Origin of the sequence: Streptomyces sp. NPDC097617 (genome assembly GCF_044761485.1) — a bacterium.
In the GTDB taxonomy this organism is placed as follows: domain Bacteria; phylum Actinomycetota; class Actinomycetes; order Streptomycetales; family Streptomycetaceae; genus Streptomyces.
On record NZ_JBIWCL010000017.1, the window covers coordinates 1 to 115,343 of the forward strand.

Sequence of the window (115,343 nt, forward strand, 5' to 3'; positions counted from 1 at the left end):
CCGACGATGGTCAGGCCCGGGTGGCGCGCTTGGAGCTCCGCCTTCGCATTGTGCACGATCCGCTTCGCCCAGTAGTTCTGATCCATCTCGCCGGGAAGGTGGGTCGGTTCCGGCGCCAGGAGGGGCCACGCGTGCAGGAGGCGCAGCGTGAATTTGCGGCGGTCGGCTTCGTCAGCGGCCCAACGGGCGGCTGCGAGGCTCTCGGGTGAGCCGTCGAGGCCCACAGTGACGACTGACTCCATGCCGACTGCTCCGTCTGGTAGGTGACTGGAATGACGGTGAGGGCGTACGGCGGGCCGGAGCGCTGTCGTCCCCGCGCTCTCGCCGGTAACCGTGGAGTGACCGTGAGCGGATACCCGACGGAGTATCTGTGGCCCGCGCCCAGCACACGGTCAGACCTCATTCGAGAAATACCGCACATTTCCCCGCGGCGCACGCGGACCCCGACACGGCAGGAGCCTGTCCGACAACGGGGTGCCGCTCCACTGTCTGTACGCGGCGGCGCCGAGCCACTCGGCGTATACCTTGATCGCCGCTGCCTCGGAGCGGGCCAGGAAGGTGGTTCGGTGGATACCGGCATGGGGAGAGCGCCTGACCGAGGCCGCAGTCCCGGTGCGGCCAACGGTCGGCCCCACCTCGACACTTTCCGTCCGCGGAGGGCCTGGAGCCCTCGTGATCGGCCGTCAGCGAAAGCCGTGCAGAAGGGGTGAGGCACAATGACCGGACTCAAGACGGGCCGGGGCGTCCTGCGCCGCAAGCCCATCGACCGCATCGAGGTCACCGAGGGCCGCAACTGGAACGGGCCCTGGGGTTGTGGCAGCTCACCGCGCTCGGCCTGGGCGGGATCATCGGCGCGGGCATCTTCGCTCTCGCGGGCGCCGTCGCCCACGGCACGGCCGGCCCCGCCGTAGTGGCGTCGTTCCTCATCGCGGGCACGGCGAGCGCCGCCGCTGCACTCTCGTACGCGGAGTTCGCGAGCCTGATCCCCAAGGCCGGATCGGCCTACACCTACGCGTACCCGGTGCTCGGCGAACTCGCGGCCTGGTTCATCGGCTGGGCTCTGCTCCTCGAGTACACGGCGATCGTGGCCGTCGTCCAGGTGGGCGTCGTCACGTGGAGGCGGAAGGCGACTGGTCGAGGGTGAACAGGCCGCCGTCCGGGTCACTCACCGTCACCCTCAGCTCCCCCTCGCCCCACGGCGCCGCGTCGGGAACGATGCTGCCGCCGTTCTCCACTACTGCCGCCTGCGCCGCCGTCAGGTCCGGGACCTTGAAGTGGACCAGCCAGCGGGGCCGCATCTGCGGCCTGGCGGCCGCCGCCTCGACCGGCCCGCTGTTCAGGCGCGCCACAGGCCGGCCCTCGCGCCGCAGGACGACCTGGTCCTCCTCGTAGGAGACGTCGCAGCACCCGTTGCCCTCCTCCGCCGCCCACTCCAGGACCTCACCGTAGAAGACGGCCGCGTCGAAGGCATTCTTGGTGTGCAACTCCAGCCACGTCGGCGCCTCGCCGCCCCCGACACTCCACTCGGACAGGACACGCCCCTCCCAGATGCCGAAACCCGCCCCCTCGGGATCGGTCGCTAGAGCTGCCCGGCCGCGCGGCGGATAGGAGACCGGGCCCACCCCGACCGTGCCCCCACGTTCCCGGATCCTGGCCACGGTGACATCGGCGTCGACCACCGAGAAGTACACCGTCCACGCCACGGGCACTGCCAGCGCACCAGCCATCGCCCCGATCCCCGCCACCGGCACACCGTCCTGCTCCGCGACCGAGAAGGCACGCCCGAAACCACCCGTCCGGAATGTCCAACCCAGTACCGCCCCGTAGAAACGCTCCGCGGCCTGACGGTCACGTGCCATCAGACTCAGCCAGCACGGGGAACCCATCACATCCGCTGCTACGAGCACCATGATGCCGCCTCGCTTCGTCATCCGGACCGCCGCCCCCGAACGGGCACGGGATCACTCGCCGCCGTAGCCCGGCGCCTCACACGAGGCGCAGAACAGAGAGCGCGTCGGCGCCGTCGACCAGGTGGTCTGATGAGCTTGGTCCAGGTGGGGGACGACGGATCATCAGCGAAGAAGGCCGTGCGGATTGGTTCTGGATCGCGCGGACCGGCACCCTCACTCTCGTGCCCGGCAGGAAACCTGCCTGCCGTGATCGAGCGGCCGGGGCGGCTTCCGTCATCGTCCGCACGGCCACGGCGACTCAGCAGCGGCTCTGCAAGCGTACTCTCGAACTAGTGGGAGGGTCGGCGAGCAACAGGCGGAGGGAGCACCCCGTGCGCGCACACGTCGGAGACTGGATCGTGGTGGAGTCCGTGCATTTGGGCGGGCAGCGCCGCCGGGGTCAGATCTTGCGTCTTGAGCATCCGGACGGCACACCGCCATATGTCGTGCGTTGGACGGAGGATGACCGGGAGACCGTCTTCTTCCCCGGACCTGAAGCCCATATCGAATCCGCGGACGAGCACACGGCACGTAGGTCGGCTTCTCCCTACGGATAACGGAGTCCGGACCCGAAGCCTGCTCCTGCGGGTACCCCCGTCAGCAGGGCGCAAGTACCCCCACATCAATGGGTGCAGCGCGTTCCGGCGCTACCCCCTGGTCAGCCCCTGCCCGAGGCCGAACCCGACGTCCTGGAAGTCTCCTCGGATCCGCGGGATCGTCGAGCGCGGTGAGCAAGGACGCGGAGGAGCGAGGGCACTTGGCGGCCTGGACCTTGGGAACGGTCACTGTCAACGCCCTCTCCGCCAGGTTCGCCTTGATCTGTGCGGAATGGACCTCGACGGGCAGCCGCATCCAGCACTCGAAACGGCCGGTGCGGCGCCTACCCCGACGCAGGACACCGACCGCGCGCCTTCGGTCGGCAGGGCCCTTCAGCCCCGGGGAAGGTCCGTTCGGCCCCCTGCGCGTCTCGGGTGGCCGAGGAAGACTGGGTGGTGGCGAGCAGGAAGGAGTGGGCGGATCGGAGCCGAGCTCCCGGGCCCGAGAGACGTCGATGCGAGGCGGAACCGCCACACGACGGACCGTCGCCGGCCGCCCTGCACATGAGCGGAGAGACACCGTGGCACACAGCGTGCGCGCCTTTCCATGGCGTGTCTGTCGATGGCGTAATCCATGGGTCCGAGGCCGCCCATGAGTGAGCACACATCGGACACCGAGCGGCCCGAGGACCGGTTGAGCGTCCTTCAGGCACACGTCCAGACCCCGGCACAGGCCGTGCGAGTCCCCCGCCGAGGGGCTTGAGAAGAATCCGGAGGAACAGGCACTCGACGCGCCCCGGCGAGCGGCGCGAAGCCCGAACCACGGGACCACATATGGAGCGAGCGCCATGAACGAGCGTGAGAACCACTCAGCGGGCACCGAGGCCCGCCGAGGCGTGCCGGGGCGCGCCTCGATGCCTGACGAGCCGCTGCGGCAGGACACCCTCATGCGGTACCTCGGCGCGATCGCGGCCGTGTCCGCCGCGAAGGCGGCCCGGCCCGCCCGGGCGCCCCGCACAGCCCTGCTCGTACGCGACCTGATGGCCGTGCCCCATCCGTCGGTCACCGCCGACACCGCCCTCCCCGACATCGCCCGATCCCTCTCCGAGCACGGCATCGGGTCACTGCCCGTCGTCGACACCGACGACCGGGTTCTGGGCGTGGTCTCGGAAGCCGATCTCCTCGCCGTGGTCGCCGCGCAGGCGCACCGTCTCAGCACCGTGCGCCGGCCACGGGAGGCCGGGCCGGCGGTCGAGCCCGGCAAGGAGACGGCCGAGTCCCTCATGACCAGCCCTGCCATTACCGTCTTGGCGGACACGACGGTCCCCGAGGCGGCATGGCTGGTGGCTCTCACCCGCCTCAAGCGCCTTCCGGTCACCGAGCCGGACGGGCGGCTCGTGGGTACCGTCCAGCGGCACACCCTGCTGGACGCCCTGCTCCAGGACGACGCGGCCATCCGTGAGGGCGTGGAGGGCCGCGTCCGGGAGATGTTCCCCGAGGCCGCCGACACGGTGGAGGTCACCGTCCATGAGGGAGTGGTCCGCCTCCGGGGCCCCCTGGCGGGTGACGACGCCGCACGGCTGCTCGCCGAGGTGAAAGGGCTCGACGTGGTGACCGCCGTGATCGACGAACTGACCGTACGGGACGAATGAAAGGGCGGTGGCCCCGATGGAACTTCCCCTGACGGTCGGCGTCGACGGCTCCGACTCCGGCTTCGAGGCACTGGACTGGGCCGTGGACGAGGCCGCGTTGCACAAGCGCTCTCTGCGGGTCGTGTACGCCTCCCGGTGGGAGCGGTACGAGACCCCGGCGCCCGACCAGGACGGACTGGCCGACCAGGTGCCTGGCCATGACGTCGTGGGAGTCGCCGCCAGGCGCGCCGCGCGGCGGAACCCGGACCTCAAGGTGGATACCGAGGTGCTCGCCGACGACCCGGTGCACGCGCTGCTTCAGGAGAGCCGCACCTCATGGGCCCTGGTCACCGGTTCAAGGGGGCGTGGCGAGATCGCAAGCCTCCTGCTGGGCTCGGTCAGCCTGTCCGTCGCCGCCCGCGCCCTGTGCCCGGTCGTTATCGTCCGCGGCGACGAGCCCGGCCTCCACGGCACGCACGACCGCATCCTGCTCGGCGTCGCCGACACCCCCGGAGGCCCGGAGGCCGTACGGTTCGCCCTGCGCGAGGCCACCACGCGCGACTGCGAGCTCCACGCGGTCCGTGCCTGGCGGTGCCCCGCACCCGAGGCAGTCGACCACCCTGCCCTCCCCGACGGCACGTGCATCTACCACCGGGCACGTGCCGACACCCTGCTTGACGAGGCCCTCACCGGACCGCTGCGGGACCACCCGCCGGTCCGGCTGAACAGGGCTCTGGTGGAGGGGTCCGCGCACAAGATCCTCGTCGAACGCACCGCGGCGGCCGACCTCGTGGTCGTCGGCGCACAGCGCCACGAACGCCGCCTGGGTCTGCAACTCGGCCACGTCGCCCACGCCCTGCTGCACCACGCGCTCTGCCCCGTCGCGGTCGTACCGAAGGTCGAGGGGAGCATCCGAGCATGACGTCCGCCAGCCGCACGGCGCCTCGTCAGGACAGCGTTGCTCCACGGCGACCTGCTCGGGCGAGGTCCAGGCCGTCGGCGGGGTCCTGGCCCAGCCCGGCGTGGTCCGTGATCGCGGTGGCGGAACGGCTCGCACGGGCGGTGAAGGCGCGGTGAACGTCCACTGCCGACTCTCGGAGCCCGAAACCGCATGACGGAAGGCCCGGCGCAGAGGAGGAAGCATGTCCAGGGTGACGACCACGGACCTCTACGAGGTCACCATGGCCCTGTCGTACCTCCGCGAGGGGATGCAGGAGCCGGCCACGTTCAGTCTCTTCGTACGGGATCTGCCCGAGAGCCGCGGGTTCCTGGTGGCGGCCGGGCTGGAGCCCGCGCTCGATTTCCTCTCCGGCTTCACGGTCGGCCCGGCCGATGTGCGGGACTTCGCGGAGGCACTGCACCGGCGGCCGGACGAGCTCCGGCAGCTCCTCGGACTGCGCTTCGACGGGGAGGTGCGGGCGGTACCGGAAGGACGACTCGTCCTGGCCGGGGAGCCGCTGCTGGAGGTGACCGCGTCGTTGCCGCAGGCGCAGCTGGTGGAGACGTACCTGCTCACCCTGGTCTGCCACCAGACAGCGGTCGCGTCGAAGGCGGCCCGGTGCGTCCTGGCCGCCGCCGAACACCCCGTGATCGACTTCTCGCTGCGCCGCAGCCACGGCCCCGAGGCAGGCAGGGCGTCGGCCCGGCTCAGCGCGATGGTGGGGTTCGCCGGAACGAGCAACGTGGCCGCCGCCGTGCAGTACGGCCTTCCCGCCTCCGGCACGATGGCGCACTCGTACGTCGAATCCTTCCCCACCGAGCACGACGCGTTCCGGGCCTTCGCCAGGGCCCACCCCGGCCCTGTCACCCTGCTCGTCGACACCTACGACACCGAGCGCGGCGTCGAGGCCGCCGCGCGGGTCTTCCACGAACTGGGAGACCCGGCCGGCTGCGCGGTCAGGCTCGACAGCGGGGATCTCGACGCCCTGGCCCGGCGCGCCCGCGCCCTGCTCGACGCCGAGGGGCTGCCGGGCGTGCGGATCATCGCGAGCGGCGGCCTGGACGAGTACGCGGTCGACGTTCTCGTGCGGGCCGGGGCGCCGATCGACGTCTACGCGGTCGGTACGAAGATGGGCGTGTCCGCCGACGCCCCGTACCTCGACGCGGCGTACAAGCTCGTCGCGTACGACGGCCGCCCGGTGATGAAGCTCTCCTCCGCCAAGGTGACCGCACCCGCCCCCAAGCAGGTCTTCCGCCGGCCTGGCCTCCGGGACACCGTCGGCCTGCGCGACGAGGACATCCCCGAGGGGGCGGAGCCGCTGCTGCGGACCGTGATGCGGGGTGGGCGCAGGATCGGTCCGCACTCCTCCCTGGCGTCGGCGCGCGCCCGGTTCGAGACGGATCTCGCCCAGGCGCCGGAGGGGGCACGCCGGATCGACAGCCCCCGGGCGCCGGTGGCCGCCGTGTCGCCCCGCCTGGCCGCCCTGACAGACGAGGTGAGGCGGCACATCACCGCCTCGATCGGGACTGACCTGCCGTGCGGAACCACAGGGTCGCCGAGCTGATCACCGACCGCGGTCCTCCGCATCCACACCCCTTCGGCGTGCGCGGCCCCGCTTGAACGGGTGGGGAACGGGATCGGGCTCACCTCGGCCCTCAGCGATCGGTTCTGGCGCGGCCCCCGCTGGTCGACGCGGTCCGGGACGTTCTGTGTACGGCGCCGCTGGACCGGAAGTTCGCCACCATGAACGGCGAGTCGTCGACTCGCGCTCTGCCGGGTCCTGTGGTATAGGCCCCAACGGCATCACCGGCCAGTGGAAGGCGTGCACCACCCGCAATCCCGCCCCGCGCCGTCGGGCCTCCCGGGCTGCCGTCTCCACGGCGGCCAGACTCGATGGCGGGCCATCCCCTCCCACAATCACCAGACCGCTCACAGCGCTCCCTCACTCGGCCCCTCATGTCAAGCTTCTCCCCGGCGATGCGCCGCGGCCACAGGGGTGGCAGGCGGCCGGTGAGGCGCCTCACCGGCATGAGGTTCTGTGCCGATGAGGACCCCGCCTACGGCAGGAGACACCAGGCGGTTCAGGAGGGCTTGCCGTAGCCGCCTCCGCCCGGTGTCTCGATGACCAGCAGGTCGCCGGGCTGCACGGCGACGGAGTCGCATGCGGCCATTGGCGTGGTGGTGCCGTCGGCCCTCTCCACGTGGTTGGTGCCCAGTGCGCCGGGGTCACCGCCGGCCATGCCGTACGGCGGGATCCGGCGGTGACCGGACAGGGTGCTGACCGTCATGGGTTCACGGAAGCGGATCTTGCGTACGGTGCCGTCGCCGCCCCGCCAGCGTCCCCCGCCGCCACTGCCGGTACGAACGGAGAATTCCTGCACGAGGACGGGGAGGCGCAGTTCAAGGATTTCGGGATCGGTGAGGCGGGAGTTGGTCATGTGGGTCTGCACGGCCGACGCGCCGTCGAACCCCGGCCCGGCGCCGGAGCCCGAGGCCACGGTTTCGTAGTACTGGTGCCGGTCGTTGCCGAAGGTCACGTTGTTCATGGTGCCGCTCCCCTCGGCCTGCGAGCCCAGGGCGGCGTAGAGGGCCCCGGTGATCGCCTGGGACGTCTCGACGTTCCCGGCCACTACGGCAGCGGGATGGACCGGCGCGAGCATGGAACCGGGCGGGACGATCATCCGCAGGGGCCTGAGGCAGCCGTCGTTGAGCGGGATGTCCTCGGCGAGCAGGGTGCGGAAGACGTACAGCACAGCCGCGTTCACCACGGATGTGGGCGCATTGAAGTTGGTGCTCAACTGGGCCGATGTGCCGGTGAAGTCGATCGTCGCCGACCGTTCCTGCCGGTCCACCGTCACCCGTACGGAGATGACCGCCCCGGAGTCCATCTCGTAGCGGTATTCGCCGTCGGCGAGGGTCACGACCGCTCTCCGGACAGCCTCCTCCGCGTTGTCCTGGACGTGCCTCATGTACGCCCGCACCACGTCCAGCCCGAAGTGGTCGATCATCTTGCCGACTTCCTCGACGCCCTTGCGATTGGCGGCGATCTGGGCCCGCAGGTCGGCGAGGTTGGTCGCCGGGGCGCGCGACGGGTATCTCGCCCGGGCCAGGAGCGCGAGGGTCTCGGCCTCCCGCAGCCTGCCGCCTTCGACGAGCAGCCAGTTGTCGAAGAGGACGCCCTCCTCGTCGATCTCCCGGCTGTCGGCCGGCATGGACCCCGGCGTCAGACCGCCGATCTCGGCATGGTGGCCCCTTGAGGCGACGAAGAACAGGATCTCCGCACCGGGCACTTCGCCCCGCTCGTCGAAGACCGGGGTCACCACGGTGATGTCGGGCAGGTGTGTGCCTCCGTGGTACGGGTCGTTGACCGCGTAGGCCTCGCCGGGCCGCATCGTTCCGGACCGGCGACGGACGACCTCCCTGACGGCGGTGCCCATGGAGCCCAGGTGCACCGGAATGTGGGGTGCGTTGGCGACCAGGTTGCCGTCGGGGTCGAACAGCGCGCAGGAGAAGTCAAGCCGTTCCTTGATGTTGACGGACTGCGCCGTCGAAGCCAGCCGTGCTCCCATTTGCTCGGCGATCGACACGAAGAGGCTGTTGAAGATCTCCAGCATGACGGGGTCGGCCGCGGTCTCCACGTCGGCCCCGGCCGGCACGGTGACGCGTTCGACGAGCAGATGCCCGGTGCCGTTCACGGTCGCCCGCCAGCCGGAGTCCACGACCGTGGTCGCGTTGGTTTCGGTGATCACGGCGGGGCCGGTCACGGCGGCGCCCGGGCGCAGGAGTTCACGCTGCCGCAGGGACACCTCGCGCCACGCGCCGTCCGTGAAGAGGGGCACGGTGTCCGGGGGAACGTCGTCGTCGGCCGGGCCGGTCTCGGCGAGGCGGCTCAGGTCGGGCTGCGGGGTGAGACCCGTTGCTTCGACCGAGAGGGTTTCGACGATGACGGGGCGGTCCATGAGGAACGAGTACATCGCCCGGTGGCTCGCCTCGAATGCCTCGGTCATGGCCGGGGCGTCGGCCAGTGCCACCGTGACCGCCGTGTCGGTGCCGTCGTACCGCAGCCGTGCGGTCTGCGTGACCAGGATGCGTTCGGCAGGGACGTCCTCCGCGTGCAGCACGGCGCGTGCCGCGGTCTCCAGTTCGTCGGCGACGACGTGGATCCGCTGCATGCTCGCCCCTTCCAGGGGCAGTTCGACCGACCGCTCGCGCACGGTGACGGTGTCGGCGAGACCGATGCCCAACGCGGAGAGCACCCCGGCCATGGGGGGTACGAGGACGGTGCGGATCCCCAGGGCATCGGCGACGGCGCACGCATGCTGGCCGCCGGCCCCGCCGAAGGAGGTCAGTGCGTACCGCGTGACGTCGTGCCCCCGCTGCACGGAGATCCGCTTGACGGCGGCCGCCATGTTCGCCACCGCTACCTGCAGAAAGCCTTCGGCCACCTGCTCGGGCGATCGCCGGTCGCCGGTACGCGAGCGGATCTGCCCGGCGAGTTCGGCGAACCCCTGCCGTACGACGTGGTGGTCGATGGGCTGATGTCCGTCCGGTCCGAAAACGCTGGGGAACTGAGCCGGCTGGATGCGGCCGAGCATCACATTCGCGTCGGTCACCGTCAGCGGACCCTGCGCGCGGTAGCACGCAGGGCCGGGGTCCGCCCCGGCGGAGTCGGGGCCGACGCGGTAGCGGCTGCCGTCGAAGTGGAGGATGGACCCGCCTCCCGCCGCGACGGTGTGGATGTCGAGCATGGGCGCCTGGAGACGGACTCCCGCCACCTGGGAGGTTGACACCCGCTCATAGGTTCCCGCGAAGTGGGACACGTCGGTGGAGGTACCGCCCATGTCGAAGCCGATGACCTTGTCGAATCCGGCCAGCTGCGACAGGCGTGCCATTCCGACGATGCCGCCGGCCGGGCCGGACAGGATGGCGTCCTTGCCCCGGAAGTGCCCCGCCTCGGCCAGACCGCCGCTGGACTGCATGAACATCAGCCGCACGCCTCCCATCCGGTCCGCGACCTGCCGGACGTAGCGGCGCAGGACGGGGGAAAGATAGGCGTCGACGACCGCGGTGTCTCCCCGGGGCACCAGCTTCACCAGGGGGCTCACTTCGCTGGACAGCGAGATCTGGGGAAACCCGATGCGCTCGGCCAGTTCGCCGATCGCCCGCTCGTGCCCCGGATGCAGCGCGCTGTGCAGGCACACCACCGCGACGGCGCGGATGCCGTCGTCGTACGCGCGTCTCAGCTCGAGGGCGAGACCGTCCAGATCGGGCGGGCTCAGCACCGTACCGTCACCGGTGATGCGTTCGGTGACCTCGATGACCCTCTCGTGAAGGGCTTCAGGGAGGAGGATCTGCCGGTCGAAGAGACGGGGGCGGTTCTGGTAACCGATGCGCAGAGCGTCGCGGAAGCCACGCGTGATGATCAGGGCGGTGCGCTCGCCGGTGCGTTCCAGCAGGGCGTTGGTGGCCACAGTGGTACCCATCCGCACGGCGTCGATCGCGGCACGGGGCATCTCTCCGCCCTGCTTCAGCCCCAGCAGCATGCGGATCCCCGCAACGGCCGCGTCGCGATAGCGGGCCGGGTTCTCGGACAGGAGCTTGTGGGACAGGAGGCGACCGTCCGGGGTCCGGGCGACGATGTCGGTGAAGGTGCCACCCCGGTCGATCCAGAACTGCCAGCCGTGACCGGTGCCGGAAGACATCGCGCGCTGTCCCTTCGTGCCTGAGCCGAGCCGCAGGCATCCCAGCATGACCCTATGCGCTCATCCGGTGACGGTGCGACTCGCGGTGCATGAGATTCATACTGGGAGTGGAAGGCCTTCGGGCGGAGGTGGGCCAGTGGTGGTTCCTCTGACGGTGGGCATCTGCCGGGAGACAGCGCCGGGCGAGAAGCGGGTCGCCCTCGTACCCGATCTCGTCGGCGCGGCACGGACGCTGGGAATCGATGTGCTGTTGGAGTCCGGCGCCGGCACACCGGCCCGGATGCCTGACCGCCTCTACCGGGAGGCAGGTGCCGACGTCACCACGCGCGAGGAACTCTTTGCCCGGTGCGACATCCTCGTGGGCGTACGGCCGCCCATCCTCCTGGCCGGCTGCCGGTTCCGGCGGGGGCAGGTACTGATCGCGCTCCTGGACCCGCTGAGCATCCCCTTCCAGGTCCGGCGGTGGGCTGATGAGGGGCTCACCACGATCGGCCTGGATCTCGCGCCGACCGCGCTGGTGGCGGCCGACCCGATGGATGCTGCCGCCTCCCAGGACCGGCTCGCCGGCTGCGAAGCGGCGCTCCTCGCGGCCGACCACTTCGGGCGCCCCCTGTCGGGTGCGTCCGGTCCTGGCTCCCCGGGGGTGGCGCGGGCCTGCGTCATCGGCACCGGTGCCGCGGCACGGCAGGCGGCCGAAACCCTCCGCCGGCTCGGGGCCCAGGTGCGCGTCGTCGACGACGCAGCGGGCAGACAGGTGCCACCGTTCCTGCTCGGGGACGTCGACATCGTCGTTGCCGCCGTCCCGCCCCGCTCCGGGGGAAGATCGCCAGTCCTGGTGACCGCCCGAGCCATGGCCGGCATGCGTCCCGGTTCCGTCGTCGTCGATACGGCCGCTGGACCGGACGGCGGATATGTCGAGGGTGCGCGACCCGAGAGCACGTCGACCACGGGCCCCGGAGTCACCGTCATCGGTGCGGGCCGACTCCCCGCACGCTCCCCCCGAGCAGCCTCCACGACGTACGCACGGAACGTCACCGCGGTGCTTGAGCGCATCGTGCGGGACGGCAAACTGCAGGTCGACCCGGCCGACCCGGTCCTGGCCGTCATGGTCGTCACCCACGGCGGCCTCGTCCTCCACAGAGCCGTGTGGCAACTGATCCTCGACCAAACCGCCCTGGCAGGCCTGCCCTGAAACCCCCTGGCGCGCTCGTCACCGCCCAGACGTGGTCTCCCTGAGCAGGGCCGCGTGGCGGGCCACGGCGACGGCCCGGTACGCGCACTCCTCGTAGCAGCGGCCGATCACCGCCGCGTCGACGGCATCCGTCACTGCGATCGCCTGCTCCCTCTCCAGCAGCAGGCGGCCCAGCGCTTGCTGGCGACGGCTGATGTCCGCCAGTTCCCTGCCGACGACCGTATGGGGCGCGGAGAGTGCGACGACGTCGCTCGTCCGGCCGATCAACGTGAGACAGACCTCGCCGATCTCTCGAACGGGGAGCCGCAACTCCTCCGGGAGCGGCCGCATCGACCGCCGCTCCCAGGCAATATCACCCACCTGCCGGGTCAACAGGTCGATACGGCCCACGTCCTGACCGACATACAGGCCCGTGAGGACGGAGCGCAGATCTGCAACCTCATTGGTCGCGGCGAGGTCGTCCGCACCGCTGCCCAGTTCGGTCAAGGCTCTCCCGAGCGCGGTCATCTCCCGCTCCGCGCCAGGCCCGCTCCCCACGAGAACGGCGGTGGCCAAGCGCAACGCGTCGTGAGCCAGCCGAAGCACGTGCGCCACACCCCCGACGGTCCGGTCCGTCTCCACCCGGCCTCTTTCACCCACGTCGAGCTCCTGCTTCCACAGCCGAACGCCCGCCCCTGCGTCCTCTCTACGGCAGCAGGAGGCGCCACGGCGGTCTTCGCAACCGCAGAAGCATGGCAGAGGACCCATGCCCGTGAGGAGCGGCACGCCGCGTACCGAAGCAGCCATGCGCCGGCCACCGGGCAGGAAGGGAACGTGTCCACGAGCGCGACCTCTTCCTCCGGATCGGCAATCAGCCCTCCCGCATCGCCGGAACGCTCGCGGCCACCGAACGCACCGCCATCCACAGCGCCCACATCGAGCCCGCCTCGTCGCCCGCCCACCGTGCCGTCCCGGACACTGCTCACCTCGCCGGCATGGACCGCAACATCGTGGAACCGGTCGTGACGTACCTGGACGACCGGATCTTCGAGGTATCAGCACCTGAGGGAGAAGCCGCTCCGATTCACGCAAACGTGGCCGAGCCCGAACAGTGGCGGCCGCGCGGCCGGGCACGCACAGGAGTCAGCCGCAGACCGGCAGCAGTGCTGTGCGCAAGCTCAACCAGTGGTACCAGGACCGTTGCCAGATTTTTGCCACAGTCCTGGCCCTGCCCTCACCGCGCCATCGATACAGCGATACAGCGATACAGCGATACAGCGATACAGCGTGCTCTCCTGCGGCGGCCGGTGCCGTGGCCGCACGGATCGAAGCGCTCACCTGCGGACGAGGCCACCTGCGTCCGCCAGCTGGCCACCGGCAGCCGCCGGGCGCTGTCCGCGATCCGCTGGTCCGCGGCCGCCGGCACCAAGCAACCAGCAACCCCGCCGAGAAGCCCGCTGACCTGCCGCCTCCCGGACTCCCACCGTCCGCACCCCGGACGCACGAGCCGGCCCCGCCGCGCGGACCCCGGCCCGGCTACCAGCCAGGCGTTGACGGGCAGGACGGTGAGGACGTCGAGGGTCATCACCGGCTGGAGCAGCATCCGCGGCAGCGGTCTTCGGTAGTCCCGGGTGAAAGATGCCCCTGGTGGATCCGCGTACCGAGGAGCAGGCCGAACCGTGGGCCGGCATGCAGGTGACATCAGGCTGTTTCAGTATGGAAGTCGGGTCGGACGTGTCGCTGTCCACGGAGGTGAGTTCGATGACGCTTCCCGCGCGGCGCCGGACCGGTGGGCCGGTGGAGCTGGACGAGCTCTTCGGCCTCACTCACCAGTGCCTGGGTGTGCCATGGGCGCGGCACACGCCGCTCCGGCCGATTCGACTCGGGAGTGAAAACCGAGGCCGTCAGTGCGGCCCTTGCCGACGGCGTGCTCACGATCACCGTCCCCTTGACCCAAGCGGCCACGGTACGGGGTGGAGAACGGCCTCCGTGAGCCTGCGCGAGTGGATGACCGGCATTGCCCAGCTCCACGCGCTCAACGCCCACGGTGGTCAGGAGCCGAAGCCGTCCCATGCAGGGGCCGGAATGGGTATCGGCCACGCGTGGGGACAGGCCTCCATCTCCTCAGGCTGCCACGAGCGGGACCGCGCCCAGCAGGCGGTGCGCCGGACAGGGGTCAGCGCGACCACCAGGGCACAGCGATGAGCACGGCCGGGACGCCGTCGATCCTCACCTTGACGATGAATCCTGCGGTCGATCTCTGCTGGGAGATCGAACGTCTGGAGGGCATCGGCAAGAACCGCGCCCGGGTCAGGTCGGTGGCCGCCGGGGGTGGAGGAATCAACGTCGCCCGCCATGTCGTGCGGCTCGGAGGACGGGCCACCGCCGTCCACACCGCCGGAGGCGAGGTCGGCCTGCGCCTGAACCGGCTGCTGGACGAAGAGGGCGTCGACCACGTCGCCGTCGACATCGCCGACGACACCCGCGAAGCACTCGTGCTGTTCGAGGCCGAATCGCGCCGCGGCTACCACATCGTGCCACCCGGCCCGCACCTGCACGACCACGAGGGGCGGAGATCCCTGGATGCGCTGGAACGGGCCGTTGGCGGTTGCCCGTACGTCGTGGCCAGCGGCAGCCTGCCCGGCGGCCTGCCCGACGACTACTACGCGGCCGTCTCCCGCCGCATCAAGGAAGCCGGATCCCGACTGGTCCTGGACACCTCCGGTCCCGCGCTGCGCGGAGCACTCGCGGAGGGCGTGTTCCTGCTCAGGTGCAACCGCACAGAGGCCGAGAGCCTGACCGGCCGACCGGTCCGCGGCTTCGACGACGCCCGGGCCCTCAACGAGCGCCTGCTCACCACAGGGGCCGCCGAGATCGCCGTCACCACCCTCGGAGAGTTGGGCGCACTGTGCTCGACCGGCCACGGCCACACCGAGCTCTACGCGCCGCCGCTGCCCGGCGAGCCCCTGAGCGACGCCGGGGCGGGAGACAGCATGGTCGCGGCCCTCATCACACAGCTGGCCGCCGGAGAGGATCCCGTCAGCGCCTCCGCGCTGGGGGTGGCCGCAGCCGCCGCAGCGATGCTCACCCCCGGCACCGAACCCTTCGACCTGGACGTGGCCCGATCCCTCCGCTCCCAGGTGCGGATCAGGTTCCAGACCGATGCACGACGCCGAGGCCTCTGACCCTGCCCAGCCCCGTGCCGTTTGGTCAGCCCTCTCAGCCGAATTGCGTACCCCGTGCTCACAGGCCCAGCCTGCCCTCATAGCCGAGTCGGGGCGGGGCGCTGCCGGTGGTGCTGAAGCGATGCCGGCGCCGAACTCGTGATGCGAGCGGGCCTGCGGTTGGGAAGACTGGAAGCATGGCGACCATGGCAGTGCTTGAGGGCGGCCCGGACGATCTGCCCGAGCGGATCGTTCCGATCTCCGACCCCGGACAAGACCTGAAGATTCCACACCGCGGCGGGTACGAACATTTCAAGATCACGTCGCGGCACCAGGACAGCTCGGAGGGGCAGCTGGCGGTCTACGAGTGGTGGGAACGGACAGAGATCGCCGAATAGAACGGACAGTCAAGGACGCTCGGCCGGCACCTCCACGCGAGCGCGAACCCGGCCGTGCTCACGCTCCTCGACCATTCGGCTCCCCGGCCCAGATCCGCTCGACCAGGGCAAGTGCCATACCCAAGCACTCCTCTGCCTCGCATGGCGGCGAGCCGACGTTCTCCTCACGATGCTCCACTGCGGCACCTCCTGCGCCCCGCAAACCGCCCTCAGCCTGACCGAACCCCGTAGGAGATCCACGCCTCGCCCACGGACTTCTCCCAGTGGCGCAGGGGAATCACAATCAGCCCAAGGCCGCGCCCCAGGCCTTGGCCCGGTCCAGTTCCCCTTCACGGAGAGATCCCTCGGCATCCTCGGTGATGAAGCCTTCCGGTTCCGCGACGAGCCGGTAGCCGTGAACCCGCAGCCAACGAGCCGTAGCGAATCCCGCGCCGCCGGCGAATCGGAAGTCCCCCACGTGTCGAACGCGGCAGCGGACACGTCATCTCGTGTCTGGAGCAGCTCGTGGAACCAGTCACGAAGCCCAGGCCCCTTCCGCGTCTTCCTCCGCTTCGTGCCGGGGCCTCTCCGGTTCGGCCACGGCCTGCTTCTTCTCGGACTGCAGTCCGATCTTCCGCGACAGGCCCGATGTCATGCCACGCATGTGGGTCGGGCCACCCACCCCGCCATCCGCGGGCGCCGTCCTCGTTGGAAGCGGGGCTGCCAAGTCCGTGTGACAGCCGAGACGGTCATTGCGGAACGGCGCCCTTGAGGTCGAGTAGTGCTCTCAGCCCCCGCACGATGGTTTCCTGATCGGGCATCACCAAGTCCGGCGGCGCCCCGCCCTCCTCCGGCATGGCGATGCCCAGCGTGCGCACCGCGTCCAGAAGGCTGGACAACGCGGAGGTGAATGCTGCCTCGTTGCCCGTGCAGGCGGCCGATCGCAGGTCGGAATCCAGCTCGTTGAGCCACCCTCGATGTCCACGTCCCGGCAGCAAGCCGGCGGTGATCGAGAGCTTCGGTACCCGTGAGCTGGTCGGCTGGTCCTGGCTGTTCCGCCCCTACACCTCGCAATTCGGCACCGAGGCGATGACCCCGGTACGCACCGACGAGTTCGACGCCACGGCCGTGCGGATGATGACGGACGCCGACCCGGCCTTCGGGTCCGCGATCGGCCACGGGGTGGGCCAGGTGCTCGCACACCGGCTTCTCGCCGCCCGGATCCGTCTGCTCGACCGCTAGGAATTCCGGCAGGACGACCCGCGGCTGCCCGAGCAGCTCGACGAGGCGTCGAAGGCCGGCGGCGTACTCGCCGAAGAGCTCATGTCCGGCCCTGCGGTCACCGTCCACTTCCCCGATGCCCACGGTGACCGCCACCGCCGGCCCGAAGCCCTTCGATCTCTCGTGCTTGACGGTGACCCGCTCGTCGGCGGCCACGTCCGCAACGGGTCACCATCCCGTCCTCGGCGGGGGGCGACGGCGGCGGCGAGGGTGCCTTCGCCGCTCGGCAGCACGATCCCATGGCGTGCTTCGGCGCCTCCCCCAGCACGAGGGACCCTCGCAGCTCGCCGCCCGCTCGCACCAGGCAGAAGACGCACATCTCGGCGCCGGTGATCTCCCGGGCTTGCTCCAGCGCGCCTTCGAGCACCTGGAGCTCGGACGCCCCTGAGAGCACGGGAGTCCATACGCCGGTTCCGCAACCAACGTCGAGCACCCGCCCCTCGGGCAGCGCGGTGAGCAGTTTCCCGATGTCGGCGGTTTCCCGGTCCAGGCCGGCGTTCACCGCGGGATCGCCCCGATAGCTGGTCTCGTCGTAGACCGGGCACCCATCGCCGTCACCTTCCTCGCGTGCTGACATCCACCCTGTTATACGAGCCGCCCCTCGCCGCACCGGCTCCCCGAGCCCGCTGCCGCAGCGCGTTCACCCGTACGACGCCCCGCAGGGCTCGGCTCGGTGCCGAGCCGGTCGTCGTGGCGGAGAGCGAGCTGAGGCCGTACGAGCACGTGGCGCCCTGCTGCCGTACACCGACGCGGCCACTCCGCCCTGACGCCGACGGGCTCCGCCGGCCGGATCCCCGGCCGGCGCGCTCAGCGCTGATAGGTCCCGACGAGGGTGCCGGAGGCCAGCTCTCTGTCCTTCAGGGCGCGGTGCACGTCCTCGGCGCCCGGGCGATCGTGCAGCGGCAGCGGCTCGGACACGGCGGACAGGCGGAAGAAGTAGCGGTGCGGCCCGTGCCCCACCGGCGGCATCGGTCCGCCCCAGCCCACGCGCCCGAACCCGTTGGGCCACGGCAGTCCGCCCTCGGGCTTCTGCCCCTCCACCACCCCGGTGGTCCCCGGATCGATGCCGGTCACCAGCCAGTGCAGGAAGGTCGGCCCCGGTGCGTCCGGATCCTCGCACAGGAGCACCAGCTCCGTGGCCTTGCGGGGCACCCCCGACCAGCTCAGGGGCGGGGAGATGTTGTCTCCCTCCCCGCTGTACCGAAGGGGGATCACCGCATTGTCGTCGAACGCGGTACTGCTGAGTTCAATTCCGCTCATACGCGCCGCCCTACCCGAAACGGCGGCACCGCCACCGGTCCGCAACGCAAGCGCCCCGTTCGGCCGAACCCAATCAGCCGCCCTCCGGCAGACGGGGGTGAGGATGGCCGTGTGCCGACAAGGATCCTGCTCGAAGGCCGCCCCGGCGCGGGCAAGACGACCGCCCTGCGTCGGCTTGCCGCGCTGCTGCCCACCCGCGCGGCCACCGGCTTCACCACGGAGGAGATCCGGCAGTCCGGCGCCCGCGTCGGTTTCGCCCTGGAGACCCTGGCGGGCCGGCGGCAGGTGCTCGCCCATGTCGACCTGCCCGGTCCACCGCGGGTGGGCAAGTACGGAGTCGACCTGGGCGTCATGGAACGGCTGGCGCTGCCGTCGCTGCGGTCGGCGACAAGCGGGGAGGCGACAGGCCGACCCGTTCACCGACTCCCTCAAGCGACGCACCGACATCGAGGTCGTCCACCTGACGCCAGCCAACCGGGACGCCCTGCCCGGGGAGCTCGCGTCCCGACTGAGGCAGCCCGGGGCGCACGGATGGCCTCCCTCTCGCTTGTGAGTTCTTTCAGGACGCAGGGACGTGACTCGTCATGGGGACCGGTGGTTGCGGGAGCGTGTTGCGGCCCGCCGCGACCGGCCGGGCCCGGTTGTAGCCCCATCGATGGCGTGAAGGGGCCGGGCGGCTGAGGCAACCCGGCCTGTTCGCGGCTCAGCCGCGTGGGATCGCGAAGCACGTGAGCACTGCGGTGGCCGGATCGAGGGCGGGCCAGGGCGTGGGGCAACTGAGGACGGCGACGGCCGAGGTCGGGAACTTGGTCTCGATGCGGTCCAGGTCCGGGTCGGGGGCTTCGCCGACCAGGAGCAGGATCAGCTCCTGCAGGCCCGGGTTGTGACCGATGAGGAGCAGACGGGCGACCTCGGCCGGTGTGTCCCGTACGGCGTCGAGGAGGTCCTCGGCGTCGGCCCCGTACAGCCGCGGCGCGAAGCGTACAGGCGGCTGACCGGGGAGTTCCGCGGCGGCCAGCTCCCAGGTCTGGCGGGTGCGCCGGGCCGGGGAGCACAGGACGAGGTCCGGGAGCAGGGCGGCCTGAGCAAGCAGCCGCCCGGCTGCGGGGGCATCCCGCAGTCCGCGCGGGCCGAGGGGACGTTCACGGTCGGGCACGCCCTGCGGCCAGGCACTCTTGGCGTGGCGAAGGATCACCAGGTCCGGCATGGGCCGAGCCTAATGGACAGCCGGCGGGCCGGAGGGCAGCGCGTGCTGCCCCGGCGAAGTACGTGCGCCGGGAGCCGGGGATGACCGTGCTCGTGGCCGGATCGGGGGCTACAACGGGTGCTGATCGCCCACATCCTCGGCCCGGTCGCGCGGGTGATCACCGTACGCCGCAACCACGCCCGCGAGCCGCAAGGGCATCACCCCGGGTCACCGGCTGGCCTCGGTGCCGCAGCGATTGAACGGCAGCCGTGCGAGGACCGGCGGCCGTCATTCGCTTCCGCCGAAGTCGGCTACTCCGGTCGAGCTCCCTCGCTCGCTTCATAGGCCTATTTGTTGGCTACCCCGCAGCCAACGGGGGAACTCCGATTTTCTCCGACGAGTGGAGCGAGGGCGAGCAGCCCGCGACGGAGGGCGGGGCCTGGGCCTTCCGGGTCAGCCTCTACTCCTCCGTCGACCCGTCACTGCGACGGCCCGTGCTGCAGCTCAAGCACCTGTCGTCCGAGCTCCGGGAACGCCGACTTCCGTCCGGGCGCCGGCAGGAGCAAGCCCCGGGGACTCGTGTTGCGGTTTCCGAGCAGCGATGCCGGGCCACCGGATCGGTGGGCGGCTCCTGGCTGCGCAGGGCGGCACGGAGATCGACTGATGCTGACCGTTTGCTGACCAAGCTCCGGATATCAGGCCTCTGACGCGTAAATAGCAGCAGGTCAGGGTGGGTTTGGGCATGGCTGGGTGCCCGGTGGCCGTTGGTGGCTGTCGGGTGTCCGGTCCAGGGAGGGTCAGGCCGCGGTTTCCATCGGGTTGAGGGTGACGGTGTAGCCGAGCTGGTTGAGCTGGGTGATTGCGCGGCGGGTGGCCCGTTCGGGGTCGCGCTGGGTGAAGTAGGAGCCGCCGAGCTCGGCGTAGGGCTTGTGGTCGGTGAGCATGTGCCAGATCGCGGTGATGATCGAGTGCTCGACGGCGACCAGGGCCCTGAGCGGGCCGCGGCGGGCGGTCAGCCGCCGGTAACGGGCGGCGAGGTAGGTGTCCTTGGTTCTTACCGCGCCGAACGCTGCGAGGCCGAGTGCGCCTTTGAGGTAGGGGTTGCCGGGCCGGACCTTGGTGTTCTTGGTGCGGCCGGCGGACTCGTGGTGGCCTGGGCAGACCCCGGCCCAGGACGCGAGGTGCTTGGCGGAGGCGAAGCGGGTCATGTCCCCGCCGGTCTCCGCGATGATCACTTCGGCGGTTGCCTGGTTGATGCCGGGGATGGTGTCGAGCAGGTCGAGGGCGTCACGAAAGGGCGCCATCGCCTCTTCGACCCGCCTGCCGAGCTGGTCGATCATCCCGGTGAGCTGGTCGTAGTGGTCCAGATGCAGCCGGACCAGGAAGGCGTGGTGCTCACGGAAGCGTCCGGTCATCGCCTCGGTGAGTTCGGGAATCTTGCTCCGGAGCTTGCGTTTGGCCATCTCCGCGAGGGTCTGCGGGTCGCGTTCCCCGTTGACGAGGGCTTCGAGCATGGCCCGACCGGAGACGCCCATGATGTCGGAGGCGACCGCGGACAGCTTGATCCCGGTGTCCTCCAGGAGTTTCTCCAGGCGCTGGACGACCCGGGAGCGTTCCCGGGTGGCAGTGGTGCGGGCCCGGGTCAGGTCCCACAGTTCCCGGACGGGCTGCGGCGGGACGAAGGAGGGACGGACCAGCCCGTGAGCGCCGAGCTGGGCCAGCCAGGCCGCGTCCGAGACGTCCGTCTTGCGGCCGGGCAGGTTCTTGACCTGCCGGGCGTCCAGCTTCACCGGCCAGCTGCGACTGACCAGCAGCGAGGTCCTTTCACCCCCGCTCGATTCCAAGCGCCTCGTGGCGCACGAAGGGTTTCCAGTAGTCCGAGGTCGCCTCGATCACCACCAGGGTGACCTCGGCGGCGAGCAGGTGCTCGCGCAGGGCCAGGACCGCGTTCGTCGTCGAGCCCCAGGTGGTGGTCTCGGTGGTGAACGATCCCCGCCGTTTCGTACTCGGGGTCCGGACGCACACCTTGGCGTCCTTCTTGCCGATGTCCAGGCCGGCGCACCGTTCGTGCAGTACGTCCACGCTCCTGCTCCCTCCCGGTCGGTATGCCGTTCCGGGAGGGCCAGGGTGAATCAGGAATTCTGACGCACGTGCTCACAGCAACACTCCACGGTTCCCGTGGAAGGCCCCCAGCACCACGCTGACCTGCGAGCTCACAGGCATCACAGAGGCATCGGTTTCGGCCGGAACGAACCCCACCACCATCCCGGACCCGCACCATGCCCCGTCAGAGCGGACAGAAGCACCCCCGGCGCGCGCCGCGGCATTTACCACGCCCCCGGCGCGCACCGAAGGTGCGCTGGATCGCTGACCTGCGGGAAACGTCCAGATGTCAGATGTTGGACTTGAACATGGTACGAAACATGAAGAAGCTCCCCATTCGTCTGCTCCCTGCCTGCTCTTTCCAGGTCAAGGGCGGTCTCCGCAGGTTACAACCATTGGCATGTCCAGTCAGCTCCCGCCGGCCGATCGGGCGGGCGCCGCTCCCCCCGCTGCCGACGACCGGCTGAGGTTGGAAACTGGAGTATGAGCAACCTCCTTGGACTGCTCCGGCACCGGCTGCTCGGATCGACCACGGGCTCTTCCCTTCCCCCTCGCGGTCCCGGCCCGGAACCCCACCAGGAGCAGCAGGAGCACGCCCGGCCCGCCGGGGGAAAGACGCGGCGGCCGCAGCGTCTTTCCTCCCTCCTGAGCGTGCGCAGTGTGGCCGGCGAGGTGTTCCTCCTCCAGCTGGCCGTCGTGGTCCTTCTCGTCGCCGCCGCGGTCGTGGCGCTCGTCGTGCAGGCCCGCAGCTCCGCCATGCTGGACGCCCGGCACCGTACGCTCGCCGCCGCCGGAACGTTCGCGGAGTCCCCGGGCATCGTCGCCGCCCTGCGCAGCGAGCACCCCAGCGCGGTGCTCCAGCCGAGCGCCGAGGCGGCCCGGAAGATCGCCGGGGTCGACGGCATCAACGTGTACGGACTCGACGGGATCACCCTCGCCCACAGCGATCAGCGGCAGATCGGCAAGCGTGTCGTCGGCCCCTTCGCGCAGGCGGCGGCCGGCAAGTCCTTCACCGAGACGTTCGCCGGGTCCCTGGGGCAGTCCGTGGTCTCGGTGGTTCCCGTCAAGGACGCCGAGGGCAAGGTCATCGCCGTCGTGTCCTCCCCCGTCACGGTCCAGAACGTCCAGGGCATGGTGAACGGGCAGCTGCCGGTCGTCCTCGGCACCGCCGCCGCGGTGCTGGCCCTGTCCGCGGGCGGGACGGCCCTGGTGAGCCGTCGGCTGCTGCGCCGGACCCACGGCCTGGGACCGGCCGAGATGACGAGCATGTACGAGCACCACGACGCGGTGCTGCACGCGGTGCGCGAGGGCGTACTGATCGTCGGCGGCGGCGGCCGGCTGCTGCTGGCCAATGACGAGGCGCGGCGGCTGCTCGACCTGCCGGCGGACGCGGAGGGGCGTCCCGTCACGGACCTGGGCCTGGAGGAGGCGATCGCCGATCCGATCGCGTCGGGACGTTCCGCGACGGACGAGCTGCACATGGCGGCCGAGCGGCTGCTGGCGGTGAACATCCGGCCCACCGCCCCGTACGGGAAGGCCGGGACCGTCGTGACGCTGCGGGACACCACCGAGCTGATGGCGCTCTCTGGCCGGGCCGAGATGGCCCGTGAGCGGCTGAAGCTGCTGTACGACGCGGGGGTGCAGGTCGGAACGACTTTGAACGTGGAGCGCACCGCGGAGGAACTGGCGGAGGTGGCCGCCCCGCGGTTCGCCGACGTGGTCACGGTCGACCTGCTGGAGCCGGTGCTGCGCGGCGAGGAGCCGTCCGAGGCGCATGCCGAGATGCGCCGCACCGCCGTCGTGGGTCTGGAGGGCGACCACCCGCTCTCACCCGCCGGCGAGCTGATCCGGTTCGCTCCCGGCGGCCCCATGGCCGCCGGGCTGGCCGGCGGCCACGCGGTCCTGGAGGCCGACCTGCACGCCACCCACCGCTGGCGGGCCCAGCACCAGGCCAACGCCCGGCAGATCCTGGACCGCGGCATCCACTCCCTGATCGTGGTGCCGCTGCGGGCCCGGGGCGTGGTGCTGGGGATGGCCGGCTACTGGCGGGGACCGGACTCGCCGCCGTTCGACGAGGAGGACGTGTCCTTCGCCGAGGAGCTGACCGCCCGGGCGGCCGTTTCCGTCGACAATGCCCGGCGCTACACCCGCGAGCACACCATGGCCGTCACCCTGCAGCGCAGCCTGCTGCCCCGGGGCGTGCCGGAGCAGTCCGCCGTCGAGGTCGCGCACCGCTATCTGGCCGCCCAGGCCGGGGTGGGCGGAGACTGGTTCGACGTCATACCCCTGCCCGGCACCCGGGTGGCCCTGGTGGTGGGCGATGTCGTCGGCCACGGTCTGCACGCCGCCGCGACCATGGGGCGCCTGCGCACCGCCGTGTACAACTTCTCCACCCTCGACCTGCCCCCGGACGAGCTCCTGAGCCACCTGGACGAACTGGTCGCCCACATCGACACCGACGAGCAGGAGTGGCAGGGCATCACCGGAGCCACCTGCCTGTGCGCCATCTACGACCCCGTCTCGGGACAGGTGACCGCCGCCACCGCCGGGCATCCGGGACCCGCTCTGGTCCACCCCGACGGGACCGTGTCGTTCCCCGAGGTGCCGGTCTCCCCGCCGCTGGGGCTGGGCGCGGGCATGCCCATGGAGAGCGTGACGCTCACCCTGCCCGAGGGCTCCCGGCTGGCGCTCTTCACCGACGGGCTGATCGAGGGCCGCGACCGTGATCCGGACGTCAGCCTGGCAGCGCTGCGCACCGCCCTGTCCGGGCCCTCACGCACCCCGGAGGAGACCTGCATCGCGGTGATCGACGCGATGCTGCCCGCCAGGCCCAGCGACGACGTCGCGCTGCTGGTGGCCCGCACCCGCCTGCTGGATCCGGCGCGGATCGCCGAGTGGGACGTGGCCCCCGACCCCGCGGCGGTGTCCCCGGTGCGCAACGCCTGCGCCCGCCGACTGGTGGAGTGGGGCCTGGAGGACATCTCGTTCACCACGGAACTCATCCTCAGCGAGCTGATCACCAATGCCGTCCGCTACGGCACCGAGCCCATCCGGGTGCGCCTGCTGTACGACCGCTGCCTGGTCTGCGAGGTCTCCGACGGGTCCAGCACCTCCCCGCACCTGCGCCGGGCCGCGGACACCGACGAGGGCGGGCGCGGCCTGTTCCTCGTCGCGCAGTTCGCCGAGCGCTGGGGCACCCGCTACACCGCCCGCGGAAAGATCATCTGGAGCGAGCAGACCCTGCACGAGGGGGCCGCGCCACCCGCTATCGATCTCGGGGAAGCGCTCCTGTCCGCGTGGGACGACGAGGGGTTCTGAGCACGCGCCCGCCGCGGCGGGCGCGGGGAGGAAGGCGGCGGACACCACCGCCCGGGACTGCGCCGGCCGGGCCACCGACCGTACGCTGGCTTCGACAGGTACGCGATCACCCGTTATGGAGCCTTTGTGCCCGCACCCCGTCTCCGGACAGCCTTCGTCGCCGCCTTCCTGGCCCTCGCGGCGGCGCCCCTCGGCGCCTGCGGAGACAAGCCCGCCGCCGCGCCCAGGGCGCCGGCGGTGGCCACCTCCGCGGCGGACGCCGGCGGCATGGCGGCACTGGTCGCGGCGGCGAAGAAGGAGGGCGCGCTCCACACGATCGCGCTCCCGCGCGACTGGGCCAATTACGGCGCCCTGATCGACGGCTTCGAGAAGAAGTACGGGATCAAGGTCACGGTGGAGAACCCGGACGGTACCAGCCAGGACGAGATCAACGCCCTGAAGGAGCACAGGGGCGACGGCCGCGCCCCCGACGTGATCGACGTGGGGGGCTCGTTCGCACAGTCGGCGGCCCGGCAGGGCCTGCTGACTCCGTACGAGGTCGCCCAGTTCGACCGGATCCCCGAGGAGCAGAAGGACAAGGACTCCCGCTGGTACAACAACTACGGCGGCTACATCTCGATCGGCTGCGACGCCAAGCGGGTGAAGACCTGCCCCTCGACCTTCTCCGATCTGCGCAAGCCCGAGTACAAGGGCCAGGTCGCGCTCAACGGCGACCCCACCAAGTCCGGCTCCGCCTTCGCCGGCGTGTACGCGGCGGCCCTGGCGAACGGCGGGTCCTTCGACAACATCCAGCCCGGCATCGACTTCTTCGCCGAGCTGAGCAGGAGCGGCAACTTCATCCCGGTCGAATCCTCACCGGAGACGATCGCGCAGGGCCGGACCCCCATCAGCATCGACTGGGACTTCCTCAACCTCGGTTACGCCGACCAGTTCCGCGAGAAGGGCGTGGACGTCGACTGGCGGACAGCCATCCCCTTCGACGGCAGCTTCGCCGAGTACTACGCGAACGGGGTGAGCAAGGAGGCCCCGCACCCCGCCGCGGCCCGGCTGTGGCAGGAGTACCTCTTCAGCCCCGAGGGCCAGAACCTCCGGCTCGGCGCCTACGCACGCCCCGTCCTCATGGAAGCCATGGCGCAGGACGGCACCCTCGACGTGGCCGCCGCGGAAAACCTGCCGACGGTCGAGGGCACCCCGACGTTCCCGACGAAGGCGCAGCGCGAGAAGGCGAGGGAAACCGTCAACCGCAACTGGCCCGAGGCCGTCCGGGGCCGATGACGGACCGGTAGCGCGCGGCCGCCCGGAGGAAGGCGTCATTCTCCTCCGGCAGGCCGACGGTGACGCGGACCCCGTCCCCGGGGAAGGCCCGTACGAGTACGCCTGGCGGGCGCAGAAGCCGGCGCGGCACCCGCGCCCGCGCCCGTCTGCCGCTGCCGGGTCGACGGCGTGCGCCGCGGACGGCGGCAGCTGGATCCACCTGTCACGGGATCGCGGTACCGGGGATTTCTCCGAGTGGATCGGGTGTCGTCAAGAGGCGTATTAGTGGGACTTTCGGGACCGTCCGGCCGTCACGGACAGTGGCCTCACGTCGTCGTTGATCGACCGATCCGACTGAGGAGACTGACCACCGCATGGCCACTCACGACCGCGGGCCGCTGCCCCTGACCCCGCCGCAGAACGGCGTCTGGTTCGCGCAGCAGCTCGACCCCACCCGCCTCGACTACACCATCGGCGAGTACCTGGAGATCCGCGGGGCGGTGGATCCGGAGCTGCTCGCCGAGGCGGTGCGCACGATGGTGGCCGGAACCGAGACGCTGTGCGTCCGCTTCGCCGTCGTGGACGGGGTGGTGTGCCAGATACCTGCCGGTCCGCCGCCGCTACGGATGGAGACGATCGACGTCAGCGGCCATCCCGACCCGGAGGCCGAGTCCGAGCGGCTGATGCGCGCCGAGCTGGCCCGGCCGACGGACCTGGCGACCGGGGACGTGTGCCGCTTCCTCCTGGTTCGGACCGGTCCGGCGGTGTACCGCTGGATGCAGGCCTACCACCACCTCGTCGCGGACGGGGTCACCGGCCCGCTCCTCGCGCGGCGGACCGCGCAGGTGTACTCGGCGCTGGTCGCCGGCGAGCCCGTCCCCGCGCCCGGGAGCACGCCGTGGGCGCGGATCGTGGCCGAGGAGGAGGAGTACGCCCGCTCCCAACGGTACGCGGCCGACCGGGAGTTCTGGCGGGCCCGGCTGGACGGCGCCCCCGAGCCCGTGTCCTTCACCGGCAGTGCTCCGGCGCCCGCCTCCGGTACGACGGTGCGGGTGAGCGGCGAGCTGGACCCCGACGACGCCCGCACCCTGCGCGAGGGCGCGCGCCGGCACGGCACGCGCTGGTCGGCGCTGGTGATGGCCGCGGCCGCCGCCCACCTGCACCGGGCAGGCGGCGCCGAGGACGTGGTCCTCGGCCTGCCGGTCACCGGACGCACCACCCAGGACGCCCGCCGCACGCCCGGCATGTTCTCCAAGGTCCTGCCACTGCGGCTGTCCGTCACCGGGGACACCACGGTCGGCGAGCTGGTACGGAGCACCTCCGCCGGCATCAAGGACGCCCTGCGCCACCAGCGGTACCGGATCGAGGAGTACACCGGGACCGGGCCCCGGCCGTGGGACGCCGCGGTCAACCTCATGTCCTTCGACTACGAGCTGTCCTTCGCCGGCGCTCCCTCGGCCGCCCACAACCTCTCGGTCGGCCCGGTGGAGCACGTCTCCCTCAACGTCTACGACCGCGGCGGCGACAGCCAGCTGACCGTGCAGGCCGAGGGGGACGCCGCCGATATCGGCACGGACGAACTCGAGGCGCTGCGGGTACGGTTCACCCGCTTCCTGGTCGCGCTCGCGCAGGCCCGCGACGAGGCCCCGGTCGGCTCGCTGCCCTTCCTGACCGCCGAGGACGAGGAGCGCCTGGCCGCCTTCGCCGAGGGCGGCAGCGACGACGCTGCCCGCGACGGGCTGCTGCACACGCTCTTCGAGGAGGCCGCGGCGCGCGCACCCGAGTCGGTCGCCGTCGTCTGCGCCGGTCAGGAGGTCAGCTACGGCGAACTCGACACCTGGGCGCAGGACATCGCGGACCGGCTGCGGCCGACCGTGGAGCTGGGCACCCCGGTCGGCGTGTGCGTGGAGCGCTCGCCCGCGATGGTCGCGGCCCTCCTCGGTGTCCTGAAGGCGGGCGGCTGCTACGTACCGCTCGACCCCGGCCTGCCGCCCGAGCGGATCGCGTACATCGTGCGCGACGCGGGGCTGCGCACGGTCGTCGCCGGGCCCGGCGCCCACGAGCGGCTGCCGCACGACCTGCCGTCCGTGGTCCTCACCGGAGCGGTGAGCGACCCGGTCCGCCGCGGCCGCGAGAGCGCGGCGGTGCCGCCGGCGTCCGCCGCGTACCTGCTGTACACCTCGGGCAGTACGGGCGAGCCGAAGGGCGTCGTCGTCCCGCACGCGGCGGCCGTCGACTTCGTACGCGGCCACCTCGCACTGTGCGGGGCGGGCGACGACACCGCTTTCGGCGGGTCCGGACGCACCGAGCGCTTCCTCGGGTTCGCCTCGCTGTCCTTCGACGTGTCGGTCCTGGACGTCTTCGGCTCCCTGCTGAGCGGCTCAACCCTGGTCCTCGCCACCGACGCCGAGCGAGTCGACGTCGACCGGCTCCAGGCGCTGCTCGCCGACCACGCGGTGACGGTCGCCGACCTGCCGCCTGCGCTGCTGCCGCTGCTCGACCCGGCCGCCCTGCCCGCACTGCGGTTCCTGTCCACGGGGGGCGAGGCCCCGTCGGGCGACGCCGTCGACCGCTGGGCGAGCGACGGACGCGAGGTCTGGAACGCCTACGGGCCCACCGAGGCCGCCGTGTCCGTCACCATGCACCGGGTGGCCCCGCCCTCGTACGGCCGGACCCCGCCCATCGGGCGCCCCATGGCCCACCACCGCGCGTACGTGGTGGACCGGGGGCTACGGCTGCTGCCGCCGGGGGCGACCGGCGAGCTGTGCGTGGCCGGCGCCGGTCTCGCCCAGGGGTACGCGGGGCGCGCGGCCATGACGGCCGACCGGTTCGTGCCCGATCCCTTCTCCGGTGCTTCCGGTGCCGCTGGTGCTCCCGGTGCGCGGATGTACCGGACGGGCGACCTCGTGCGCTGGTCGGCGCGGGGCGAGCTGGAGTTCCTCGGGCGGGTCGACCGGCAGGTCAAGATCAACGGCCACCGCATCGAACTGGGCGAGATCGAGGCGGTGCTCGGCCGGCAGCCCTCGGTGGGGCAGGCCGCGGTGATCGTGCACGCGCCGGCCGGCGGCGCCCGGCGGCTGGTCGCCTTCGTGGCGCCGCCGCAGGACGGCCCGGCGCCCGATACGGCTCTGCTGGCCGCGGAGTTGGGCCGGGTGCTGCCGGGCTACATGGTGCCCCGCACCTTCGTCGCGGTGGACCGGCTGCCGCTCACGCCGGGCGGCAAGGTGGACCGTGCGCGGCTGGACGTACCGCGGGCCGCGGCCCGTCCGGAGCGCCCCGAGCGCCCGTACGGCGCCGTCGAACTGGCCCTCGCGGCGCTGTTCTCCGACGCCCTCGGCACCACCGCCGATCCGGACGACAACTTCTTCGAGCTCGGCGGTGACAGCATCACCGCCCTCACCCTGACCAGCCGGGCACGGGCGCACGGCTTCTCCTTCACGCTGCGCGACGTGTTCGCGCACAAGACGCCGGGCGCTCTCGCCGCGGCCGTCGGCGAGCCGGACGCCGGTACGGCCGTGGCCGCCGGTCCGGCCGTCGACGTGTGCGGTCCGCTGCCCGCGACGCCGGTCATGCGGTGGCTGCTGGACGGGCCGGGCCCCGTCGCACGCTTCAGCCAGTCCATGGTGCTGGCCCTGCCCGAGGGCGCCGACGACGCGACGCTCGTACGGGTCCTGCAGTCGGTCGTGGACCGGCACGGGGCGCTGCGCCTCGGCGTGGCCGAAGGCCCCGGGGGCCCGCTGTGCAGCGTCGGCGAACCCGGTTCGGTCGACGTGTCCGAGCTGTACCGCACGGTCGCCGTGACGGGGGCGGACGAGTCCGCCCGCGCCGCGGTCGTGGCGGAGGCGGCCCGGGTGGCGGCCCGCCGGCTGGACCCCGCGGCCTCGGTGATGCTGCGGGCGGTCCGCTTCGACGCCGGTGGCGCCTCGCCGGACCGGCTGCTGCTGTGCGTGCACCACTTGGCCGTGGACGGGGTGTCCTGGCGGATCCTGACGGCCGACCTGGCCGCGGCCTGGGAGGCCGCCGTCGCCGGGCGTCCGCTTCCGGCCGCCGACGGGGAGGTGTCGTTCCGCGCCTGGGCCCACCACCTCGCCCTCCAGGCGCACGCTCCGGAGGTGCTCGCCGAACTCCCCTTCTGGCGCTCGATGCTGGAGGGCGCCGCGGCCGGCCCGGATCCGCGCGTGCCGTGGCACCGGGTCCCCGACCCGGTACGGGACACCGCCGGCGCCACCCGCGCGCTGACGCTCGACCTGCCCGCCGAGGTCGCCGGCCCGCTGCTGGCCCGGGTGCCCAGCGCGCTGCGCACCGGCCCGGCCGAGGTGCTGCTCGCCGGCCTGGTCCTCGCCGCGCACCGCCTCCGCTCCCCCGGTACCGCCGCCGGGCCGCTGCTGGTCGATCTGGAGGGCCACGGCCGCATGGACCGCACCGGCCGCCACGACCTGGCGCGCACCGTGGGCTGGTTCACCACGCAGTACCCGGTCCGGTTCGACCTGGACGGCCTCGACCTGGACGCGGCGGCCCGCGGCGGCGACGCGCTCGCCGAGCTGGTCGCGCGGATCCACACGGCGATCGCCTCCGTACCGGACCACGGCACGGGCTTCGGTCTGCTGAGCCGCCTGAATCCGCAGACCGCCGCGGAACTGTCCGAACTCCCGCGGCCCCGGATCCTGTTCAACTACCTGGGCCGGTTCTCCGGCGGGGACGAGGCTCCCTGGAGCCCCGCGCCCGAGGCCGGCGGGCTGCGCGCCGACGTGGATCCGGCCATGCCCGTCGAGCACGTCCTGCAGATCGACGCCATGGCCGTGGACAGCGCCGAGGGCCCCTCCTTCACCGCGGTCCTCACCCATCCGCAGGCCCTGCTGGGCGACGCCGAGGCGGACGCCCTGGTGTCCGCCTGGGGCGAGGCCCTGCGCCTGCTGGCCAGCTGGACGGGCGCCGCCCGACCGCGCCGCCTCACCCCCCGCGACCTGCCGCTGGCGAGGCTGACGCAGCAGGAGACGGACGCCCTGTCCGCCCGCCACACCGGGCTCGCCGACGTGCTGCCGCTCTCGCCGCTCCAGGAAGGCCTCTTCTTCCACTCCGCCTTCGACACGGGCGCGATGGACGCCTACACCGGCCAGCTCGTCCTCACTCTGGAAGGCCCGCTGGACGAGGACACCCTGCGGACGGCCTGCGACCGGCTGCTGCGCCGCCACCCCGCGCTGCGCTCCGCCTTCACCGACCAGGGTCTGGACCGCCCGGTGCAGGTCGTCCTCGAATCCGTCGAGGCCCCGTGGGAGACGGTGGACCTCGCCGGGCTCTGCTCCGCGGACGGGCTGCGGGAGTGGGAGCGGCTCCTCGCCGCCGACCGGGCCCGCCGCTTCGACCTGGAGCGGCCCCCGCTGGTGCGCTTCACCCTGGTCCGGTTCGGCGCCGCCGAGCACCGGCTGGTCATGACGAACCACCACATCCTGTGGGACGGCTGGTCCTCGGCCGTGCTGGTGCGCGAACTGCTCGCCGGATACGCGCAATGCACCGCGCGCGCCGGTGAGCCCGGGCCCGGGGAGAGCGGTCCGGTCGCGGAAGGGGTCCCGTACCGCTCGCACCTGGACTGGCTGGCCCGCCAGGACGACGGCGCCGCCGAGGCCGCCTGGAGCGGTGCGCTGGCCGGGCTGGAGGAGCCGACCCTGCTGGGTGCGGCCGACCCCCATCGGATCGACGCACTGCCCGAGCGGGCCTCGGTGGAACTGTCGGCGGAGCTGACGGCGCGGCTCACCGCGCGGGCCCGTACCGCGGGCGTGACCCTCAACAGCGTGGTCCAGGGCCTCTGGGCGGTCCTGCTGGGGCGGGTGACCGGGCGGGACGACGTGGTGTTCGGCGGCACCGTCTCCGGGCGCACCGCGGACGTCGCGGGCATCGAGGAGATGGTCGGGCTGCTGATCAACACGCTGCCCGTGCGGTTCCGGATCCGCGAGGACGAGCCGCTGCTGGCCGCGCTCGCCCGGTTCCAGGACGAGCAGGCGGACCTGATGGACCACCAGCACGCCGGGCTCGCCGGCATCCAGCGGGCAGCGGGGCTGGGCACCCTCTTCGACACCACGGTCGTCGTCGAGAACTATCCGCTCGACCTGGAGTCGATGCGGGACCTGGCCTGCGGCCCGCGGCTGACCGGGGTGGAGGGCTCGGACGCCACCCACTACACCGTCAACCTCATCGTCCTGCCCGGGGAGCGGCTGCGGCTGCACCTCGACCACCGTACGGACGTCCTCGACGCGCGGACGGCACGCAGCCTGGGCGAGGCCCTGGAGCGGCTGCTGACCGCCGTCGCCGACGCCCCCGCCACCCCGGTCGGGGAGGTGGACCTGCTCTCCGAGGAGCAGCACGGGCTGATCCGGGCGTGGAACGGAACGGCCGTGCCCGTCCCCGCCACCACGCTGGTGGAGCTGTTCGCCCAGCAGGTGGCCCGGACGCCCGGAGCCCCGGCGACCGCCTTCCGGGACGAACGCCTGTCGTACGCCGAACTCGACGCCCGAGCCGAGCGGCTGGCCCGGGAGCTGTGCGCCCGGGGAGCCGGTCCGGAGCGGATCGTCGCGGTCGCGCTGCACCGCTCCACCGAGATGGTGGTCTCGCTGCTGGCCGTGCTGAAGTCGGGGGCGGCCTACCTGCCGGTGGACCCGTCGCTGCCGGCGGAGCGGATCGCCTACCTGCTGTCCGACGCCGAGCCCGTCCTGCTGCTCGCCGGAGACGAGGTGGCTGCCGCGCTGCCGGCCGCCGCGGACCTGCCCCTGCTGGATCCGGCATCCGTCCACGGCGACGGCGCCGGTGCCGGTGCCGGTGCGCAGTTGCGGGCCCCGCTGCCCTCGCACCCCGCGTACGTGATCTACACCTCCGGGTCGACAGGGCGGCCCAAGGCCGTCGTCGTGGAGCACTCGGCCATCGTCAACCGGCTGCTGTGGATGCAGGACCGGTACCGGCTGGGCGCGGACGACCGGGTGCTCCAGAAGACCCCGTTCGGCTTCGACGTGTCGGTGTGGGAGTTCTTCTGGCCGCTGCTGACCGGCGCGGCGCTGGTCGTCGCCGAGCCCGGTGGGCACAAGGACCCCGCCTACCTCACCCGGGTGATCCAGGAGGAGTCGATCACCACCGTCCACTTCGTCCCGTCCATGCTGGCGGCGTTCGTGGAGGACCCCGAGGCGGGCGGCTGCCGTTCGCTGCGGCGGGTCGTGTGCAGTGGCGAGGCGCTGCCGGAGGAACTGAAGAACCGTTTCCTCGACGTGCTCGACGTGCCCCTGCACAACCTCTACGGGCCCACCGAGGCGGCCGTGGACGTCACGCACTGGGACTGCCTCCGCGAGGACACCGGACCCGTGCCGATCGGCCGCCCGATCTGGAACACCTCCCTGTACGTGCTCGACCCGCGGGGGCGGTCCGTCCCGGTGGGCGTGGCGGGCGAGCTGTTCCTCGCGGGCGCGGGCCTGGCCCGCGGGTACCTGCGGCGCCCGGCGCTGACCGCCGAGCGCTTCCCGCTGGACCCGTTCGGCCCACCGGGCTCGCGCATGTACCGCACCGGCGACCTGGCCCGCCACCGGGCCGACGGTTGCGTGGAGTACCTGGGCCGCACCGACGACCAGGTGAAGATCCACGGCTTCCGGATCGAACTCGGCGAGATCGAGACGGCGCTGGGCCGCCTCCCCGGTGTGGGACGGGCCGCGGTCGTCGTCCGCGAGGACGTTCCGGGCGAGCGCAGGCTCGTCGGCTACGTCGTCCCGGAGCCCGGGGCGGACCCGGATCCCGACCCGGAGCCGATGCGCGCCGAACTGGCGCGCTCCCTCCCGGAGTACATGGTGCCGGTGCTGGTCGTCGTGGACGGGCTGCCCGTCACGGCGAACGGCAAACTCGACCGCAGGGCGCTCCCGGCGCCCGCCGCGGCAGCCGCGGCCACCGGTTACGAACCGCCCGCCGGGGAGACCGAGGAACTGGTCGCCATGGTGTGGGCCTCCGTACTGGACGCGCCGCGGATCGGCCGCCACGACGACTTCTTCGCCCTCGGCGGGCACTCGCTGAGCGCCACCCGGGTGGCGGCCCGGCTGCGCCAGTCCCTCGGCCTGGACCTGCCCCTGCACACCCTCTTCGAACAGCGGACCGTCGCCGCTCTCGCCACCGCCGTCGAAACGGTGCTGCTGGCCGAACTGGAGGCCGAACCGGCCCCGTTCGGAGCCGGTACCGAGACCGCCACCGACGGCGTTCCTTCACTCGTACTTCAGGGAGAGACCTCGTGACCACCCAGGAGAGCCTGCCCGCCGGCGTGGACAGCCGACTGGCCGCCGCCCGCGAACTGCTGCGCCGCCGCGTGCGCGCCGCACTGGCCGACTCGGCCGCCGGTCCGGCGGCCGAGTCGGCCCCCGCCCCGACCGCCGACGGCCCCGACGCCGCACCCGTCGCCTCCTTCGCCCAGGAGCGGATGTGGCTGGTGGACCGGATGATGGACGGCACCCCCGGCTACGCGATCCCCGAGGTCGTCCGGCTGCGCGGCCCCGTCCGGCCCGACCTGCTGCGCGGCAGTCTGACGGCCGTCGTCGCACGTCACGCACCGCTGCGCACCGTCTTCGAGGAGCGCGACGGCGCCCCGCACCCGGTGGTCCTGCCCGCTCCGGCGGCCGTCCCGCTGCCGGTGCTGGACCTCGGCGACGCCCCCCTCCCGGATCTGGAGGAGCGGGCCCACGCCCTGGCCCGGGAGGAGGTGCGCAGGCCCTTCGACCTCGCGGCGGGCCCGCTGCTGCGCGCCCTGCTGATCCGGCTCGGCGCCGAGGACCATCTGCTGGTGCTGGTGGTCCACCACATCGCCACCGACGGCTGGTCCATGGGGCTGCTGTGGCAGGAGCTCTCCGAGGGCTACGCGGCCCTGCTCGCGGACCGTCCCCTCGCACGGGCGGCGCTCCCCCTGGGCTACCAGGCGTACGCCCGCACCCAGCGCGACCGCTTCGCCTCGGGTGCGATGGACGGGCAGCTGCGCTGGTGGGAGAAGTCCCTCGCGGGGCTGGAACCCCTCGAACTGCCCACCGACCGGCCCCGGCCCACCCGCCGCAGCGGCGACGGCGCGAGCCTGGACTTCACCCTCGACGCCCGCCTCACCGAACGGCTGCGCCGGATCGCCGAGGGCGGTGGAGCCACCCTGTTCATGACCCTGCTCGCCGGCTTCCAGGCCGCGCTGGCCCGCTGGGCCGGCCGCACCGACATCGCCGTCGGCACTCCGGTGGCCGGGCGCGACCGGGTGGAACTGGAGCCCCTCGTCGGGTTCTTCGTCAACACCGTGGTGCTGCGGGCCGACCTGTCGGGCGAGGTGGGGTTCCGCGAGCTGCTCGGCCGGGTCCGCCGGGCGACGGTGGACGCGTACGACCACCAGGAGGTGCCCTTCGACCGGCTGGTGGAGCACCTCAGTCCCGAGCGCGTCGGCGACCGCAACCCCCTCGTCCAGGTGATGTTCGCGTCGGCGCCGGACGAGACGGCCGGACTGCGGCTGCCCGGCCTGGACGCGCGTACCGTACGGACCGACTTCGGCGGATCGCTCTTCGACCTGAGCGTCTTCGTCTCCGAGGGCGCCGACACCTGCTCCGGCTCGCTCGTCTTCGACACGGACCTGTTCGACCGGGCCACCGCCGAACTCGTCCTCGGCCACTACCTGGAGCTGCTGGTCTCCGCCGCCGAGGAGCCCGACCGCCCCCTGGCCGAGCTGCTGCCCTCCGCCCCGACCGCGGCCCGGCTCGCGGCCGGGGGCCATGGCGCGGCCCGCCGCGACCTCGCCGCGGCCACCCTCGTGGAGCTGTTCGCGGAGCAGGCCCGGCGCACCCCGGGCGCCGAGGCCGTGGTCTGCGGCGCCGAGCGCCTGACCTTCGCCGAACTCGACGCCCGGTCCGACCTGTTGGCGGCCCGGCTGGCCGCCGCCGGGGTGGTGCGCGAATCGCCGGTGGCCCTGCTGATGGAGCGCTCCGTCCACCTCCCGGTGGCGATCCTCGCCGTCCTGAAGGCCGGCGGGCTCTACGTCCCGCTCGGCGAGGGGTTCCCGGTCGCCCGGCTGCACTGGATGCTGGAGCGGACCGGCGCCCGCCTGCTGCTGGCCGATCCGGCGACGGCCGGCCACGAGGCGGTCCGCACCTCGCCCGTGCCGGTGCTCGACGCGAGCGCCCCGGTGGACGGGGCTCCGGCCGGCCCGGTCCCGTATCCGCCCTCCTCGCCGGACCAGTTGGCGTACGTGATGTACACCTCCGGTTCCACGGGCGAGCCGAAGGGCATCGGTGTCACGCACGCCAATGTCGCGGCGCTCGCCCGGGACACCGCCTTCGGCGCCGCGCACCGCCGGGTGCTGGCGCACTCCCCGCTGTCGTTCGACGCCTCGACGTACGAACTGTGGGTGCCGCTGCTGTCCGGTGGACAGGTGGTCATGGCGCCGCCCGGGCGCGTGGACACCGCGGCCCTGACCCGGCTGGTGGAGGAGCACGGGATCACCTCGCTGTTCCTGACGGCCGCCCTGTTCAACCTGGTGGTCGAGGAGTGCGTGGAGCTCCTGACGCGCGTGCGGGAGGTGTGGACGGGCGGCGAGGCCGCCTCCCCGCACTCCTTCGCCCGGGCGCTGGAGCGGGCTCCGCAGACCGTCCTGGTCAATGTCTACGGGCCCACCGAGACGACGACCTTCGCCACGCGGCACCGGCTGGACCCCCGTGCCGGGGCCGTCGCGGACGGCCGGATCCCCATCGGCACCGCCCTGGACGACACCCGCCTGTACGTCCTGGACGAGCGCGGCCGCCCGGTCCCCCAGGGCGCCGTCGGCGAGCTGTGCATCGGCGGAACCGGCGTGGCCCGCGGCTACCTGGGCCGGCCCGGCCTGACCGCACGGCAGTTCACCCCCGACCCGTACGGCGCGCCGGGCGCCCGGATGTACCGGACGGGCGACCTGGCCCGGCGGCGCCCCGACGGCGCCGTCGACTACCTCGGCCGGATCGACCAGCAGGTCAAGATCCGCGGCCACCGGATCGAGCCGGGCGAGATCGAGGCCGAACTCGCCCGCTGCCCGCGGATCGGGCACGCGGCGGTGGTGGTCCGCGAGGACACCCCCGGCGAGCAGCGGCTCGTGGCCTACGTGGTGCCCTCGGAGGGGCAGGTCGCCGATCCGGCCGAGCTGCAACGGACCCTCGCCGCGCGGCTGCCCGCCTACATGCTGCCCTCGGCGATCGTCCCGCTCGACGCCCTGCCGGTGACCCCGAACGGCAAGCTGGACCGGCGCGCGCTGCCCGCGCCCCCGGACGACGGGGTGCACCGGGCCGCGTTCGCGGCGCCCGCGACGCCGACCGAGGAACTCGCAGCGGCCGTGTGGGGCGAGGTGCTGGGCACCGAGCGGATCGGCCGCCACGACGACTTCTTCGCGCTCGGCGGCCACTCCCTGCGGGCGACCCGCGCCGTGTCGCGGCTCGGCGCCCGCCTGGGCACCGGAGTGCCGCTGCGGCTGCTCTTCGAGCACCCGACGCTGGAGCGGTTCGCCTCGGCGCTGGACGCCCTGCGCGCCGACGGGACCGGCACGGCCGCGACCGCCGTCACCGTGATCGGCGCCCGCCCGGCCGGTGAGCCCGCGCCGCTGTCCTTCGCGCAGCAGCGCCTGTGGTTCCTGGACCAGCTCCAGCCCGGCCGGCCCGACTACAACATCCCCGTCGCCGCCCGGCTGCGGGGCCCGCTCGACGCCGACGCGCTGGCGGCCGCGCTGAGCGCGGTGGTGGCCCGGCACGAGGTGCTGCGCTCGCGGATCGCCGAGGGCCCCAGGGGCCCCGTACAGACCGTGGAGGCGCCGGAGGTATTCGCCCCCGTCCGCACCGACCTGGGGGACCTGCCTCTCGAGGCGGCCCGCTCCCGGGCGCTGGGCCTGGCGCACGCGGACGCCGCCGCCCCCTTCGACCTGGGCTCCGCTCCCCTGCTGCGGGCCCGCGTGGTGCGGGTCGCGGACGAGGAGCACCTGCTCGTCATGGCCTTGCACCACACCGTCGGCGACGGCTGGTCGATGCCGGTGCTGTGGCAGGAGCTGTCCGCCGCCTACGCGGCGCTGCGCCGGGGCGAGCGTCCCGCACTGCCGGAACTGGGCCTTCAGTACGGGGACTTCGCGTACTGGCAGCAGCACCGGCTGGCGAACGGCGACGCCGACGCGGGGATCGCCCACTGGCGGGAGGCCCTGGGCGGGCTGCCGGCCCTGGAGCTGCCCACCGACCGGCCGCGGCCGCAGGTGCGCTCCGGCGCGGGCGGCTCCCTCGTCCTGGAGGTACCGGCCGAGCTCGCCGAGCGGCTCGGCACTCTGGCCCGGGAGCGCGGCGCCACCCTGTTCATGGTGCTGCTGGCCGGCTTCCAGGCGCTGCTGGCCCGTTACACGGGCCAGGCCGACATCGCGGTGGGCTCGCCCATCGCGGGCCGCGACCGCACCGAACTGGAGCCGCTCATCGGCTTCTTCGTCAACACCCTCGTCCTGCGCACCGACCTGTCCGGCGACCCGGCCTTCGGCGAACTGCTGGGCCGGGTGCGCAGGACCGCGCTGGCCGCGTACGAGCACCAGGACGTGCCCTTCGACCGGCTGGTCGAGGAGCTGCGGCCGGAGCGCGACCTCAGCCGCAACCCGCTCTTCGACGTGCTCTTCCAGCTGCATCCCGAGCAGCCGGCCGACCTGCCGCTGGAGGGGGTGGAGGTCGAGAGCCTCGACACCTCCAACGGGACGGCCAAGTTCGACCTCAGCCTCGCGATGACGGAGCACCCGGGCGGTCTGACCGGCACGGTGCAGTACGCCACGGACCTCTTCGACCGGGCCACCATCGAGCGGTTCGGCGCCCACTACCTGCGCCTGCTGGCCGGCGCCGCCGAATCCCCCGACGCGCCGCTGTCCCGGCTGGACGTGCTGTCCCCGCAGGAGCACGCCGCCCTGCTCGGGGAGGAGTCCGGGCCGCGGGCGGACCGGCCGGCGAGCCGGACCCTGCACTCCCTGGTGGCGGAGCAGGCCCGGCTGCGGCCGGACGCCCCCGCCGTCACCTGCGAGGGCCGCACCACCAGCTACGCGGAGCTCGACGCCGCCGCCAACCGGCTGGCCCACCGGCTGCGGGAGTTCGGGATCGGCCCGGAGACCAGAGTGGCGGTGCTGGCCGGCCGCGACCTGCGCATGCCGGTCTGCGTCCTCGCGGTGCTGAAGGCCGGCGGCGCCTATGTTCCGGTCGACGCGGGACACCCTGCCGACCGGGTCCGCACCGTCCTCGCCGACAGCGGCGCCCGTCTCGTCCTGACAGCGGGCCTGCCCGGCGGGCTGCCCGCGGACCTGGCCGGCGCCGTACCGGTCCTGGACCTGGACGCCGAGCAGCACGTGGTGGACGCGCTGCCCGCCACGGAGCCGCCCGCCGCGGCCTCCCCCGCGCACCTCGCCTACCTGCTGTACACCTCCGGGTCCACCGGCCGCCCCAAGGGCGTGGCGGTCACGCACGCGGCCGTCACCGGCTATCTGGAGGCGCTGACCTCCACCTTCGGACTCGGTCCCGAGGACGCGGTGCTCGCCCGGACGGCACTGACCTTCGACCCGTCGGTACGCGACCTGTTCGCCCCGCTGACCACCGGCGGCCGCATCGTCCTGGCCTCGCAGGACGAGGCCGGGGATCCGGACGCCCTGGCCCGGCTGCTGCACGCGGAGGGTGCGACGGCGCTGCTGTCGATCGTCCCGTCGATGCTGGAGCCGCTGATCGCCGCCGTCGGCGGGCCGGCGGCGGCGCTGCGGCTGGTGATGACCACCGGTGAGGCGCTGACGCCCGGTCTGGCCCGCGCCGCGCACACCCTCGGCCTGCCCGGCAGGTTGCGGCTGGTCAACCAGTACGGCCCCACGGAGTGCACCAACACCACCACATACCACGAGGTGACGGACGCCGACATCGAGGCGGGACGCATCCCCATCGGGCGGCCGCTGCCGGGCGCCCGGGTGCTCGTGCTCGGCGAACACCTCGAACCGCTGCCCCGGGGCGCGATCGGTGAACTCTTCATCGCCGGACGCGGGGTGGCCCGCGGCTACCTCGGCGATCCGGCCCGCACCGCCGAGGCCTATCCGCCGGACCCGTACGGGCCGCCCGGCGCGCGCATGTACCGCACCGGCGACCTGGCGCGACTGCGCTCCGACGGGGTGCTGGAGTTCCACGGCCGCCGGGACAACCAGGTCAAGGTCCGGGGCCACCGCATCGAACTCGGCGAGGTGGAGGCCGCGTTGCTGCGCCACCCGGACGTCGCCCGGGCCGTGGCCGCCGCGCACGGCGAGGGCGCCGACCGGCTGCTCGCCGCGTATGTGGTCTGGCGCGACGGCAGCGGTGATCCGGCCGCCGTACTGGACTTCGTCCGCGCGGCCCTGCCCGCCGCGATGGTGCCCTCCGCGCTGGTCGTGCTGGACGCGCTGCCGCTGACCCCGAACGGGAAGACCGACCGCAGGGCCCTGCCCGCGCCGGAGCCCGGCACGGGGGCGGGGGCCCGGACGCACGTCGCACCGCGCACCCCGCTGGAGCGGATGGTCGTCGAGGTGTGGGAGGAGGTGCTCGGTGAAGGCCCGATCGGGGTCCGCGACCACTTCTTCGAGCGCGGCGGGCACTCCCTGCGCGCCACCCGGGTCATCTCCCGGCTGCGCGCCCTGCTGGGCCTGGACATCCCGATGCAACTGCTCTTCCGGCACCCGGTGGCCGAGGACCTGGCCCGGGCGCTGGCCTCGCCGGTCGCGGCGGACACCCCGGAACCGGCGATCCCCGCACTGCCGGCGGGCCCGGGCCCGCTGTCCTTCGGGCAGCAGCGGCTGTGGCTGCTGGACCGGCTCCAGCCGGGCCGGCCCGACTACAACATGCCCGGCGCCGTGCGGCTGACCGGGGAGCTCGACTCCGCGGCCGCCCTGGGCGCGCTGGAGGACGTCGTCGCCCGGCACGAGGTGCTGCGCTCGCGGATCGAGGAGACCGGGGAAGGCAGTGGCGAGGGAACGTTCGCGGCCCGCGTCGTGCCCGGTCCGGCCTCCCTGTTCACGCCCGCCTTCACCGACCTGTCGGAGCTGGGTGCGGCAGCGGCCGGGGAGCGGGCGCGGGAACTGGCGGCGGACGACGCCGCGCTGCCCTTCGACCTGGCGGCAGCGGGCCCGCTGCGGGCCCGGTTGGTGCGGATCGCCCCGCGGGAGCACCTGCTGGTGATCGTCGCCCACCACATCGCCTTCGACGGCTGGTCGGTGGGGGTGTTCTGGCGGGAGTTCTTCGCCTCCTACCACGCCCGCACCCTCGCGGAGGCCGAACCGCTGCCCGAACTCGCCGTCTCCTACCGTGATTTCGCTTCCTGGCAGCGCGACCGCCTGGCCGGCGACGCCCTCGCGGGCACCCTGGACCACTGGCGTGAGCGGCTCGACGGGCTCGCCCCGCTGGACCTGCCCACCGACCGGCCCCGGCCGGCCACCCCGTCCGGGCGCGGCGAGCAGTTCTCCTTCGTCCTGCCCGAGCCGCTGCTGCGGGGGCTGCGCGACCTGGGCCGCCGGCACGACGCGACCTTGTTCATGGTGCTGCTGGCGGGCTTCCAGGCCCTGCTGGCGCGCTGGTCCGGCGGCGAGGACGTGGCGGTGGGCTCCCCCATCGCCGGCCGCGACCGCACCGAACTGGAGCCGCTCATCGGCTTCTTCGTCAACAGCCTGGTGCTGCGCACCGACCTGTCCGGGAATCCCGGCTTCGGCGAACTGCTGGAGCGGGCCCGTGAGACGGCGCTCGGTGCGTACGCCCACCAGGAGGTGCCCTTCGAGCGCCTGGTGGAGGAGGTGCGGCCGGAGCGCGACCTGAGCCGCAACCCGCTGTTCCAGGTGATGCTCGTGCTCGACGAGGAGGCCTCGAAGCCGCCCGCGCTGCCCGGGCTGGACGTCGAACCGCTCTCGCTGGCCAGCGGCGCCTCGAAGTTCGATCTGTCGCTGTACTTCGTCGAGGAGGAGGGCGCGCTGCGCGGCGAGGCCGTGTTCGCCACCGACCTCTTCGACCGGGAAAGCGTCGAGCGCATGACCTCGGCGCTGGCCGAGCTGCTCTCGGCCGCGGTGGCCGACCCCTCGACCCCGCTGGCGGCCCTGCCCCTGATGGGCGCCGTGGAGGAGGACCGGATCCTGCGCGCCGGCGGCGGCGTCGCCGAGCCGGCCGCCGACCGGCCGCTGCCCGTGCTCGTCGGCGAACAGGCCTCCCGTACGCCGCGGGCCGTCGCCGTGGACGACGGCGAACGGAGCCTGACGTACGCCGGTCTGTGGGAGGTCTCGGGCCGGCTGGCCCGGGAGCTGGCCCGGCTGGGCGTGGGAGCGGAGACGGCGGTGGCCGTCTGCGCGGAGCGTTCCGCGCTGCTGCCGGCCGCGCTGCTGGGCGTGCTGCGCTCCGGCGGCACGTACGTGCCCGTCGACCCCGGATATCCGGCCGACCGGATCGGCTACATGCTCGCGGACAGCGGCGCCCGGGTGCTGGTGGTGTCGGGGCTGTCCGGCGCCGCGCAGGTGCCGGACGGGGTCGCCGTGGTGGACCTCGACGCCCTGGCCCAGGACGGGAGCGCGCCGGCCGGCTTCACGTCCGTGCCTGCCGAACCGCAGCAGTCGGCCTACACCCTGTACACCTCGGGCTCCACGGGACGCCCGAAGGGGGTCACCGTCCCGCACCGGGCGCTGGCCAACTTCGCCCGGGACATGGTGCGCAGGCTGGAGCTGACGGCCGGTGACACGGTCGCGGCCGTGACCACGGCCTCCTTCGACATCGCCGTGCTGGAGCTGCTGGTCCCGCTGGTGTGCGGGGCGACCGTGCGGGTCGTCGACCGGGAGACCGCCCGGGACGGCGCCCTGCTCGCGAAGGAGCTGGACGCGGCGCCGGTCACGGTCGTCCAGGCCACCCCGGCCACCTGGCACCAGCTGATGGAGTCCGGCTGGCAGGCGCCCCGGGTACGGGCGCTGTGCGGCGGCGAGGCGCTGCCGCCGGCCCTGGCCGAGCGGATGCGGACGGCGCTGGGCACGGTCTGGAACGTGTACGGGCCGACGGAGACCACCGTCTGGTCCACGGCCCACCGGCTGTCCGCTCCGGTCGGCGACGGCCCGGTGCCGATCGGTGCGGCGCTCGCCAACACCCGGCTGCACGTCCTGGACGGGGCCCTGCGACCGGCGCCGGTGGGGGTGTTCGGCGAGCTCTACATCGGCGGCGACGGGGTGGCCCGCGGCTACCACGGGCGTCCCGGGCTGACCGCGGACCGCTTCGTGCCCGATCCGTACGGGGCGGGCGAGCGGCTGTACCGCACCGGTGACCTCGTACGCACTCTCGCGGACGGCTCCCTGGAGTACCGCGGCCGGGCCGACGGCCAGGTGAAGGTGCGCGGCCACCGGATGGAGCTCGGCGAGATCGAGTCCGCGCTCGCCCGCCACCCGCGGGTGCTGGCGGCGGCGGTGGCCGTCCACGGCACGGGGGTGGACGCCGTACTGGCCGGCTACGTGACCTGGCGGGACGAGGAGGGCGATCCGCGGGAGCTCGGCGACTTCCTGCGCCAGGACCTCCCCGAGTACATGGTGCCGGCGGTCCTGACCGCGCTGGAGCGGCTCCCGCTCACCCCGAACGGCAAGCTCGACCGCAAGGCGCTGCCCGCTCCTTCGGCGGACGCGGTACGCGGCGACGGCGCCGGGCGCATCGCCCCGCGCGACACCACCGAGCTGCGGATGGCGCGGCTGTGGGAGCAGACCCTGGGCACCGCCCCGATCGGGGTCCGCGACGACTTCTTCGCGCTCGGCGGGCACTCGCTCAAGGCGTTCGCCCTGATGGCGGCCGTGCGCCGGGAGTTCGGGGTGGAACTGCCGCTGAACATGGTGTTCCGCCGGCGCACGATCGAGCTGCTGTGCGAAGCGCTGCCCGACGCGGGGGCGGCCGCCGCCAGGCTGCTGGTGCCGCTCACCGACGGGGACCCGGCCCGTCCGCCGCTGGTCCTCGTCCATCCGCGGGGCGGCGACGTCGTCTGCTACCGGGACCTGGTGCGGGACCTTTCCACCCGCCCCGGGGGCGACCGGCGCGTCCTCGGCCTGGAGTCGGTGGGCTACAACACCGGCGAGACCCCGCTGGAGCGGGTGGGCGAGATGGCCGAGCGCTATCTGGCCGCGCTCCGCGAGGAGCAGCCGCACGGCCCGTACCTGCTGGCCGGCTGGTCGTTCGGCGGGACGGTGGCCTACGAGATGGCCGCCCGGCTGGAGGCCGCCGGCGAGGAGGTGGCCTTCCTCGGCCTGATCGACGCGGCCGCGCCGGGCGCCGCGCCCGGCGGCCGGGCCGGCATCGCCGGCGGGCCGGGCGATCCGGACCTGCTGCGGTACGGCATCGCGGCGGGACTCGACGCCGGGTCGGCGCGCGAACTGGACGAGGAGGAACTGCTCGACGTCCTGGTGCGCCGGGGCCGGGAGGACGGCTCCCTCCCCCGCACCTCGCCCACGCGGGCCCTGCGCAGGCTGCTGCGGGTCGCCGAGGCGAACGGGGCGGCCTCCGCCGCCTACCTCACCGACGCCGTACTCGGGGTCGGCCTGCACCTGTTCACCGTCGACGAGCAGCATCCCGAGCTCGCCACCCCGCTGGTGGACCCGGCGGCCTGGCGGCCGCGCACGGCGGGCGCCGTCGTACGGGCCGCGGTCCCGGGCAACCACCACGACCTGGTGGACCCCCCGCACTGCGCCGCCCTGGCGGAGCTGCTGGCCGCCGCCCTGCCCTCCTGACCCGCTCCACCCCCGCACCCCCTTCCGCATCCCGCATCCCGAACCGCCGAGGAGAACACCGTGAACGACTCGTCCCCGCAGCAGTACCTGGTCGTGGCCAACGACGAGGAGCAGTACTCCCTCTGGGAGGCCGGCCGGCCCGTCCCGCTCGGCTGGCACGACCAGGGCGTGAGCGGCACCAAGGAGGCGTGCCTGGAGCACATCGAGCGGGTGTGGACGGACATGCGCCCGCTCAGCCTCCGTCTGAACATGGCCGGCTGACCCGACGATCCCCGGGCACCACGCCGCCCGGCAGTCCCGAGCAGGGCTGCCGGGCGGCGCGGCGGTGCCGGAAGGAACCCCGTATGACCAGCTCGTACCCGGGCGGCTCCGCGTCGGCGCGCCGCCTCACCCCGCTGGCCGCCCTGGTGGCGGCCTCCGGGATCTCCTCGCTCGGCATGGCGGCGACCCTGGTCGCCGTGCCCTGGTTCGTCCTGCACAGCACCGGCAGCGGCACCCGGACGGGGCTCGTCGCCACCGCCGAGGTGCTGGGGCTGCTGTGTTCCGCCGTGCTCGCCGGACCGGTGGTCGACCGGCTGCCCGTACGCGCGACGAGCATCGGGGCGGACCTGCTGACGGCCGCGGCGATCAGCCTGATCCCGCTGCTGCACGCCTGGGGCGCCCTGCCCCTGCCCGTCCTGATCGCCCTGGTCTTCCTGGTGGGAGCGGCCCGAGGACCGTCCGACACCTCCAAGCAGCTGCTGCTGCCCGCCGCGATGGAACGCGCGGGGGTCACGGCGGAGCGGGCCACCGGGTGCGTCGAGGGGGCCCGGCGGATCGGCATGATGGCGGGGGCGCCGCTGGCCGGTCTGCTCATCGCGACCGTCGGCGCCGTCCGCACCCTGTACGCCGACATGGCGGCGATGGCGCTGTGCGCCCTGCTGCTGGCCGCCCTGGTCCCGGCCGCGCCGCCGCGCGCCCGGCCGGCCGGCGGCGGGACGCCGCGCGCCTCCTACGCCCGGGAACTGCGCTTCGGTCTCGCGCAGTTGCGCAAGGACCGGCTCCTCGGCGCGATGGTGGGGGTCCTGATGCTGACCAACGCCCTGGACGGGGCGCTGAACGGGGTGCTCTACCCGGCCTACGGCACCCAGGTGCTGCGCAGCAGCGCCCTGTTCGGGGCGATGATCACCGCCATGGGGGCGGGCGCCCTGCTGGGGGCCGCCCTGTACGGCTGGGCGGGCCACCGGATGCCGCGGCGCGCGGTGTTCGTGGGGGCCTTCGTCCTGGTCGGGTCGGTGCGGTGCGCGGCACTGGCCGCCGAGCCCCGGGTGCCGATGCTGCTGGCGGTGCTGGCCCTGTCCGGCGTCGGGTCGGGGGTCGTGGGGCCGCTGATGATGTCGGTGGCCTACGAGCGGGTGCCCGAGGAGGTGCGGGGGCGGGTGTTCGGCCTGCTGGTGGCCGCCGCGCTGGCGGCCACCCCGCTGGGGATGCTCGGTGCGGGGCTGGTCCTCGATGCCTCGGGGCTGGTGGCGGCGCTGCTGGGCACGGGGGCGCTGTACCTCGCGGTGACGTTGGCGCCGCTGGTCTTCCCCGTGTGGCGGGAGCTCGATTCCCGCGGCCCGGTGGAGGCCGCGGAGGCGCCGGCCGACCGGGAGTCGGCCTCGCCGGTCGCCGCAGGAGCGGGGGTTGTGACCGATTGAGTGTGGTTCGCCATGTTTCGTGACCCCTCACCATAGCGCCAGGCAGCTTGATGAGCAGTCCGATCGACCGCCGGAGCACCCGGGGCACGGCAAGGTTGGTCCTGCACCGACCGGCGCGGACGACCCACGAAGTGGTCCGCGCACACCAGACCGCTCGTACCCCTGGGGAACCCATGCTCAAGCGATACGTCTTCGCCCTGTCCGTGACCGCATCCGCGGCCCTGCTGCTGCCCGCCGCCGGCGCCGCCCAGGCCGCGGACGACACCTTGGCCGCGACCACCGCGACGACCACCACCGGGGGCGGGAGCGGCACCACCGCGCAGACGCCGCGCGAGATCGTGCTGCCCAACGGCCGGGTCCTGACCGTCACCACCGCGCTGGGCGGCGGGCGGGGCAAGGACACCGCCGACAGCTCCTGGGGCGGCTGATCCCACCGGCCCGCAAAGGCCGTCGAAAGGGGGGAGGGAGGATCGCACCGCGATCCTCCCTCCCCCCTTTCCCCATGCCCGGCGCGGCCGGTCGCCCGCCGTCAGCCGCCCTGCGGGCAGAGGGAGACGACGGCGTACTGGGCCGCCTGCGCGTCGACGTACCGGCGCGACCACCCGGCCGGCACGTACAGCAGCTCACCCGGCAGCAGCCGGCACTGGAAGGACTGCGGCCGGCCGCTCTCACCGGGCCCGGTCAGCTGCCAGGTCACGGCGCCGGCGACCTGGTGGATCAGCAGGTGCTCCCGGCCCTCGGGCTGCGCGGTCCAGACGGCGTCCACACCGCCGCCGGGGGCGGACCCGGGCGTCTCCAACCGGTCCAGCCGGACGGACAGGCCCGTCAGGGCGCCCAGTTCGGCGGTGAACCGGTCGGCCTGGGCCGGGCGCACACCGTCCCCCTCGGGCACCGCGCCCGCGTCATCGGCGTCGCCGAACGCCGGGTTGTCGTACTCGGGCCACAGCACACCCGGCGCCCGGTCCAGATGGACCGAGAGGAACAGGACGATCTCCCGCAGGTGCGCGCTCCCCCGCTCGCGACCTTCGTCCGGCATGTCCATTACGTGCCCCTCTTGTTCGGCTCCACAGCTCGCATCCCTGCAGCATGCGACACGCGCTCCCACCTGCGACAGACACGAGAACGCGTGACACCGGGTCAGGACGGCCGCGGGCCGCCGTCCACCGCGCCGCGGACCTCGGCCACGGCCCCGCCCGCGGCCTCGACCTCCCGGTCCAGCAGGCCGCGCGCGGCGGCGGCCACCCCCGCCTGGAAGCGGCTGCCCGCGCCGAGCTCCTGCATGATGTCGGCGATGTGCCGCCGGGCCGTGCGCAGCGACATGCCCAGACGCCGGGCGATGGCCTCGTCCTTCAGCCCCGCCGCGAGCAGCCGGATGATCGTTTCATGGATCTCCCGGGCCACCTCCTCGAGCCCCTGGCCGGCCGCGGCGGAGAAGGGCGAGGCCAGGTCCCAGGTCTGGTCGAAGATGTTGCACAGGTACGCGACGGTGGACGGTTCGCGGATCACCACGGCGCCCCAACTGCCGTCGGCGACCGGCACGAAGGCCAGCTCCCGGTCGAAGGCGATGAGCCGGCCGAAGAGCTCGTGCGCCGTGCGGTACTGCGCCCCCAGGACGGAGGTGGCGGCGACATAGGCCTGGCTCGGGCCGTTGAAGCGGGCCGTGTGGTGGTAGAGGGTCCGGATCGAGATGCCCCGCTGGAGCATGGTCTCGTCCCGGCGCAGCGCCTCCTGCATCGCCTCGGGCACCCTGCTGCCGCCGCCGGGCTGCGAGCTGAGCATCTCGGTGGTGCAGTTGAGCGAGGCCCGGTTGAGCGCGCCGCGCACGTCCTCCAGGCTCTCCAGGACCTCCAGCGACTCCCCCGTGGAACGGCGGCCCAGGTAGTGCGGCAGGAAACGTCCGAGGTCCTCGCGGATCCCGCTGATCTCCCGCTGCTGCTCACGGATCTGCGCCTCCAGGGGCGCGACGAGTTGCTCGGCCGCGGTGTCCGGTGCCACGGCGAAAGCCACCGACGGATCCACCGGGCTCACATGCAGCAGACGTGACGCGCGTAGACGCGACACGCTGCGCCCGACCTCGTCCGGGTCGCGCCCCATGCCCGCGGCCACCACGTCCACGTCCACCGTGCGGTGCTCGAGCACCCAGCCGTAGACATCGATGTCAATTTCGGCGTCATTCGAATCCGGCACCACGTCAGATCTGTACATTGCCCCACTTTGCCCTTTTCGCCCCGGGTCGCTTTGCTGCCAGGCACCTTGGTGAGGTGCCTGCCCCCTGGCGCCAGGATATGCAGCGCGAAAGTCTGTACCGGACGAACAACAGCGGGTGTCCGGCCACTTCAGGACCCGGACGACCGAAACGGTGCGATCACGCCCAGCGTGATCGCACCGTCGCCGGGGGTGCCGCCCCCACCGCTCCCCTTCACCATCGATCCGGAACCCGGAGCCCCACATGCTGGACAGCACACTCACCGCCCCCGCACCGGAACTGCCCGCCCTGACCCCCCGCGAGCAGGAGGTCCTCGCCTACCTCGCGCAGGGTCACACGTACCGGATGATCGCCTGCCGGATGGGACTGAGCCCGCACACGGTCGACACCTATCTGCGGCGGCTGCGCAGCAAGACCGGTGCGGTGAACCGGACCCAGCTCACCCACATCGCCTTCCGGCTGGGCTACTGAGCCAATGGCCCGGCCGCTTCCTCGGACACCGGGGCGTCGTCCTCGAACTCGCGCATCCGGCGCAGCGGGGAGCAGAGCAGGACCAGCGGGGCCACCGACAGGGCGGCGGCGCACAGCCACAGCGCGTCCCGCACGCCCAGCAGTTCACCGAGGAGCCCCGCCAGCAGGCCGCTCAGCGGCAGGACGCCCCACACCAGGAAGCGCATGGTGGCGGTCATCCGGCCGAGCAGGTGCGGCGGGCAGACGGTCTGCCGGTAGGTGACCTGACAGATGTTGTACAGGGTGACGCCGGCCGACTGGACGAACGAGCCGAGCACGAACAGGCCGATCCGCCAGTCCTTCTCGGCCAGCGGGAGAAGCAGCCCGAAGGGCATGGTCACGAGCAGGGACAGCCACGTGAGCCGGGCCGCGCCGACGGCCCGGGTCACCCGGTCCGCGGCGGTGGCCGCGAGCACCGAGCCGATCGTGGCCGTCGTCAGCACCCAGCCGACGGCCGCGGGCGGCAGTCCCACGGTCCGGGTCAGGAACAGCACCTCGAGGGCCATCACCGCGCTGAGGAAGAGGTTCACGGCAGCGGTGTTCAGGGCGATGAGCCGCAGGATCCGGTGGCCGACGACGAAGCCCAGCCCTTCGCGGATGTCACGCAGCAAGTGCCGGCGGGGGGCCGGCTCCGGCTTCTCCTCGCGGGCGCCGATCCGCCCCAGCAGCACCACGGAGACCAGCGAGGTGACGGCCTGGCCGGCCAGCGTCCCGGCGGCGCCCAGCAGCTGCACCAGGAAGCCGGCGATGCCGGGGCCGGCGAACTCCGCGCCCGAGCGCACCGTCTCCAGCTTCGAGTTGCCCGAGATCAGGGTGTCCTTGCCGATGAGCGTCGGCAGATAGCTCTGATCGGCCACGTCGCCGAACAGCCGGGCGCAGCCCAGCAGCAGGGCGACCGCGTACAGCAGCGGCATCGAGTGCAGGTCGAGCAGGTAGGCCACCGGCAGCGCCGTCAGCAGGACGGCGCGCGCCAGGTCGGCGGCCATCATCACGCGGCGTCTGCGCATCCGGTCCACCCACGCTCCGGCGGGCAGTCCCAGCACCAGGAACGCCGCGTGTTCCGCGGCGGCGAGCAGGCCCGCCTGCATCGCAGACGCGTCCAGGGTGAGCACCGCCATCAGCGGCAGGGCGACGTACGTGATGCTGCTGCCCAGCTCGTTGCAGATGTGCGAGGACATGAAGAGACGGAAGTCCCGGCGCTGCCGGCGCTCCACGGCCTGGACGGAATCGGTGGGTTCGTCGGTGGTGACGGACACGGCTGCGTTCCTTGTCTGGGTGCGGACGGGGTCCGCGGACGGCTGGTTCATCGGGGGGCGGGGGCGGGAAGCGCCCGGGGGTCGAGCTTGCCGCCCGGGGTGCGCGGCAGCCGCTCCATCAAGGTCACCACGGCCGGTACGAGATACCCGGGCACCTTGGCCAGAAGGTGACCGCGCAGGGCGTCGGGGGTCAGGGTGCTGCCGGGGGCGACGGCGGCCCAGGCGGCGAGCTGGGGTCCGTCGGCCGCCGCGACGGCGCGGGCGACCACGTCGACGACGTCCGGGTGGGCGGCCACGGCCGCCTCCACCTCCTTGAGCTCGACGCGGTGGCCGCGGATCTTGACCTGGTCGTCGGCGCGCCCGAGGAAGACGAGCGGGCCTCCGGGAGTGCGCGTGACCCGGTCGCCCGTGCGGTACATGCGCTCGCCCGGGGCGTCGGCGAACGGGTCGGCGACGAACCGCTCGCAGGTCAGCGCCGGCCGACCGTGGTAGCCGCGGGCCAGGCAGGAGCCCGCCAGGTACAGCTCGCCCGCGGCGCCGGGCGGCGCCTCGCGCAGCTCCTCGTCCAGGACGTAGGCGCGTACGCCCTTCAGCGGTTCGCCGAGCGGGATCAGCTCGTCGCCCGCGAAGGCGGCCAGTTCCGCCGGTCCGGGCTCGTAGGAGGCGGCGGTGATGGTGGACTCGGTGAGGCCGTAGCAGCTGACCACCGGAGGGTGGCCGGCGGCGGCCCAGTTCAACAGGTCCGCGGTCCGGCCCGCGTCGCTGCCGATCACCACCCGGCGCAGGGCGTCCGGCAGGGGCCGGGGCGCGCGCTCCAGGTCCTTGGCCCACTGCGCCCAGTACGGGGTGGGCAGGTTGACCACGCTGATCCGCTGCTCGGCGAGGAACGGCTCCAGTTCGGCGGGCGAGAGGACGTTGTCGGCGACGAAGACGGCCGTGCCGCCCGTGCACCAGGTGGGCAGTGCCTCCTCGAGGGAGACGTCGAAGGCGGGGGCCGCGAACTGCAGGACCGCGTCCTCGGCCGTCAGTGCGTAGCGCTCGGCCAGGGTGCGGACCTGCGCGGCGAGTCCGGCGTGGCCGATGGCGACGGGCTTGGGCAGCCCGGTGGAGCCGGAGGTGAAGAGCACGTAGGCGAGGGAGCCGGGGGCGACGTCGGCCGGCGGCCGCGCCGCCACGGTCGGGGTGGCGGTCGTGGTGAGGGCGCCGGTCGTGGTGGAGGCCCAGAACAGCTCCCTTCCGGTGCGGCGTTGCAGCATCGCGGCGGCGTAGGTGTCCCGGGCGACCGCGTGCCGGGTGCCGGCGGCCTCCAGCAGGGTGCGCAGCCGCTCGTCGGGGGCGTCGAGGTCCGCGAGGAGGGGGGCCGCGCCCGCATACCAGATGCCCAGCAGCCCCACCGCCCAGTGGACGCCCCTGCGCACCCCCAGGAGCACGGTGTCCTCCGGTCCGGCGCCCGCGGCGCGCAGTTCCTCGGCCACCGCGCGGGCCCGCCGGTCGAACTGCCGGTACGTCAGCTCGCCCTCGGCCGCGCGGACCGCGGTGGCCTCGGGTGTGAGCCCGGCCCGCTGCGCGATGCGCAGGGGCACGGGAATGGTCTCGGTGGGGCTCATGGTGGTGGTGTCTCCTGGAGGTGCGGGCGGGCTCTTCGCGGGGCGGGGCGCGGGGGCGGGCACCGACGGGCCCGGACGACGGGTGCGTCCGGGCCCGTCGGGTGCGGTCAGGCCCCGTCGCGGGAGCGGGGGCGCAGGGCGGGGCGGGCGGGTGCGGCGGCGGCCTCGGCCAGGCGGGCGCAGACGCCCGCCGGGGTGGGCGTCTCGAAGAGGTCGCGGATGTTCAGCCGTACGCCGAGTTCGGTGCCGATGCGGCCGGTCAGCCGGGTGGCGAGGAGGGAGTGGCCCCCGTGGGCGAAGAAGTCGTCGTCCATGCCCGCCTCCTGGAGGCCGAGGACGGACGCGAAGATCTCGCAGACCGCCTTCTCCGCGGGGGTCGAGGGCAGTCGGCCGACCGGGCGGTGCACGGTGGCCGGGTCGGGAAGCGCCTTGCGGTCGAGCTTGCCGTTGACGGTGAGCGGGAAGTGCGGCAGGTGCAGGAAGAGCGACGGGACCATGTAGTTGGGCAGGTTCCGGCCCAGTTCGGTGCGGACCTCCTCGGCGGTGGGCGTCCCGGTGAAGTAGCAGATGAGCCGCTGCTGGCCCGCGTGGTCCCGGTCGACGGCGACGACCGCTTCGCCCACTGCGGGCACGGCGCGCAGCGCGGTTTCCACCTCGCCGAGCTCGATGCGGTTGCCGCGGACCTTGACCTGGTGGTCCTGGCGGCCGAGGAAGTCGAGCTGGCCGTCGGCCCGCATCCGGGCGAGGTCGCCGGTGCGGTACATACGGCTGCCCGGTTCGGCGCGGAAGGGGTCGGGGACGTAGCGCTCGCTGCTGCGGCGGGGGTCGCGCAGGTATCCGGGGCCCACGCCGGTGCCGCCGATGAAGAGTTCGCCGGGGACGCCGGGCGGTACGGGAGCGAGCGCGGCGTCCAGCAGGTAGAGGGTGTTGTTGCGCAGCGGGCGGCCGACGGGCAGCCGGCCGTGTTCCAGCTGGGCGTGCACGTCGGGGCCGATGAAGGCGTGGGTGTTGTCGTCGGAGCACTCGGTGAGGCCGTAGGCGTTGACGATGGCGGCATGCGGGTGGCGCGCGTACCAGCGGGTGCACAGCTCGGGCGGCAGGACTTCGCCGTTGACGATGAACCAGCGCAGCCCGGGCAGGGCCGGCGGGAGCACTCCGGTGTCCCACAGGTCGACGGCGGCGCGGACGAAGGAGGGCACGGTCTCCAGGACGGTGATGCCCCGGCGGGCGGCGTCGTCGAAGAGAGCGGCCGGGTCGCGGGCCGTGTCCCTGGAGACGAGGTGGACCTGCCCGCCGGTGATCAGCGGGGCCAGCATCTGCCACACGGAGATGTCGAAGGTGAGGGGGGCGTTCATCACCACGCGGTCGCCCTCGCCGAGGTCGAGGTCCTCGACCTTGGCCAGGAGGTGGTTGTTCATGCCCCGGCGGTGGACCATGGCGCCCTTGGGCTTCCCGGTGGAGCCGGAGGTGAAGCAGACGTAGGCGAGGGCGTCGGGTCCGCCGGCCGGCGCCGGTCGCCCGCCCGGGGCGGCGGTGGCCGCGTCGTCGATCACGAGGACGGGCAGGCCGCCGGGGACGGCGGCGGCGATCTCCTCGGCGCGGGCGCACTGTTCGGGGGCGGCCAGCAGCCGGCCGATCCCGCCGCTCGCGAGGAGCTCGGCGGTACGGGTGACGGGGCCCTCGGGGTCGAGGGGGACGTACGCGGCTCCGGCGCCGAGGATGCCGAGCATCGCGACGGGGACGCGGGCGGTGGGCTCGCTGAGCACCGCGACCAGGTCGCCGGGGCGCACCCCGTCGGCGAGCAGGGCCAGGGTGAGGGCGTCGGCGCGGGCGACGAGGGCCGCGTAGCCCAGTGCGCGGCCGGTGTCGTCGGTGGTGGCGACGGCGTCGGGGCGGCGCTCGGCCTGCTGCCGGACGCGCTCGACGACCTCCGCGTAGCGCTCGTCGCGCGCGGTGTCGTTCCATTCGACCAGGACGCGGTGGCGTTCGGCGGGCGAGAGCAGGTCCACGGTGCCCACCGGGCACGACGGGTCCTCGGCGACGGCCTCCAGGAGCCGGGCCAGGCGCTCCAGCAGGGCTTGGGCGGTGTCCCGTTCGAAGACGTCCGGCCGGTAGTCGATCTGCAGGCGCAGCCGGTCGCCGGGGATGGCGGTCAGCGAGAGCGGGTAGTGGGCGGCGTCGTGCGGGTCCACCGCGGTGACCCGGAGCCCGCCCGCGCCGAGGGCGGCGAGGCCGGCCGCGTCGACCGGGTAGTTCTGGAAGGCGACGCAGGAGTCGAAGAGCTCGCCCGCTCCCGCGAGCCGCTGGATCTCGACCAGCCCCAGGTGGTGGTGGTCGATCAGGCGTGCCTGCTCGTCCTGGAGCCGCTCGAACAGGGCGACGAGGGACTCCTCGGGGTCGATCCGTACGCGGACCGGCACGGTGTTGATGCACAGGCCCACGATGTCGGCGACGCCCGGCAGTTCGGGGTCGCGGCCGCTGACGATGGCGCCGAAGACCACGTCCTCGGAGCGGATCTGCCGGCCGAGCAGGAGCGCCCAGGCGCCCTGGAGGAGGGTTCCGGAGGTGATCCGGTGGCCGCGCGCGAGGGCACCCAGCCGCTCGGTCAGGGTCTCGGGGAGGTACGTCTCGACGCGGTCGGGCAGCACCGAGCCGGGCGGCGGGGACACGGGCGCGGTGCGGGTGCCGCCCGGCAGGCCGTCCAGGGCGCGGGTCCAGGCGTCCTGGGCGGCGGTCGTGTCGCGGCTGCGCAGCCGGCTCAGGAAGGCGGAGTAGGGGGTGACCGGGCCCAGGGGCGCGTCGTCGGCGTGGTGCAGGGCGAGCAGTTCGCGCACCAGGACCGGCCAGGACCAGCCGTCCATGAGGATGTGGTGGTAGGTCAGCAGCAGCCGGTGGGACAGCGGGCCGGTACGGATGAGGGTGAAGCGCAGGAGCGGCGGCCGGGCGAGGTCGAAGCGGGTGGCCCGGTCCTCCGCGAGGAGGGTCTCGACGGCGGCGGCGCACTCGACCTGGCCGAGCCCGGTCAGGTCCGCCTCCTGCCAGGGGGCCCGTACGCCGCGCTGGACGACCTGGGCGGGTTCGCCGGTGGCGCGGCGCAGGAAGCCGGCGCGGAGGTTGGCGTGCCGGCCCAGGACGGTGTCGGCGGCGGCGCGCAGCCGGTCCGGGTCGAGGGGGCCGTCGAGGTCGAGGAGCAACTGGGCCACGTAGACGTCCTGTTCCTCCTCGTCGAAGAGGGCGTGGAAGAGGATGCCGTCCTGGAGCGGGGAGAGCGGCAGGACGTCCTCGACCAGGGAGCGGGCGGCGGCGGGCGCGGGGGTGGACGGCGGGTGGTTCACGGTGGTGTTCCTTCGGTGGTCAGGCGGTCTGGGTGCGGCGGGCCCGGCGGACGATCGGCGGGTCCTGCGCGGCGGCTCCGGCGGCCGCGGCGGCGGGCAGGGCCGCGGCGAGTTCGGCGACGGTGGGGCCGGTGAAGAACTGGCGGATGCCGACGGCGGCTCCGAACCGCGCCCGGACCTCGGCGAGCAGCTGGGTCGCGAGCAGGGAGTGCCCGCCGAGGTCGAAGAAGCTGTCGTGGACGCCGATGTGCGGGAGGCCGAGGACCCGCTCCCAGATCGCGCACAGTGCGCGCTCGTCGTCGGTACGGGGCTCCTGGCGGGCTCCCGCCGCGGCGGCGGTCGTCGGCGCCGGCGCGGGCAGTGCGGCCAGGTCGGTCTTCCCGTTGGCCGTCACCGGGAAGGCGTCGAGCAGGGTCAGGGTGGTGGGCACCATGTAGTCGGGCAGCCGGGCGCGCAGGTGTTCGCGCAGTTCCCGCGGGGTGGGGGCGGCGGATCCCTCGGCCGGTACCGTGTAGCCCGCGAGCGCCGGGCCGGTGGCCGTGTCCACGACGGTGACGGCGGCCTGGCCCACCGCCGGGTGGCCGGCCAGGGCGTGCTCGATCTCCCCGGGCTCGATGCGCAGTCCGCGGATCTTGACCTGCCGGTCGGCGCGGCCGAGGTATTCGACCTGGCCGTCGGTGTTCCAGCGGGCCAGGTCGCCGGTGCGGTACATGCGGGCGCCCGGGGGGCCGTACGGGCAGGCGAGGAAGCGTTCGGCGGTCAGCGCGGCGCGGCCGAGGTAGCCCTGTGCGAGTCCGGCGCCCGCGATGTAGAGCTCGCCTACGACACCGGGCGCGGCGAGGCCGAGCCGCTCGTCGAGGACGTGGAGCCGCGTGCCGTCGAGCGGGCGGCCGATGGGGACCTGCCCGTCGGGGGCCTCCTGGCCCGGGCCCACGGCGAAGGTCGCGGCGAAGGTGGTGGTCTCGGTGGGACCGTAGGCGTTGGTGACGGTGGTGCGGGGGCAGGCCTCGCGGACCCGGCGGACCATGGACGGCGATGCGGCCTCGCCGCCGGTCATCACCTCGTGCAGCGTGCCGAGTGCGGGCAGGCAGCGGTCGGCGAGGACGTTGAAGAGCGTGGCGGTGAGGAAGGTCCCGGTGACCTTCTCCTCGGTCATCAGCCGGGCCAGTGCGTCGATGTCGAGTTCTCCGGGCGGCGCCACGACGACGAGGCCGCCGTTCAGGAGCGGCACCCACAGCTCGTAGGTGGAGGCGTCGAAGGCGTGCGGGGAGCGGAACAGCACCCGCTCGTGCGCGCCGCCGCGCCAGCGCCGGTCGGTGGCGAGGGCGACGACCTCGCGGTGGGAGACGGCCACGCCCTTGGGGGTGCCGGTGGAGCCGGAGGTGTACATCAGGTAGGCGAGCGCGTCGGGATGGCCGGCCGGCCCGTCCGGCCTGTCCAACCGGTCCGGCCCGTCCGTCGGGGACTCGTCGGCGGGCCGTCCGTCCGGGCGCAGTACGTGGCGCGGACCCGCCGGTACGGGCTCACCGTCCGGGACGTCGGTGACGAGGACGGCGGCCGCGGACGCGGCGAGCACGGCTTCGGTGCGGGCGCCGGGGGCCCTGGCGTCCAGCGGCAGGTAGGCGGCGCCGGCCTTGAGGATGCCGAGGCAGGTGGCCACCAGGTCGGCCGAGCGGTCCATGAGGACGGCGACGGCCTCGCCCGGGCGGACGCCGAGGGCGCGCAGCCGCCCGGCGATCCGCTCGGCCCGGGCGTCGAGTGCGCCGTACGTGGTCTCGCGGCCCGCGCAGCGCACGGCGGGCCGGTCCGGGTGGGCGGCGGCCCGCTCCTCGAAGGCCCGGTGGACGGTGCGGGCGTCGGCGGCGGCGGGCGCGCCCTGCCAGTGCTCCAGGAGGTCGGCCCGCTCCCCGGGCAGCAGCACGTCGAGTGCGGACAGCGGGACGGACGGTTCGCGGACGACGGCGCCGATCAGGTGGACGAGCCGGTCCAGCAGGCGTCGCGCGGTCCCTTCGTCGAACAGGTCGCTCGCGTACTCCAGGCCGAGGGACAGGCCACGGGGTTCTCCGGTGGCCGGGTCGTGGATTTCCTCGACCTCCAGGGTGAGGTCGAACTTGGCGGTGTCGGTGCGGACCGCCTCCACCCGCGCCCGCAGACCCGCGAAGGCGGGGAGCTGCGGCTCGGTGCGCTGGGCGGAGACGGCGACCTGGAACAGCGGGTGACGGGCGGGCGAGCGGGCCGGGTTGAGGCGTTCGACCAGCGACTCGAAGGGCAGTTCCTGGTGTGCGTACGTCGCGAGGGCGGCGGTGCGCACCCGGGCGAGCACCTCCGTGAACGCGGGGTCGCCCGAGGTGTCGGCGCGCACGATCAGGGTGTTGACGAAGAGGCCCACCAGGTCGGTGAGGGCTTCGTCCTCGCGGCCGTCGACGGGGCAGCCGAGCGGCAGGTCGGTGCCGGCGCCGAGGCGGGTGAGCAGGGTCGCGAAGGCGGCCTGGACGGCCATGAAGGGGGTGGCGCGGCCGTCCCGGGCCAGTGCGGCCAGGCCCGCGTGGGCGGCGGCGTCGGTCCGTGCCTCCACCACCGCGCCCCGGTGGCCGGCGACGGCCGGGCGCGGCCGGTCGGTGGGCAGGGCCAGCTCGTCGGGCAGGCCGCCGAGGACGCCCGCCCAGTGGGTGAGCAGCCGGGCGTGCAGGGAGTCGGGGTCCTGGGCCGCGCCGAGGAGTTCGCGCTGCCACAGGGCGTAGTCCGGGTACTGGACGGGCAGTTCGGTCCACTCGGGCGGCCGGCCGGCGGACCGGGCGGTGTAGGCGGCGGCGAGGTCGCGGACGAGGATGTTCACGGAGTGGCCGTCGCCCGCGATGTGGTGCAGGACCAGCAGCAGGTAGTGGTCCTCGGCGCCGTCGGTGAAGAGCTCGGCGCGCAGCGGCGGTTCGGTGACCAGGTCGAACGGCCGGGACGAGGCCTCGGTGGCCCGCCCGGCGCGCTCGGCGGGCGGGCAGTCGGTGATGGTGAGCACCGGGACGGCGTCCGCAGGGTCCAGGACCCGCTGGTGGGGGCGGCCCGCCTCGTCGGGGAAGACCGTACGCAGCGCTTCGTGGCGGGCGCTCACGTCCGCGAGGGCGGCGCGGAGGGCGGCGCGGTCGAGGGCGCCGTGCAGCCGGAGCCCGACGGGGATGTGGTAGAGCGCGCCGTCGGCGCCGTCGCGGGCGTGGAACCACAGCCGCTGCTGGGCATGGGACAGAGGGATCACAGCAGGGCTCCGAGCTGGGATTCGAAGGTGTCGAGGTCGGCCTGGCTGACCTGGGTGAGGGACACGTCGGAGGGGGTCAGGCCGCCGGCGTCCGGACGGGCGGCGTGGGCGACGACGGCGCGCAGCATGGTGAACCACTCCTGTGCGAGGTCGTGGACCCACGGTCCGGGGAGGGCGTTGCCCGCCCAGGTCCAGGTGGCGCTGAGGGTGAGGCCGTCCGGGCCTTCGTGGGCGGCCGCGTTGACCTCGACGGCGTGCGCCATCGGAAGTCCTTCGTCGGCGTCGTCGAGGGCGAAGGCGTGCCCGGGTGCGGCGTCCCAGGGTGCGTCGCCGCCCATCGGGAAGCGGCCGAGGTAGTTGAAGCCGATCTGGGGGATGCCGCGCGCGGCGAGGTCCGTTCCGGTACGGGAGTTGAGGTGGCGCAGCAGCCCGAAGCCGATGCCCTTGTCCGGTACGGCGCGCAGTTCCTCCTTGACGCGCCGCAGGGCGGCTCCGATCGCCGGGCCGCCGGCCCGGGCCTCGTCGAGGTCGGGGCGGCCGAGGGCGAGCCGGACGGGGAACACGGTGGTGAACCAGCCGACGGTGCGGGACAGGTCCGTGCCGTCGGCCACGTCCTCCCGGCCGTGGCCCTCGACGTCGACGAGGACGGCGCCCTCCTCGTCCCCGCCCTCCTCGTCCCCCGCGCCCTCGCCGTCGGCGCTGCGCCGGCCGAGCACGGCCAGGGCGAGGGCGGTCAGCAGGACGTCGTTGACGGTGCCGTTGACGAGGCCGGGCGCGGTGGTGAGCAGGGGGCCCGTCACCTCCGGCCCGAGCGTGAGGGTGAGGGTGCGCTCCGGGCTCTCGGGGTCGAGGCCGCCGGGCGCACGGACCCCGGCGAGGGCCTGCGGGGCCTCGCGGAGGGCGGCGGCCCAGCGGTCTGCCTCGGCGGCCCGGCGGCCCGAGGTGGCCTCCGCGCGCAGCAGGTCGGCCCAGTGTGCGAAGGGGGTGTGCGCCGGTTCCAGGGCCGGCTCGCGGCCCTCGGCGAGGGCCGCCCAGCAGGTCCGCAGATCGTCCTGGAGGATGCGCCAGGAGACGCCGTCGACGACCAGGTGGTGGACGACGAGCGCGAGGCGCCCCTGATGGCCGGCCCCCCGGTCCAGGAGGACGGCGCGCAGCATGCGGCCGTCGCGGGGCGAGAGCAGCCGCCGGGCCGCCCGCATCCGCTCCCGCGTCAGGGACGGCAGTTCCTCCTCGCCGGCCCCCCGGGCGTCCACGTGTTCCAGCAGGTCCGCCGCGGTGACGGAGCCCGCGGGGGGTACGACCGGCTCGGCGCCGGAGGTCCCGATCCCGTCGGGCAGCCGCAGGCGGAGCATCTCGTGGGTGTCCAGGAGGGCCTGGACGGTGCGTTCGGCCTCCGCCGCCCCGAAGCCCGGCGGGGTGCGCAGCACGAGCGACTGGTTGTACGTGTCGACGGGACCGCCGAGTTCGGCGAGCCAGCCCATGATCGGGGTGGGTGCCAGCGGGCCCAGCCGGCGCGGCGGTACGGCCGGTCCGGCGTCCGCCCGTACCCGCCCGTGGGCCCGGGCGGTGGCGGCGAGCGCGCTCACGCTCTCGGCGCGGAGCACGTCGCGGGTGGTGAGGACGAGGCCGGCCGCTCGGGCGCGGCTGACGACCTGGATCGCCTGGATGCTGTCCCCGCCCAGCCCGGTGAAGCTGTGGTCCGCGTCCACCTCGCCTCCGCCGAGGACCTCGGCGAAGAGGGTGCGCAGGATCCCTACGGGGTCGGGCCCGGCCGGATGCCCGGCGCGGTGGGCGGGCTCAGCCACGGGCCGCGGTCCCGGCGAGGGCGGCCACCAGGGAGGCGGGGCGCATGTCGGTCCAGACGCGCTCCACGTGGTCCAGGCAGGCCTGGCGGCCGTCGGGGCCGTGCACCACGGTCCAGCCGGCCGGAACGGGGTTGGCGGCGGGCCACAGGGAGTACTGGAGCTCGTCGTTGCGGACCACGACGTAGGAGGCGTTGTCGTTCTCGAAGGGGTTGCTCATGGCGTTCGCCTTTCGGGTCGGGTGCGGCCGCACGGGTCGTACGGCGCGTCGGGGGTCTGGATGTGACGACACATCAGAAACGGGGCGCGGACTCGATGTCGAGGCGGATCAGGGCGCGCGCCGCGTCGAGGGCCGCGTGGACGCCTTCGGGCTCCGGGTGGCGGGCGATCACGTGCCCGAGCCGGTCGGAGGCGCTGCGGGGCCTGCGTACGGGCGTGCCGGTGGCGGCGGTGACCAGTACCGACTCGACCCCGTCGACGGCCGCCGCGGCCTCGGCGCCGTGGGCGGCGGTGAGGGTGCCGTCGGTGTCGGCCAGGAGGAACTGGATGCCGGCGTGGCCGGCGTCCTCGGACTTCAGCTGCGGGGGCAGGCCGAGGGCGGCGCGGAGCTGCTCCCCGAGCAGGTCGACCCCGGTCGCCAGCCGGATCAGTTCGGGGATCATGCCGCCGGCCGGGCGCGGGTTGATCTCGATGAGGGCGGGCCCGTCGGCGGTCAGTTTCACCTCGGTGTGGGTGGCTCCCAGCCGGATTCCGGCCGCGTCCAGGGCCGCCGTCACCGTCTCGGTGATCCGCTGCGCGGTGGTGGCGGGCAGCGGGGCGGGGAAGACGTGGCGGTGCTCGACGAAGTACGGGGTGGCGGTCACCGACTTGGCGGTGATGCCGACGACGGCGGCCTGTCCGTCCTGGCTGAACATCTCGACGCTGTACTCCGGCGCGTCCAGGTACTCCTCGACGAGGACGGTGCGGGCGGTGGGCATGCCGCGCACGTTGGTGTCGATCGCGAGGATCCGCTCGATCTGGGCGCGGACCTCCGCCTCGTCGGCGCAGAGCAGGACGTTGGTGGAGCCCGAGTCGTCGGCCGGCTTGACCACGCAGGGCAGTCCGGTGCGGGCGACGGCGGCCGCGGCCGCGGCCGGCTCGCGCACCAGGGCGTACCGGGGCTGGCGCACTCCCGCGGCCCGCAGCCTCTCGCGCAGGGCCGACTTGTCGCGGCAGACGGCCACCGCTTCGGGGGGGTTGCCGGGCAGGCCGAGCCACTGGGCGATCCGGGCGGCGGCCGGTACGTAGAAGTCGCTGGTGGTGGTGACGCCGGCGATCTCCTCGCGGCGGAAGCGCTCCTGTACGGCGGCGCGCAGGGCGGCGTCGGAGTTGGTGTCGCAGCGCAGCACCTCGGCGCCGGTGTCCGCGAGTCCCCGGTAGCGGTCGGGGTCGCCGGTCAGCAGGACGGGTACGGTGCCCAGTTCGCGCGCCCGGTCCAGGGCGAGCATGCCGGTGCCGGTGGTGTTGGACTCCACGAACAGCAGGTGCCGGCGGATTGCGGCGGGCGGGCTGTAGGCGAGCGCGGACCAGGTGCGGGCGGTCCCGTCGGCGCCGAGGGGGGCCGGCGCGGTGGCGGTGGGCACCTCGCGCAGCCGGTTCGCGTCCCAGTGCTCGTCGTTGTAGACGGTGTCGGCGTAGCGGTCGCCGCGGTCGGGCAGGATGCCGACGATCCGGGTGCCGGGTTCGGCGCGCTCGGCGAGGCCGGTGAGCACCCGGTAGACGGAGCCGGAGGTGTTGCCACCGAAGATCTGCTGCTCGCGGGCGAGGTCCCAGGTCGCGGCGAAGGCCTCGTGGTCGTTGAGCCAGTGCACCTCGTCGACGAGGGTGCGGTCCAGGTTCTTGGGCAGCAGGCTGTTGCCCAGCCCGCTCTGCAGCCGCTGGGGTACGTCGGGCTGGCCGAAGAGGGCGCTGCCCACGCAGTCGACGCCGACGACGTGCAGGGCGGGCAGGCTCGCGCGCACGGCGCGGGCGGTGCCGCACAGGGAACCGCCGCTGCCGACGGCGCCGACGAGGGTGTCGAACTGTCCGAGGTCCTGGAGGAGTTCCGCAGCGAGGGTGCGGTAGGCGCCGGGGTTGTCGGGGTTGGTGTACTGCTGCGGCCAGAAGGCGCCGGGCAGTTCGCCCTGCAGCTCCGCGAGCCGCTCCAGGCGGGCGCTCTGCCAGCCGTGGCTGGTCATGGCCTCGACGATGTGCACCCGGCAGCCCAGGGCGCGGAGTTTGGCGAGGGTGACCGGGTCGATCCGCGGGTCGGTGACGATGTGCACCTCGTGGCCCAGCGAGCGGCCGACGAGGGCGACGCCCAGCGCCATGGTCCCCGAGGAGCTCTCGATGACGGGGTCGCCCGGCTTCAGGGTGCCCAGCCGCCTGGCCTCCAGCAGGATGTTGCGTGCGACGCGGTCCTTCATCGCGAAGAGGTTCTGCAGTTCCAGCTTGGCGTAGACCTCCACGCCGCGGGCCTCGCCCAGGCGCAGCCGGACCAGCGGGGTCGCGCCGATCGCGTCCGTCACGGTGTCGAACAGCATGCTCAGATCTCCAGCTCGGTGGGGTGGACGGGCGGGGCCTGCGGGCTCCAGCTGTCGCCGCCGCCCAGGGAGCGGTGTACGGACACCTCTCCGCCGAGGGCGGCGCAGCCGGCCCGGATGTGCTCGGACTTGCCGGTGAGGGCCGGGTCGTTCGCCTCGAGGAGGACGCCGAGCATGGTGCCGCTGTGGGCGAGCACCAGGCCCAGGCCGTCGACCTCGCGGCACAGGGCGTGCAGTTCCGCGAATCCGGTGCGCCGGCGGCGGTGGGCGTTCATCTCGGCGCTGCGGGTGGCGACGGCGCCGACCTCCTGGAGGTCGCCGCGGGCCACGGCGACGGTGAGCCGGTCCAGCAGGAGCGCGTACTCCTCGCGGTCCGCGGTGTCGATGGCCCGGGCGCCCCGGTTGTGCGCGACGGTGTCGACCTGGCCGCCCTCGTCGTGGGCGACGACGGTGAGCGGGGGCAGCACGCCGAGGCGGCGGCCGAGGCGCACCTCGCGGTGGTGGAAGGCGACGATCTCGTCGTACATGACCCCGTCGGCCGGTTCTATGCCGCGCAGGAAGTCCTCGATCTCGGCCGGGGTGAAGGCGCGGCCGTGGGCCGCGCCGACGGCCCGTACGGTGGCGACGAGGTCGGCGGAGGAGCTGGCGAGCCCCTTGCCCTCGGGCAGGTCCCCGGCCACCTCCAGCAGGCCGCCGTCCGGCGTACCGAGGGCGGCCAGCACGGCTTCGGCGACCCGGCGGGACTTGGCCTTGTGCGCCGGCCGCACCTGTACCTCGCGCCGGCCGGGCCGGGGGTGGAACACGGCGGTGGCCCAGCGCGCCAGGGGGAAGGTGACCAGGAAGTCGCCCTGCGGGTGGGGCAGGGCGCCCTGGAGCAGTTCGCCGAAGGTGCCGAAGGCGCTGCCGGATCCGACGGCGGGGGCGGCGGAGGCGGCGGCGGCGGCGGAGATCCCTTCGGCGGTGTCAGTGCGCGTGCCGTACGCGGGTGCGGGTGCCATCGCCGTCCTCCCCCGTGGTCTCGGTGGCCGTGCAGGCGGCCGTCTCGCTGCCGGTCTCGGTGGCGGTCGCGCCGTACAGGGCGCGGTCGCCCTCCTCGGTGCCCGTGCGGATCGCGGCGGCGCGCCGTTCCCAGTCGACGGCGAGCCGTGCGTAGGTCTCCCGCTGGGTGCCCAGGACCGCGCGCACGGCGTCGGGACGGGCCGAACCGGCGGACACCATGCGCTCCAGGCCCCGGTCGACGTCGAAGGCGTCGGCAAGGAGCCGGGCGGGGTCGGTGAGGGTGATGCCGTGTCCGGCGGCCGCCTCGGCCAGCAGGGCGGGTTCGCCCGGGGCGGGGGCGGCGCCGGCCGTCGCCGCGCGTACGACGTACTTCCCGGCGACGACCTGGGCGGTGCGCCAGGGCACCCCCTCGGTGAGGCAGAGGGCGTTGGCGAGGCTGAAGCCGCCGAGGAACTCGCGCTCGCACACCCGGCGCATGCGGTCGGCGCGGAAGCTCAGCCTGCGCAGCACCTCGGTCAGGAGGCGGACCGTCCCGTGGGCCGAGTCGAAGGCGTTCAGCAGGTGCGTGCCGGCCTCCTTGGACACCTCGACGAGGTTGCAGAAGGGGGTGTTGCGCTGGCCGAGGAGCACATCGAAGTGGAAGGCGGTCAGATGGGCGGTGCGCCCGCGGATCCGTTCCAGGACGGGGTAGTTCTTTTTCTGCGGCATGGCGGAGGAGATGCCGGACAGTTCGTCGGGCAGTTCGATGAAGCCGTACTCGCTGCCGCCCCAGGTGAGCAGGTCGGTGGTGAAGCGGCTCAGGGCGGTGCCCAGCAGGCTGAGCTCCGCGGTCAGTTCGGCGCTCCAGCGCCGCGAGGCCACGGCCGTCAGGGCGTGGGGCTGCGGCCGGGAGAAGCCGAGCAGCCGTGCCATCCGGTCGCGGTCCCAGGGCAGTTCCTGTCCGGCCATGGCTCCGGCGCCCAGCGGGGAGGCGTCGATGCCGTCGTAGGCGTTCAGCAGCCGGGCGTGGGTGTGCAGCAGGTGCTCGGAGAGCGCGGCGAGGTGGAAGCCGGGGGTGATGATCTGGGCGGCCTGGAAGTGGGTGTAGCCAGGCATGGGCAGGTCGCAGGTCTCCTCGGCCAACCGGTGCACGACGAGGCCGAGTTCGAGGAGGGCACCGGCGAAGCGGGCGAGCTGGTCGCGGCCGTACATCACCTGGGCGCAGGCCTGGAGGTCATTGCGGCTGCGGTCGGCGTGCCAGCGCACGACCGGGGCGGGCAGGCCCGCCTCGACGTGCCGTTCGAGGGCGAAGGCGATGTCCGACATATTGGCGCCGGGCTGCGCGCTGAGGGTGTCCGGCCCGACGGAGTCCAGCAGGACGGCGATGCGGTGGGCCTCCTCGGCGGTGATCAGGTCCATCCGGACGTACTCGGCGGCCAGGGTCTTCTCGATGGCGACGTAGTGGCGCAGCAGGTGGCGGGACTCGAACCTGAACTGCGGGGCGAGCACTTCGTCGTGGAGGAGTTCGCCGGGCCCGCCGCGGATGCGGCCGCTCAGCTCGGGGGCGGGCCCCGGGGTATCGCTCGTCACGTGGTGTTCCGTTCCTGTTCTGGTGCGGGGCGCCGGGCGCGGGGCGCGTCGGCGCATGCCTCGTCGGCGCGCGGCGCACGACGCGCGCAGGGCTGGGGCGGTGCGGGTGGAGTGGGCCTACGGGGGCCCCGGGCGGGCCGGGGCCCCCGTTCAGCGGTGGTCTGCCGCGGCGAGGGCGGTGCGCAGGAGGGCGGCTGCCCGGGCGCTGTGCGGCGGCCGCATCAGTCCGTAGTGGTCGGTGGCGGCGTCGTGGCGGGTGAAGCCGGCCGCGGCCCGCCCGGCCCACCGGTCAGCGGCATGCTCCCGGGCACCGGTCGTGCTCTGGAGGAACAGGACCGGGCAGGGGGCCGCCGGGGGCTCGTACGCCGCGGCGGCACGGATCCCGGTGCGGAACACCGCGTAGTGCCGGGCGAGGTCCCGCGGGTCCAGTCCGGGGGCGAAGCCGTCGCGCGCCACCTGCTCGGCGAGGACGGCGAGCCGGGTCGTGGTGCCGGCGACGCTCCGCAGGGCACTGCGCAGGGCGTACACGCTCGCGTCGGACGGGTCGAAGCCGGCGGAGCGGGCCAGGTCCTCGTGGAACCACTCCAGCAGGTCGTTCTCGTCGGCGGGGAGGCTGCCGGGGTCCGGGTAGCCGGTGTCGAGGAGCGCGAGGGTCGCCACCTGCTGCCCGGCGGACCGCAGTTGGACGGCCATCTCGTGGGCGAGGAGCCCGCCGAAGGACCAGCCGGCCAGGTGGTAGGGGCCGGTGGGGCTGATCCGGCGCAGGGCCTCCACATGGGCGGCGGCCAGCTCCCCGACGGTGGCGTCGGGTACCGGGTCGGGGGCGGTCAGCCCGGGTGCGGTCAGCCCGAAGACCGGTCGTTCGGCGCCCAGTTCCGCGGCCAGGCTCCGGTAGCAGAAGACGTTCCCGCCGATCGGGTGGACGAGGAAGAGCGGGTCGAGCGTGCCCTCGGGCTGGATGCGGACCACCGGGTCCGGTGCGGCCTCGGCCCGGCGGCCGCGCAGCAGGGCTGCCTGCCGGGAGACGGTCGGGTGTTCCATGACGACCGAGACGCCGAGCCGTTCGCCGAAGGCCTGATTGATCCGGCCGATCAGGCGCAGGGCGTCGATGGAGTGCCCGCCGGACTCGAAGAAGTCGTCGTGCACGCCGACGGGGCCGGCGGCCAGGAGCCCCTCCCAGATCCCGGCGAGGCGGGCTTCGAGGGCGTCGCGGGGCGGGGTCGGTTCGACGCCGCCGCGCAGGTCGGCGGGGTCCGGGTCGGGCAGGGCGGCGCGGTCCAGTTTGCCGTTGGCGGTCAGCGGGAGGGCGTCCAGGCGCACCCAGGCGGAGGGGACCATGTACTCGGGGAGCCGTTCCCGGGCGTGGGCCGCCAGTTCGCCCGGGTCGGGGGCGGGGGCGGTGTCCGGGCCGGCCGATTCGGGGACGAAGTAGCCGACGAGGCGTTCGCCGCGGGGCAGGACCGCGCAGTCGCGGACAGCGGGGTGTTCGGCGAGGACCGCCTCGATCTCCCCCGGCTCGACACGGAAGCCGCGGATCTTCAGCTGGTGGTCGGTGCGGCCCGCGTACTCCAGGGCCCCGTCGGGCCGGTGCCGGGCGAGGTCGCCGGTCCGGTACAAGCGGCGCACGGCGCCGTGGGGGCCGGTGTGCTCGATGAACCGCTCGGCCGTCAGTTCCGGTCGTCCGTGGTAGCCGTCGGCGAGGCCGACGCCTTCGAGGAAGAGCTCCCCGGTGACACCGAGGGGGACTTCGGCCAGGCGCCGGTCGAGGACGTGGGTGCGCATGTTGGCGATGGGGCGGCCGATGGGCACGGTGTCGCCGCCATCGGGCCGGCACTGCCAGTACGTGACGTCGACGGCCGCCTCGGTGGGCCCGTAGAGGTTGTGCAGTTCGACCCCGGGCAGCCGCTCGAAGAACCTGCGCTGCACCTCGTACGGCAGGGCCTCGCCGCTGCACACCACCCGGGTGAGGCCGGCCGCGCCGGTCACGGCCGCGGGGTCGTCGAGGAAGACGCTGAGCATCGAGGGGACGAAGTGCACCGTGGTGACGCCCTCGTCGTGGATCAGACCGGCGAGGTAGCCGGGATCGCGCTGGCCGCCGGGGCGGGCGAGGACGAGGGTGGCGCCGGTCAGCAGGGGCCAGAACAGCTCCCACACGGAGACGTCGAAGGTGTACGGCGTCTTGTGCAGCACCCGCTCCCCCGGCGTCAGGCCGTATTCGTCCTGCATCCACAGCAGCCGGTTGGCAATGGCGCGGTGGGAGACCACGACCCCCTTGGGCTTGCCGGTGGATCCCGAGGTGAAGATCATGTACGCCGGGTCGGCGGGCGCCGGTCCGATGACGGGGCCCACGGGGTCCGCAGTACCGGTCGCCATACCGGTCGCCATACCGGTCGCAGTACCGGTCGCAGTACCGGTCGCCATACCGGTCGCCATACCGGTCGCAGTACCGGTCGCAGTACCGGTCGCAGTACCGGTCGCAGTACCGGTCGCGGCCTCGTCCGGCCGGACGACGGTGACCCCCGATCCCTCCAGCCGGTCCGCCCACGCGCCCTCGGTGACCACCAGGGCGATGCCGGACTCGGCGAGCAGGGACCGCACGCGCGGCGCCGGGTGCTCCGGGTCCAGCGGGACGTAGGCGGCTCCGGACTTCAGGACGGCGAGCAGGACGACGGGCAGGGCGAGGGAGCGTTCCAGCAGCAGGCCGACGAAGGTGCCGGGGCCGGCGCCCCGTTCCCGCAGCGCCGCGCACAGCCGCTCGGCCTCGGTGTCGAGGGCGCGGTAGGTGAGCTCCGCGCCCTCGAAGCGGACGGCGGGGGCCTCGGGGGTCCGCTCGCGCTGCTCGTCGATCAGCCGGGTCAGGACGTGCGTCCGCGGGTAGTCGACGGCCGTCCGGTTCCACTCGGCGTAGCGGCGGTGTTCGGCCTCCGGCAGCAGGTCGGCGGCCGTGCAGTCACGCTCCGGTGCCTCGGCCAGGTCGCGCAGGGCGGCCGTGTAGGAGGCGTGCGCGCTCGCCATCTGCTCCTCGGAGAACTGGGCGGCGTCGAAGCGCAGGCCGAGTTCGAGCAGGGCGCCGTCGGGGCTGCGGGAGAACTCCGCGCCGAAGGCGAAGTCGGTGCCCGCCTCCCCGGTCTCCTCCAGCACGGTGAACGCGCCGCCGGTGGGCCCGTCCTGCTCGACGTGGAAGTGGGTGTAGTTGAAGAAGGTCTCGAAGAGCGGGCCGCCGCCGGACAGGCGCTGGATCTCGGCGAGCGGGAAGCGCCGGTACGCGTGCAGCCCGGCCTCGAGCTCGGCGACGTGTCCGACGAGCCCGCGCCAGCTGAGCCCGGTGACGCCGACGCTCAGCGGCAGGGTGTTCAGGAAGGCGCCGACCACCTTGTCGCCGTCGGTCTCCTCGACCCGACCGTTGTGCACCACTCCGGTGGTGACCGCGTCGCCGCCGCCGAGCAGGGCCATGACCCGCAGGTGGGCGGCGAGCAGGACGGTGCGCAGCGGTACGCCGCACTCGGCGGCCAGGGCGGTCAGCCGGGCGTGCAGTCCCTCCGGGAGCGGTGCGAGGTACCAGGACATGGCGGCGGGTCCGCCGGGCGCCGCCGGGCGCGGCAGCCGGGTCGCGGGGGCGTCGGCGGTGCGGGCCGTCCAGTGGGCGCGCTGTCCGGGGTCGGCCAGCGCGGCCCGTTCGAGGGCGACGAAGGACGCGAACCGGGAGCGGGGGCCCGCTTCCGGGGAAGGACCGTCGCCCGGGGTCGGGGCCGCGAGCGCCTCGGTGTAGCAGGAGGCCAGTTCGGTGAGGAGCGAACGTTCGCTCCAGCCGTCCAGCACGGCGTGGTGCTCGGCGACGAACAGCTGGAGGCGGGTGTCGGAGAGCCGCTGGACGTGGAAGCGGATCAGCGGGGGCCGGTCCCAGTCGAAGGGCCGGTCGCGCTCGGCGGCGTAGCGGGCGGCCACGGCGGTGCGCTGCGCCTCGGGGTCGAGGCCGTGCAGGTCCTCGAAGGTGATCTCCGGGCCGGCGCCGCGGTGCACGAGCTGCAGGGGCTCGGTGAATCCGTGCGGGTCGAAGGAGGTGCGCAGCATCTCGTGCCGGGCCGCGAGGACCTCGACGGTGGTCCGCCAGGCGGCCTCCGAGAAGGGCGTCTCGACCAGGTAGGAGGCCACGTTGTGGTAGACGCGTCCACCGGCCGACGGCAGGTCGCTGTGGTAGAGCATGCCGGCCTGGAGCCGGGTCATCGGATAGGCGTCCTGAAGCCCCTCGGGCAGGGCCGCCCGGTCCTCGGGGGTGAGCAGGGCGAACGGCTCGTACGCGGCCCCGGCGCCGGCCGCCGCGTCGCGCGGGGTCACGACGGGGGCGAGGGCGCGGGCCGTCTGACGGCGCATGAGGTCGGCGACGGTGAGGTCGAGGCCCCGCTCCCGGATCCGGGCGAGGAGCTGGAGGGAGCGGATGGAGTCCCCGCCGAGGGCGAACCAGTTGTCCAGGGCGCCGACCCTCTCGTGCCCGAGGACCTGTGCGAAGACCTCGGTGAGCGCGGTCTCGACCGGCCCGCGGGGCGCCTCGTAGGCGGCGGTGGGGGTGCGGGCGACCGAGCCGGGGGCGGGCAGCCGGCGGCGGTCGGTCTTGCCGTTGGCCGTCAGCGGGAAGGCGGGCAGGGTGACGAACGCACCGGGGATCATGTAGCCGGGCAGCCTGCGCGCGAGGTGGTCGCGCAGCTCCTCGACGGTGGGGCCCGCACCGTCCTCGGCCCCGGTCACGGCCAGGTAGCCGACGAGGACGTCGCTCCCCGCGGGGTCCGGTGCGACGAGGGCGACCGCGGCGTCGACGAGGGGGTGGGCGGCCAGGGCCGCCTCGACCTCGCCCAGTTCTATCCGGAAGCCGCGCAGTTTGACCTGGTGGTCGATGCGGCCGAGGTACTCCAGGTCCCCGTCGGGCAGGGCGCGCGCCAGGTCTCCGGTGCGGTACAGCCGCTCGCCGGCCGAGAGTCCGGCGGGCGCGTCGGCGACGCGGGCCGCGCCGCCGTCGCCGAGTCCGGTGGGGAAGCGCTCGGCGGTGAGTTCGGGCCGGCGCAGATAGCCGCGGGCCAGGCCCGCCCCGGCGACGTACAGCTCCCCGACGGCTCCGCGCGGGACGGTCCGGCCTCGCGCGTCGAGCAGGTGCAGGCGCAGGTCGGGGATGGGCACGCCGATCACACTGCCACGGCCCTGCTCGGCGTCCCGGACGGTCAGCGGCCGGTACGTGACGTGCACGGTGGTCTCGGTGATGCCGTACATGTTCACGAGGCGGGGCGCGCTGTCGCCGTGCCGGGCGAACCACCCGGCGAGGGCTGCGACATCGAGGGCCTCGCCGCCGAAGACGACGTGGCGCAGGGCGAGCCCGGATCCGGCCGCACCGGCCGTGCGGTGGTGCTCCTCGTCGGCGCGGGCCAACTGGTAGAAGGCGGAGGGGGTCTGGTTGAGGACGGTGACCCGCTGCGCGCGCAGCAGGCGGTGGAACTCCTCCGGCGAGCGGCTGGTCCCGTACGGCACCACGACGAGGCGGCCGCCGTGGGCGAGGGCTCCCCACAGCTCCCAGACGGAGAAGTCGAAGGCGATGGAGTGGAAGAGGGTCCACACGTCCTCGGGGCCGAAGCCGAACCAGTGGTCGGTGGCGGAGAACAGCCGGGTGACGTTGGCGTGGGGCACGAGGGTGCCCTTGGGGAGGCCGGTGGAGCCGGACGTGTAGATGACGTACGCAAGGTGGTCCGGGGTGACGCCGGTGTCGGGGGCGGTGTCCGGTTCGGCGGCCAGGAGCGGGGCGTCGGCGAGCAGGTCGACGGCGTGCAGGCCGGGGGCGTCCCACAGCGCCCGGGTGCCGGTGGTGCCGACGACGTGCTCCAGGCGGGCGTCGCCGATGATGTGGCGCAGCCGCTCGGGCGGGTTGTCGGGGTCGAGCGGCAGGTAGGCGCCGCCGGCCTTCAGGATGCCGAGCAGGGCGACGACGAGGTCGGCGGAGCGGGGCAGGCACAGTCCGACGAGGGTGTCGGGGCCCACGCCGAGGGCGCGCAGCCGGTGGGCGAGCCGGTTCGCCCGGGTGTCGAGCTCGCGGTAGGTGAGGGAGGTGTCCTCGTGGACGAGGGCGACCGCGTCGGGGGTGCGCGCGGCATGCTCCGCGAAGATCTCGTGGACGCAGCGGGACTCCCCCGGAGCGTGCGGGAGGGCGGCGCCGACCGGGAGCGGGGCATCGGCCTGGAGCGGGGCCTCGGCCGGGAGCGGGGAACCGATGCCCGTGCGCTCGTCGTCCGACAGCATCGGCAGGGCGTCGAGGGTCAGTTCGGGGTGGTCGGTGGCGGCGTCCAGGAGGCGCGCGAAGTGCCTCCCGAACCGCTCGATCGTGGCGGCTTCGAAGAGGTCGGCGCGGTACTCCAGCCGGCAGCTCAGCGCGCCGCCGGTGCGGACGACGTCGAAGGTGAGGTCGAACTTGGCCGTTCCGGCGGGTCCTTCGAGCATCCTGGCCCGCGGCCCGGGCAGGCCGTCGGTCATGCCGTCCTCGTCGTGGAGCCCGAACATGACCCGGAAAAGAGGCGCTTCGTCACCGGTGCGGCCCGGCGTGATCCGGTCGACGATCCGCTCGAAGGGCAGGTCCTGGTGGTCCTGCGCGTCGAGCACGGTGTCCCGTACCCGCTCCAGGTGGACCCGGAACGCGGGGGCGTCGGCCAGGTCCGCGCGGATCACCAGCGTATTGACGAACAGGCCGACGGTGTCGTGGAACTCCTTGCGGCTGCGGTTGGCGACCGGTGTCCCCACCAGCACGTCGTCGGTTCCCGTGGAGCGGCCCAGCACGACCTGGAAGGCGGCCAGCATCAGCATGTAGGGCGTGCTGTGCGTAGCCCGGCACAGCCGCTCCATGCGGGCGAGCACCGGGGCGGGCACGTCGAAGGAGTGCAGCGCCGCCGCGCCGCGCGCCGCGCCGTCACCGGGCCGGCCGTCCCGGGGCAGGGGCGCGTCGGGCAGCTCACCGCCCAACCGCTCCTCCCAGTGGGCGAGCTGGCGCCGGGCGGCTTCGCCCCGCAGCCATTCCTCCTGCCAGTCGGAGAAGTCGGCGTACTGGTATTCCGGGGCCTCCTCGGCCGGTCCCGGGTGCGGGCCGTCGATGTGGCGGGCGTACGCGGCGAGGAGTTCACGGGCGAGGATCCCGACGGACCATCCGTCGCCGACGATGTGGTGCATGGCGAGCGCGAGGACGGCGCCGTCGGGGGTGTGCAGCAGGGCCGCACGGAAGAGGGGGCCGGCTTCCAGGTCGAAGGGCCGGTGGTGCTCGGCGGCCATCCACTCCTCGGCGGCCCCGTCCCGGTTCCCGTCCCCGTCCCCGTCCCCGGGCACCGTGGCGCAGGACCAGGCGAGCACGGCCCCGGTGTCGATGTGCTGCCACAGCTCGCCGTCGCGCAGGACGAACCGGGTGCGCAGTGCCTCGTGCCGGTCGAGCAGCCCCTGGGCGCACGTGCGGAGCGCGGACTCGTCCACCGGTCCGTCGAGGCCGTAGAAGACCGGCATGTGGTAGGTCGGCCGGCCCTCCTCCATCTGCTGGAGGAAGTACATGCGCTGCTGGGCTGCCGACGCACGGAACGCGCTGAACGACGGCTCCGCAGGGCGTTCGATCGGATCGTGACTGGCCAAGACAACTCCCTCGACGCCGCACCGGTGCCTGGTACGCGGCGCATGCTCCGCTTGATTGCCCTCTCAGCCTAGGAACGGCGCGGTGGGGGGTGAAGTCGCCTCTTTTCGGTCCCCGATTCACGTGACCGGGGCCGTCGGCGCACGCGCCGGCCGGGGCCGCACGCGGTGGACGGCCCTCGGGAATGCGGCTGGAAGCCCGTGTTCCAGCCGCCTTCGGGGGCCGCGGGGCGCGACACTCCTACGGGTCCCCGGACGTCCCGGACACCGTCGGCGCGTCACCGCAAGCACGATCGCGACAGGAGAGCACCATGCCGTTCATCACCGTCGGCCAGGAGAACACCACCGACATCGACCTCTACTACGAGGACCATGGCAGCGGTCAGCCCGTCGTCCTCATCCACGGCTACCCCCTGGACGGACAGTCCTGGGAGAAGCAGGTCCCCGTCCTCCTCGACGCCGGCCACCGCGTCATCACCTACGACCGGCGCGGCTTCGGGCGGTCCGGCCGGCCCACCACCGGCTACGACTACGACACCTTCACCGCCGACCTGCACGCCCTGATGGAGGCCCTCGACCTCACCGACACCGTCCTCGTCGGCTTCTCGATGGGCACCGGGGAGGTCGGCCGCTACCTCGGCACCCACGGCTCCGCGCGCGTCGCCAAGGCGGTGTTCCTGTCGGGCCTGGAGCCGTACCTCCTCAAGACCGACGAGAACCCCGCCGGTGTCGACGGCAGCGTCTTCGAGGGCATCCTCGCCGCGGTCACGAAGGACCGCTACGCCTACTTCGCCGACTTCTACCAGGCGTTCTACAACCTCGACGAGAACCTCGGCACGCGCATCAGCGAAGAGGCCGTCCGGGCGAGCTGGGGCACCGCGGCGGGCGCCTCCCCGTACGCCTCGCGCGCCGCCGTCCTCACCTGGACCACCGACTTCCGGGGCGACATCCCGAAGATCGACGTCCCCACCCTGATCCTGCACGGCACCGGGGACCGCATCCTGCCCATCGGGTCCACCGCTGAGCCCTTCCACAAGGCCCTCCCCCACGCGGACTACGTCGTCCTGGAGGGCGCCCCGCACGGTCTGCTCTGGACGCATGCCGACGAGGTCAACAGCGCGCTCCTGGCCTTCCTGCGGAAGTAGCGCGCACTCCCCTCGCGGAGCGTGCACCCTCCGCGCGCGCGGCCCTGACGCAACGGATTTGCTTTAAGCTGGTCGCATGAGCCGAAGAGCGATGGTCCGCCCCGGAGGCCGCAGCGCGCGGGTCCAGCAGGCGGTCCACACCGCCGTGCGGGAACTGCAGGCCGAGCTCGGGCGGCCGGAACTGACGATCCCGATGGTCGCGGCGCGGGCCGGTGTCACCCCGTCGACGGTCTACCGCCGCTGGGGCGACCTGCAGGAACTGCTCTCGGACGTCGCCGTCGAGCGCCTGCGCCCGGAGGCTCCGCCGCAGGACCGCGGCGACCTGCCGGCGGATCTGCGGGGCTGGGCCGAGGAGTTCCTGGAGGAGATGGCCTCACCCACGGGGCGCGCGTACATCCGCGACGCCCTGCTGGGTGACCCCGACGGCGACAACGCGGGCCGGTGCTCGGCCTACGCGGCGGAGCAGATCGCCGTCGTACTCGCGCGCGCCGCCGAGCGCGGCGAGGACGCCCCGGACGTCGAGACGGTGCTCGACCGGGTCGTGGCCCCGATGATGTACCGCATCCTGTTCCGCCCGGCCGGCCTCACCGGCGCGTACGCGCACGGACTCGTGCGCGACGCCCTCCAGGGGTTCGGCGCACCCCGCTGACCTGCTGCCGCGTGGCGGCCTGCGGTCAGCGGTCAGCGGTCAGCGGCCGTAGAGGGGTCCGGGAAGTCGGGGCGGTCGGCCACGGGTTCGAACCGGTAGGCGTCCCCCTCGGCGACCACGCGGCCGGCGGTCGGCGCCGGGAAGTGCGTACCGAGGACCAGGCCGCCGGTGTCGGCGAGTCCGGCGAGCAGTGCCCGGCGGGTGGCCTCGGCCCGCACGGGGTCGATGTCGACGCAGCTGCCGATCTCCGGGTGCGCCAGCTGCACGGGGTGGTGGACCGCGTCCCCGGTGATGAGGGCCGTCGCGCCCGCGCTGCTCACCCGTACCGCGATCTGTCCCGGCGTGTGCCCCGGGGCGGGCAGCAGGCGCAGCCCGGGGGCCACGTCGACACCTTCGGCCGGTACGTCGACCAGATCGAGCAGGCCCGCCTCCTCGACCGGCACCACGGAGTCACCGAACATGGCGCTCCGCGCCTCGTCCATGTCGTAGGCGGCCCAGAACTCGCGCTCCGCCCGCGACGTGAGGTAGCGGGCGCGCGGGAAGGTCGGCACCCATGCGCCGTCCACCTCCCGGGTGTTCCAGCCGACATGGTCGGTGTGCAGGTGGGTGAGGATCACCAGGTCGACGTTCCCGGGGGTGAATCCGATGGCCGCGAGGCGTTCGAGGTAGTCGGTGCGGAGGTTGTGCCAGGCCGGGTTGGCCCGCGTCTTGCCGTTGCCGATCCCTGTGTCGACGAGGACCCGCAGGCCATCCACGACCAGCGCGAAGCTGTGGCTGTCGAGGTGCAGGACGCCGTCCGGGCCGGCGTGGTCGGGGTGCAGCCAGGCGTGTGCGGCGACCACGTCCGGGGTGGCGGCGGGCAGCAGCCACGGTCCGGTCGCCGGTGGCAGGGGCATCTCGTCGATCCGGTGGACCGTGATCTCCCCGACCGACCAGTGGGCGGCCGCGGCCGGGGCCGGCTCGGTGAACTGGGCGGTGCGCATATGCGTGTTCCTTCGTCCGCGGGGGTCGACGAGCAGTAAAAGCGATTCATTCGCTTTAAGTGACCGTAGGCCCTACGGTGACCTAACGCAAGGCATTAGCTTTAAGGCGCGATCTTCGTCGCGCCGCTCCCCCTGAAGGAAGGCTGTGCATGTCCGCCTCAGACCTCACCCCTCCCGAAGCCGCCCGCTGGGCCGCACGGTCCGGACTTCCGCTCGGACAGGACCGCCACGCGGAGGTCGCCGCCGCCGCCGACCACATCCACGCCGTCGTATCGCTCCTGCGAGAACTGGACTTCGGCGAGACACCGCCCGCGAGCGCGTACCGCGCCGGAGGGGAGCAGCACGATGCGGCCGTATGAGCTGACCCTGGCCGAAGCGGCCGAGGCCGTACGCACCCGACAGCTCTCGCCGGTCGAACTCGCGGACTCGGCGCTGGAGCGCATCGCGCGCGTCGAACCGCACCTGCGGGCCTTCACCGCCGTGACGGCGGACCGTGCGCGCGATGCGGCGCGGCGGGCGGAACACGAGGTCGCCGCCGGCGCGTACCGGGGCCCCCTGCACGGAATACCCGCGGGGCTCAAGGACCTCATCGACGTGGCCGGGCTGGCCACCACGGCGAGCTCCCGGGTCCGCACGGGGCACCGCGCGAAGGAGGACAGCACCGTCGCCGCGCGACTCGCCTCGGCCGGAGCGGTGCTGGTGGGCAAGACCCACACGCATGAGTTCGCCTACGGCCTGACCACCCCTCAGACGGCCAACGCCTGGCACCCGGACCGGGTGGCCGGCGGGTCCAGCGGCGGGTCGGCCGTCGCCGTGGCCGCCGGAGCGGCCGCCTTCGCCCTGGGCACCGACACCGGCGGATCGATCCGGGTACCCGCCGCCCTGAACGGGGTCGTCGGACTGAAGCCGACGTACGGGCTGGTGCCGCGCCACGGCGTGACCTCCCTGGCCTGGTCGCTCGACCACGTGGGGCCGCTCACCCGCACCGTGGAGGACGCGGCGCTGGTCCTGGCCGCCCTGGTCGGGCACGACCCGCGCGACCCGGCGTCGGTCGCGGCCCCGGCGGTGGACTACCGTCCGGGCCCCGGCGCGGATCTGACGGGGCTACGGGTCGGCGTGCCCGGCAACTACTACTTCGACCACGTGGATCCCGAGGTGGAGGCCGCCGTCCGGCGGGCGATCGGTCGGCTGGAGGAGCTCGGCGCCCGGCTCGTCGAGGTCGAGATCCCGATGACCCGCTACATCCGGGCGGCCCAGTGGGGCCTGATGGTGCCCGAGGCCACGGCCTACCACGAGCGGACGCTTCGGGCGGTGCCCGACCTGTACGACGCCGACGTCCGCGTCCTCCTGGAGGCGGGCGAGCTGATGACCGCCGGGGACTACCTGCGGGCCCAGCGCGCCCGCACCCTGATGCGGCAGACCTGGCAGGAGATGCTGGAGGCGGTCGACGTGATCGCCGCGCCGACCGTGCCGCTCACCGCGGCGAAGACCGGACAGACGAGTGTGACCTGGGGCGACGGCAGCGTGGAGAGCGTCCCCGAGGCGTACGTACGGCTGTCGGCCCCGGCCAACCTCACCGGCGTACCCTCACTGAGCGTGCCCGTCGGCCTGGACGCGGCGGGCCTGCCGATCGGCATGCAGCTCATGGGGCGGCCCTTCGGCGAGGCCGCGGTACTGCGGGCGGGGCACGCCCTCGAGCAGACCGGCGGCACCACCCTCGGCCCACCCCCGGAGCCGGGACCGGCCGCCTAGCGGAACCGGCGTACGGCCCTCACCAGGCGGCGAACCGGCCGTGCGGGAGGTGGAGTTGAGCCAGTCACGGCGGCTGCGGCCGGTGTGCCTGGTGAGGGTGCCGGCCGCTATGTAATGTCACATCGCATGATGCTCTTACGGCGTGCGGCGTCGGCCGCCGCCCTCCTCTCCCTCGTCCTCCCCCTGGCAGTCGCCTCGCCCGCGCACGCGGCCGAGGGCGCTTTGGCCTGCCGCACCTCCCCGTCCGCACCGCTCGACGCCGAACAGGCGCGGCTCGCCGACGCGCGGACCACGGCGCTCGTCGAGCGCACCGGGCTCGGGGACTTCGTCCGCCGGTTTCCCGCCGCCCTGTGCGCGACCCGCGGCACCGCCGAGGCGGACCGGCTGGTCGTCGACTGGGGCGAGGCCCTGTGGCAGGCCTCCGTACGGCGTGCCCAGGGCCAGCGGCCCGGCGGCGACCTCGCACCCGGGGACGACCGGCCGCTGTACTGGGCGCGCCTGGGCATGACCGTCGCACTCGCCCGCTGGCAGCCGGAGTTCACCGCCGACCGGGCCGCGCTCCGGGCCCGCTTCGAGGACTCCTCCCGCGGCCTCACGAACAACGCCTTCCGCACCGCGCCCGGCGTACGGCGCGTGTTCATCAGCGGGTTCGACCCCTTCGGGCTCGACGCCGAGATACGCCGCGCCAACCCCTCCGGATCGGCCGCGCTCCAGCTCAACGGACGGCGCGTGACCCTCGCCGACGGCAGCACCGCGGAGATCCGCGCCGTCGTCCTCCCCGTGCGGTACACCGACTTCGACGCCGGGATGGTGGAGCGGGCGTTCGGCCCGCGCATGGCCGGCGGCGGCCCGGCCACGGCGGACATCATCACCAGCGTCAGCCAGGGCTACCCCGGGATCTTCACCCTGGAGGACTGGGCGGGGCGGGCACGGTCCGCGGACCCGTACCCCGACAACGTACGCGCCCTCTCCGGCGGCACGCGCGAGCGCCCGGTGACCGCCCCCGGCATGGGGCCGGGCCCGGAGTTCATCCGGACCACGCTCCCCGCCGACGCCGTGACCGGCGCCGTGCAGAGCCCGTACCCGGTGCTCCTGAACCCCGGCGTGACGGAGATCCCGGCGGGCGGCACCGCTCCCGTCGACCGGTCCGACGGCCCGACGCCCGGCTCGCGCGCCGTGGAGGGCGGCGGGGGCGGCTACCTGTCCAACGAGGTGGCCTACCGCTCCAACCGGCTGCGCGCCCAACTCGCCCCGCACCTGCCCGGCGGACACCTCCACACACCGGTGCTCACCGGCCTGCCGGCCGACCCGCAGCTGCTGACGGGCACCGAGTTCGAGCGCAACGAGAGCGCGATCACGGCCGAGGTCCGCTCGGTCCTCGAACACGCCGCCGCCCGCCGGTAGTCGCCGCCCCGCCTGCGGTGCGTGCACCTGCCATGGGGCAGGATGGCAGCCCGTTCCGGATGCGTACACACGCCCGAACGAAGCTTCACGCACGACAAACTGACAGGTGACAAGGTGACGACACACCTCATACGACGGCCGGCGACGTCCGCCGCCACTGCCCGGGGCCTGCGCCGCGCAACGGAGGGCGTCCGTTGAACCGGGACCTCCTCCTGCACGACTGGCTGGTCGCCGGGATCGCGCTGGCGGCGGGCGCCGCGGCCGGGCTGCTGCTGCGGGCCCTCCTGCGGTGGCTCGGCCGTCACGCCGAGCGGACCCGGTGGCGGGGCGACGACATCATCGTCGACGCGCTGCGCACCATCGCCCCCGGGGCCGCCCTCATCGCCGGCGCGGCGATAGCCGCGACGACCCTGCCGCTCACCGCGCGGCTCGCGGGTTTTGTGAACCAGTCCCTGACCGCGCTGCTCATCCTCATCGCCACGCTCAGCGCGGCGCGGGTCGTCGCGGGACTGGTCCAGTCCGTGGCGGGGGCGCGCACCGGGGTGGCCGGTTCGGCGACGATCTTCGTCAACATCACCCGGATCGTGGTCCTCGTGATGGGCGTCCTCGTCGCCCTGGAGACCCTCGGCGTGTCCATCGCGCCGCTGGTCACCGCCCTCGGAGTGGGCGGCCTGGCGGTGGCCCTGGCCCTCCAGGACACCCTCGCCAACCTCTTCGCAGGCGTGCACATCCTCGCCTCCAAGACCGTGCAGCCCGGTGACTACATCCGGCTGACCAGCGGCGAGGAGGGCTACGTCGTCGACATCAACTGGCGCAACACCGTGGTGCGCAACCTGTCGAACAACCTGGTCATCATCCCCAACGGACGTCTCGCACGGACGAACATGACCAACTTCACCCAGCCGGAGGCCCAGTTCTCGATCCTGGTCCAGGTGGGAGTGGGCTACGAGAGCGATCTGGAGCATGTCGAGCGGGTGACCCTCGACGTGGTCGCCGCCGTGATGGCGGACGTGGACGGCGCCGACCGCGCGCACGAAGGGGCCGTGCGCTTCCACACGTTCGCGGACTCCCGGATCAACTTCACGGTGATCCTGGGCGTCGGCGAGTTCAGCGACCAGTACCGGATCAAGCACGAGTTCATCAAGCGCCTGCACGAGCGGTTCCGGACGGAGGGCATCTCGATCCCGGCCCCGACCCGCACGGTCGCGCTCCACCGGGACGAGCTCCAGGCGCCGCCGTCACCGCACGCGCCGGTCCCGCACCAGCGCGATTCGTCGCCGCTGCTCTCGGACAACGGCCGGTAGCACCGCGCGCCACCGGCCCCCGTGTCGACGCCGGCCGGCGTGGACACGGGGGCCGTTCTCGCCGCGGTGGCAGTTCTCGCCGTAGTGGCCGGAAGGAGCGCGGCGCCCGGGGCCCGCGGGCAAAATTCGCGTCCGGTACGTCAAGACCTCGCCAGGGCGGGTGGCTGCGCCCCTCGCCCTGGGCAGCCTGCCCTCGGACATCTGGCTCTGGTTGAGATCGTCACTTCCGGACGGAGGCAGCACATGCCCGGGTACCGACTCCGCGATCGCACCGCCCTGTTCGGGGCCCTCGTCGTCCCCCTCCTCCTGGCCCTGGCGCTCGTCCCCTTCCGCACGCTGCTGTCCCCGGCGAACGAGGCGCTGGTCCTGGTCGTCGCCGTCGTCGCGGTCGCCGCCTCGGGCACGCGCGCCGCCGCGGCCCTGGCCGCGCTCTCCGCGGCGGCCTCGTTCGGCGTCCTCCTCGTCGCCGGGCCCTACCGGCCGTTCGCCGTCGCCGACCGGGACGGGATCGAGACGGCCGTCCTGCTGCTCGTCGTCGGGCTGGTCGCCGCGCGGTCGGCGGTCCGGGCGCGGCGGCTGGAGGCGGTCGCGGTCACGGGCGCCGCCCACCTGTCCAGCCTCCAGGACACCGCCCGGCTGACCGAGCGGGGCGGTGCGCCGGACGTGGTCGTCGAGTTCGTCCGCCGGGAGCTGATCGGCGTACTGGGGCTGCGCGGCTGCCGCTTCGAGTACGGAACCCTGATCGGTCACCGGCCGCGGCTGGAGCACGACGGCGCACTGCGGCTGCGCCGGGGCCGCGAGGTCACCGGGTACGCCGACTGGCCGGACGGCGAGAGCGAGCTGCGGGCCGTCGGGGGCGGGCACTACTACGGCCGCTTCCTCCTCGATCCCTTCCCCGGCCGCCCGCTGCCGCCCGAGGACACCCGCTCGGTGGCGCTCGCGCTGGCCGCTCTGGCGGGCGCTGCGCTGGACACGGCCGGGATGTACCACCGGGGCTGAGTACGGCTCAGGGAGCGCCCCGGTGGACGCGGGCGAGGATCAGGACGGTGTCGTCGGTCGGCGGTTCGGGCAGCAGGCCGGCCAGGATGCGGTCCGCCATGTCCTCCAACGGTTCCGTACTGTCGGTCAGTTCGCCGCGGAGGGCGTCCAGTCCGGCCTCGATGTCCCGTCCCCGGGCCTCGATGAGGCCGTCGGTGTACAGAGCGAGGGTCGCGTTCTCGGGCAGTTCGATCTCGGTGGTCCGAAACGGGCAGCCGCCGACGCCGAGCGGGACCCCGAGGACCTCGTCGACGGTCTGCACCGTGCCGTCCGGCCGGAGCACCAGGGGCGGGGGGTGGCCGGCGCTGGCGATGCGGGCCCGTCCGGTGCGCGGGTCGTAGACGAGGTACAGGCAGGTCGCGAGCTCGATGCCGGCCTCCTGGGCGCACACGTCGAGCTCGGCGAGCAGGTCGGCCGGCTCGCTGCCGTGGCGGGCCAGGGCTTTGGTCGTGATGCGGAGGTGGCCCATGGCGGCGGCCGCGGACACCCCGTGCCCCATCACGTCGCCCACGACGAGGACGACCCGGCCGTCGGGCAGGTTGATCATGTCGTACCAGTCACCGCCGACCTCGGTGATCCGGCTGCCGGGCACGTACCGGTGGGCGAGGTCCACGTACGGGGTGGCCGCCAGCTTCGTGGGCAGCAGGGCGCGCTGCAGGGTGAGGGCGATGTCCTGGACCCGGCTGTAGAGGCGGGCGTTGTCCAGGCAGATCGCGGCGCGCGAGGCGAGCTCGCCGGCCAGGCTGACGTCCTCCTCGGTGAAGGGCGGACGGGCGGCGGACCGGCCGAACATGGCGATGCCCTGAACGGTGCCCCGGGCGATGAGCGGGGCGACGAGAATGCAGGCCACCCCGCTCTCGCCCATGATCCTCGTGCGTGACTCGGTGACGACGGTCCGGGCCAGGAACTCCTCGTCCACCACCGCCGAGATGGCGCGGCCGGTGCGCAGCATCTCGTGGATGACGGAGCCCGGCGGGTACCGCACCCGCTCCACCCCGCTGACGAGCTCGGTGGCCGGAGCGGGCAGCGTCGTCCCGTGGGCGATCCGGCGGGTGAACAGCGGCCGCGCCGGGTCGAAGTCCTCGGTCTCGTCCATCCATTCCACGATCTCGACCACGGAGCCGTCGCAGAAGTCCGGCATCGACGCGTCGACGAGTTCCTGGGCGGTCAGGTTGACGTCCAGGGTGGTCCCGATACGCGTGGAGGCCCCGTCGAGGAGGGCCAGCCGGCGGCGGCTGGCGGTGGCTTCCAGGATGGCCCGCTCCCGGTCCGTGACGTCGATCATCAGTCCGCCCACGCCGGAGTGGGTGCCGACGGCCCGGCTCAGCGGGAAGAAGCTGACGGACCGGACCTGGTCGCGGTCCGGGTGGCCGCGCGGGCGCACGCCGACCAGGGTGCCCACGACGGGCGCCCCGCCGCGGGCGACGGCCCGGAGCATGCGCTCGTACTCGCCGCCGTCGGACATGATCATGATTTCGTCCATGCGCCGGCCCAGGTGGGCCTCGATCGGCAGGCCGTCCATACCGGCGAGCGCCTGGTTGAGGTGGATGTACCGGAGGTCCTCGTCGACCATGACCAGGCCGATGGGGCAGGTCTCGAAGAGGGCGTCGAGGAAGGCGAGATTGGTCTTGACCCGGTCGAGTTCGTCGCTGCGGCTCGACAGAATCATCACCACCGAGGGGCCGGAACCGGTCACGGAGAAGGACCGGAAGCCGCAGTCGAAGGCCGTTCCGTCGCGATGCCGTGCCGTCAGCCGGCCCCGCCAGTAGCCCTGCGTACGGCCCTGTTCCGTCAGCCGGGCGCACGATGCGGAGCTGCCGCCGGAGGCGTCGGCGAAGAGGAGGGCGCCGGGCCGGGTGAGGACGGCGCCGGGCTCGTACCCGAAGAGGTCGCGGGCGCCGGGCCCCCAGTAGCAGACACGGTCGTCCTCGTCGATGCCGAGGACGGCGACGGGCACGCGCTCCAGCAGCGACCCGGGCTCTGACCAGATCGGGCCGTGGGTCTCCTCGCCCCCCGGCCGAGCCGCTGGCACGAGACGTCCCCTTCCGCAGGCCGTTCCCTCCACCTCATTATGCGGACACCCCCGCTCTCGCGCGGCAGGAGCGGCCCCCTCCCCCGTCCGGGAAACCCCCCGGAACCCCGGTGACACCGTCCGGTCCGGAGTGGAGAATCGGACGGACTGTCGTGAGGCCGAGGGGCGGGGGCGCTGATGGGTCGGGCATTGCGCGTGGGGATCGTGGTTCTGCTGCTGGGGTTCGTGCTCTGGTACGCCTCGTACTGCACGACGATCGCGGTCTGGGAGCTGCGCAAGCTCTTCTCCTGGTTCGCCCTGCCGCTGCTGGCGGTGGCGGGCACCGCGGGGGGCTGGCTGGTGGTGCGGCTGCTGCGGCGCCGTGCCGGGCGCGGTACGGGCGACGGCAGCGCGGGCGTCGTCCTCGGCTGCCTGGGCGCCGTCGTCGGGCTGGGCCTCACCGTCGGCTGGCTGGTGTACGGCTCGTACCTCCAGGACCGTGCGTACATGGCCACCGCGGAGGTCGTGACCACGCCGGTGCCCGACCTGAGCGCCCGGGTACCGTACGTGGCCGGCAAGGCGCAGGCCGCCCCACACCTGGGCGATGTCACCGGTGAGATCGCCGACATCACCTACCTGCCCGACTCGGACCGGTTCGCCACCCTGGTGGAGCGGCGCGGCTGGCTGGCCGGGTACGAGGTGGGCCTCGTGCAGGACGTGCCGCTCGGCGGCGAGAGCCGCAGCCAGGAACGCTGCGCCTTCGACGTGTCCGTGGCGGACGCGAGGATCGGCGGCTGGTTCAGCCACAACCTCGGCAGGAAGATCTCGGCCGAGAAGCGCTGGGTGCGCTTCGAGGCGGACGACGCGTACGTGACCTGCTCGGGCGGCACACCCGTGGTCGTCGTGCCGCTCAAGCGGCAGAGCGGGATCCTCGTCGTGACCGAGCGCCCCGCCGGGGTCGCGCTCTACGACGGGCGCACCGGAAAGCTCACCGTCACCACCGACACCTCCGCCGTTCCCGGTCCGTCCTATCCGATCAGCCTCGCGGCCCGCCAGCGGGAGGGAACGGCCGCGGTGGGCGGCTTCGGCGACTGGTGGTTCGAGCGCAACGGCTGGGACGCCTCCGAGGACGGTGCCAACGAGGGCAACGAGTCCGAGCTCACCCTCCGGTACCGCGAGGAGGCCGGACGCAGCGCGTACGTCACCCCGCTCACGCCGCAGGGCGAGGCCAGTTCGGTCGTGGCCGTCTCCACGGTGCCCACCCGCCACCAGGGCGGCGGGCTCGCACCGATGACCGTCCACCGCCTCGATCCGGCGTGGTCGTCGCCGAAGGCCCTCGTCGCCCTGATCAAGGCCGAGTACCGGGACGTCTGCTGCTACAACGACGACCAGGTGTTCGAGGTCGTGCCCACCGGCGGCGGAACGTGGACGGCCACCGTCGGCAGCGAGCAGAACGTCCGGTACCGGGTGGAGGGGAAGGGCCAGGTGGGCGGCCGCGAGGCGACCTGTCTGAAGGCCGCCGACGGGGCGCTCATCCGGTGCGCGTTCGCGGCGCCCGGCTCGCCCGAGGAAGCGGAGCTCAAACGCCGGGAGCAGGAGAAACAGCAGCAGGCGGGCGCGAAGAACCCGGGGGATCCCGGCGACCTGACGGGCTACACGAACGAGCAACTGGCCGAACTCCAGCGCCGTATGAGCGAGGAAATCGGCCGGCGCCTGAAGTCCGGATGACCGGGGTCCGCACACCGGTCCGACAGGCGGCACCTGCCGGACCGGAGTGCCATCTGGCCTGGCAAATGCGCACGAATATGGCTCATTCACCTCTTGGATGATCCACCGTAGAGATTCCGGCCGGAGTGGCTCGATTCCGTACCCGGAACCAGGTCCCCGCCCGGGGCGGATCCTGGTTCACTGGCCGTGGCCACCACCCTCCGGACCGCTTGGCGGCTCTCGCGGCCCCGGAGGGACCTGGTGCAGGAAGCCCCTGCGCGCCGATCGCGGTGTTCGCCGCGCAGGGGCTCGCCCGGCCGGGCCACACTCCATCGTGGCGCGGCGGGGAGCCGCGTTTTCGACACCCCGGCACCTGTCCGGCCCGCCGGGCTCCCGCATGATCGATGCTCTGCACCGAATCTTCGATCACGGGAGTCCAGTCCTATGTCCGACATCAGCGTGCGTTCCGTGCGGGCCGGGGATTTCGCACAGTGGCGCGAGCTCTACCGCGGCTACGCCGACTTCTACAAGGTCGAGCAGACCGAGGAAGCGGCCGCGACCGTGTGGTCCTGGGTGAACGACCCCGACCACGAGGTCGGCGCCCTGGTGGCCGAGGACACGGAGGGCCGGCTCCTGGGCCTCGCCCACTACCGCCCGTTCGCGCGCCCCCTCTCCGCGACGGTCGGCTGCTTCCTCGACGACCTGTTCGTGGCGCCGGAACACCGCGGCTCGGGCGCCGCCGACCTGCTGCTCGGCGCCCTGCGCGCGCTCGCGGCCGAGCGGGGCTGGAGCGTGGTCCGCTGGATCACCGCCGACGACAACCACCGCGCCCGCGCCAAGTACGACCAGCTGGCCACCCGGACGATGTGGGTCACCTACGACATGACGCCCTGACCCGGCCGTGGACCCGGCGGTCAGGCCGGGAGGTCCAGAAGGACGAGGGGGGTTGTGGTGGGTCGGGGGGAGCCTCCGGTGGGTTCGAGGGTGAGGCCCACCGCCCCGGCGTCGGCCGTGTCGCCGGCGAGGAGGAGGGTGCCGTCCCGGTCGAGGAGACCGGCCGGGCGCATCGTGCCGCCCTGGTCCAGCCAGAGCTGGTACGTCGTACCGGGGACGGGCCGCGGCAGGCCGCTCGCGGTGAAGACGGCCTGGTTGCGCAGGGCTGAGGAAACGACCGCCGTGGAGGCTCCGTTGCTGGTCCGGCCGTAGGTGGCGCGGGCGTCGGGAGCCGCCAGGACCGCGCCGACGGCGTCGAGGCTCTGCTCGATCTGCCGGGCCTGCTGCTCGTAGCGGCGGCTCTCCTGGTTCTGCCAGGCGGCCAGGCCGGCGAACAGTACGGCGGCGGCCACGCTCGCGGCCGCGACGAGCAGGGCGGCCCTGCGGCGCAGCGCGCCGCGCAGCGGGACCGGGGACACGGTGACGGCGCTTCGGGGCGGGAGTTGGCGTACTGCCTCGACGGCTGCCAGGGTCCGCCGCTTCATGGCGGCGGGCGGCGGCTGGGCCACGGCGCCGGCCAGGCGGGCGGCGGTGGCCCGGAACTCGGCCACTTCCCGCACGCACTCCTCGCACCGGGCGAGGTGGGCGGTGAACGGCTCGTGCTCGTCGGTGTCGAGGGCGTTCAGTGCGTAGGCGGCCGTGAGGGCGTGGACGTCGGAACGGCGCTCGTTCATGTGGTCACCCCCATGCAGTCGCGGAGCCGGATCAGTCCGTCGCGCATGCGTGTCTTGACGGTGGGGAGCGGGGTGCGCAGGACCTCGGCGACCTCGCGGTGGGTCAGGCCCCGGTAGTAGGCCAGGGTCACCGCCTGGCGCTGGAGTTCGGTGAGGCCGCGCAGGCAGCGGCGGACCTGTTCGCTGTCCAGGCGGGTCTCGACCTGCTCGGCGACCTCGTCGAACGCCGTCCGGTGCTCGCGCGCGGCCTGGGCGCGTTCCCGGTCGGTGGAGGCCTGGGCGGAGCGGACCCGGTCCACGGCCCGCCGGTGGGCGATGGTCGCGGCCCAGGTGGTGACGCTGCCGGAGTCGGGCCGGTAGCGGGCGGCCTGCCGCCACAGGTCGATCATGACCTCCTGGGCCACTTCCTCCGACTGGGCCCGGTCGCGTACGACCTTGTTCACGAGCCCGAGCACCAGGGGCGCGAGGGCGTCGTACAGGACGGAGAACGCCTCGGTATCGCCCTGGGCCACCTGCCGCATGACCTCGGGCAGGTCGCCGGGACCTGCGCCGCCGGTGCGGCCGGTGCGGTCGGCGCGGTCGGCGCGGTCGGCACGGTCGGCGCGGTCGGCGCGGTCGGGATCGAAACGGTCCGGCCGGTTCACCGGACGCAGGGCCGGCCGGGGGCGGTCGGCCGGGGTCGGGGTGTCCATCGCATGGTGTTCCTTGTCCGGAGAGGCGACCGGGGACCGGAGACCCGCAGGGTGGTCCGGCCGCAGATCCAGGGGGTGGGTCTGCTGGTTCGTAGCGGACGGGCGTGCGGATGGGAGCGCGTTCATCGGGCGCCGGGCATCGGGCGACCGATGCCCGGCTCAGCCGTCCGGCCAGCTGATCACGGCGATGACCTGCTTGCCGCGAGGTGACCGGCTCACGAAGACGTCGGCGCCGAGCGCCCGGACGATCTGCAGCCCGCGCCCCCGGGTGGCGAGAGGCCCGTGGCCGTCGCCGCGCCGGGGCAGGGAGACGGAGCCGTCGCTGACGCAGATGCCCGCCCGGCCCCTGTCGAGGCTGATCGTGAGCGCGTACGGGGGCATGGCGTGCCGGACCGCGTTGGTGACCAGCTCGGAGGCGATGAGCAGGATGTCGCAGGCGGTCTCCTGCGGGCAGCGGCCGGGGTGCAGGTCCAGGGCGCGAGCGGCGCTCCGGCGGGCTTCCCGGGCGGCCTGCGGGCCCGACGGCAGGGGGTGGTGCACGGTCCTCGGCCGTGCCGGGGGTGCGATTGCGGTGTCCATGACTTTCCTCGCTGTGCCGGGAACGGACGGGGCTCCGGGGCGGTGACCCCGGAACCCCGTGGTGCCGGTGCGGCGCTACCACTTGCTGTGGCAGTTCCAGTGGCCCGGGACCCAGTGGTTCTTGGAGTGGCTCTTGCCCCACCAGCCGTCGTGCCCGTTGCCGTGATGCCACGTCGACTCCCAGTGGCTCTTCACCCAGGTGCACCGCTCATGGCGGTCCCACCGGTCCCACCGGTCCCACCGGTTCTGGCGGTGGTCACGGTTGCGGTCGCGATCACGGTCGTGGTCGCCGGTGAGCGTCGAACTCACCGCGGTGGATGCCGCCGGGGCGGCGTTCGCGGTGCCGGAGAGGCCCAGCAGCGACCCGCCGGCCAGGAGCCCGGCGGACGCGGCCCCCACGATCACGCGCCGTGCGGTCAGCGAACCGGTCATCGCACTCACCTCCTTCCCTTCATCGGACGGTCGGTTCCGCGGCCCCTTGTGCCTCAGGAGCCTCATCGGGGATTCGCCACGAACGGGGTGAGGGATTGGAAAAACCTCACAGAAGTACAAACCACCTCTTCGTCGCCGGCGGCGCGGCACGCCCCCGCCGGGCCCCTGGTCGTCACCGGTACGGCCCGCTACACCTTCGACGTCGAGGTGCCCGGGCTGCTGCACATGAAGCTGCTGCGCTCCCCGCATCCGCACGCCCGGATCGTCGACATCGACATCCGGGACGCCCTCCAGGTCCCGGGCGTGCACGCCGTGTTCACCCACCACGACGCCCCCGACCGGCTGCACTCCTCCGCCCGCCACGAGCACCCGACCGAGGACCCGATGGACACCCGGGTCCTGGACGACGTGGTCCGCTTCGTCGGCCAGCGCGTCGCGGCCGTGGTCGCGACGCGCGAGCAGGCCGCCGAGGAGGGCTGCCGCCGCGTGGTGGTTACGTACGAGGAGCTCCCGTACGTGATCGACCCGGAGAAGGCGATGCTCCCGGGTGCCCCGGTCATCCACCCCAAGGGCCCCGAGTCGGGGATCTTCCGCGCCGAGAACAACGTGTGCGGCGAGGTCCACCACACGATCGGCGACATGGAGACGGGCTACGCGGAGGCGGACGTCGTCCACGAGGAGACCTTCCGGACCCAGCGCGTGCAGCACGCCAGCCTGGAGACCCACGGCAGTGTCGCGTACTTCGAACCGAAGGAGGAGGGCGACGGCGAGCGCATCACCGTCCGCTCCTCCACGCAGGCGCCCTTCCTGACCCGGCGGGCACTGTGCGCCCTCTACGACCTCGGTGAGGACGAGGTCCGCGTCGTCGCGGGCCGCGTGGGTGGCGGGTTCGCGAACAGCACCGTGCCGAGGTGGTGTTCGACTGCGCGACCAACGGACCGCAGCACCACGTCTTCGAGGGCGTGCTGCTGCGCGACGTGGTCACGAGCGCGGGACCGGGCTTCGACGCCCGCCGCCGCAAGGACCGGTCGGGCTTCCTGCTCACCGTCAGCGGCGGGGACGGCCACCGCACCGTCCTCGCCTGGGCCGAGCTCGACGCCGACTTCGGCGACAGCCCGGTACTGCTCGCCACCCGCTTGGACGGGGAGGACCTGGACGGGTCCGGGGCCCAGCTCGTGGTCCCCTCGGACCGGTGCGGGGGGCGCTACGTCAGCGCGGTCACGCACGTGTGGTTCGGCTCCGTGACGGCGCCGGAGCTCTGAGACCCCGCCCGCGGGTCAGGCGATCGCCAGGGAGATCTCGGTCGACTTGATCAGCGCCACGACGGAGGTACCGGCGGACAACCGCAGCGCCTCCACGGCGTCGGCGGTGACGGCCGCGGTCAGGACCCCGCCGCTCACATTGACCTTCACGGCGGCCATGGCCGGCCCGGTGGCGACCTCGGCCACCGTGCCGGTGATCTGGTTGCGGATGGAGATGTTCTCGACCGGGCCGGTGGCCAGGGCCACGTCGGTGGCCTTGACGAGCACCTGCACGGCGGAGCCCACCGTGACGCCGAGGTCCGTGACGGCGTCGGCGGTGATGGCCGCGGTGATCTCCTGCCCCCGGCTCAGCCGGACCTTGACCGTCGCCATGGCGGCGCCGACGGTGACGGAGGTGACGGTGCCCGCGAGCTGGTTGCGGATGCTCAGACTCATGACGGTTCGACCTCGTGCTCAGGCGCCTCGCGCGGTCCGGCGGGGCCGCACGGAACCGACCGTAGACCCGGCCGCACCGGTGCGCGTCGCCCCCGCGCGGCAGAGCGCCACAACCACCCGACCGGCTGGCCCCCGTACGGGCACGCGTCCCCGGCAGAACCGAATCCCGGCCGCCGGGAACCCCGGGCGCCCCGCATCCGACTACTGCCCCGTGGGAGGCGGAGATCCGCCTTCCCTCGCAGCGGAGGACGATCGCCGGGAGCGTGTGATGGGCGGGCTGGATGTGCGGATGCGGGAGGTCGTGTGCCGACACGGCCGGACGGAGGCCGTCGCCGACGTCGATCTGGAGATCGCCGCCGGTGAACGCGTGGCCCTGACCGGCACGAACGGCTCGGGCAAGACGACGCTGCTGCGCGCAGTCCTCGGCCTGCACCGGCAGACCACGGGCTCGATCCTGGTCGGTGGCCGGGAGGGCAGGTCGCCCGCCGAGTGGGCCTGGCGGCGGCGCGCCTGCGCCTGGATCCCGCAGAAGCCGGCCGCCGGCCGCTTCCCCCTGCTCGGCGCCGAACTGCTGGCCGGCAGCCACGCTCCGGCGCAGGCGACCGAGGCGGCGCGGCGGCTCGGTGTGGGCCCCCTCGTCGGGCGGCCCCTGCACACCCTCTCCGGCGGCCAGTTGCAGCGCATGTACCTGGCCCGGGCGATCGGATGCATCGCCGCGGGGGCCGAGTTGCTCCTGGCGGACGAACCGACCGCCGCCCTCGACTTCGACGGGCAGTCGGAGGCCGCGGACGTCCTCACCTCCCTGCCGGTGACCCTCATCGTGGTGACGCACGACCGGGCGCTGGCCGACCGCTGCGACCGCGTCCTGGAGATGGCCGCGGGCCGTCTGCGGGAGGTGCGGTGAGCGCCGCCGTGCACCTGGCCACCGCCGACCTCGGCGAACTCCTCCGGCTGCTGCCCGTCCAACGGGCCGGTGCGGCCCTGCTGCTGGCCGCGATCGGCCTGCCCGTCATCGGTGTGGTCATCGTCGGGCTGGACATCATGCCGGTGCGGTTCGCGATGATGCACGTGGCGCTGCTGGGCATCGCCGTCGGCCTGCTCACCGGGCTCGACCCGATGCTGTGCGCGCTGGTGGCCTGTGCGCTCGCCGGCGCGGGGGTGGCCCCGCTCGCCCGGACCCCGGACGGCCTGTCGGGGGCGATGGGCCTGCTGATGAGCCTGGCCATCGCCGCGGCGCTGCTTCTGCTGGCCGTGTCGGGGGTCAACGCCTCCGGCGCCTTCGCCCTTCTGTGGGGCTCGATCCTGTCGGTGGGCACCGCCGACCTCGCCGTCCTCGGCGTACTGGCCGTCGTCGTGCCGGGCCTGTTCTGGTGGCGGCGGGGCGAGATCGGCCTGCTGCTGTACGACCGCGAACTCGCCCAGTGCTCCGGCGTGCCCGTCCGGGCGCTGACGGCCGCGCTGCTGGTGCTCGTCGCCATCGCCGTCGCCGGGGCGATCAAGCTCACCGGCGCACTGCTCGTCGACGCCCTGACCCTGCTGCCCGCGCTCGCCGCGCGCCGCCTGGGCGGCTCGCTGAAGTCGATCACCCTGTGGGCGGTCGGCATCGGCGTCGCGGTGAACCTGACGGGGTTCCTGCTGGCCCTGTGGCTGGACTGGCCGCCCGGCCCGGTCCTCGTCCTGACCGCGGGGGCACTGGTCCTCGCGGTGCATTTCATACCCGAACGGAGAATCAGCTCATGGCGCGCACCCGCGTCCGTATCCCTTCCCTCCTCGCACTGAGCGCGGCCCTCCTCCTGACCGCCGCCTGCGGGAACAACGACAACCCGACCGAGGACTCCGCCGCGAGCCCGAAGGACGGCAAGCCGTCCGTGGTCGTCACCACCACGTGGGAGGGCGCCTTCGCGAAGGCCGCGGGCGCCGAGGACATCACGGTCATCGTGCCGCAGTCCGTCCACCACGCCCCCGACTACGACCCCAAGCCGTCGGACCTCGCGGCCGTGGCCAAGGCCGACTTCGTGCTGTACGCGCCCTTCGAGCCGTACGCGGCGAAGATCAAGGAGGCCGCGGGGTCCAAGGCGAAGCTGGTCGAGGTGGAGCTCGACAACGACCCCACCAAGGTGTCCGCCGAAGTCGGCCGGCTGGCCGGGCTCTTCGGCACCGCCGAGGCCGCCACGCAGTGGAAGACCGGCTTCGACACCGAGTACGCGAAGCTGAACCAGGAGCTCCAGGCCGCGTGGCCCGGCGGCCGCAGCCCCTCCGTCGTCACCCAGGTCTTCACCGCGTGGTCGGCGAAGCTCGCGGGCGCCACCGCGGTGGGCACGTACGGACCCGAGGCCGTGACCCCGGCGCAGCTGGCCGATCTCTCGGCGAAGAAGCCGCAGCTGGTGCTGGACAACGCGCACATGTCCACGGGCACGGTGCTGCCCGACTCCGGCGCCAAACAGGTGAAGATCGTCAACTACCCGGGCGAGGACCTGGACCTGCTGACGGTGTACCGCAACGCCGCGGCCGAGCTGAAGAAGGCCATGGGCGGCTCCTGAACCCGTGTTAGAAGCCGCGTGACGGCACGCCGGGCGCGCTCGGCATGCCGTCGGCCCGTCCGCCCCGGCGCTCCGCCACCATGACTGCGCCGCTACGACCCCACGGGCCTGTTCCGCTACGACCAGGCGATCGGCGTCGGGACCGCCTGACCTCACGGGGTCCTCAGCCGTCCGGGGCCCGGGCCGGCGCGGCGTCCAGTTCCCCGGGGCCGCCCGAGGCCGGCGGCCGCGGGGACCGGCCGGTTCAGGCGGCCGACCAGGGAACCCGGCAAGCGTGGGGGCGCTCCCCCTCCGGGCAGAGGGCCTTGATCACTGCCTTGTGCATCGCCCGCCGGGTCCGCAGGGAGCACACCAGGCGGACGCGCAGCTCGACCGGTCGGCGTTCGCCGCTGCCGCGACCGGGATGCTCCACGGCCCACTGCCGCGCGAGGTAGTCGTACGCGTCGGCGGTCGTCAGCCCGCTCCCGGGAAAGGTGTGCGCGACGGTCGCGCCGACGATCCGGACGTTGCGGGAGGGCACGGCGTCCTCGACGAGGCTCTCGACCCACGCCAGCCCCTGCTCGTCCGCGTACAGGCCGAATGTCATTTTCCGCGTCCTCATCGCGTCAACCCTTCGTGATGCTCGGCATCGCCCTTGGCGAAGACGGTGGCGAACCAGGAGAACACGGGGGCGAGCGTGGGCGAGGGGGGCCATCCGTTGACCGTGGCCAGGAGGTGCCAGTAGCGCTCGGCGTGCGGCTCGGCGCCCGCCCGGAGGCGGGCCAGGAGCCAGCGGCGCAGGTCGCCCTCGTCGGCGCATTCGAAGGCGTGGGCGTAGAGGCCGCCCAGTGAGTCGGCGAGGAACACGCCTCTGGCCGAGGCCGGCAGGAGGCCGGCGGACACGGCCTCGTCGATCCGTTCGCGCATGGCCCGGTTGAGGACGTCGTGCAGCGTGCCGGCGTCCTGCCGGTCGGGCTCCCGCGCCTGCTCCTCGGCCGTGCGGCGGATCGCGGCACGGAAGTCCTCGTCCTCGCAGAGTCCGGCGAGTTCCACCCAGGCCTCGACCTGTTCGGGCGTGGGATCGTCGGGAAGCTCCGGGACCACGGACCGCAACATGGCCTCGAACTCGGGGTTGGCGTGGCCGACTTCGAAGGCCTCGTCGATGAATCCGGAGACGATCCGGTGTCGTTCGGTCCGGGAGAGCGTGGCGAGTCGGTGCATGAGGTCCCTCTCCATGGGGGTGGGGCGGCGCCGGGCGACCGCGCGGAGTACGGCCCGGCGCAGGCGCAGCGTGCGGATCTGCACGTCCAGGGCCTTGGCGTGGGCTGCTGCGACGTCGGGCAGGGATGCCTCCCGGTCCGGCACCCTGCGCACCGTCGCGGCAGGTCCCCGCGAAACCGCGGGGCAGGGTCCCGGCGGCAGGGCCCGCCGCCGGGACCCGGGCGTCAGCCCGCCTGGGCGAGCGGGGCCTCGGCCAGGCGCTCGCGCAGCGCCGCCCGGTCCGGCTTTCCGGCTGCCGTCAGGGGCAGTTCCGCGATCAGCAGGAGCCGCTCGGGGTGCTTGCGCCGCTCCAGGCCGCGCCGCGTGAGGTGTTCGCCGAGGGAGGCGAGGGTGGGGTGCTGCCCGGCCCGGGGCACGACGCAGGCGGCCAGCCGCTCCCCCATCAGCGGGTCGGGAACGCCCACGCAGGCCACGTCCCGGATCTGGGGGTGCGCGGTGAGCTCGCGTTCCACCTCGGCCGGGCTGATGTTGGCGCCGCCGCGGATGACGATGTCCTTGAGGCGGCCGACGATGTGCAGGACGCTGTCGGAGTCGAGGTATCCGAGGTCACCGGTGCGGACCCAGCCGTCGGGCGTCCGGTAGCGGGCGTCGAGGTCGGGGGCGCCCACGTAGCACAGCGGGGTCATCGGTCCGCGCGAGATGATCTCGCCGACGGCGCCGTCGGGCAGCGGTTCGTGCGTCTGCGGGTCGGCGATGCGGATCTCGGCGACCCGGGGGTCGGGATGGCCGGCGACCACCCCGGTCCCGTCGGTGGGCGGCACCGTACTGCCCAGCCCCGTGTGGCAGTTGACCCCGTCGGCGGAGCCGTAGAGGTTGACCACCGGGCAGCCGAAGGCAGCGGCGGCGGCGGCCGCGGTGGTCTCGTCGAGCGGCGCCCCGCCGAGGACGAGCGCGGTGGGCGCGGGCAGCTTCTCGCCCGTCCCCTCGAGGCGTTCGAGCATCATGCGGACCATGGTGGGCACGCCGAGGATGTGCGTCGGCCGGTGTTCGCGTACCGCCTCGATCGCCGCCTCCGGGGTGAAGCGGTCGAGCAGGACGAGCGTGCCGCCGTGCCGGGCGAGGGTGACGGCGGTGCCGTTGGACCCGAAGGCGGAGGCCAGCGGTACGAGGAAGAGGCAGCTCGGCGGGGTGCGGTCCGGGATGAGGGAGGCGAGGAAGTTTCCGCGGCCGCCGGCCAGCGCGTTGTGCGAGTACGCGATCATCTTCGGCTCCGCCTCGGAACCGGAGGAGACGAGGATGCGGGCGGCACTGTCGGGGTCGGGCCGGGCGGGGGCGAAACCGCTGGGGTCGCAGCGCAGCAGCGCGGAGAGCAAAATCGTTCCTTCGGGCGCGACCGGCCCCGCGGCGATGACATGGCGCAGGGCCGGCAGGGTGCCGGCGAGCGTGCTCAGGTCGGCCGCGTGCCGGAACTCCCGGTACTCGGTCGCCGCGATGACGGCGACGGCCTCGGCGCGGCGCAGCAGGCACTCGGCTTCGAGGACCCCGCGGCCCACCGGGAACGGGAGCGCGATCGCGCCGAGCGCGGCCAGCGCCAGGTCCGCGATGACGGCGCTGCGGTTGTTGGGCAGTTGCACGCCGACCACGTCGCCCGGGCCGATGCCGAGTTCCCGCAGGCCGGCGGCCAGACATCGGACCTTGCGGTCCAGCGCGGTGTAGCAGAGCCTGCCCTTGGCGTCGATGACGGCCGTCCGGTGCAGATCGGCGATCTGGCGCGCCCGGAAGAGGCTGTAGAGGTCGAGGTCGGGGCAGGTCCCGTCGACCACCCAGGACCGGCGCAGTTCGGCGGGCAGCAGATCGTGCAGTACGAGCCTGTCGGCGGTCATACGAAGCTCCAGGGGTCGGGGACTGCGGGGGCGCCGTGCGCATCGCGGCTGATCGAACCGGTGAAGCGCGGATCGCGGTGCAGGTCGGACAGCTCGGTGGTGACCGCGGTCGCGGTCAGCCCGTGCTCGTGCAGCCGGGCCAGGGCCTCGGTGGTGGACAGGCCGCTCAGGTCGTGGGCGGCAGCGGCCCGGGCATCGCGGTCGGCGGGAGCGAGCCAGCCGTCCGCCGTCGGCCGCGGGAGCCGGAATCCGGCCGGCCGACGGGGGTTCTCGCCGCGGGCCGCCCGGCGCAGGGCCGGGGCGGTCAGCGTGTCGGCCGCGCCGAGCAGGGAGGAGTCCACCCGCACGCCGTGGCCGGTGCGTTCGCGCAGCAGGAGCCCGGCGAGGACGGCTTCGGCGCCCAGCAGCCCGCCCAGCACGTCGAGCAGGGTCATGAGTGACGGCGCCGGGGGTTCTCCCTCGGGTCGGGCCGCCTCCCCGACGCCCGTACGGGCCTGGACCATGAAGTCGGTGCCCATGGGGGCGTCCTCGATCCGGTCCGCCCAGCCGCTGGTGTACGCGTAGACGAGCGCGGGGTTGACCCGTGCGAGGTCCTCGCAGTCCAGGCCGAGCTCGGCGGCCTTGCCCGGGGCCCAGTTGTGCAGGAAGACATCGGCCCCTGCGGCCAGTTCCCGCAACCGCCGCCGGTCCGCCTCGCTCTTGATGTCGATCTCGACGGCCCGCTTGCCCCGGTTGAGGGCGAGCCAGCGCGCCGAGATCCCGGAACAGGCCGGGGGCATGCCGCGCAGCGGGTCGCCGCCCGGCGGTTCGATCCGGATCACGTCCGCGCCGAGGCGCCCGAGCAGGTGCGCCGCCAGCGGTGCCTGGATACGGCGGCCCGCCTCCAGCACGGTCAGTCCGGCGAGCGGCCCGTCGGCGGGGAGGCCGGTCGGGGCCCCTGCGGCCGGGCGGCTCGACCCGACGGCCATGAGGCCGACGGACGTCGGTGCCAGCGACCAGGGGGCCGCGCCGTCGTGTTCGGCGGCCCGTTCCGCGAGCGGGCGCAGGGCGCACACCTCGGCGCCGAACGCGGCCGCGGCCCGGCGGATCCGCTCCCAGGAATGGCTGCGCGCTGTGAGGTGCAGGGCCACCGGGAAGGGGGCGCAGGCGGTGGCGTAACGGAACTGGAAGGGCCGCCAGCCGGTCCGCAGGGCCTCCGCGGGTGCCTCCAGCGCCTTCCAGAAGGCTGCCCAGGCGCCCGGGTCGAGCGTCTCCAGTTCGAAGAGGATCCCGTCGGAGGAGGTGAACGGTGGTCCTCCTGGGGCGAGTTCGGACGCTTCGCCCTCGTCGGCCCCGGCGGCAGCGAGGTACTGGGAGACGGCGAGCAGCCCCGCCCGGTCCGCGCCGGTGGTGACCGTGCGGGCGGCGGCGCCGCGGGCCTGGCCCACGAGGGCCGCGAGCAGCCCCTGCACGGTCAGGATGCCGGTGGCGGTGGCCGCGTAGTCGACGGCGAGGCCGCGCGGGCTGCCGTCGCGCCGGCCGTGCACGGCCATGATGCCGGTGGCGGCCTGCACCGTGGCCTCGTCGGTGAGCCCGCTCGCGGGATCCGCCCAGACGGCGGTCGCGAGCGCCGGATCGAAGCCGCCACCGGTCATGGTGATGGTGGTCGCGCCCGCGGTGCCTGTGCGGGTGGTGCTGGTGATGCCCGTGCGGGTGGTGCCGCCGGCGCCGGCGCCGGTGGACGCGTCCCCCGGTCGGGGACGGTCCGTCCGTGCTCCGAGCAGCCGCAGGTGGTCGGCGACGACGCTCGCGATCTGCGGGGGTCCCGAGGTGTCGAAGCGCAGTGTGTCGAGCGGCCGGACCGTCTGCGTGGTTGCTGGTGACGCCATGCCTCTCCTCTCCTGGCCCGGCGGTGGCCGGCGCCCGGGTCTTGCCGAAAGTGGGGAACCCGGGAGCCTCCGCACCCGACCAGTTCCACGGACAGAGAGTCGGTCGACCGTTCCCGCGAGTTCCCGGGAACAAGGAGGAAAGAAGTGACGGATCCAGCCATGAGCCACCCCTTGGACAGACAACAGCCCTTGGAGGCAACTGAGTTGTCACAGCGGATCGACCGGTTCGTCCGCGACCGGGTGATCCCCCGGGAGGCGGTGCTGGACGGCGGCGGCCCCGCCGCGGCCGACGCGCTGGCCGAACTGCGGGCGGGGGCGAAGGAGGAGGGCCTCTGGGCCCTGCCGCTGCCTCTGGAACTGGGCGGCGGCGGGCTGGACTTCCGTACGTACGCCGGGCTGGCGGAGGTGGAGGGGGCCAGCGACCACGGTCCGGCCGCGCTGGGGTCCGCCCCGCTGCTCGACGTGACGATGCTGGCGCGGCACGGTGGGGCCGCGGTCCGCGAGGCCTATCTGAAGCCGCTGGTCGCCGGGGAGATGCGGACCTGCTACGCCATGACCGAGCCGGACGTTCCCGGCACCGACCCGTTCGGGACCGGTACCCGCGCCGAGCCCGGCCCGGACGGCAGTTGGCTCGTCACCGGCCGCAAGTGGTTCACCTCCGGCGCCGCCGGGGCCGACCTCGTGACGGTCATGGCCCGCACCGGCGGGAGCGCCGGTGACCGCGAGGGGCTGTCGCTGCTGCTCGTGCCGACCGCCTCGCCCGGCTTCCGTATCGTGCGCGAACTCCCCGTCCTCGGTGCGGGAGGCCAGTACGAGATCGCACTCGACCGGGTCCGGGTCCCGGCCGACCACCTCCTGGGCGGGCCCGGGGACGCGCTCGCCATCGCCGGCGAACGGCTGGCGCTCGGCCGTACGCTGCGCTGCCTGCGCTGGCTCGGCCAGGCCCGGCGGGCCTTCGACCTCATGTGTGAGCGGGCGGTCGCCCGCAACGGGTCCCGCGGGCCGCTCGCCGACCAGCAGCTGATCCAGAGTCATGTCTTCGACGCCCTGCTCGCCCTGCGCACCACCCGCCCCCTGGTCCACGAGGCGGTGGCGCTGATCCACGCCGGGCGGGACGCGCGTACGGAGGTGGGGCTCGCCAAGGTCGCAGCCGCGCGCATGCTCCAGCAGGTGGCGGACTCGGCCATCCAGGTCCACGGAGCCGCCGGGCTCGGCCCGGACACCCCGCTGCCCGCGCTCCTGCGCACCGGGCGCGCGGCCCGCATCCTCGACGGCCCGGACGAGCTGCACATCACCTCTGTCGCCCGCCGCGTGCTGCGCGCGTACGGATCGGGGGACCAGCGATCCTAGACCTGTGTGATGTCGACGATCCCGTGCAGGGCGGCGAGGCCGAGGGCCAGGAAGAAGTCGCCCCAGACGAGTTCGTGGCGGACCGCCAGCCCCTTGCCCGCGTCGTAGCAGCCGTCCAGCAGCATCCCGGGCGGGCGTCCGGAGCCCTCGCCGCTGAGGTGGCTCACCACCAGACGGCCGAGGATCGCCTCGGCCCGCTCCGCGCACGACGCCGCCCGGGGGCCGGGGACACGGGCGAGTTTCAGCAGGGCGACCGCGGTGATCGCGGCGGCCGAGGTGTCGAGCGGCCCGTCCGGCCGGGCGGCGTCGGCCGCCGGCACCAGGAAGCCGTCCTGCCCGAGCAGGAGTTCGACAGCCTCGTCGAGCCGGGCGGGGGACGCGGCCGCGGCGAGGTCCGGGCGCAGCAGGGCGTCGGCGACCGCCAGCAGCAACCAGGCCCGGCCCCGGCTCCAGCCCGGCGGCGGGTCGGCGCAGGGCTGCCAGCCCGCGCCCGGCTCGAAGCGCAGGGCGGGCCGCAGCGTCGCAGGCTCGGCGCCGAGGCAGAGGTCGAGGTGGTGGCGGAGGTGGGCGGCCGCGGCGGCGACGCCCAGCGGTCCGGCGCCGGCCAGCAGCGGTACCGTCCCCGGCACCCCGTCGACGCGGGCGAGCAGCCGGGGCCCGCCGAGGGCGCCTCCCCAGGGGACGAGCCCGAGTTCGCGGTCGTGGGCCGACAGAAGGGCCCGGGCGGCCCGGGCCCGGAGGGCGGCGGCCTCGGCGTCGTCGTCGGCGGGAGCGGTCCCGTACCAGAGGATGAGGCCGCGGGTGGCGGTGTCGGCCGCCGCCCACGGTGTGAGCCGGGCCGTGCACACGACAGCGGCGCGGCGGTCGGCCTCGTCGCCGGTGTACCGCGCCCGCAGCCGGAGCAGGCCCGCCCAGAACCCGCCGGTCCATGAGCCGCGCCCGGTGGTCGTCCACCGCCCGTCGTCCGGGTCGGCGTACAGCGGGAAGCGGGGGCCGACGGCCTCGGCCGTCACCGCCACCCGCTCCATGACGGCGGCGAGGGCCCGTCCGGTGCCGGTCCCGTACGCGCTCATAGCGCGGCCCGCGCTCATACCGCGGCCTCGCGCCGGTCCCGTACGGCCCAGAGGAACGCGACGGCTCCCGCCGCCGCGAACTCCGCCGCCACCAGCAGCCAGCCCGGCCCGTACCGCCCGCTCTGCGCGAGCAGGCCGAACAGCGGCGGGCCCACGGCGAATCCGCCGAAGAACCCGGCCGCGACCAGCGCCGAGTCCTGCCCGGCCCGGCCGGGGGCGGCCCGCTGCATGACCAGCACCATCGAGACGGCATTGCCGGAGACCGCGAACACGCCGACGGCGATCGCCCCGACCCACACCAGCGGGCCCGCCGCGAGGGCGGCCGCCAGCAGCACCGCCGCTCCCAGGGCCCCGCAGGCCAGCCAGCCGGGGAGCCACTCGGCCCGCCCGGGCCGGGCCGCCTTCGACCAGCCCACCCGGCCCGCGATCCCCGCCACGCCGAGTACGGCGACCAGGGCGGCCGCGTCCGTCGGCCCCATGCCGAGGCGCTGCGCGCCGAAGAGCGCGAGATAGGTGTTGACCGAGGCGATGCCGGCGCCGAGGAACAGCGAGAACACCGCCAGCCAGGCCACCATGCCCCGCGGCACGAGAGTCGTACGGGGCCCGGCGGGCGGCGGAGCGGGGTCGGCCGGCAGCACGCGCAGCGCCCACAGCCCGGCGAGCAGGGCGGCGGCGGCCCCCGTCCAGACCGCGCCGCGCCAGCCGATGCCGCCCGCGAGCAGCGCGAGCGGCAGTCCGGCCGCGAAGGCGCCCAGCTGCACACCGGACTGCTTGAGCCCGGTCACTGCGCCCCGCCGGGCGGGCGGGACGGCGCGCAGCACGGCCTTGTTGGTGGCCGGGTTGGCCAGTGCCTGGGGTACTCCGCCCAGTGCGACGGCGCCGAACAGCAGACCGGCGCCGGGCGCGGCGCCGATCAGGGCGAGGGCCGCCGCGGAGACCAGCAGCAGGACCACGAGCGAGCGCCTGGGGCCGATCCGGTCCACGATCCGGCCGCCCGCCGGGGACAGCACGGCGGCCGTACCGAACCCGATCGTGGTGGTCAGCCCCAAGACCGCCGGAGTTACGCCGAGTTCGGTCACCAGACGCGGGCCGAGCGCCCCGAGGAGGAACAGCTGCAACATGGAGAACGCCATGGCGCAGGTGAGGAGCGCGGTCAACTGCCGCCCCGCCCCGGCGTCCTTCTCCGTCGGCGATGCGGTCGCCGTCCCCTCCGCGGCCACGAAGTCTCCCTTCCCGGGACGTTGCGCTCTTCGACCGAGCGGGTAGTCAGTCGGATGGACGGGCGGAGCGGTTCCCCCGGTCCGGTGTGCCCTGCACCACAGGAGGCGGGCGGTCCCCGCCATGACACGGCGGGACGCGGGAACTTGTCCGGAAGTGCGCACCCTGATGTGCGGCTCGAGCGGCCGGTGCAAGGATGAGACCTCCATGAACCCGGTCCGCTGTTTACGCGCCTTGAGGGCTGCGATGTTCGCAGCCCTCTGTGTGCTGCTCGCGGCCACCGGCCACCTGCTCATGTCGGGTGCGGCGGTGCCCTGGTGGGCTCTGGCCGTCGCCTTTCCCGCAGCCGGGGCGACGGCGTGGGCCCTCGCCGGGCGGGAACGCGGACTGCTCGCCGTCACGGCGGCGGCCGTCGCCGTCCAGACCGCGCTGCACACCGCTTTCACCCTGGCCCAGTCCTTCCTTCCGGCTGCCGCGACGGCCGGATCCGGGCAGATGTCCCGGCCGCCGCCCGGCGGCGGGATGCCGGAAGCCGCTGCTCCCGTGCATCACGGGATGCACGGGACGGCTGACGCCGCGTCCGCCCTGACCGTCACGATCGGGGCGAGCGGCGCGAGTGGCGGGCCGCTGCCGGGCGGGATGCACGAGGCGGCCGGGATGTCACCGACCGGCATGCTGGCCGCCCACCTCCTGGCGGCCGTGCTGTGCGGGCTGTGGCTCGCCCACGGCGAGCGGGCCGCCTTCCGCGTGCTGCGCGCCGTCGCCTGCCGCCTCCGGACTCCGCTGCGCCTGCTGCTCCGTACGGCTGTCCCCGCGCGCCGGCCGTCCGTTCGGGTGCGCCGGAGCCGGGCCCACCGCGCACCGCGCCGGCTGTTCCTCGTCCACGCCATCACCTCACGGGGCCCGCCCGCGGGAACCGCTGTCCTCTGACAGCTGGTTCCCCGAGCCGCGTCCGCGACCGCTCTCGCACCCGTACGCCGCGCCTCGGGCATCGGCCCTGCCTTCCGGCAGGCCGTCCTCTTCACCGGCCCCGCCCGCTCGCGGGCGCCGGACACCCCTTGCCCGTAAGGACCTTTGGCGATGACTGCTGCCCTGACGACCCCTTCCTGTACCGCCGGCAACCGGCCGGCCCGGCGCACCGCCGACTCCGACGCGGAGGTGACCCGGCTGGCGCTGGACGCCCGGGACGGCGATCCCGTGAAGACCGACCGGTTCGTGCGTGCGCTCCACCGCGACGTCTGGCGCTACGTGGCCTACCTCAGCGCCGACACCCAGGCGGCCGACGACCTGACCCAGGACGTCTTCCTCCGCGCACTGGCGAGCCTGCACCGTTTCGAGGGCCGTTCCTCCGCGCGCACCTGGCTGCTGTCCATAGCCCGCCGCACGGTGGTGGACAGCCTCCGGCACGCGGCCGCCCGGCCGAGACTCTCGGACCGCTGCGACTGGCAGACGGCCGCCGAGCAGACCCAGCCGTACGACGTCCCGGGCTTCGAGGACGGCATTGCCCTGGCGGAGCTGCTCGCCGGTATCCCGGCCGAGCGCCGGGAAGCCCTGGTGCTCACCCAGTTGCTGGGGCTCTCCTACGCCGAGGCGGCCACGGCCGTCGGCTGCCCCATCGGTACGGTCCGCTCCCGCGTGGCCCGCGCCCGCATCTCGCTCATCGCGCTCCTGACGGACACCCATGCGGCCCAGCCGGCCCCGGAGCCCGCGGCCGCGCGGCCCGACCAGGCCCCCGCGGCCCCCCGGTCGGCGGGCGAACGCATGCTCATGGCGGCGGCGCTCGCCTGATCCCGCAGCGGTACGGGAGACCGGGCCGCGGGGCGCCTACGGCGAGCCGCCGCCGGGCGCTGGAACGCTTTCTCCCGTACCGCTGCGCCTCCCCCGCCCCCTACGGGGCCGCCTCCGGCGCGCCCGTAGGGGGCGGGGGAGGCGGATCCGGGCGCGCCGCTCGCGTACGGGGTGCGCAACCGCGTACCGGGAGAACCGAATCCCCCTCGCCGCCGTCCCTACCGATGAGCGCGGGCGAGCGGTGCGGTTGCGGCGCGTCGCCGTGCCGCACGGCTGGATCCCGACCTGTGGTGGCCTCGCGACAGCCCCGCCGGGGGCCGGGCCGGCGGGCCGACCGTCCGGCTCCGTCCATGCCGTGACCTGGCCTTCGACCGGCTCGTGGACACGTTCGGCACCCGGTCGCGGCGCGGTTCGCGGCGGCATGACGGCCGGGCGCGCGGACATGCCGCGGCGCCGCCCGGCCGGATGGGCGGACGCGCGGCAAGATATCAGCCTTCCGCGGAGTCGCCGGGATGTTTATCCGATGGTGATGTCTCCTCGCAGCGGCGGCGCGCCCGGCACTAGCGTCCCGTCACACCCCGGGAATGCGGGTGTGCACCGCACGGCTTGTGCGGCCCCTCCTGCCCCGCCACCCCCTCCCGGCCCTTGGAGCGAGGAGGCACAGTGCTGTCAATGCGGCGGAGATCCATCAGCGGCTTGTCGATGGCCACGAGATACACGATCGGAAGCGGCCTCGTCATCAGCGCCCTTGCCCTCACGCTGATCGCGCTGCTGATACCCGTGGACAGTTTCGGCAGCCGCGCATCGGCCGCCGTCACGGGTTCCGCGGACGATGACGACGGCGGTGGCACCGTGAGCACGGCTTACGGACCACTGACGGCGGCGGACCGGGACTTCATCCGCAAGGTCCGCCTCGCCGGACTGTGGGAGCTGCCGGCCGGCCGCCAGGCCCAGCAGCGCGGGTCCAAACCCGCGATCAAGACGGCCGGCCAGCACCTCATCGACGGCCACACCGAACTGGACCGGCAGGTCATCCAGGTCGGTCAGGCCCTCGGTGTCGATCTGCCCAACCAGCCGTCCGCGCAGCAGCAGGACTGGCTGGGCCAGATGAACCGTGCACGCGGCGAAGAGTACGAACGACTGTTCGTGCAACTGCTGCGCCGAGCCCACGGAAAGGTGTTCGCCCTGCTGGCCGGGATTCGGGCACAGACCAAGAACTCCATGGTCCGAGCCCTCGCCTCGTCCGCCAACAACACGGTTCTGGACCACATCACGGTCCTCGAAGACACCGGACTCGTCGACTTCGACGCGCTCTCCGACAATGTCCAACCGACGAAGTGAAGTGATCGCATGAGTAAGAACGGCCACAAACGCCCACGGCTGTCGAACAAGCTCCTGGGCGTGATCGCCGCGCTCGTACTGGGCGGTGGCGGGGTCGCCGTCGTCACCGGAAACGCGTCCGCGGGCCAGTGGGGCAACCGTGCGCAGGAGATGACAGCGACCATCGACTGCCCCGACGTGGGAGAGAAACTCACCGCGGTCCCCGAACAGGCCAAACCCGAGGTAGACGCGAACCTCGCCAAACTGGACTCCCAGGTGGCCGACGCTTACCGGCGCCTCGCCGCCGGCCAGGCGAAGGGCGACGCCGCCCTCCTCGGCAATCTGAAGGAGCAGCGCGACAAGACGATCAAGGGCATGACCGACGCGATGGGCCGCGCCGGCCAAAACCCCGCGGAACTGCAGGCCCTGAGCGCGTGCACCATGAAGCAGGCGCCCGCCGCGGACGACGCCGCGGCAGCCGCGGCGAGCAAGGGCGAGCAGGGCGTCGCCGCTCAGGCCGCCGGCCAGAAGGGCGGTCCGGCCAAGAGCGACTTCGTCAACATCACCAAGATCCGGCCGAATGTGAAGAAGCCCGCGGCCGGCGCGGGCGCCTCGAAGGGGTCCTTCACCTCGCAGTGCGGCCGTAACGAGAACGGCCACTTCAACCCCGACAACGTCATCGTCGCCCCCGGCGTCTCCAACGGCGCCCACCACATGCACGACTACGTGGGCAACAACTCCACCGACGCCTTCTCCACCAACGACAGCCTCGCCAAGTCCGGCACCACCTGCGGCAACGGTGACCAGTCCAGCTACTACTGGCCCGTGCTGCGTCTGCGCGACGGAAAGGTGGAGCGGGACGCGAAGGCGCCCGGCGGCGGCCAGGACGGCAACGTCGGCACCATCCTCCAGCCGAAGCAGGTGTCGATCAGCTACAAGGGCAGCCCCGTCGGCAAGGTCACGGCGATGCCCCGCTTCCTGCGCATCATCACGGGTGACGCCAAGGCCTTCACCAACGGCACGGCCAACGCCAACGCCTCGTGGAGCTGCACCGGATTCGAGAACCGCCAGCTGAAGGACAAGTACCCGGTCTGCCCCAAGGGCAGTGACGTGGTGCGCTCCTTCACCTTCCAGAGCTGCTGGGACGGCAAGAACATCGACAGCGCCAACCACCGGTCCCATGTGGCCTTCCCCGACAAGAACGGCCGCTGCCAGAACGGCTTCAAGGCCATTCCGCAGCTGGTGATGAGCCTCACCTACGGGGTGGCGCCGGGCGCCCGCTTCGCGGTCGACAGCTTCCCCGAGCAGTTGCACAAGCCGGTGACCGACCACGACGACTTCATCAACGTGATGTCCAACAGCCTGATGAACAAGGCCGTGGGCTGCATCAACGAAGGACGCACCTGCCGCTGATCCGCGACTGAACACCCCTTGACCCCCGGGCCGGACGCTCCCCCTCCTCCACCACCACCGCGTCCGTCCCGGGTCAGGTGTTGGCCCGAAGCCGACTTCGGGCCAACACCGCTCGTGTGTACGGCGCCCCGGCGTCCTGACCGCGTCCGGCCCCCGTACACACCGAACAGCCCGGCCCGGCCCCGTGAATACGGGGCCGGGCCGGGCTGCTTGCGGTTCTGTTCTGCTCTCTTCTCTTCTGTTCTGTTCTGTTCTTTCTGTGGTGCCCGGTGCGGATTCGGTTCGGACTCGGTTCGGTGCTGCCTACAGGCCGTTGACGCGAGCCATCCGGCCGACGACCAAGGGGGTGAAGTCGGCTTGGATGACGCGGGCGGCCCTGCGGCCCACCCGCGAGTGCTGACGCCGTACCTGCGCCATCAGCCGGCGGCTGCGCAGGGCCATCTCCAGCTCGAAGCGGGTACGGGGGTCCCGCAGGCCGGTGCCGAAGAGCTTCTCCAGCTGGCGCATGCGGTATCGCACGGTCTGCGGGTGCACACTCAGGGCCTTGGCGGCCTCGGGGGCTCCGCCGCCCTCGAGCCAGGCGAGCAGGGTCACCTCCAGCCGCTCGCTCTGGCGGGGGGTCAGGTCGGCCAGCGGGCGCAGCCAGCGGGCGGCCAGTGCGTGGGCCAGCGGCTCGTCCTGGAGCAGCAGCAGGGTGGAGAGGTGGTCGTCCACGAAGACGGGCCGCATCTCCAGACCCGGGCGGGCGGGTGTCAGCGCGGACAGGCGCAGGGCCCAGCGCAGCGAGGACGCCGTGTCGCGCAGGGGTACGGCGTGGCCCACGGCCGCGAACCGGCCGCGCAGCACGTGCTCCAGGGGAGCGCGGCTGTCCGGGTCGTTACTGGGGACGAGCAGGCACGGACGGCCCGCGAACATACCGACGAGGGCGTGGTCCAGTGCCGCGGCCAACTGCTGGGTCTCGCCGGGCGTGGCCGGCACGATGGCCCGTACGGCCGACGGGAGGGGCCAGCCGGCCGCCTCCGCGAGCTCGCTGAGCGACATCTCGGATGCGGCCCGGTCATCGGTGAGGGTGTTGAAGAGGTCCTGCCGCGCCTGGTCCATCTCCCGGACACCTTCGTGCCGGGCGGCGAGCCGCGCTGCGCGCAGGCCCACGGGTCGGGTCTCGCGCACACCTTCGTTGCGGGCCTCGCACAGGCCCTCGTGCCGGCCCTCGTGCGTCACCTCGCACTCCTCCCGGGCCGCGAGCCCGGGTTCGATGCCGGACTCGGTCCCGGATGGGGACCCTTGCCCGGCCTTGGTCTGGAACTTGTTCTCGGCCTTGACCTGGTTCTCGATCTCGTCCTCGCTCTCGGCCCGTTCATCGTGCTCGTCCGGTGCTTGTTCCCGGGGTTGTTCCTGGTAGCCGAGGACGGTGAGGAGCGCCTCTTCCACTCGCTGCCGGAACAACTCGTCATCAATGGCATCGTTGTCATCGATAAGTGCGGAAAACTCCGGAATTCCATGCAGAAGCTCCTCCACTATCTCGGCGGCCAGCGCGGGGAGTTCCCGGCGCAGGACGCGCGTCCACTCGCCACGTGGGCGGGACCAGATGCGGTTCAGAAGTTCACACATCGTTTTCCTCGTTCGTGCCGGGGTGAGGCCTGTCCGGGGAAGAGCGACAAGCCCGCCGAGGTTGCCCCCCGTGCCAACATTCCTGTCTGACTCGGGAGTTGCGGCCCTCGTACTCCCTCCTGGAGAGGTCCGACCACTTACGGTCCCGTTCTTTTGCTTTGTCTTTACCGTCGGGGATGCGTAGGTGACGGGCGGCGCGGTGGCCTGTCGCAACCTCCGCTGGAGGGGAATCTTCCGGTGTTGTTCGATGCGCCGGAGACGCGGTGAGAGAAATTATCACGTTTCGATAAATCCTGTGGAGCTGCTGTGCAGCTCCACGATGCTGCTGCACTCCGGCCCCACGTTCCCTCGGCCGGCGCGGAGTTTCACAGCGCTGCCGGGCACGACGACAACGACCCCCGGGTGCCGAGCGCCAGGTGGAGTGCTCGGAGCCCAGGCGCACAGGAGAACTGGATGCCCCTGCCCCAGCCTCATATGCCCAGCTCACACAGAGCCCGCCGCAGGAGCCGCCACGCGGCAGCGGCTTCGGCGGCCGGAAGGAGGGCCGTCCGGCGGCCCTCCCTCCTTTCCGCGCCCGGAAGGGTGAGTCCCGCCGTGCTCTGCGCGGCGGGCGCGGCCATCGTGGCCATCACCGTGGCTGCCCGCGCAGGCGCCTTCGCCCAGCTATGGGACTTCCTCGACTTCGGGGCGGGCGTACTCTCGCTCGTCTCGCTCACCGCCACAGTCCTGTGGGGGCTGGCCGCGACCGACCGGGTGATCCTGGGTTCGGGACACCGGCTGGTCGCCCAGGCGGCGCACCGCGGCCTGGCCGTGTCGGGCCTCGGTTTCCTCGCCCTGCACATATGGGTCAAGATCGCGGAACAGCGGACGAGCGCGTCGTCCGCGCTCATCCCCTTCACGGACGACGCCCGGCCCGTTCTGGTCGGACTCGGCACCCTGGCCGGATACCTCTTCATCGCGGTGGCCATCTCCGGCGCGGCGCGCAGCGTGTTCGCCACCAACCGCCGCTCGATGCTGTGGCGCGCCCTGCACTTCGGCGCCTATCCGGCATGGGGCGCCTCACTGGTGCACGGACTGAAATCGGGCCGTGCCGCCGACACCTGGGTCACGGCCGCCTACGGGCTGGCCCTGCTCGGTATCGTCGGCGTGCTCGTCCTGCGTGTCAGGACCCGGATCCGCTACGCGGCCTCCCTGCCGCCCATCCCCTCGCCCGTACCCCAGACGCCCGTCAAGGCCACGGTCCCCCGGCCGAGGCGCGCGCAGCGCCCGGCAGCGGCGGCCGTGACCGCGAGTCCCGCACCGCCGCCCCGAGTCGAACAACAACCGCCCCGCACCGCCGTGTACGCATCGAGTCGGGCCGCGGACGGCGAGGGCTTCGCCACCCGAGGGCGGGAAATGTGAGCGGCGACCCGCGCCCCAGCCTCGGCTGCGTGGGCGCTCCCCGGCTGCTGGCCGGACTCGACCAGGCCGCGCGGCTCGACCGCGTGGCCCATTTGACGACACACGGCCAAATGCCCCGCTACCGGCCGGAGGAGCTCGTCGACCTCGCGGACAACATCGACCTCCGCGGCCGCGGCGGGGCGGGCTTCCCCTTCGCCCGGAAGCTGCGCGCCGTCATGCGCTCGGCACGCGCCGGGGACGGGCAGACCGCCGTCGTCGTCAACGGCAGTGAGGGCGAACCGAGCTGCCTCAAGGACACGGCGATGCTGCTGCACGCCCCCCATCTGGTACTCGACGGAGCCCTGCTGGCCGCTGCCGCGCTGAACTCCGAGGACGTCGTGGTGGGCGTCACCCGCGGGGACGTGGAGCAGTCGCTGCGGGAGGCCGTGGCGGAACGCGGCCCGGCCGGACGCCGGGTGCAGATCACGCGGCTGCCCGAACGCTTCGTCACCGGAGAGGGAACAGCGCACGTGAACGGTCTGAACGGCGGGCCCACGCTGCCTTCCGGACAGAAGATACGGACCAGTGAGCGGGGCCTGAACGGCGTGCCCACCCTGTTCTCCAATACCGAGACCTTCGCCCAGCTCGCCGTCGCCGCCCGGCTCGGCGCGCTGGACTACCGTACGACCGGCCTGCCCAGCGAGCCGGGCACCGTCCTGCTGACCGTCGCCGGCACCACGGTCGTCGAGACGCCGAGCGGGGCCGCGCTGTCCTACATCCTGGAACTGTGCGGCACCGACCCGGGCCAGGGCGTCCTGGTCGGCGGCTATCACGGCAAGTGGCTCGATCCGGCGTCCGCGCGCGCCGCCGAGGTGTCACGCGAGTCCCTCGACCGGCTCGGCGCACGGCTGGGGGCGGGGGCGGTGCTGCCGCTGCCGCTGGACACCTGTCCGGCCGGCGAGGTGGCACGGGTGACCCGCTGGATGGCCAAGGAGTCGGCCGGCCAGTGCGGCCCCTGCGTACGGGGGCTGCCCGCCATGGCCGACGTACTGGAGGACGCCATCCGGGGTGGGGGCAGACCCGCCCTCGAGATGCTGGAGCTGCGGATGAAGGCGGTGCTGCGGCGCGGTGCGTGCAGCCATCCCGACGGCACCTCGGCCTTCGTCGCCTCGGCGCTCAGGACCTTCCCGGACGAGTTCCGGGACCACGCGCTCGGCAGCGGTTGCGGCAGGCGGGTGCTGGGCGCCCTTCCGCTGCCCGAGGACGACGAGAGCCCGGAGCGGCTGATGGTCGACTGGACCCTGTGCAAGGGGCACGGGCTGTGCGTGGACGTGCTGCCCGACGTCGTGCGGCTCGACGTGGACGGCTTCCCGGCCGAGGCCTCCATGGCCGTGCCCCGCCAGCTGCGGCAGAAGGCCCAGCGCGCGGTGCGCCGCTGCCCGGCCCTCGCGCTGCGCATCCAGGACTGAACCAATGCCCCGGGTTCAATGTTGGCGCGATATGACAAATTCCCAGGGATATTCGCTCCCGCCGGTCCGGGCCCCGTATCAATTATCCGGGGCAAGAAACGCGGAACCGAACCTGAAGGAGAGATCGTGAAGAAAATGCGTCGCGAGATATTCGCCGTGTCGGCGGTCGCGGTACTGATGATGACGGCCGCATGCGGAAGCTCGGACAATTACGGGGGAAAGCAAACTTCAGTTCAGCCGGTGGGCGACAGCAAACAGGCCGGTTCCGCCGCCGACATCTACGGAAGCGGCGCCGGCGGCGCCGCCGTCCCCGCGGGCCAGCTCGGCAAGACCGGCCCCGCCGGCCAGATGAAGGTGAGCGAGATCCAGGGCCTGGGCGCCGCGGTCACCGACAGCGAGGGTTTCACGCTCTACCGGTTCGACAAGGACACGCCCAAGCCCCCCAAGTCCAACTGCGAGGGGGACTGTGCGGCGACCTGGCCCGCGGTGGCCGCGGACGGCGCCACGGTCAGCGAGGGCATCGACGCCGCCCTCCTCGGCTCCGTCGACCGCTCCGACGGTACGAAGCAGCTCACGCTCGCCGGATGGCCCGTCTACCGCTACGCGAAGGACGCGAAGGCGGGCGACGCCCTCGGCGAGGGTGTGGGCGGCACCTGGCACGCGCTCGGCCCGGGCGGCAAGCCCGCGGGCAAGGGCGGGGCCGGCGCGGAGAAGGAGGAGAAGAAGGAGGACGAGAAGCCGGCGGCGGAGGCGAAGGCCACCGGACTCACCGCCGTGCAGAACCCCGAGCTCGGAACCCTCGTCGAGGACGCGGAGGGCAAGACGCTCTACCGGTTCGACAAGGACAGCGCCTGGCCGATGAAGATCGGTTGCGTGGATGCCTGCACGGACACCTGGAAGCCCGCCAAGCCGGTCGACAAGGCAAACGTAAGCGGAATCGCTCCTGAATTGATTGGAAAGGTGAAGCGACCTGACGGCAGCGAGCAATTGACCATCGACTGCTGGCCCGTCTACACGTTCACCGGAGACAAGGAACCCGGTGACACCACCGGGCACAACAACAAGGGTCTGTGGTTCGCCATCACCGACAAGGGCAAGAAGGCGAAGGTCGTCAACTAGGGCGTAGTGCCGCGCACCGGCCCCTCCCCCCCGAAAACGCGTGGTGCCCGGGTACCTCCCCGCCCGGGCGCCACGATCCCTCCCCGCTCAGCCAGAGAGGTCGTCATGCCGTCCACCGACCGCCGCCCCCGCCGCGCCCGGCGGACCCGCCTGTCCCTTCCGGCCGTCGCAGCGGCGTGCGTCGCCGCGCTGCTGTGCGGTGGCTGCGCCGCGAAGGCGTCGGCGCACCACACCTCGGCCGGCGCGCAGGAGATCAAGGAGACCGCGGCGGCGACGCCCTCGAGCCCGGCCCCGCCCTCGACCTCGATCGAGCAGATCGCCACGGCTATCGGCTGTACGGCCGAAGTGAACGTGGAGGTCGAGGAGTTGCGCCAGGCCGGTTGCGAGGCCGGGCAGGTCGTCTACCGCATGGTCACCTTCACCGCGGAGAAGGGCCTGCACTCCTGGCTGACCGAGGCCCGGATGTACGGCGGCATGTATCTGGTCGGGGACCGCTGGGTCGTGACCGCGCAGACGCAAGACGCACTGACGGTGCTGCGCGGACGGCTCGGCGGTGACCTGGAGGCCGGCGACACCCACGGCGAGAGCCACGCCCCGACCGAGGGCGAGACCCACGAAGGCGGGCACTCCGGCCACTAGAGCCGGTCCGCGCCCCTTCCGCACGCCGCAGTCGGCCCCCGGTGCACAACCGGGGGCCGACTGCGGCGTGTCGGCCACGTGTCCTGTTGTCGGCTCGTTCGTGAGGAGCACAGGGCACGACCCCTCGGGATGATTCGGCAGCGCTCGACGTGCAACAAGGTGGACGCGTAAGCGACTTCACCGAAAGGAACGGCTCCGTGCGCCTGAAACGCCTCGCACCACTGCTCGCCGCCGCCGGACTCATCGCGACCTCCGTGCCCCTGCTGACCGCGACCCAGGCCTCGGCCGCCCCGGCCCCGGACCACCTCCGGCAGAAACCCGCCTGGCACCGCTGCAATCCCGAACTGCCGGCCTCGTACGAGTGCGCGACGCTCAAGGTCCCGCTCGACTACCGGCGTCCCGAAGGGCGCACGATCGACCTGGCGATATCCCGGATGAGGAGCGAGAACCCGGCCAAGCGGCACGGAGCCATGCTGCTGAACCCCGGGGGCCCGGGCGGTTCGGGGCTCGATCTGCCGCTGCTGATGAACGAGGCGATGCCGAAGGACGTGCGGGAGGGCTACGACCTCATCGGCTTCGACCCGCGCGGGGTCGGCGCCAGCAGTCCGATCACCTGCGGGCTCACCGACACCGAGCAGAGCATCGACCGCGCCTACCGTCCGGAGAGCTTCGGCTCCGACGTGGCGTGGGCGCGCACGGTCGCCGACAAGTGCCGGGAGAAGGCCGGTTCGGTACTGCCGTACATCACCACCCGCAATACGGCCCGGGACATGGACACGATCCGCGCGGTGCTCGGCGAGCGCAAGCTCTCGTACCTGGGCTACTCGTACGGGACCTACCTCGGCGCGGTCTACTCGCAGATGTTCCCGGACCGTACGGACCGCTTCGTGCTCGACAGCGGTGTGGACCCGCAGCGGATCTGGCGCGGCATGATCCAGGTCTGGGCCACCGAGGCCGAGCCCGCGTTCACGCGCTGGACGCAGTGGGCGGCGCAGCGGTCGGCGGAGAACGGGCTGGGCGAGACCCCGAAGGCCGTGTCCGAGACCTTCTGGGGGCTGGTGGCGCGCGCCGACAAGGAGCCGATCGAGCTCGACGGCATGAAGGTCGACGGGGACATGATCCGCTCCGCGCGCGGGGTGTTCTTCTACCCGGCACAGGCCACCCCGATGGTCGTGGCCCTCAAGGCCGCCGCCGAGGGCAAGCCGCTGCCCGCCGGTGCGACCGCGACGCAGCTCAAGCGGCAGCTGGCGGGCGACGCGGCGGCCGAGCCCGCCACGGACAACGGCACCGCCGTGTTCTGGGCCGTGGCCTGCGGGGACACCGGCAGCTGGCCCCGGTACACGGAGCAGTACGAGCGGGACGCGGCCAAGGACAAGGCCAAGTACCCGCTGTACGGGGACTTCGCGTCCAACATCAAGCCGTGCGCCTTCTGGGACCGGCCGGTCGAGGCGGCCACGCCGATGAACAAGAAGGCGAACGTGCTGACGGTGCAGAACGAGTGGGACTCGCAGACCCCGCTCGTCAGCGGCCAGGGCCTGCACCGCGCCCTCAAGGGCTCGCGGATGGTGCTGGCGGCGGGCGGTGAGGGCCACGGCGTGTACCTCTTCGACCCCACCTCCTGCGCCAACGCCCCGGTCAACGCGTACCTGACCACGGGTCGGCTGCCCGCCCAGGACGTGACCTGCCAGAACCCGCCGGCCGCGGCCCAGCGGCAGGATTCGGCGGCGCCGTCGAAGCCGCTGCCGTTCCCGTCGGGCCCCGGCCGGTTCTGACACGGTCCAAGGCCGGCGCACGGCCCGACCGGCCACGGCCCGCAGGCCCGGCTCGAACCGCCTTCCGCGCGGAATCGAGCCGGGCCGTCCGTTTGCCGGGCTCAGACCATGATGAGCAGACGGGTCTTCGGCTTGAGCTTGCGGTTGACCGACCGGCTCTGCACATACACCTCCAGCTCGGGGTTGCACCCCGCCTTCACGGAGACGGTGCCCCGGATCCCTGTACCGAACAGGAGGCTGCGTGCCGCGTCGCCCGTGTAGGCCCGGTCGGTGCCCTTCTCGACCACGATGACCTCCTTGTCGGGCTGCACCTGGACCCGGGTGCCCAGCTGGTAGTAGCAGGCGCCGCGGGCGTAGGTCACATCCGGGTGCGCATCGACGAAGGACCGGATTTCGACCTCCGCGTCGACCTCCAGGAGCCGGTACTTGTCGGTGGGCACCGGTTCGAGGTTCGCCCGCACCTCGTCGACCGAGATGTCCTGACCGACCGCGAACAGGTTCTTGGTGCCGCGCACGCCCTTCTCGCGGCCGCGCAGGAAGCTGGTGGCGGCAGCGCGCACGGTGCCGATCGCCTCCTCGACGCCCTCCTGGGAATCCGCGTTCCATATGGCGATGTTCCCGGCCGGGAAGCCGTAGTTCTGAGCGGTCCGCTTCGCCAGGGAGTTCGGTACGAGGATGGCGGACGTCCAGTGCTCCGGTAGCGCGCCCATCTTCGCCGCGATCCGGTCGAGCCAGGGGCCGAGGATGGCCATGTCTCCGTCGTGCCGCCGGTCGCCGCCCGAGGCGTTCTCCTCGCCGTCCGTCACGACGATCTGGAGGAAGCTGTGCTCGCCGTACTCCTCCCATATGTGGCCCAGGTCGTCCAGCGACTTCAGGGAGGCCTCGATGAGGGCGGTGGCGCCGTTGTTGACCTTGTAGAGCCCCCGCATGGACGGCAGGTGCTTCACGTCCATGTCCCAGACCAGATTCTCCACCCTGTGGTCGAAAGAGTAGAGGCTGATCCGGGTCTCGTGACCGAGGCTGTCCGATTCGGCCTTGAGGCCCGCCACGAACTCGTCGACGACACGAATGAGTTGGCCCTGGTGCTGCCGCATGGAACCCGAACAGTCGACGACCAGCGCGACGTGGTTGACCTTGTGCTGGATCTTGTTGGCGGACATGCTTCAGCTCCTTCTCAGTGGCTCCCCAGGTGATGAATCCACACTAGGGGGAGCCACTGACAACGGAGCTTGACGGACGATCAGAGCCCTGCCCGCCCGCTCCCGGCGGGACCGCGGGGCCGGGCGAGAGCCGCAGGCGTCGGCTCAGTCCGGGATCGAGGCCTCCGCGGCCGCCTTGATGCGGCGGCCGAAGTCGGGGGCGTCCTTGCGGGCCGCGCCGAGCGCGAGGCCGACGAGCAGCTTGCCGAGGCCGTGGCCCTCGAGGGTGTTGAAGATCCGGACGCGGGTGCGGCCGCCGGGGAGGGCCTCGAGGTCGTAGCCGCCCTCCGCGGTGACGAGGTTGCGGGTCTGCTCCGTCCAGCGGATCAGCCGCGGCGGATCGAAGCCGACGATGCGGAACTCGCGGCCGGTCTTCATCCCGGCGTCCTTGACCGTGCTGCGAAAGACCGTGCCGAGGGCC

75 protein-coding genes and 5 pseudogenes (1 of these 80 running past the window's edge) are annotated in these 115,343 nt (G+C 73.4%); 42 read left to right on the forward strand and 38 right to left on the reverse strand.

Annotated elements, in window-relative coordinates; all coding sequences use genetic code 11:
* Positions 1-242, reverse strand: a 242-nt coding sequence (locus ACIQZO_RS24960; RefSeq protein WP_403629855.1) for a universal stress protein, incomplete at its 3' end; no start/stop codon positions are given.
* 474 nt (positions 243-716) lie between these two features.
* Between ACIQZO_RS24960 and ACIQZO_RS24965 the strand changes: the two are divergent.
* Positions 717-1,108, forward strand: a pseudogene (locus ACIQZO_RS24965) (amino acid permease); the annotation flags it as partial.
* Position 1,109: 1 nt separating this feature from the next.
* Here ACIQZO_RS24965 and ACIQZO_RS24970 read toward each other — a convergent pair.
* Entirely contained in the window at positions 1,110-1,859 is a 750-nt protein-coding gene (locus ACIQZO_RS24970) for a VOC family protein (protein WP_403629858.1), read from the reverse strand.
* A 422-nt stretch (positions 1,860-2,281) separates the two neighbouring features.
* Here ACIQZO_RS24970 and ACIQZO_RS24975 point away from each other — a divergent pair, with 422 nt between their 5' ends.
* The 3 genes from ACIQZO_RS24975 (at position 2,282) to ACIQZO_RS24985 (ending at position 5,038) form a co-directional block, all read left to right on the forward strand.
* Positions 2,282-2,506: a DUF1918 domain-containing protein gene (locus tag ACIQZO_RS24975; protein ID WP_327381887.1), complete on the forward strand. Its 225-nt coding sequence runs from the start codon at positions 2,282-2,284 to the stop codon at positions 2,504-2,506.
* A gap of 827 nt (positions 2,507-3,333) precedes the next feature.
* The gene (locus tag ACIQZO_RS24980; protein WP_403629861.1) at positions 3,334-4,137 is read left to right on the forward strand and encodes a CBS domain-containing protein; all 804 of its coding nucleotides are present in this window, start codon (positions 3,334-3,336) and stop codon (positions 4,135-4,137) included.
* A gap of 16 nt (positions 4,138-4,153) precedes the next feature.
* Positions 4,154-5,038, forward strand: a complete 885-nt coding sequence (locus ACIQZO_RS24985; RefSeq protein ID WP_403629864.1) for a universal stress protein — start codon at positions 4,154-4,156, stop codon at positions 5,036-5,038.
* A 25-nt stretch (positions 5,039-5,063) separates the two neighbouring features.
* On the opposite strand, the gene ACIQZO_RS24990 is transcribed toward ACIQZO_RS24985, so the two are convergent.
* On the reverse strand, positions 5,064-5,201 hold the full coding sequence (locus ACIQZO_RS24990) for a hypothetical protein (RefSeq protein WP_403629868.1): 138 nt from the start codon (positions 5,199-5,201) through the stop codon (positions 5,064-5,066).
* A 57-nt stretch (positions 5,202-5,258) separates the two neighbouring features.
* Between ACIQZO_RS24990 and ACIQZO_RS24995 the strand changes: the two genes are divergently transcribed.
* Positions 5,259-6,620 (forward strand): nicotinate phosphoribosyltransferase, encoded by a 1,362-nt coding sequence (locus tag ACIQZO_RS24995; RefSeq protein ID WP_403629871.1) that lies wholly within the window; start codon positions 5,259-5,261, stop codon positions 6,618-6,620.
* Here the strand turns inward: ACIQZO_RS24995 and ACIQZO_RS25000 are convergent, their stop codons facing one another.
* Both ACIQZO_RS25000 and ACIQZO_RS25005 read right to left on the reverse strand, forming a co-directional pair.
* The gene (locus ACIQZO_RS25000) at positions 6,621-6,989 is read right to left on the reverse strand and encodes a universal stress protein (RefSeq protein ID WP_403629874.1); all 369 of its coding nucleotides are present in this window, start codon (positions 6,987-6,989) and stop codon (positions 6,621-6,623) included. It lies immediately after the preceding gene.
* Positions 6,990-7,137: 148 nt separating this feature from the next.
* Entirely contained in the window at positions 7,138-10,758 is a 3,621-nt protein-coding gene (locus ACIQZO_RS25005) for a hydantoinase B/oxoprolinase family protein (protein WP_403629877.1), read from the reverse strand.
* A 139-nt stretch (positions 10,759-10,897) separates the two neighbouring features.
* On the opposite strand from ACIQZO_RS25005, the gene ACIQZO_RS25010 reads away from it, so the two are divergent.
* Positions 10,898-11,950 (forward strand): NAD(P) transhydrogenase subunit alpha, encoded by a 1,053-nt coding sequence (locus ACIQZO_RS25010; RefSeq protein ID WP_403629880.1) that lies wholly within the window; start codon positions 10,898-10,900, stop codon positions 11,948-11,950.
* 18 nt (positions 11,951-11,968) lie between these two features.
* Here ACIQZO_RS25010 and ACIQZO_RS25015 read toward each other — a convergent pair whose 3' ends face one another.
* Positions 11,969-12,457: a hypothetical protein gene (locus tag ACIQZO_RS25015; protein WP_403629883.1), complete on the reverse strand. Its 489-nt coding sequence runs from the start codon at positions 12,455-12,457 to the stop codon at positions 11,969-11,971.
* Positions 12,458-14,130: 1,673 nt separating this feature from the next.
* Here ACIQZO_RS25015 and ACIQZO_RS25020 point away from each other — a divergent pair.
* Together ACIQZO_RS25020 and ACIQZO_RS25025 are read left to right on the forward strand one after the other, a co-directional pair.
* Complete coding sequence (locus ACIQZO_RS25020) at positions 14,131-15,114, forward strand: 1-phosphofructokinase family hexose kinase (protein WP_403629885.1); 984 nt, start codon at positions 14,131-14,133, stop codon at positions 15,112-15,114.
* Positions 15,115-15,290: 176 nt separating this feature from the next.
* Positions 15,291-15,491 (forward strand): DUF5988 family protein, encoded by a 201-nt coding sequence (locus tag ACIQZO_RS25025; RefSeq protein ID WP_403629887.1) that lies wholly within the window; start codon positions 15,291-15,293, stop codon positions 15,489-15,491.
* Between the two features lie 728 nt (positions 15,492-16,219).
* Here the strand turns inward: ACIQZO_RS25025 and ACIQZO_RS25030 are convergent.
* A complete protein-coding gene (locus tag ACIQZO_RS25030; protein WP_403629890.1) occupies positions 16,220-16,468 on the reverse strand; it encodes a hypothetical protein in 249 nt (82 codons plus the stop codon).
* Here ACIQZO_RS25030 and ACIQZO_RS25035 point away from each other — a divergent pair.
* Positions 16,458-16,712, forward strand: a pseudogene (locus tag ACIQZO_RS25035) (regulator); the annotation flags it as partial. The gene ACIQZO_RS25030 and the pseudogene ACIQZO_RS25035 overlap by 11 nt on opposite strands.
* Before the next feature lie 846 nt (positions 16,713-17,558).
* Here ACIQZO_RS25035 and ACIQZO_RS25040 read toward each other — a convergent pair.
* Positions 17,559-18,011: a YbhB/YbcL family Raf kinase inhibitor-like protein gene (locus ACIQZO_RS25040; RefSeq protein WP_403629893.1), complete on the reverse strand. Its 453-nt coding sequence runs from the start codon at positions 18,009-18,011 to the stop codon at positions 17,559-17,561.
* Positions 18,012-18,122: 111 nt separating this feature from the next.
* Between ACIQZO_RS25040 and ACIQZO_RS25045 the strand changes: the two genes are divergently transcribed.
* Positions 18,123-18,692 carry a nucleoside-triphosphatase gene (locus tag ACIQZO_RS25045; RefSeq protein WP_403629896.1) on the forward strand — a complete coding sequence of 190 codons (570 nt, stop codon included), beginning with the start codon at positions 18,123-18,125 and terminating at the stop codon, positions 18,690-18,692.
* Between the two features lie 22 nt (positions 18,693-18,714).
* Here the strand turns inward: ACIQZO_RS25045 and ACIQZO_RS25050 are convergent, their stop codons facing one another.
* Both ACIQZO_RS25050 and ACIQZO_RS25055 read right to left on the reverse strand, forming a co-directional pair.
* Complete coding sequence (locus ACIQZO_RS25050) at positions 18,715-19,218, reverse strand: SixA phosphatase family protein (RefSeq protein ID WP_403629899.1); 504 nt, start codon at positions 19,216-19,218, stop codon at positions 18,715-18,717.
* Between the two features lie 776 nt (positions 19,219-19,994).
* Positions 19,995-21,323: pseudogene (locus ACIQZO_RS25055) on the reverse strand (IS110 family transposase); the annotation flags it as partial.
* Positions 21,324-21,783: 460 nt separating this feature from the next.
* Between ACIQZO_RS25055 and ACIQZO_RS25060 the strand changes: the two are divergent.
* The 7 genes from ACIQZO_RS25060 (at position 21,784) to ACIQZO_RS25090 (ending at position 46,718) form a co-directional block, all read left to right on the forward strand.
* Entirely contained in the window at positions 21,784-24,618 is a 2,835-nt protein-coding gene (locus ACIQZO_RS25060; protein ID WP_403629902.1) for a SpoIIE family protein phosphatase, read from the forward strand.
* 126 nt (positions 24,619-24,744) lie between these two features.
* Positions 24,745-25,893 carry an ABC transporter substrate-binding protein gene (locus ACIQZO_RS25065; RefSeq protein WP_403629905.1) on the forward strand — a complete coding sequence of 383 codons (1,149 nt, stop codon included), beginning with the start codon at positions 24,745-24,747 and terminating at the stop codon, positions 25,891-25,893.
* Between the two features lie 353 nt (positions 25,894-26,246).
* Positions 26,247-34,127, forward strand: a complete 7,881-nt coding sequence (locus tag ACIQZO_RS25070; protein ID WP_403629906.1) for an amino acid adenylation domain-containing protein — start codon at positions 26,247-26,249, stop codon at positions 34,125-34,127.
* Positions 34,124-44,611 carry an amino acid adenylation domain-containing protein gene (locus ACIQZO_RS25075; RefSeq protein WP_403629908.1) on the forward strand — a complete coding sequence of 3,496 codons (10,488 nt, stop codon included), beginning with the start codon at positions 34,124-34,126 and terminating at the stop codon, positions 44,609-44,611. The genes ACIQZO_RS25070 and ACIQZO_RS25075 overlap by 4 nt, the downstream gene beginning before the upstream one ends.
* Positions 44,612-44,671: 60 nt before the next feature.
* Entirely contained in the window at positions 44,672-44,872 is a 201-nt protein-coding gene (locus ACIQZO_RS25080; protein ID WP_403629910.1) for an MbtH family protein, read from the forward strand.
* A gap of 83 nt (positions 44,873-44,955) precedes the next feature.
* On the forward strand, positions 44,956-46,290 hold the full coding sequence (locus tag ACIQZO_RS25085) for an MFS transporter (protein WP_403629911.1): 1,335 nt from the start codon (positions 44,956-44,958) through the stop codon (positions 46,288-46,290).
* A 173-nt stretch (positions 46,291-46,463) separates the two neighbouring features.
* Positions 46,464-46,718 carry a hypothetical protein gene (locus ACIQZO_RS25090; protein WP_403629913.1) on the forward strand — a complete coding sequence of 85 codons (255 nt, stop codon included), beginning with the start codon at positions 46,464-46,466 and terminating at the stop codon, positions 46,716-46,718.
* Positions 46,719-46,819: 101 nt separating this feature from the next.
* Here ACIQZO_RS25090 and ACIQZO_RS25095 read toward each other — a convergent pair whose 3' ends face one another.
* Both ACIQZO_RS25095 and ACIQZO_RS25100 read right to left on the reverse strand, forming a co-directional pair.
* Positions 46,820-47,332, reverse strand: a complete 513-nt coding sequence (locus ACIQZO_RS25095) for a hypothetical protein (RefSeq protein ID WP_403629915.1) — start codon at positions 47,330-47,332, stop codon at positions 46,820-46,822.
* Between the two features lie 95 nt (positions 47,333-47,427).
* On the reverse strand, positions 47,428-48,495 hold the full coding sequence (locus tag ACIQZO_RS25100) for a response regulator transcription factor (protein WP_403629916.1): 1,068 nt from the start codon (positions 48,493-48,495) through the stop codon (positions 47,428-47,430).
* 244 nt (positions 48,496-48,739) lie between these two features.
* Between ACIQZO_RS25100 and ACIQZO_RS25105 the strand changes: the two genes are divergently transcribed.
* Positions 48,740-48,967 (forward strand): response regulator transcription factor, encoded by a 228-nt coding sequence (locus tag ACIQZO_RS25105; protein ID WP_030388977.1) that lies wholly within the window; start codon positions 48,740-48,742, stop codon positions 48,965-48,967.
* Here the strand turns inward: ACIQZO_RS25105 and ACIQZO_RS25110 are convergent.
* The 10 genes from ACIQZO_RS25110 to ACIQZO_RS25155 all read right to left on the reverse strand — a co-directional run bounded on the left by ACIQZO_RS25110 (position 48,961) and on the right by ACIQZO_RS25155 (position 73,023).
* On the reverse strand, positions 48,961-50,262 hold the full coding sequence (locus ACIQZO_RS25110; protein ID WP_403629917.1) for an MFS transporter: 1,302 nt from the start codon (positions 50,260-50,262) through the stop codon (positions 48,961-48,963). The genes ACIQZO_RS25105 and ACIQZO_RS25110 overlap by 7 nt on opposite strands.
* 47 nt (positions 50,263-50,309) lie before the next feature.
* On the reverse strand, positions 50,310-51,869 hold the full coding sequence (locus ACIQZO_RS25115) for an amino acid adenylation domain-containing protein (RefSeq protein WP_403629919.1): 1,560 nt from the start codon (positions 51,867-51,869) through the stop codon (positions 50,310-50,312).
* A gap of 107 nt (positions 51,870-51,976) precedes the next feature.
* Entirely contained in the window at positions 51,977-55,204 is a 3,228-nt protein-coding gene (locus ACIQZO_RS25120) for an amino acid adenylation domain-containing protein (RefSeq protein ID WP_403629922.1), read from the reverse strand.
* A 19-nt stretch (positions 55,205-55,223) separates the two neighbouring features.
* Entirely contained in the window at positions 55,224-58,451 is a 3,228-nt protein-coding gene (locus ACIQZO_RS25125; protein ID WP_403629924.1) for an amino acid adenylation domain-containing protein, read from the reverse strand.
* Positions 58,448-60,256 (reverse strand): condensation domain-containing protein, encoded by a 1,809-nt coding sequence (locus ACIQZO_RS25130; RefSeq protein ID WP_403629927.1) that lies wholly within the window; start codon positions 60,254-60,256, stop codon positions 58,448-58,450. The genes ACIQZO_RS25125 and ACIQZO_RS25130 overlap by 4 nt, the downstream gene beginning before the upstream one ends.
* Positions 60,249-60,473, reverse strand: a complete 225-nt coding sequence (locus tag ACIQZO_RS25135) for an MbtH family protein (protein WP_403629930.1) — start codon at positions 60,471-60,473, stop codon at positions 60,249-60,251. Before ACIQZO_RS25135 ends, ACIQZO_RS25130 begins: the two co-directional genes overlap by 8 nt.
* Before the next feature lie 73 nt (positions 60,474-60,546).
* Positions 60,547-62,814, reverse strand: a complete 2,268-nt coding sequence (locus ACIQZO_RS25140; protein WP_403629933.1) for a pyridoxal-phosphate dependent enzyme — start codon at positions 62,812-62,814, stop codon at positions 60,547-60,549.
* A gap of 2 nt (positions 62,815-62,816) precedes the next feature.
* Positions 62,817-63,812: a kinase gene (locus ACIQZO_RS25145; protein ID WP_403629936.1), complete on the reverse strand. Its 996-nt coding sequence runs from the start codon at positions 63,810-63,812 to the stop codon at positions 62,817-62,819.
* Positions 63,778-65,382 carry an argininosuccinate lyase gene (locus tag ACIQZO_RS25150; protein WP_403629939.1) on the reverse strand — a complete coding sequence of 535 codons (1,605 nt, stop codon included), beginning with the start codon at positions 65,380-65,382 and terminating at the stop codon, positions 63,778-63,780. Before ACIQZO_RS25150 ends, ACIQZO_RS25145 begins: the two co-directional genes overlap by 35 nt.
* Positions 65,383-65,532: 150 nt before the next feature.
* Positions 65,533-73,023, reverse strand: coding sequence for an amino acid adenylation domain-containing protein (locus tag ACIQZO_RS25155; RefSeq protein WP_403629942.1), 7,491 nt, complete (start codon positions 73,021-73,023; stop codon positions 65,533-65,535).
* A gap of 308 nt (positions 73,024-73,331) precedes the next feature.
* On the opposite strand from ACIQZO_RS25155, the gene ACIQZO_RS25160 reads away from it, so the two are divergent.
* Positions 73,332-74,165: an alpha/beta fold hydrolase gene (locus ACIQZO_RS25160; RefSeq protein ID WP_403629945.1), complete on the forward strand. Its 834-nt coding sequence runs from the start codon at positions 73,332-73,334 to the stop codon at positions 74,163-74,165.
* Between the two features lie 76 nt (positions 74,166-74,241).
* The gene (locus tag ACIQZO_RS25165; RefSeq protein WP_403629948.1) at positions 74,242-74,814 is read left to right on the forward strand and encodes a TetR/AcrR family transcriptional regulator C-terminal ligand-binding domain-containing protein; all 573 of its coding nucleotides are present in this window, start codon (positions 74,242-74,244) and stop codon (positions 74,812-74,814) included.
* A 32-nt stretch (positions 74,815-74,846) separates the two neighbouring features.
* On the opposite strand, the gene ACIQZO_RS25170 is transcribed toward ACIQZO_RS25165, so the two are convergent.
* Positions 74,847-75,797 carry an MBL fold metallo-hydrolase gene (locus tag ACIQZO_RS25170; RefSeq protein WP_403629950.1) on the reverse strand — a complete coding sequence of 317 codons (951 nt, stop codon included), beginning with the start codon at positions 75,795-75,797 and terminating at the stop codon, positions 74,847-74,849.
* Between the two features lie 149 nt (positions 75,798-75,946).
* Here ACIQZO_RS25170 and ACIQZO_RS25175 point away from each other — a divergent pair, with 149 nt between their 5' ends.
* The 5 genes from ACIQZO_RS25175 to ACIQZO_RS25195 all read left to right on the forward strand — a co-directional run bounded on the left by ACIQZO_RS25175 (position 75,947) and on the right by ACIQZO_RS25195 (position 81,256).
* On the forward strand, positions 75,947-76,156 hold the full coding sequence (locus ACIQZO_RS25175) for a hypothetical protein (protein WP_403629952.1): 210 nt from the start codon (positions 75,947-75,949) through the stop codon (positions 76,154-76,156).
* Positions 76,143-77,549, forward strand: a complete 1,407-nt coding sequence (locus ACIQZO_RS25180) for an amidase (protein WP_403629954.1) — start codon at positions 76,143-76,145, stop codon at positions 77,547-77,549. The genes ACIQZO_RS25175 and ACIQZO_RS25180 overlap by 14 nt, the downstream gene beginning before the upstream one ends.
* Positions 77,550-77,675: 126 nt before the next feature.
* Positions 77,676-78,953: a pyroglutamyl peptidase gene (locus ACIQZO_RS25185; protein ID WP_403629957.1), complete on the forward strand. Its 1,278-nt coding sequence runs from the start codon at positions 77,676-77,678 to the stop codon at positions 78,951-78,953.
* A gap of 194 nt (positions 78,954-79,147) precedes the next feature.
* Positions 79,148-80,257: a mechanosensitive ion channel family protein gene (locus ACIQZO_RS25190; protein WP_403629960.1), complete on the forward strand. Its 1,110-nt coding sequence runs from the start codon at positions 79,148-79,150 to the stop codon at positions 80,255-80,257.
* A gap of 243 nt (positions 80,258-80,500) precedes the next feature.
* Complete coding sequence (locus tag ACIQZO_RS25195; RefSeq protein ID WP_403629963.1) at positions 80,501-81,256, forward strand: DUF4118 domain-containing protein; 756 nt, start codon at positions 80,501-80,503, stop codon at positions 81,254-81,256.
* 7 nt (positions 81,257-81,263) lie between these two features.
* Here the strand turns inward: ACIQZO_RS25195 and ACIQZO_RS25200 are convergent, their stop codons facing one another.
* Positions 81,264-83,327, reverse strand: coding sequence for a SpoIIE family protein phosphatase (locus ACIQZO_RS25200; RefSeq protein ID WP_403629966.1), 2,064 nt, complete (start codon positions 83,325-83,327; stop codon positions 81,264-81,266).
* Between the two features lie 195 nt (positions 83,328-83,522).
* Here ACIQZO_RS25200 and ACIQZO_RS25205 point away from each other — a divergent pair, with 195 nt between their 5' ends.
* Positions 83,523-85,034, forward strand: a complete 1,512-nt coding sequence (locus ACIQZO_RS25205) for a hypothetical protein (protein WP_403629968.1) — start codon at positions 83,523-83,525, stop codon at positions 85,032-85,034.
* A gap of 423 nt (positions 85,035-85,457) precedes the next feature.
* A complete protein-coding gene (locus ACIQZO_RS25210; RefSeq protein WP_403629971.1) occupies positions 85,458-85,907 on the forward strand; it encodes a GNAT family N-acetyltransferase in 450 nt (149 codons plus the stop codon).
* 20 nt (positions 85,908-85,927) lie between these two features.
* Here ACIQZO_RS25210 and ACIQZO_RS25215 read toward each other — a convergent pair whose 3' ends face one another.
* The 4 genes from ACIQZO_RS25215 to ACIQZO_RS25230 form a co-directional block, all read right to left on the reverse strand.
* The gene (locus ACIQZO_RS25215) at positions 85,928-86,680 is read right to left on the reverse strand and encodes an anti-sigma factor domain-containing protein (RefSeq protein WP_403629973.1); all 753 of its coding nucleotides are present in this window, start codon (positions 86,678-86,680) and stop codon (positions 85,928-85,930) included.
* Positions 86,677-87,372 carry an ECF RNA polymerase sigma factor SigK gene (gene sigK, locus ACIQZO_RS25220; protein WP_403629976.1) on the reverse strand — a complete coding sequence of 232 codons (696 nt, stop codon included), beginning with the start codon at positions 87,370-87,372 and terminating at the stop codon, positions 86,677-86,679. The genes ACIQZO_RS25215 and sigK overlap by 4 nt, the downstream gene beginning before the upstream one ends.
* 159 nt (positions 87,373-87,531) lie before the next feature.
* Positions 87,532-87,951 (reverse strand): ATP-binding protein, encoded by a 420-nt coding sequence (locus tag ACIQZO_RS25225; protein ID WP_403629979.1) that lies wholly within the window; start codon positions 87,949-87,951, stop codon positions 87,532-87,534.
* 75 nt (positions 87,952-88,026) lie between these two features.
* Positions 88,027-88,383: a hypothetical protein gene (locus tag ACIQZO_RS25230; protein WP_403629982.1), complete on the reverse strand. Its 357-nt coding sequence runs from the start codon at positions 88,381-88,383 to the stop codon at positions 88,027-88,029.
* Between the two features lie 150 nt (positions 88,384-88,533).
* Here ACIQZO_RS25230 and ACIQZO_RS25235 point away from each other — a divergent pair.
* Together ACIQZO_RS25235 and ACIQZO_RS25240 are read left to right on the forward strand one after the other, a co-directional pair.
* Positions 88,534-89,274 (forward strand): annotated as a pseudogene (locus tag ACIQZO_RS25235) (xanthine dehydrogenase family protein molybdopterin-binding subunit); the annotation flags it as partial.
* Positions 89,262-89,645 (forward strand): annotated as a pseudogene (locus tag ACIQZO_RS25240) (molybdopterin-dependent oxidoreductase); the annotation flags it as partial. The pseudogenes ACIQZO_RS25235 and ACIQZO_RS25240, both read left to right, overlap by 13 nt.
* Before the next feature lie 15 nt (positions 89,646-89,660).
* Here ACIQZO_RS25240 and ACIQZO_RS25245 read toward each other — a convergent pair.
* A complete protein-coding gene (locus ACIQZO_RS25245; RefSeq protein ID WP_403629985.1) occupies positions 89,661-90,080 on the reverse strand; it encodes a molybdopterin-binding protein in 420 nt (139 codons plus the stop codon).
* A gap of 268 nt (positions 90,081-90,348) precedes the next feature.
* On the opposite strand from ACIQZO_RS25245, the gene ACIQZO_RS25250 reads away from it, so the two are divergent.
* The 3 genes from ACIQZO_RS25250 to ACIQZO_RS25260 are packed head-to-tail and all read left to right on the forward strand — an operon-like array spanning position 90,349 to position 92,620.
* Complete coding sequence (locus ACIQZO_RS25250; protein ID WP_403629988.1) at positions 90,349-90,984, forward strand: metal ABC transporter ATP-binding protein; 636 nt, start codon at positions 90,349-90,351, stop codon at positions 90,982-90,984.
* Entirely contained in the window at positions 90,981-91,859 is an 879-nt protein-coding gene (locus ACIQZO_RS25255; protein ID WP_403629991.1) for a metal ABC transporter permease, read from the forward strand. The genes ACIQZO_RS25250 and ACIQZO_RS25255 overlap by 4 nt, the downstream gene beginning before the upstream one ends.
* Positions 91,817-92,620, forward strand: coding sequence for a metal ABC transporter solute-binding protein, Zn/Mn family (locus ACIQZO_RS25260; protein WP_403629994.1), 804 nt, complete (start codon positions 91,817-91,819; stop codon positions 92,618-92,620). The genes ACIQZO_RS25255 and ACIQZO_RS25260 overlap by 43 nt, the downstream gene beginning before the upstream one ends.
* Positions 92,621-92,864: 244 nt before the next feature.
* Here the strand turns inward: ACIQZO_RS25260 and ACIQZO_RS25265 are convergent, their stop codons facing one another.
* The 4 genes from ACIQZO_RS25265 to ACIQZO_RS25280 all read right to left on the reverse strand — a co-directional run bounded on the left by ACIQZO_RS25265 (position 92,865) and on the right by ACIQZO_RS25280 (position 97,571).
* Positions 92,865-93,206: a hypothetical protein gene (locus ACIQZO_RS25265; RefSeq protein WP_403629996.1), complete on the reverse strand. Its 342-nt coding sequence runs from the start codon at positions 93,204-93,206 to the stop codon at positions 92,865-92,867.
* An 11-nt stretch (positions 93,207-93,217) separates the two neighbouring features.
* Entirely contained in the window at positions 93,218-93,964 is a 747-nt protein-coding gene (locus ACIQZO_RS25270; protein WP_403629999.1) for a MerR family transcriptional regulator, read from the reverse strand.
* An 80-nt stretch (positions 93,965-94,044) separates the two neighbouring features.
* Entirely contained in the window at positions 94,045-95,703 is a 1,659-nt protein-coding gene (locus ACIQZO_RS25275; RefSeq protein ID WP_403630002.1) for a class I adenylate-forming enzyme family protein, read from the reverse strand.
* Positions 95,700-97,571, reverse strand: coding sequence for a CoA transferase (locus ACIQZO_RS25280; RefSeq protein ID WP_403630005.1), 1,872 nt, complete (start codon positions 97,569-97,571; stop codon positions 95,700-95,702). The genes ACIQZO_RS25275 and ACIQZO_RS25280 overlap by 4 nt, the downstream gene beginning before the upstream one ends.
* Before the next feature lie 159 nt (positions 97,572-97,730).
* Here ACIQZO_RS25280 and ACIQZO_RS25285 point away from each other — a divergent pair, with 159 nt between their 5' ends.
* The gene (locus ACIQZO_RS25285) at positions 97,731-98,921 is read left to right on the forward strand and encodes an acyl-CoA dehydrogenase family protein (RefSeq protein WP_403630007.1); all 1,191 of its coding nucleotides are present in this window, start codon (positions 97,731-97,733) and stop codon (positions 98,919-98,921) included.
* Here ACIQZO_RS25285 and ACIQZO_RS25290 read toward each other — a convergent pair.
* Together ACIQZO_RS25290 and ACIQZO_RS25295 are read right to left on the reverse strand one after the other, a co-directional pair.
* Positions 98,918-99,994 (reverse strand): sugar ABC transporter permease, encoded by a 1,077-nt coding sequence (locus tag ACIQZO_RS25290; protein ID WP_403630010.1) that lies wholly within the window; start codon positions 99,992-99,994, stop codon positions 98,918-98,920. The two genes, ACIQZO_RS25285 and ACIQZO_RS25290, sit on opposite strands and share 4 nt — an antisense overlap.
* 14 nt (positions 99,995-100,008) lie before the next feature.
* Positions 100,009-101,214, reverse strand: coding sequence for an MFS transporter (locus ACIQZO_RS25295; protein WP_403630013.1), 1,206 nt, complete (start codon positions 101,212-101,214; stop codon positions 100,009-100,011).
* Positions 101,215-101,458: 244 nt separating this feature from the next.
* Between ACIQZO_RS25295 and ACIQZO_RS25300 the strand changes: the two genes are divergently transcribed.
* The 4 genes from ACIQZO_RS25300 to ACIQZO_RS25315 all read left to right on the forward strand — a co-directional run bounded on the left by ACIQZO_RS25300 (position 101,459) and on the right by ACIQZO_RS25315 (position 105,733).
* Entirely contained in the window at positions 101,459-102,142 is a 684-nt protein-coding gene (locus ACIQZO_RS25300; RefSeq protein ID WP_403630016.1) for a hypothetical protein, read from the forward strand.
* Positions 102,143-102,292: 150 nt separating this feature from the next.
* The gene (locus tag ACIQZO_RS25305; protein ID WP_403630018.1) at positions 102,293-103,000 is read left to right on the forward strand and encodes a sigma-70 family RNA polymerase sigma factor; all 708 of its coding nucleotides are present in this window, start codon (positions 102,293-102,295) and stop codon (positions 102,998-103,000) included.
* A 702-nt stretch (positions 103,001-103,702) separates the two neighbouring features.
* Positions 103,703-104,341, forward strand: a complete 639-nt coding sequence (locus ACIQZO_RS25310) for a DUF4142 domain-containing protein (protein WP_403630019.1) — start codon at positions 103,703-103,705, stop codon at positions 104,339-104,341.
* 9 nt (positions 104,342-104,350) lie between these two features.
* Positions 104,351-105,733: a DUF1996 domain-containing protein gene (locus ACIQZO_RS25315; RefSeq protein WP_403630022.1), complete on the forward strand. Its 1,383-nt coding sequence runs from the start codon at positions 104,351-104,353 to the stop codon at positions 105,731-105,733.
* 303 nt (positions 105,734-106,036) lie between these two features.
* Here ACIQZO_RS25315 and ACIQZO_RS25320 read toward each other — a convergent pair whose 3' ends face one another.
* The gene (locus tag ACIQZO_RS25320; protein WP_403630025.1) at positions 106,037-107,344 is read right to left on the reverse strand and encodes a PucR family transcriptional regulator; all 1,308 of its coding nucleotides are present in this window, start codon (positions 107,342-107,344) and stop codon (positions 106,037-106,039) included.
* Positions 107,345-107,926: 582 nt separating this feature from the next.
* Here ACIQZO_RS25320 and ACIQZO_RS25325 point away from each other — a divergent pair.
* From ACIQZO_RS25325 to ACIQZO_RS25345, 5 genes are all read left to right on the forward strand, one after another.
* Positions 107,927-108,745 carry a hypothetical protein gene (locus ACIQZO_RS25325; protein ID WP_403630028.1) on the forward strand — a complete coding sequence of 273 codons (819 nt, stop codon included), beginning with the start codon at positions 107,927-107,929 and terminating at the stop codon, positions 108,743-108,745.
* Positions 108,742-110,193, forward strand: coding sequence for an NADH-ubiquinone oxidoreductase-F iron-sulfur binding region domain-containing protein (locus ACIQZO_RS25330; protein WP_403630030.1), 1,452 nt, complete (start codon positions 108,742-108,744; stop codon positions 110,191-110,193). Before ACIQZO_RS25325 ends, ACIQZO_RS25330 begins: the two co-directional genes overlap by 4 nt.
* Positions 110,194-110,328: 135 nt before the next feature.
* Positions 110,329-111,312, forward strand: a complete 984-nt coding sequence (locus ACIQZO_RS25335) for an SCO0930 family lipoprotein (protein WP_403630161.1) — start codon at positions 110,329-110,331, stop codon at positions 111,310-111,312.
* 105 nt (positions 111,313-111,417) lie between these two features.
* Positions 111,418-111,951: a hypothetical protein gene (locus ACIQZO_RS25340; RefSeq protein ID WP_403630033.1), complete on the forward strand. Its 534-nt coding sequence runs from the start codon at positions 111,418-111,420 to the stop codon at positions 111,949-111,951.
* 197 nt (positions 111,952-112,148) lie between these two features.
* Positions 112,149-113,723 (forward strand): alpha/beta hydrolase, encoded by a 1,575-nt coding sequence (locus ACIQZO_RS25345; RefSeq protein ID WP_403630036.1) that lies wholly within the window; start codon positions 112,149-112,151, stop codon positions 113,721-113,723.
* Between the two features lie 101 nt (positions 113,724-113,824).
* On the opposite strand, the gene ACIQZO_RS25350 is transcribed toward ACIQZO_RS25345, so the two are convergent.
* Entirely contained in the window at positions 113,825-114,883 is a 1,059-nt protein-coding gene (locus ACIQZO_RS25350; RefSeq protein WP_403630038.1) for a VWA domain-containing protein, read from the reverse strand.
* A gap of 144 nt (positions 114,884-115,027) precedes the next feature.
* Positions 115,028-115,343 carry the 3' portion of an SRPBCC family protein gene (locus tag ACIQZO_RS25355; RefSeq protein ID WP_403630041.1) on the reverse strand. Its footprint extends 137 nt past the window's final position, so the window shows 316 of its 453 coding nt (coding positions 138-453); its start codon lies beyond the right edge, outside the window; its stop codon occupies positions 115,028-115,030.

Coding starts and splice junctions, on each gene's coding strand:
- ACIQZO_RS25165 (WP_403629948.1), top strand. CDS start 74,242: ATGAGCCGAAGAGCGATGGTCCGCCCCGGAGGCCGCAGCGCGCGGGTC.
- ACIQZO_RS25105 (WP_030388977.1), top strand. CDS start 48,740: ATGCTGGACAGCACACTCACCGCCCCCGCACCGGAACTGCCCGCCCTG.
- ACIQZO_RS24985 (WP_403629864.1), top strand. CDS start 4,154: ATGGAACTTCCCCTGACGGTCGGCGTCGACGGCTCCGACTCCGGCTTC.
- ACIQZO_RS25285 (WP_403630007.1), top strand. CDS start 97,731: ATGAGCCACCCCTTGGACAGACAACAGCCCTTGGAGGCAACTGAGTTG.
- ACIQZO_RS25180 (WP_403629954.1), top strand. CDS start 76,143: ATGCGGCCGTATGAGCTGACCCTGGCCGAAGCGGCCGAGGCCGTACGC.
- ACIQZO_RS25290 (WP_403630010.1), bottom strand. CDS start 99,994: ATGAGCGCGTACGGGACCGGCACCGGACGGGCCCTCGCCGCCGTCATG.
- ACIQZO_RS25275 (WP_403630002.1), bottom strand. CDS start 95,703: ATGACCGCCGACAGGCTCGTACTGCACGATCTGCTGCCCGCCGAACTG.
- ACIQZO_RS25160 (WP_403629945.1), top strand. CDS start 73,332: ATGCCGTTCATCACCGTCGGCCAGGAGAACACCACCGACATCGACCTC.
- ACIQZO_RS25135 (WP_403629930.1), bottom strand. CDS start 60,473: ATGAGCAACCCCTTCGAGAACGACAACGCCTCCTACGTCGTGGTCCGC.
- ACIQZO_RS25175 (WP_403629952.1), top strand. CDS start 75,947: ATGTCCGCCTCAGACCTCACCCCTCCCGAAGCCGCCCGCTGGGCCGCA.
- ACIQZO_RS25060 (WP_403629902.1), top strand. CDS start 21,784: ATGAGCAACCTCCTTGGACTGCTCCGGCACCGGCTGCTCGGATCGACC.
- ACIQZO_RS25145 (WP_403629936.1), bottom strand. CDS start 63,812: ATGGCACCCGCACCCGCGTACGGCACGCGCACTGACACCGCCGAAGGG.
- ACIQZO_RS25350 (WP_403630038.1), bottom strand. CDS start 114,883: ATGTCCGCCAACAAGATCCAGCACAAGGTCAACCACGTCGCGCTGGTC.
- ACIQZO_RS25170 (WP_403629950.1), bottom strand. CDS start 75,797: ATGCGCACCGCCCAGTTCACCGAGCCGGCCCCGGCCGCGGCCGCCCAC.
- ACIQZO_RS25230 (WP_403629982.1), bottom strand. CDS start 88,383: ATGACCGGTTCGCTGACCGCACGGCGCGTGATCGTGGGGGCCGCGTCC.
- ACIQZO_RS25005 (WP_403629877.1), bottom strand. CDS start 10,758: ATGTCTTCCGGCACCGGTCACGGCTGGCAGTTCTGGATCGACCGGGGT.
- ACIQZO_RS25260 (WP_403629994.1), top strand. CDS start 91,817: ATGGCGCGCACCCGCGTCCGTATCCCTTCCCTCCTCGCACTGAGCGCG.
- ACIQZO_RS25315 (WP_403630022.1), top strand. CDS start 104,351: ATGAGTAAGAACGGCCACAAACGCCCACGGCTGTCGAACAAGCTCCTG.
- ACIQZO_RS25095 (WP_403629915.1), bottom strand. CDS start 47,332: ATGGACATGCCGGACGAAGGTCGCGAGCGGGGGAGCGCGCACCTGCGG.
- ACIQZO_RS25085 (WP_403629911.1), top strand. CDS start 44,956: ATGACCAGCTCGTACCCGGGCGGCTCCGCGTCGGCGCGCCGCCTCACC.
- ACIQZO_RS25280 (WP_403630005.1), bottom strand. CDS start 97,571: ATGGCGTCACCAGCAACCACGCAGACGGTCCGGCCGCTCGACACACTG.
- ACIQZO_RS25090 (WP_403629913.1), top strand. CDS start 46,464: ATGCTCAAGCGATACGTCTTCGCCCTGTCCGTGACCGCATCCGCGGCC.
- ACIQZO_RS25310 (WP_403630019.1), top strand. CDS start 103,703: ATGGCCACGAGATACACGATCGGAAGCGGCCTCGTCATCAGCGCCCTT.
- ACIQZO_RS25115 (WP_403629919.1), bottom strand. CDS start 51,869: ATGAGCCCCACCGAGACCATTCCCGTGCCCCTGCGCATCGCGCAGCGG.
- ACIQZO_RS25020 (WP_403629885.1), top strand. CDS start 14,131: ATGAGCACGGCCGGGACGCCGTCGATCCTCACCTTGACGATGAATCCT.
- ACIQZO_RS25050 (WP_403629899.1), bottom strand. CDS start 19,218: ATGCCGGACCTGGTGATCCTTCGCCACGCCAAGAGTGCCTGGCCGCAG.
- ACIQZO_RS24970 (WP_403629858.1), bottom strand. CDS start 1,859: ATGGCACGTGACCGTCAGGCCGCGGAGCGTTTCTACGGGGCGGTACTG.
- ACIQZO_RS25250 (WP_403629988.1), top strand. CDS start 90,349: ATGGGCGGGCTGGATGTGCGGATGCGGGAGGTCGTGTGCCGACACGGC.
- ACIQZO_RS25015 (WP_403629883.1), bottom strand. CDS start 12,457: ATGACCGCGCTCGGGAGAGCCTTGACCGAACTGGGCAGCGGTGCGGAC.
- ACIQZO_RS25300 (WP_403630016.1), top strand. CDS start 101,459: ATGTTCGCAGCCCTCTGTGTGCTGCTCGCGGCCACCGGCCACCTGCTC.
- ACIQZO_RS25335 (WP_403630161.1), top strand. CDS start 110,329: ATGCGTCGCGAGATATTCGCCGTGTCGGCGGTCGCGGTACTGATGATG.
- ACIQZO_RS25265 (WP_403629996.1), bottom strand. CDS start 93,206: ATGACATTCGGCCTGTACGCGGACGAGCAGGGGCTGGCGTGGGTCGAG.
- ACIQZO_RS25320 (WP_403630025.1), bottom strand. CDS start 107,344: ATGTGTGAACTTCTGAACCGCATCTGGTCCCGCCCACGTGGCGAGTGG.
- ACIQZO_RS25225 (WP_403629979.1), bottom strand. CDS start 87,951: ATGGACACCGCAATCGCACCCCCGGCACGGCCGAGGACCGTGCACCAC.
- ACIQZO_RS25140 (WP_403629933.1), bottom strand. CDS start 62,814: ATGCTGTTCGACACCGTGACGGACGCGATCGGCGCGACCCCGCTGGTC.
- ACIQZO_RS24980 (WP_403629861.1), top strand. CDS start 3,334: ATGAACGAGCGTGAGAACCACTCAGCGGGCACCGAGGCCCGCCGAGGC.
- ACIQZO_RS25210 (WP_403629971.1), top strand. CDS start 85,458: ATGTCCGACATCAGCGTGCGTTCCGTGCGGGCCGGGGATTTCGCACAG.
- ACIQZO_RS25305 (WP_403630018.1), top strand. CDS start 102,293: ATGACTGCTGCCCTGACGACCCCTTCCTGTACCGCCGGCAACCGGCCG.
- ACIQZO_RS25245 (WP_403629985.1), bottom strand. CDS start 90,080: ATGAGTCTGAGCATCCGCAACCAGCTCGCGGGCACCGTCACCTCCGTC.
- sigK (WP_403629976.1), bottom strand. CDS start 87,372: ATGGACACCCCGACCCCGGCCGACCGCCCCCGGCCGGCCCTGCGTCCG.
- ACIQZO_RS25185 (WP_403629957.1), top strand. CDS start 77,676: ATGATGCTCTTACGGCGTGCGGCGTCGGCCGCCGCCCTCCTCTCCCTC.
- ACIQZO_RS25100 (WP_403629916.1), bottom strand. CDS start 48,495: ATGTACAGATCTGACGTGGTGCCGGATTCGAATGACGCCGAAATTGAC.
- ACIQZO_RS25070 (WP_403629906.1), top strand. CDS start 26,247: ATGGCCACTCACGACCGCGGGCCGCTGCCCCTGACCCCGCCGCAGAAC.
- ACIQZO_RS25025 (WP_403629887.1), top strand. CDS start 15,291: ATGGCGACCATGGCAGTGCTTGAGGGCGGCCCGGACGATCTGCCCGAG.
- ACIQZO_RS25040 (WP_403629893.1), bottom strand. CDS start 18,011: ATGAGCGGAATTGAACTCAGCAGTACCGCGTTCGACGACAATGCGGTG.
- ACIQZO_RS25195 (WP_403629963.1), top strand. CDS start 80,501: ATGCCCGGGTACCGACTCCGCGATCGCACCGCCCTGTTCGGGGCCCTC.
- ACIQZO_RS25215 (WP_403629973.1), bottom strand. CDS start 86,680: ATGAACGAGCGCCGTTCCGACGTCCACGCCCTCACGGCCGCCTACGCA.
- ACIQZO_RS25340 (WP_403630033.1), top strand. CDS start 111,418: ATGCCGTCCACCGACCGCCGCCCCCGCCGCGCCCGGCGGACCCGCCTG.
- ACIQZO_RS24995 (WP_403629871.1), top strand. CDS start 5,259: ATGTCCAGGGTGACGACCACGGACCTCTACGAGGTCACCATGGCCCTG.